General features: G+C 44.4%; 62 protein-coding genes, 6 tRNA genes and 1 riboswitch. Of the genes, 52 read left to right on the top strand and 16 right to left on the bottom strand.

Features of this window, described 5'->3' with window-relative positions; genetic code table 11:
* Positions 1 to 219 precede the first annotated feature (219 nt).
* The 3 genes from CN378_RS12720 to CN378_RS12730 all read left to right on the top strand — a co-directional run bounded on the left by CN378_RS12720 (position 220) and on the right by CN378_RS12730 (position 3491).
* On the top strand, positions 220 to 417 hold the full coding sequence (locus CN378_RS12720; protein WP_142323605.1) for a hypothetical protein: 198 nt from the start codon (positions 220 to 222) through the stop codon (positions 415 to 417).
* A 42-nt stretch (positions 418 to 459) separates the two neighbouring features.
* Complete coding sequence (locus CN378_RS12725; RefSeq protein ID WP_098352476.1) at positions 460 to 1140, top strand: hypothetical protein; 681 nt, start codon at positions 460 to 462, stop codon at positions 1138 to 1140.
* Between the two features lie 1421 nt (positions 1141 to 2561).
* Positions 2562 to 3491 (top strand): helix-turn-helix domain-containing protein, encoded by a 930-nt coding sequence (locus CN378_RS12730; protein WP_098352478.1) that lies wholly within the window; start codon positions 2562 to 2564, stop codon positions 3489 to 3491.
* A gap of 15 nt (positions 3492 to 3506) precedes the next feature.
* Here CN378_RS12730 and CN378_RS12735 read toward each other — a convergent pair whose 3' ends face one another.
* From CN378_RS12735 to CN378_RS12745, 3 genes are all read right to left on the bottom strand, one after another.
* Positions 3507 to 3887, bottom strand: a complete 381-nt coding sequence (locus CN378_RS12735; protein WP_098352479.1) for a hypothetical protein — start codon at positions 3885 to 3887, stop codon at positions 3507 to 3509.
* Between the two features lie 320 nt (positions 3888 to 4207).
* Complete coding sequence (locus tag CN378_RS12740; RefSeq protein ID WP_098352480.1) at positions 4208 to 4873, bottom strand: hypothetical protein; 666 nt, start codon at positions 4871 to 4873, stop codon at positions 4208 to 4210.
* 334 nt (positions 4874 to 5207) lie between these two features.
* A complete protein-coding gene (locus CN378_RS12745; RefSeq protein WP_098352481.1) occupies positions 5208 to 7307 on the bottom strand; it encodes a GDYXXLXY domain-containing protein in 2100 nt (699 codons plus the stop codon).
* Positions 7308 to 7624: 317 nt separating this feature from the next.
* On the opposite strand from CN378_RS12745, the gene CN378_RS12750 reads away from it, so the two are divergent.
* The 23 genes from CN378_RS12750 to CN378_RS12865 all read left to right on the top strand — a co-directional run bounded on the left by CN378_RS12750 (position 7625) and on the right by CN378_RS12865 (position 36646).
* Positions 7625 to 8662 carry a glycoside hydrolase family 43 protein gene (locus CN378_RS12750; RefSeq protein ID WP_218924821.1) on the top strand — a complete coding sequence of 346 codons (1038 nt, stop codon included), beginning with the start codon at positions 7625 to 7627 and terminating at the stop codon, positions 8660 to 8662.
* Positions 8663 to 8721: 59 nt separating this feature from the next.
* A complete protein-coding gene (locus tag CN378_RS12755; RefSeq protein WP_098352482.1) occupies positions 8722 to 9990 on the top strand; it encodes an ABC transporter substrate-binding protein in 1269 nt (422 codons plus the stop codon).
* Positions 9991 to 10089: 99 nt separating this feature from the next.
* Complete coding sequence (locus CN378_RS12760) at positions 10090 to 10992, top strand: carbohydrate ABC transporter permease (protein WP_098352483.1); 903 nt, start codon at positions 10090 to 10092, stop codon at positions 10990 to 10992.
* A complete protein-coding gene (locus tag CN378_RS12765) occupies positions 10993 to 11823 on the top strand; it encodes a carbohydrate ABC transporter permease (protein ID WP_098352484.1) in 831 nt (276 codons plus the stop codon).
* 87 nt (positions 11824 to 11910) lie between these two features.
* Positions 11911 to 12900: a LacI family DNA-binding transcriptional regulator gene (locus CN378_RS12770; RefSeq protein ID WP_098352485.1), complete on the top strand. Its 990-nt coding sequence runs from the start codon at positions 11911 to 11913 to the stop codon at positions 12898 to 12900.
* A 170-nt stretch (positions 12901 to 13070) separates the two neighbouring features.
* Complete coding sequence (locus tag CN378_RS12775) at positions 13071 to 14867, top strand: glycoside hydrolase family 2 protein (protein ID WP_098352486.1); 1797 nt, start codon at positions 13071 to 13073, stop codon at positions 14865 to 14867.
* A gap of 78 nt (positions 14868 to 14945) precedes the next feature.
* Entirely contained in the window at positions 14946 to 16112 is a 1167-nt protein-coding gene (locus CN378_RS12780; RefSeq protein WP_179884911.1) for a galactokinase, read from the top strand.
* A 15-nt stretch (positions 16113 to 16127) separates the two neighbouring features.
* Complete coding sequence (galE, locus tag CN378_RS12785) at positions 16128 to 17117, top strand: UDP-glucose 4-epimerase GalE (RefSeq protein WP_098352488.1); 990 nt, start codon at positions 16128 to 16130, stop codon at positions 17115 to 17117.
* Positions 17118 to 17140: 23 nt separating this feature from the next.
* On the top strand, positions 17141 to 18631 hold the full coding sequence (galT, locus tag CN378_RS12790; RefSeq protein ID WP_098352489.1) for a UDP-glucose--hexose-1-phosphate uridylyltransferase: 1491 nt from the start codon (positions 17141 to 17143) through the stop codon (positions 18629 to 18631).
* 32 nt (positions 18632 to 18663) lie between these two features.
* On the top strand, positions 18664 to 19707 hold the full coding sequence (locus CN378_RS12795; RefSeq protein WP_098352490.1) for an aldose epimerase family protein: 1044 nt from the start codon (positions 18664 to 18666) through the stop codon (positions 19705 to 19707).
* Between the two features lie 318 nt (positions 19708 to 20025).
* Positions 20026 to 20973 (top strand): mannose-6-phosphate isomerase, class I, encoded by a 948-nt coding sequence (gene manA / locus CN378_RS12805; RefSeq protein WP_098352492.1) that lies wholly within the window; start codon positions 20026 to 20028, stop codon positions 20971 to 20973.
* Positions 20974 to 21146: 173 nt separating this feature from the next.
* A complete protein-coding gene (locus CN378_RS12810) occupies positions 21147 to 21878 on the top strand; it encodes an alpha/beta hydrolase-fold protein (protein WP_179884906.1) in 732 nt (243 codons plus the stop codon).
* A 34-nt stretch (positions 21879 to 21912) separates the two neighbouring features.
* Positions 21913 to 23220, top strand: a complete 1308-nt coding sequence (locus CN378_RS12815) for an ABC transporter substrate-binding protein (protein ID WP_098352494.1) — start codon at positions 21913 to 21915, stop codon at positions 23218 to 23220.
* Between the two features lie 64 nt (positions 23221 to 23284).
* Complete coding sequence (locus CN378_RS12820; RefSeq protein ID WP_098352495.1) at positions 23285 to 24031, top strand: N-acetylmannosamine-6-phosphate 2-epimerase; 747 nt, start codon at positions 23285 to 23287, stop codon at positions 24029 to 24031.
* Entirely contained in the window at positions 23985 to 24839 is an 855-nt protein-coding gene (locus CN378_RS12825; RefSeq protein ID WP_098352497.1) for a MurR/RpiR family transcriptional regulator, read from the top strand. Before CN378_RS12820 ends, CN378_RS12825 begins: the two co-directional genes overlap by 47 nt.
* Before the next feature lie 20 nt (positions 24840 to 24859).
* On the top strand, positions 24860 to 25768 hold the full coding sequence (locus CN378_RS12830) for an ROK family protein (protein WP_098352499.1): 909 nt from the start codon (positions 24860 to 24862) through the stop codon (positions 25766 to 25768).
* Positions 25765 to 26640, top strand: a complete 876-nt coding sequence (locus tag CN378_RS12835) for a carbohydrate ABC transporter permease (protein WP_098352500.1) — start codon at positions 25765 to 25767, stop codon at positions 26638 to 26640. Before CN378_RS12830 ends, CN378_RS12835 begins: the two co-directional genes overlap by 4 nt.
* A 6-nt stretch (positions 26641 to 26646) precedes the next feature.
* Positions 26647 to 27540: a carbohydrate ABC transporter permease gene (locus CN378_RS12840; protein ID WP_098352502.1), complete on the top strand. Its 894-nt coding sequence runs from the start codon at positions 26647 to 26649 to the stop codon at positions 27538 to 27540.
* Complete coding sequence (locus CN378_RS12845) at positions 27540 to 30089, top strand: alpha-mannosidase (protein ID WP_098352503.1); 2550 nt, start codon at positions 27540 to 27542, stop codon at positions 30087 to 30089. Before CN378_RS12840 ends, CN378_RS12845 begins: the two co-directional genes overlap by 1 nt.
* Positions 30082 to 31602: a DUF4127 family protein gene (locus CN378_RS12850; RefSeq protein ID WP_098352505.1), complete on the top strand. Its 1521-nt coding sequence runs from the start codon at positions 30082 to 30084 to the stop codon at positions 31600 to 31602. Before CN378_RS12845 ends, CN378_RS12850 begins: the two co-directional genes overlap by 8 nt.
* Positions 31599 to 32483, top strand: a complete 885-nt coding sequence (locus tag CN378_RS12855; protein WP_098352507.1) for an ROK family protein — start codon at positions 31599 to 31601, stop codon at positions 32481 to 32483. Before CN378_RS12850 ends, CN378_RS12855 begins: the two co-directional genes overlap by 4 nt.
* Before the next feature lie 30 nt (positions 32484 to 32513).
* Positions 32514 to 34073: an FAD-dependent oxidoreductase gene (locus CN378_RS12860; RefSeq protein WP_098352509.1), complete on the top strand. Its 1560-nt coding sequence runs from the start codon at positions 32514 to 32516 to the stop codon at positions 34071 to 34073.
* 212 nt (positions 34074 to 34285) lie between these two features.
* Entirely contained in the window at positions 34286 to 36646 is a 2361-nt protein-coding gene (locus CN378_RS12865; protein WP_179884907.1) for a glycoside hydrolase family 10-like protein, read from the top strand.
* 58 nt (positions 36647 to 36704) lie between these two features.
* Here the strand turns inward: CN378_RS12865 and CN378_RS12870 are convergent, their stop codons facing one another.
* Complete coding sequence (locus CN378_RS12870) at positions 36705 to 37643, bottom strand: helix-turn-helix domain-containing protein (RefSeq protein ID WP_098352513.1); 939 nt, start codon at positions 37641 to 37643, stop codon at positions 36705 to 36707.
* A 424-nt stretch (positions 37644 to 38067) separates the two neighbouring features.
* On the opposite strand from CN378_RS12870, the gene CN378_RS12875 reads away from it, so the two are divergent.
* Together CN378_RS12875 and CN378_RS12880 are read left to right on the top strand one after the other, a co-directional pair.
* Positions 38068 to 40386: an immune inhibitor A domain-containing protein gene (locus tag CN378_RS12875; protein ID WP_098352574.1), complete on the top strand. Its 2319-nt coding sequence runs from the start codon at positions 38068 to 38070 to the stop codon at positions 40384 to 40386.
* A gap of 317 nt (positions 40387 to 40703) precedes the next feature.
* The gene (locus CN378_RS12880; protein ID WP_098352515.1) at positions 40704 to 41054 is read left to right on the top strand and encodes a DUF3221 domain-containing protein; all 351 of its coding nucleotides are present in this window, start codon (positions 40704 to 40706) and stop codon (positions 41052 to 41054) included.
* Between the two features lie 177 nt (positions 41055 to 41231).
* Here CN378_RS12880 and CN378_RS12885 read toward each other — a convergent pair whose 3' ends face one another.
* Positions 41232 to 41978, bottom strand: a complete 747-nt coding sequence (locus CN378_RS12885; RefSeq protein WP_098352517.1) for an SDR family NAD(P)-dependent oxidoreductase — start codon at positions 41976 to 41978, stop codon at positions 41232 to 41234.
* A 116-nt stretch (positions 41979 to 42094) separates the two neighbouring features.
* Between CN378_RS12885 and CN378_RS12890 the strand changes: the two genes are divergently transcribed.
* Positions 42095 to 42982, top strand: a complete 888-nt coding sequence (locus CN378_RS12890) for a LysR family transcriptional regulator (RefSeq protein WP_257141134.1) — start codon at positions 42095 to 42097, stop codon at positions 42980 to 42982.
* A 103-nt stretch (positions 42983 to 43085) separates the two neighbouring features.
* Here CN378_RS12890 and CN378_RS12895 read toward each other — a convergent pair whose 3' ends face one another.
* Entirely contained in the window at positions 43086 to 44810 is a 1725-nt protein-coding gene (locus tag CN378_RS12895) for a M4 family metallopeptidase (RefSeq protein ID WP_098352576.1), read from the bottom strand.
* A 254-nt stretch (positions 44811 to 45064) separates the two neighbouring features.
* Here CN378_RS12895 and CN378_RS12900 point away from each other — a divergent pair, with 254 nt between their 5' ends.
* From CN378_RS12900 to CN378_RS12925, 6 genes are all read left to right on the top strand, one after another.
* Positions 45065 to 45802 (top strand): DUF4047 domain-containing protein, encoded by a 738-nt coding sequence (locus tag CN378_RS12900; protein WP_098352521.1) that lies wholly within the window; start codon positions 45065 to 45067, stop codon positions 45800 to 45802.
* Positions 45771 to 46316 (top strand): signal peptidase I SipW, encoded by a 546-nt coding sequence (gene sipW / locus CN378_RS12905; RefSeq protein WP_098352523.1) that lies wholly within the window; start codon positions 45771 to 45773, stop codon positions 46314 to 46316. The genes CN378_RS12900 and sipW overlap by 32 nt, the downstream gene beginning before the upstream one ends.
* Before the next feature lie 77 nt (positions 46317 to 46393).
* Entirely contained in the window at positions 46394 to 47023 is a 630-nt protein-coding gene (locus tag CN378_RS12910) for a TasA family protein (protein WP_098352525.1), read from the top strand.
* Between the two features lie 301 nt (positions 47024 to 47324).
* Entirely contained in the window at positions 47325 to 50744 is a 3420-nt protein-coding gene (locus CN378_RS12915) for a S8 family serine peptidase (protein ID WP_098352526.1), read from the top strand.
* 376 nt (positions 50745 to 51120) lie between these two features.
* A complete protein-coding gene (locus CN378_RS12920; RefSeq protein ID WP_098352527.1) occupies positions 51121 to 51882 on the top strand; it encodes a transposase in 762 nt (253 codons plus the stop codon).
* A gap of 92 nt (positions 51883 to 51974) precedes the next feature.
* Positions 51975 to 52577, top strand: a complete 603-nt coding sequence (locus tag CN378_RS12925; protein WP_098352578.1) for a YdcF family protein — start codon at positions 51975 to 51977, stop codon at positions 52575 to 52577.
* Between the two features lie 78 nt (positions 52578 to 52655).
* On the opposite strand, the gene CN378_RS12930 is transcribed toward CN378_RS12925, so the two are convergent.
* Positions 52656 to 53312: a DUF4396 domain-containing protein gene (locus tag CN378_RS12930; RefSeq protein WP_098352529.1), complete on the bottom strand. Its 657-nt coding sequence runs from the start codon at positions 53310 to 53312 to the stop codon at positions 52656 to 52658.
* A gap of 470 nt (positions 53313 to 53782) precedes the next feature.
* Positions 53783 to 54748 (bottom strand): glycosyltransferase family 4 protein, encoded by a 966-nt coding sequence (locus CN378_RS12935; protein WP_098352530.1) that lies wholly within the window; start codon positions 54746 to 54748, stop codon positions 53783 to 53785.
* Between the two features lie 361 nt (positions 54749 to 55109).
* Here CN378_RS12935 and CN378_RS12940 point away from each other — a divergent pair, with 361 nt between their 5' ends.
* Entirely contained in the window at positions 55110 to 57239 is a 2130-nt protein-coding gene (locus CN378_RS12940) for an S-layer homology domain-containing protein (protein WP_098352532.1), read from the top strand.
* 83 nt (positions 57240 to 57322) lie between these two features.
* On the opposite strand, the gene CN378_RS12945 is transcribed toward CN378_RS12940, so the two are convergent.
* Together CN378_RS12945 and CN378_RS12955 are read right to left on the bottom strand one after the other, a co-directional pair.
* Positions 57323 to 57691, bottom strand: a complete 369-nt coding sequence (locus tag CN378_RS12945) for a BTB/POZ domain-containing protein (protein ID WP_098352579.1) — start codon at positions 57689 to 57691, stop codon at positions 57323 to 57325.
* Between the two features lie 552 nt (positions 57692 to 58243).
* Positions 58244 to 58552: a hypothetical protein gene (locus CN378_RS12955; RefSeq protein ID WP_098352581.1), complete on the bottom strand. Its 309-nt coding sequence runs from the start codon at positions 58550 to 58552 to the stop codon at positions 58244 to 58246.
* A 96-nt stretch (positions 58553 to 58648) separates the two neighbouring features.
* Here CN378_RS12955 and CN378_RS12960 point away from each other — a divergent pair, with 96 nt between their 5' ends.
* Entirely contained in the window at positions 58649 to 59206 is a 558-nt protein-coding gene (locus tag CN378_RS12960; protein WP_098352536.1) for an FxLYD domain-containing protein, read from the top strand.
* 182 nt (positions 59207 to 59388) lie between these two features.
* Here CN378_RS12960 and CN378_RS12965 read toward each other — a convergent pair whose 3' ends face one another.
* Entirely contained in the window at positions 59389 to 59868 is a 480-nt protein-coding gene (locus CN378_RS12965) for a DUF6843 domain-containing protein (RefSeq protein ID WP_098352538.1), read from the bottom strand.
* A 426-nt stretch (positions 59869 to 60294) separates the two neighbouring features.
* On the opposite strand from CN378_RS12965, the gene CN378_RS12970 reads away from it, so the two are divergent.
* Positions 60295 to 60840, top strand: coding sequence for a sigma-70 family RNA polymerase sigma factor (locus CN378_RS12970; RefSeq protein WP_257141132.1), 546 nt, complete (start codon positions 60295 to 60297; stop codon positions 60838 to 60840).
* Entirely contained in the window at positions 60837 to 62207 is a 1371-nt protein-coding gene (locus tag CN378_RS12975) for a hypothetical protein (RefSeq protein ID WP_098352541.1), read from the top strand. The genes CN378_RS12970 and CN378_RS12975 overlap by 4 nt, the downstream gene beginning before the upstream one ends.
* A gap of 138 nt (positions 62208 to 62345) precedes the next feature.
* Here the strand turns inward: CN378_RS12975 and CN378_RS12980 are convergent, their stop codons facing one another.
* A complete protein-coding gene (locus CN378_RS12980) occupies positions 62346 to 63410 on the bottom strand; it encodes an S-layer homology domain-containing protein (protein WP_098352543.1) in 1065 nt (354 codons plus the stop codon).
* A gap of 272 nt (positions 63411 to 63682) precedes the next feature.
* Between CN378_RS12980 and CN378_RS12985 the strand changes: the two genes are divergently transcribed.
* Entirely contained in the window at positions 63683 to 64408 is a 726-nt protein-coding gene (locus CN378_RS12985; protein WP_098352545.1) for a hypothetical protein, read from the top strand.
* A gap of 42 nt (positions 64409 to 64450) precedes the next feature.
* Here the strand turns inward: CN378_RS12985 and CN378_RS12990 are convergent, their stop codons facing one another.
* Positions 64451 to 65914 (bottom strand): S-layer homology domain-containing protein, encoded by a 1464-nt coding sequence (locus CN378_RS12990; protein ID WP_179884909.1) that lies wholly within the window; start codon positions 65912 to 65914, stop codon positions 64451 to 64453.
* A gap of 224 nt (positions 65915 to 66138) precedes the next feature.
* Between CN378_RS12990 and CN378_RS12995 the strand changes: the two genes are divergently transcribed.
* Positions 66139 to 66468, top strand: a complete 330-nt coding sequence (locus tag CN378_RS12995) for a hypothetical protein (RefSeq protein ID WP_098352549.1) — start codon at positions 66139 to 66141, stop codon at positions 66466 to 66468.
* A gap of 321 nt (positions 66469 to 66789) precedes the next feature.
* Here the strand turns inward: CN378_RS12995 and CN378_RS13000 are convergent, their stop codons facing one another.
* Positions 66790 to 68910 carry a GDYXXLXY domain-containing protein gene (locus tag CN378_RS13000; protein WP_098352550.1) on the bottom strand — a complete coding sequence of 707 codons (2121 nt, stop codon included), beginning with the start codon at positions 68908 to 68910 and terminating at the stop codon, positions 66790 to 66792.
* 358 nt (positions 68911 to 69268) lie between these two features.
* On the opposite strand from CN378_RS13000, the gene CN378_RS13005 reads away from it, so the two are divergent.
* Both CN378_RS13005 and CN378_RS13010 read left to right on the top strand, forming a co-directional pair.
* The gene (locus CN378_RS13005) at positions 69269 to 74845 is read left to right on the top strand and encodes a pullulanase (RefSeq protein WP_098352563.1); all 5577 of its coding nucleotides are present in this window, start codon (positions 69269 to 69271) and stop codon (positions 74843 to 74845) included.
* 223 nt (positions 74846 to 75068) lie between these two features.
* Complete coding sequence (locus tag CN378_RS13010) at positions 75069 to 75383, top strand: DUF5658 family protein (RefSeq protein ID WP_098352564.1); 315 nt, start codon at positions 75069 to 75071, stop codon at positions 75381 to 75383.
* A 43-nt stretch (positions 75384 to 75426) separates the two neighbouring features.
* On the opposite strand, the gene CN378_RS13015 is transcribed toward CN378_RS13010, so the two are convergent.
* Entirely contained in the window at positions 75427 to 75789 is a 363-nt protein-coding gene (locus CN378_RS13015) for a DUF948 domain-containing protein (protein ID WP_098352566.1), read from the bottom strand.
* A gap of 114 nt (positions 75790 to 75903) precedes the next feature.
* Here CN378_RS13015 and CN378_RS22965 point away from each other — a divergent pair, with 114 nt between their 5' ends.
* Both CN378_RS22965 and CN378_RS22970 read left to right on the top strand, forming a co-directional pair.
* Positions 75904 to 76863: a class I SAM-dependent methyltransferase gene (locus CN378_RS22965; protein WP_257141133.1), complete on the top strand. Its 960-nt coding sequence runs from the start codon at positions 75904 to 75906 to the stop codon at positions 76861 to 76863.
* A 74-nt stretch (positions 76864 to 76937) separates the two neighbouring features.
* A complete protein-coding gene (locus tag CN378_RS22970; RefSeq protein ID WP_257141135.1) occupies positions 76938 to 77969 on the top strand; it encodes a methyltransferase domain-containing protein in 1032 nt (343 codons plus the stop codon).
* Positions 77970 to 78148: 179 nt separating this feature from the next.
* Positions 78149 to 78235: riboswitch (cyclic di-GMP riboswitch) on the top strand.
* A 350-nt stretch (positions 78236 to 78585) separates the two neighbouring features.
* Here the strand turns inward: CN378_RS22970 and CN378_RS13030 are convergent.
* The gene (locus CN378_RS13030; protein WP_179884910.1) at positions 78586 to 79650 is read right to left on the bottom strand and encodes an S-layer homology domain-containing protein; all 1065 of its coding nucleotides are present in this window, start codon (positions 79648 to 79650) and stop codon (positions 78586 to 78588) included.
* Between the two features lie 234 nt (positions 79651 to 79884).
* On the opposite strand from CN378_RS13030, the gene CN378_RS13035 reads away from it, so the two are divergent.
* The 7 genes from CN378_RS13035 to CN378_RS13065 all read left to right on the top strand — a co-directional run bounded on the left by CN378_RS13035 (position 79885) and on the right by CN378_RS13065 (position 82167).
* The gene (locus CN378_RS13035) at positions 79885 to 81276 is read left to right on the top strand and encodes an S-layer homology domain-containing protein (protein WP_142323606.1); all 1392 of its coding nucleotides are present in this window, start codon (positions 79885 to 79887) and stop codon (positions 81274 to 81276) included.
* Between the two features lie 312 nt (positions 81277 to 81588).
* A tRNA-Glu gene (locus CN378_RS13040) sits at positions 81589 to 81663 on the top strand.
* Between the two features lie 40 nt (positions 81664 to 81703).
* A tRNA-Val gene (locus CN378_RS13045) sits at positions 81704 to 81779 on the top strand.
* Between the two features lie 24 nt (positions 81780 to 81803).
* A tRNA-Thr gene (locus CN378_RS13050) sits at positions 81804 to 81879 on the top strand.
* 10 nt (positions 81880 to 81889) lie between these two features.
* Positions 81890 to 81965, top strand: a tRNA-Lys gene (locus tag CN378_RS13055).
* Positions 81966 to 81999: 34 nt separating this feature from the next.
* Positions 82000 to 82084: transfer RNA gene (locus CN378_RS13060), tRNA-Leu, on the top strand.
* A gap of 8 nt (positions 82085 to 82092) precedes the next feature.
* Positions 82093 to 82167: transfer RNA gene (locus CN378_RS13065), tRNA-Gly, on the top strand.
* Positions 82168 to 82188: the final 21 nt, after the last annotated feature.

Raw genomic sequence — 82188 nt, forward strand, 5'->3', positions numbered from 1 at the left:
ATACGACTAGGTCAGTCTAGTGCCCTGGCTTTTTTTGTTTTTTGAAGGGATTATTCTCATGAAGTACCTTTTTTAAAAATAAATCTCTTCCCAGGGTGTCCTATTTCACACTTACTCCCTATATAAACCATGAATAGACCAGAAGGGTGGAAGAGAAGATGAAATCCAGGATGTCAGATAGCGGATCAAATCGGGGAATTAGAAATCGTGGGGAATATCGTGCCTCATTTATGGTACAAGAACATAACCTTTTCAAGCGGGAAAGCCCATTTTGTGGCGATTACGTTACTCTCGGATATCGTCTATTGGTACAGACCGACAATAATCAGGGATACTAGCGGCATGATCGTCGGGGCCAGGACGAAATTCAAGGGGGATATGCTGCAGAAGAGCTATCAGGCCTTTGCGGATACATAGGGTTTTACGAAGCGTCAAGTAAAGGATGCCATCGATTTTCTTGTGGATCATCATTTGCTGATCCGGGAGTTCCGAACGATATCGTCTTCGAGCATTATTTTAAACAATGTGATGTATGTCCAGCCTGTCGCTGGAAATGTGAAACGGGTGATGGAGGAACGAGGAAACGTGTCAGACCTCGTTTCCATTTGCCCACCTGTTACGCCGGAACGTACCACGTTATCTCCTTCCAAGGAAGGTCTGTCCCATCAGGAGGAGGGGGCTCCTGAGATGGAAGATAGGACATATTCAGAGAGTACTTCAAAGAATCCTTCAGAAAATCATCAAGAAGAACAACAAAGCGCGGGCGAGTGTCCAATGACCTTTTTCAAAGACAATGGATTCGGCCGAATGGGGACGTATATTCAAGAGAAAATCAAAACCTGGTGTGACACTCTTTCCGAAAGCCTTGTCGTCGACGCGATGAAGCGGGAGAAGTTGAAAGTTCGGGATGTAAAGGATGCGAGGATGGAAGAGAATCAGGGGATGATTGAGAAGCACTATAAGTGGAATAAGCGCAGTGGGGGAAGAAAGCCGGTGCGGACGGAGAAGCTTCCGGATTGGTTTACCAGCGAATCAGATGACGTTCAGGAGAGTCTGAACGAGGAGTTTGAAGCGGAGAAAGCCAAGCTGATGGAAGAGTTGAAGGCGTTCCGACAGCGTGGAGCAGGTGTTGTGATGTGAAATGAATATAAATGAAAAATGATTGTTCAATGGTGTCTACCAAGTTAAACTGTGAGGGTTCTCACTCAACTATTTAATATGGAACAAGTGAACAATAAGATTAAAGAGAGGACCTTTCCTGGTTTACCTTTACTACCTCTTTAGCTCTGAAAGCTAGCATGAAGAAGGATTTTCCAAATGTGTGAAGAAGTTAATGGAAGATATAACTTTTGATGTGGTGAGTTAGGTAATGGTCGAAACGATGCACGACATGAAATTGGAAAATCCAATACACTCGTAAACTAAGTAATGAACAATTTACTATATTGCTTGATACTTTTAATGGGCAAACAGTCACAATCGGGACCTCAAGAACAAATCCTCCCAAAGATAGCCTTGGGGAATGGTTAATGAATAATATTGCAAAAACGGCTATAGCGTCTTATGTTGTTCCGATTCTTGGATTGAAGGATCCTTCTCACTCCAGTTACTAAAAAAGAAAAAAGGTAGAGTGGGAACCGTCCTCGCTCTGATGATTGAAAGGGAATATGTTGGGTCGAAGTTTTTAACAAGAAGAGAGAATCGACTACTTAGAGTAAATGGAGGTAAGACAACATCTTTTATCATGTTTTTTAATGAAATAAATGATTGCAATGTAGGTGCCCAGGTAAGGTAAAAGAAAGTAAATAATTGAAAAACATTTAACAGGTTTATGCTCGATTTCTACGAAGAGGAAACATGATAAAAGGTTGGAACAATTCGTTTATCTAAATAGGTTTAAAAATTTCCCTAATTCACCATGTTGAGGTACGTTGAAGTAATTGAGAAATAATCCCAAGGACACCACTATCAAAAGGATTGAAACTGAAGCTATTAAATTTCTATATTCTATCTTCATTAAGTAATTCCCACCTTTTAATTTTTATTTATTTTAATATTCTAATATTACCATTAAAATACATTATATTGAATATCTTCTTTTACCAAAAGATTTTTTTACAACTGCAAATAATTTCAAAAAAGGAGAGACACCCCAGAAGTTTCAGTAAGGGAAATCTTTCCTTTGTAGGGTTATAATTAGGATTGAAAAGAATTAAAAGTATTAAAAGCATTCATATTTACTCTAGTTGTATTTCTAAATCTTATATACTAATTATAATTCATGACACGTTGGTATTTGAGTCGTCTTTCGCTGGGTCTACACTATGTGCTGGGGGCAGGTGTTCGTCGGATGCATTTGTAACATTATTTTCGGTTAACAATGGAGTAAGAAGAAAAAGTGTACTTAGAATAATTAACAATTTTTGCTTAAATCTCAATTTAAATACCTCCTTTAACTGTGAGTATATTATACTAGAATTTTTCGGGTGTTTTTTTTCGCGATATATCGAACCAGAGTAAAATACACTATAGAAATCAGATGTTTATTTTGGTTTTTGTCTATGAGTATAAAGATATTAATATTTAGCATCATTAAGGGAGGAGATTGTATTAAAGATAATCTAGTAAATAGAATCGGTTCTAGTTTAAAGGATCTTCGCAAGCATCAAAAGATTTCTCAAAAGAAGTTAGCGGAAAACATATGTGCTCAATCTTATATTAGTATGATTGAAAAAGGAGAAATTTCTCCCGCAGCTCATATCTTGTATTCCATTTCAGTAAAATTGGGTGTTGATATTAGTTACTTTTTTGATGCTTATGATAATAATATGTACGCAAATATGACTGAGTTTGTTTTCCAAGTAAGAAATGCTACAGAAAGAAATAATTTTGAAGAAGTAAAATCTTTATTAATCAGTCAAAGAGAAAATCCCTATTATAAAACTGATAAAATGAACAACTTTTTCAAGTATCACTTTGCACTATGTAATTATTACCTCAATAATGATAAAGAAGAAGCAATAAAAGGGTTACAAGAAACACTCACTAAAAGTTCTCAAAATTCTGAAGCGTTTCTTCAGGAGGACTTTAACGCATTACTTTCCATCGCGGTAATTTATACTCAAGAAAAAGAATGGAGAGAGGCAAGTTTTTATTATAGTCAGGTGGAAAATTTATTTAAAAAAAGGCCTAGGTTAACTGAACCTAGGCAAGGAATAAGATTTTACTATAATTATTGTAGATACCTATATAGTGTTGAAAAATATTCGGAGGTAAGCACAAATGCGAATAAAGGAATACGCCTTTGTGTAGAGTTGAAAACATATTATCTTCATGGAGAATTATATTATTATAAAGGATTATCATGTTTTAAGAAAAAACATGAACAAGATGGAATAGAGGCTTTAAACAATGCAAAATTAATTTTTACATTGTCTAATCAACAAAACCATATAAAATTAGTTGAACAAATTTTATTTAAGCACATATAAGGATATATAATGTAGTTATTTCTTTTTTATAATATAAGAACCAATGGACAAAATAATTAACATAACAAAAAAAAGATTATAAATGTAAGAATATTCTATTAATCGGTTAAAATAATCTAGAATTAATGTACCTAAGAATATGATAAATATCGTAGATAATAGTAAAATGTTTACAAAGTTTTTATATGTATGCCTCGTTTTTACATTATCTTCAAATATTTGATTTTTATTTTCTTTCTTATTATTAATTATGGTTATTATTATATTAAGGAAAACGATAGGGATTAGACCCATTAAGACAAAGATCCATTCATTTTGTTGGGTTGTTTCATTTAATAACAAGACAGCAAAAACACCTACGGTTGCACCAAGAGTAGAGTATATAGTTCCTTTCACGATTTTTCCTCCTCTAAAAAATTTACTGACTGTCATACTTGAAGGGCTGAAGTTAAGTTCGTTTTTCTTCATTCAGAATAAAATAACGCAACTTCGAATATTAGTCCATTATCTGTAGTATAGCTTTATTTACTTTTCTTACAATATATTATTTAGATATACATGTAAATAAAGCAAAAAAAAATAAGTCCTATTATTTTGGACTATTCGGTGACATTCTCCAAGTCTTGTTATTATTCCTAGTAGGGTTTATATTAAAGCTCTTTCTGCTTGAAACACTTAACCAAAGGCAAGAATTTTCCTGCCTTTGGTTATTGTTTTTAATAGAAAGAAACCAAGTTTCCGGTTGAAGTAAGGTACATTACTTCACCGACAGTTGTATCAATAATTTCAGAATTGTTTCTATAACTAGTTTGATGTTCATTAGTAACAGGTCTATAAACATATTTACCATAATAACTACTATAATATTCAAATAAATGTGTACGGGTATATCTAGTAGGCATATTAGTAGCTAAAACCATACCAGCAACCGCCGTTGAAAAAGAGGTAACTACTGCCTTAGGAATAGTTTTGATATCTTTGTAATTTACAGCGACAGCTGACCCCACTACAGTACCAATTGAGGCAGCAATGGTAGTTTTAATAACAGACGAAGAGCTATTACTAAATGAATTATCCTTATAGCCTAAACTATCCCACCCGTTACCAGGATTTGGAACGAAGGTTGGGAATACAACATCCTCAGAATCTTTCTTTTTCACTTTTCCTTCAGAGTAAAGGTCTAGAAACTCTTGGATAGCCTCATCTGATTCTTTTCCAGAAAAATACACATCAATATTTTTCCCGTTTAATTTCTTTTTACTCTTTTGATAATTTACTTCTTGAAGTTGTCCATCGTCATTAGATGCTGCTGATATACCTGGAGCGATAATTCCAAAAGATAAAACACCTACAGTGATAACACTCATTATTTTCTTAAACAAATACTTTTCCTCCCCAAATTTAATTAGCTTGCAAGCAAATATAGAATATCAAATTTTTCTAAAAAAATACAAATATGTAATTATGTTAAAATATAACTAATATTAGTAAAAAAACTATTGAAATAGACGTAAGTCATCTAAGATCATCAATTGATATCAAGATATTGATATTTCAAAAATAATAGATATGAAGAGTTTATTAGTAACATGAAAAAGTTCTTCAATATCGTAAAACCATTTATGACAACTTAGGCTCAGCATAGGGAGCAAGGGGACGGTTCCCTTGCTTATTTACCTATTTCAAGGTAGAAGCAGAAGAAACGTTCCCCTGCTTCTACCTCAATCTCACCAATATCCCATTTCCCCCATCACTCACCTTCACTACAGCAGCCTTTACCTTCCCTTCCACAGCCATCCCCGTTCCTTCCGGGATGAAGAAGTGTTCAATTCCATAGGTGATCTGAACATGATTGTCCCAGAAGCTGGATACCTTTCCGTTCAGGAGGACATCCCCGGTTTTCTTTTCATATGACATATTCCATTTCCCGTTAAATCGGTAAACACCTGCATATTCATGGGTACCCTGTTCATTTTCACGTAACACGATAGTGATGGGACCGTTGTCATCAATGGAAGTGTCTTCGAGCTGGGAAATCACGTAGTTCAACTCCACATAGTCACCTTGAAGGAGAGATCTCGGATCGACAGGTTGGAGCTCCAGAATGACCGTTTCCCCATTTTGTAACAGGGTTTCGTTTGAGTAAACCTGATACCCGATCCATCCACCTTGAAGGAGTATGATAAGGAGGATCCCCAGCTTTTTCCCTTCAAGAAGGGAGTGTGCCGACTGTTCAGAACCGGTCTTCCTGTCCAGGTGAACAGCCACCGCCAGGAATATAACGCCTAATATGGCCAAGAGCAGGGATTTATGGACGAGCTTCCAGGCCAGGTCGTAATACAGCTGGACGATGAGCATGAACCAGAAGATCAGGGACGAGACCCAATAGAAGGTGCGGTCCTGTCTTTTGAAGTAGTAGACGCATCCCGTTGTGATCAGGAAAAACAGAGTGTTATAGATTACGTGAAGCGTAAACGAAAGATCGATGGTCGTTAAGGAAAAGAAGGCAAGGAGTCCAATGAGAAATGCTCCATATTGGATAACATGCTTTCGATAAGCAGCAAGGCAAACGACCGTGTTCAAAAGCGCCACTACCAATAAAAGGGCATGTATGCTAAGTTCCAACGTCTCTCCAAGAAAGATCCCCACATTCAACTGAAACAGAAAATAGAATACGATTTTCGCAGACGCACGCTTCTCCAAATAAAACACAAAGGCCAGAACGAAAAACATCACAAACGAAAAGTCATCAACGGTACTGGCAATCATCCCGATGACGATCCCGGTCATCATGAGGGAATATTTTACAGGGGATGGCCAGCTCGTTAACGTACTAGGAATAACAAGAAAAACTGTGGCGAAAACGAATAATCCGACCATGGAGATATCCACCATCAGAAGGGAAAGCAGGCCGAAAACCGACGCCACGATGAAAACAGAGGCGATGGTCGTGACGCTTGCGACGAAGAGGGTTTTTGTCCAGTGACGGGAAGAGGCGTGCTTCCGCAAATAGTTTACGAGGAAAACACTTCCCGCTAATAACACAACCGCAGCCAACAAGAGTCCGAAAAAGAAAAGGCTGGATACATACCGGGCCATCAGTTCGAACATTTTGATGATGATAAAGCCTGTGCTGAACATGGAAAGAAGGATGAAGATGGATGTGTCTTTATGAAAGTATCTGTAGATGCCGATGGCCAGAATCACAACATAAAATAGGGTGAAGAAAGGGGCATACTCGTTATTGAATGCTGTGACCATGAAAAGGAAATTGGCTGAAATCAGGGTCAGGTACAGGAGCGTCTTGGATGAGATGTACCCTTTTTTTATGAGTAGGAAGAAGAAAGTGTTCACGATTGCTACTGCGAACGCGATCCACGTATGGGAGAGTGTCCAATGCCCAAATGGAGTCGAAGGGAACAAATAAAAATAAATCGTTAGATGGAGGAGGATATGGGTTAACGCGTAAAACCCGCTGTACCTTGTGTACAAACTAAATAGGAATGGCGGAATGGACCAGACAAGAAATAACAGATAACTGTCCGCATGGGAATTGTACAGCTGTCCGAGTAACGCAACGGACAAGCCGAAGGAAATCCCCCCGCTGACCAGCAGCCAGTTTGTTAAGAAGTGAGTCCCCCTCACCAACCGTTCCACCAGAAAAGCGGCCCCGTAGAACAACACAATCAACAATCCCGCCAATGCCACCTTCTCAAGCCGGGAAAACACCTGCCAATTAGAAGCGAAAAAATAAAGGGCACTTGCCAGCAGAAACACGACCCCGAATAAGTACGACAGTGAGACGACTTTCTTCATACGGTTCACCCCTTTTTCGTTGATATTTTACTATATGAAGGAGGAGAGCGATATAGGCATTCGAACATTAAGATGATTTTGTGCGTACAATCGAACATCTTCGCACACGTTTCTGTGATGGAGAAACGTGGCGTTTGTATTCTAAGAGGAAAAAGTCACAAATTTTTGTGAAAATTCGTTGACTTTGATGGTTATCAGGTTTATATTTGTGTTAAGTAAAATTTAGCTAAAATTTTTACTAACTATTTTTATATTTTTTTAGTTAGGTTTGTAAGCGTATTCAAATAGGGTGCAGTTGTCTCTCGGGAGGTGAAAGCTTGAAGGGAAAACGCCGATTGATCCTTTTGGTTAGTGCCATAGTGGTGGTGGCCGCAGCGTGGGTGTTTTATTCCTCAGGGGATCATAAGAATGAAACCATTACCTACAAGAATCCAGTTGGCGGCATGACGAATATAGGGGATCCGTTCATCCTGAAATCGAAGGATATGTATTATATGTACGCAACGTCGGAAGCCTCCTACGGTTTCAAGGTGTGGCAGTCTAGTAATCTCGTTGACTGGGAAGAAAAAGGCATTGCCTATGATCATTATGATCAGGAGAACAGGTGGGCAACCGGGGATTTCTGGGCACCTGAGGTCATTGCTCATAATGGTAAGTACTATATGACCTATAGTGCGAGGAATAACGCCGGTTCACTTCAGATTTCCATCGCCGTCAGTGACGATCCTTTAGGTCCTTTCAAGGATCAGAGTACTGAAATCATTAAACAAAGCGGTTCTTATATTGACGGGCATATCTTTATGGAAGACGATGGAACACCTTATCTGTATTATGTCAAAGATTGTTCTGAGAATATGGTTGATGGGAACCATGTCAGTCAGATTTTTGTTCAGCCAATGGATCAAACGCTAACCAAAGTGGTGGGCAGTCCAACCTTATTGCTTGAACCCGACCAGGACTGGGAAGGCCATCAAGGGGACTATCAGTGGAACGAAGGGCCTTTTGTCTTGAAGAATGATGGGAAGTATTATCTGATGTATTCTGCCAATTACTATGCAAGCGAAGATTATGGTGTGGGATATGCTGTTTCAGATAAACCGACCGGACCATTTAAAAAGGCAAGTGAAAATCCTATTCTTTCAAAAGATCTGGATAAGGGTGTCTCGGGTCCGGGACATAACAGTGTCACAACTGGGCTTGATGGACAAACGCTTTATGCTGTTTACCATATTCATACTCACCCGGAAGTGCCGAGTGGGGACAGGCAAATGAGCATCGATAAGATGGAGTTCATCGAAGGAAAGCTGAAGATCCATGGTCCTTCCATGGGGGAGCAGGAGATACAAGTGGAATAAAGGTGATTTCAGGATAAGAAGCCTGTACAGGCTATTCAATACTTAGGGGGCTAAAACAAATGAAGAAGAAGAAATTTCTTGGTGTTGCGTTATCGGCAGCGCTGGCAATCAGTTCATTAGCGGCATGTTCCGGTGGGGATTCTACTTCAGGTGATGAAGCGAATGGGGATTCAAAGAAAATAACGTTTTGGACTCCATTCTCAGGAGCGGACGGCCCGCGAATGAAGAATATCGTGAAGAACTATAATGAATCTCAAGATGAATACCAAGTAGATATGCAGATTGTGCCGCAGTCTGACTACTATAAAACGGTAGATGTATCCTTCTCAGGTCAAAAGAACGCTCCGGACTTAATGATTATGCATACAGACCAATTAACGAATTATGTAGATAAAAATCTTTTGAAAGATCTTGGTGATACCGTATCTGAAGCAGGCATCAAGCCCGAGGAATACTCAGAGACGGCTTGGAAGGCGGGTTCCATTGATGGCAAGCAGTATTCCATTCCGTTGGATATCCATCCTCTGATCATGTATTACAATAAAGACCTTTTCAAGGCAGCTGGGTTGGATCCAGAGAAAGCACCGAAGAACCGTGAAGAGTTCCTGGATTATACGAAGAAACTAACAGATGAATCCAAGGGTCACTACGGCTATGTGGTTCCGACTCTATGGCCGAACCAGTTCATCTTCCCGACGATCTTCTTCCAGAACGGTGGGGAATTGATCGCTGACGGCAAGCCGAACTATAACAGTCCTGCCGGTGTGGAAGCATTGCAATTCATGACGGACCTGATCCAGAAGTACAAGGTATCCCCTGCGAATGTCCAGCAGGACGGGGAAGTGACCCTTTTCCTTCAAGGGAAAAACGCTATTCAGTTCAATGGTCCCTGGATGATGGAACAGTGGGATAAAGCCGGCATCAACTACGGTGTAGCGGAAGTTCCGCAGCTTGGAACTGAACAACAGGCCGTTTATGCAAATGGACATAACTTTGTCATCCCGGCAACAGTTGACAATAAAGAAACGCTTGCAGGAATCAACGATTTCTTAAAGTTCACAGCAGAAAATGCGATGGAGTGGGCGAAGTCAGGACAAGCTCCGGCATCTAAAGCAATCTATGAAGAAAATGAAGAGTTCAAGAGCATGGTACAGCAGCCGATCGTTGCGAAATCGTTCGAATATGCGAAGTTTGCACCCCGGGTGGCAAACTGGGGACAAGTGTCTGAGCCGCTTTGGGCTGAGGTCAACCTTGCCCTATTAGGTAAAAAAGATCCTAAGCAAGCATTGGATGATGCCACGAAAAAAGCCGCACAAATCATGAAATAATCATTCGTTAAGGGGGGAGGCAGGTGAAGGGCACTTGCTTCCTCCCATTCCTATTTAACGATCACGGGTTCATAGATATCAATAAAAGGAGAGAATTTTATGCAGAAAAACTCGTGGAAATCAAAACTGACATCGAGTCTGTTTGTATTACCATATCTCATACTGTTTTCGGTCTTTCTCGTAGCGCCTATTCTTTATGGCGTATGGATAAGTCTACATAACTGGGACCTTCTGAACCCGGTGAAGGAATTTGTCGGGCTGAAGAATTATATGAATATCTTTGACTCGAAATCCTATCTGCACACCCTATTCTTCGAAGGGTTAAAGAATACATTTATCTTCGTCATTTTCAGCTTGCCATTACTGGTCATCATTGGCCTTGCTCTGGCGTTGCTGCTTAACAGCCTGCCCCAAAAAATCAAAGGTCTGTTCAGGACCATGTATTTCATCCCCTATTCTGTTTCCGTATCCATCGTGGCCATCATCTGGCTGTGGATCTTCGACACAAATAGCGGTCTCATCAACCAGTATCTTCAAAAGATTGGTGTAAACGCCATTCCCTGGTTGACGGATATGCCTTGGGCCTGGGTGTCGATCATTATTGCCACTTTGTGGTGGACGATCGGATTCAACATGGTGATCTTCACCAACGCACTCAATGATGTACCTGAAGAGCTATATGAGGCGGGTTCTTTGGACGGGACAAACAGCTGGCAGCGTCTGATTCATATCACGCTCCCGACCATTAAGCCGACGATGATCTTTGTTATTCTGACGTCGACCATTGCGTCATTTAATGTGTATGGCCAGCCTTATCTGATGACTAGAGGAGGCCCGGGGACGTCCACTCAAGTATTGTTGATGAATATCGTGGAGGAAGGATTCAACCAGAGACAGCTCGGGAACGCAGCGGCTATGTCCATCATGATGGCATTGATCATGATCGTCATCTCCATCATCCAGTTCCGGATCACAAGAGAGAAGAAAGCAGGTGCCAGATAAATGAAGAACAAAGGGTTGAATGCTCTTTTAATTGTTGTCGCAGTAATCATCGCCATATTCTTTATCGCCCCTTTATTCTGGATGCTCGCCACATCATTTAAGACGGATCAGGAAGCCTTTACGGCTGGAATCAAGTGGCTCCCTGAAGTATTTACCCTGGACAATTATACGTATAGCTTAAGCGGTGGATCTGATACACCGGTATTTGCCTGGATGACCAATTCCCTTATCGTAGGGATCATCGGGACACTGATTGTCTTATTTGTCGATACCCTTGCTGCCTATGGATTGGCAAGATTGGATATCCCGTTCAAGAAATGGTTATTCGGTCTTTTTATCGGTTCCTTGACGATCCCATGGGTCATCACGTTCCTTCCACTGTATATGGGATTCAATAAGGCTGGGCTCCTGGATACATATGCCGTGTTGATTCTTCCGTATTCGTCGAACGCATTTGGCGTTTTCTTATTGTATCAATTTTTTAAGACGTTTCCGAAAGAACTGGAGGAAGCCGCATACCTGGACGGGGCGAATAAGTGGCAGGTGTTTACCAAAGTGGCACTTCCTTCAGCGCGTCCGGTCATCTGGACACTGGCGATTTTCACCTTCATGATGATCTATAATGACTTCCTCTGGCCGTTACTGACGACCAGCTCGCCTGAAATGCGGACGATTACGACGGGTATTGCCATCATGCAGCAGGGAAGCTTCGTCTCTTCTCCGGGAAGATTGATGGCATTGACGGCGATTGCCACCATCCCGGTTGTGATCATCTTTATCATCGGACAGCGCTCGTTTATCAAAGGTGTCACACAGACAGGGATTAAGTGATAGTGGACAAAAGATATCCTTCCTTTTTACAGGAGGATGTGAAAAAATCATTATAAGCAGAAATAAAGGAAGAATGGATTGGTATAAATGGCGACTATTAAAGATATTGCGGAGAAAGCGAATGTATCCATCGCTACAGTGTCCCGGGTGTTGAACTATGACAGCACCCTTTCCGTCACTGATGATACAAGGAAACGGATTTTTGAAGTGGCAGAAATGCTGTCCTATAAACGTCGTGCCGATCGGAAGGCGACGCCGTCAAAATTTGCGATCATCCATTGGTATACCGAGAAAGAAGAGCTTGAGGACCTGTATTATATGTCCATCCGCTTTGGAATTGAAACACGGTGCCAACAGCTCGATACACAATGGGTGAAATATCTCTATGATGATCTTGAAGAAGTGAAGCAGGAGAAGGTACAGGGAATCATTGCCGTCGGGAAATTCAGCGAGAAGCAGGTCCAAACCATGGCAGGCATCACAGATAACATTGTCATCGTGGACCACAGCTCAGAAGATGAGTCCTTTGATTCGGTGACGATTGATTTTGAAAAAGCCATTAAGAAGGTATTGAACTACTTTGTGGAAAAGGGCCATACCTCAGTAGGATATATTGGCGGACGGGAATCCTACAAAGATCAATCAGGGGAAATCGAAGACCTCCGGGAAAAGTATTTCCTCTCATATGGATTGAGCCGAAACATTGTGGATGAACGATTTATCCACCGGGGGACATTCAGTGTCGATGACGGATACAGACTTATGAAGAAAGCGATCATTGACCATGGCGATGAGCTGCCTACCGCTTTCTTTATGGGGAATGATTTGATCGCCATCGGTGCGATACGTGCTTTGCATGAAGCGAATATCGCCGTGCCTGAGCGGGTGAATGTCATCGGATTGAACGATATCAGTGTGTCCAAGTATATCTATCCGACCTTGACGACTCTGAAAGTCCATACGGAAATGATGGGAGAAGTGGCCGTTGATTTATTGATGGAACGGGTGATGGGTCGGAAAGTAGGGAAGAAAGTATTCATCAGTACAGAACTGATTACGAGGGAAAGCAGCTTCTAATAAACAAAAACCATAGACTTTGGGTCTGTGGTTTTTTTATTAGTAAAAATAGGCGGTTTAATTTTACTAAAATGATTGACTGTATTTTACTAATTCTATAAAATGTACTTGTACACGCTTTCATAAACAAATGAATGAACATCCTATAGATAAAAAAAGGAGAGAACGAGATGACGACGTATCGCCAAGAATACCCAAGGCCGCAGTTCGTAAGGGAGAACTGGCTTAATCTAAACGGGATCTGGTCATTTGCTTTCGATGACGATGGGGTCGGCTTGCAGGAAAAGTGGTATGAACAAGCTGATTCATTCGATAAAGAAATCCAGGTGCCATTTGCATACCAGACAAAGCTCAGCGGAATAGATGACCCTTCCTTCCATGACACGGTTTGGTATCGGAGAGAATTCGAAGTTCCCCGAGAGTGGAAAGGGCAACGAATACGGTTGCACTTCGGGGCGGTGGACTACCGGTCATGGGTATATGTGAACGGACAACTCGTTGGTTTCCATGAAGGGGGACATATCAACTTTTCATTTGATATCACCCACGCTCTCAATGGGGGGACCGAAACGATCGCTGTAAGGGTGGAAGATCCTTCAGAAGACGAAACCATTCCCCGGGGTAAGCAGTTCTGGTTGGAAGAGTCGGCCTCCATCTGGTATACGAGGACGACCGGAATCTGGCAGACTGTCTGGATTGAACCAGTCTCCCATACAAGTATCGAAAGACTGAAGTGGACCCCTGAAGTGGATAACGGTTGTGTGAAGTTAGACGCTGAGCTTTCAGGGAATTATGAGGGCAAGAAACTGGACGTAGAGATCAGCTATAAAGGTCAACGGATTGTCGAAGACTCCATTCTTATACACGAGTCATTGACCAGCAGGGTATTCGATTTATACAATCTAAAGATTTTCCGTACTGGATTTCATCACGACGGGTGGAACTGGACCCCTGAGAATCCCAACTTATTTGATGTTCTGATCACGGTTAAGGAAGACGGTGAGATCCTTGATCAAGTCAGTTCCTATTTCGGGATGAGGAAGGTTCATACTGAAAATGGGATGGTTTACTTAAACAATAAGCCGTATTACCAGAAGCTGGTGCTCGATCAAGGGTATTGGGCAGACGGATTGCTTACGGCACCGTCAGATGAAGATTTAAAGAAAGACATCGAGCTTGCGAAGGAAATGGGTTTTAACGGATGCAGGAAACATCAAAAAACCGAAGACCCCCGTTTTCTTTACTGGGCTGATAAGCTTGGATATCTGGTGTGGGGCGAGTGTGCTGCTTCAGCATCGTTCAACGATCAGGCCGTTTCCCGGTTAACGAAAGAATGGATGGAAATCATCGAACGTGATTATAACCATCCTTCCATCATTGCCTGGGTTCCATTGAATGAAAGCTGGGGGATTCCCGGTGTCAGGGCCGATCACAATCAACAGCATCATTCTCAGGCGATGTATCATCTCCTCCACTCCCTTGACGGAACAAGGCTGGTCATTTCAAATGACGGCTGGGAATTAACCACGACGGATATCTGTGCCGTCCATAATTACAATCACGGGTCTGAACAAGAGAAGGAAAAGTACGAAAACTATAAAGAAGAGTTACGGACGAAAGAGTCGATCCTTGCATCGATGCCGGCAAAACGTGGAATTTATGCAAATGGGTTCTCCCACCAGGGTGAGCCGATCCTCTTGACCGAATACGGCGGAATCGGCTTCAAGTTAGGGGAGAATGATGGCTGGGGATACACCTCTGTCAGGAATGAAGAAGAATTTCTGAAGGATTATCAGCGGATCATGGAAGCTGTCTACGCATCGAAGATCCTTCATGGCTATTGTTATACTCAGCTGACCGACGTTGAACAGGAAATCAACGGGATCCTCACTTATGACAGAAAGCCTAAATGTGATCTCAAGAGGATTAAGGAAATAAACGATATGTGGCATTCAGAAACGATTTAAGAAGAGGGGGCCAGGGCAAAGTTGAAACCGATCGCTTTGAGAGGCACCTTTTCTTAACAGCCAGAGAGGAAGTATATGATGGAAAAACAGGCTTTACTAGATGCATTTTTTCATATTTTTCATAAGAAGGATCACTTGAGGGTGTTTTTTTCACCTGGACGGATCAACTTGATTGGTGAGCATACCGATTACAACGGTGGGTATGTATTCCCAGGTGCGATTACGTATGGAACCTATGGTGTGGTCCGCCAACGGACAGACAGGAACGTACGCCTTCATTCCTCCAACTTTCCTGAGGACGGGATCATTGAGTTTACGTTAGACACATTGGAGTACGAAGATGAGCATGGATGGGGGAATTATCCAAAGGGGATGATCAAATTCATCCAGGAGACATACGGAACCATCCCGAACGGCTTTGATTTGTTTGTGTCAGGTAATATACCGAATGGAGCGGGCCTCTCATCTTCGGCGTCCTTGGAACTGCTTATGGGAGTCGTACTGGATGAACTATTTGAATTGAATATCGAACGGATTGACATGGTAAAGATCGGTCAAAAAACGGAAAATCAATTCATTGGAGTGAATAGTGGGATCATGGATCAGTTTGCTGTGGGGATGGGCAAGAAGGACTGTGGAATCCTGCTGGACTGCGATACGCTTCAATACGAATATGCCCCTTTGCATCTGACTGATCACAAGATCTTGATCATGAACACCAATAAGCGACGTGAATTGGCTGAGTCCAACTATAATATCCGCAGGGCTGAGTGTGAGGAAGCACTTCACCGCCTGAAAAGCAAACTGGATATACGGGCGTTGGGGGATTTAACGGAAGCTCAATTTGATGACCATAAGGAATTGATTGCCGATCCCATCCTGGAAAAGAGGGCTAAGCATGCAGTCTATGAAAATGCAAGGACCGTCAAAGCCCTTCATGCATTGAAAAAAGGTGAGCTGGGCGAGTTTGGCAGATTGATGGATGAATCGCATCAATCGCTCCGGGATGACTATGAAGTAACGGGAATCGAGTTGGATACATTGGTCGAAGCCGCCTGGAACCATTCGGGTACCCTCGGGGCAAGGATGACAGGGGCCGGTTTCGGCGGCTGTGCGATTGCCCTGGTTGGAAATGACTATGTGGAATCCTTTAAAAAGAATGTCGGGGACCAATATAAACAGAAAATCGGATATGAAGCGACGTTCTATACAGCGAGCATCGGGGATGGAACGAAAGAATTGTAGAGGGAGATGTGGCGGATGAGCATTTTAGTATTAGGCGGTGCCGGTTATATCGGTTCTCACGCAGTCTATCAACTGATTGATGAAGGGCAGGATGTGGTTGTCATAGATAATCTGCAAACAGGACATGAAGATGCCGTTCACCCTCAGGCAAGATTCCATCAAGGTGATATAAAAGATAAAGAGTTTCTTAGAACTGTTTTTGAAAAAGAAGAAATAGAAGGCGTGCTCCACTTTGCAGCCAACTCCCTTGTGGGGGAATCCATGGAGAAACCCCTTGAATACTTCGATAACAATGTGTACGGAACGCAAGTATTGCTTGAGGTCATGAACGATTTTGGAGTCAAGCATATCGTGTTTTCATCTACTGCCGCTACCTATGGAAACCAGGATATTGTTCCGATTACGGAAGAACTGCCGACGAACCCTACCAATGCGTACGGGGAAACAAAATTGACCATGGAGAAAATGATGAAGTGGTGCGATCAAGCCTACGGGATGAAGTATGTGGCCCTCCGCTATTTCAACGTGGCGGGTGCCAGGAAGTCAGGTGAAATCGGAGAGGATCATAAGCCGGAAACCCATTTGATCCCTGTCATCCTTCAAGTGGCACTGGGCCAGAGGGAACATATTTCTGTGTTCGGAGACGATTATCCTACCGCGGATGGAACATGTATCAGGGATTATATTCATGTGGAAGATCTGATTGAAGCGCATATCCTCGCATTGAAGTATTTGCAGAATGGCGGGGACAGCGATGTGTTTAACCTCGGCAGCAGCCAGGGGTTTTCGGTTCTTGACATCATCAACACTGTACGGGAAGTAACAGGTCACAAGGTGCCCGAGGTCATTGCTGGAAGACGGCCGGGGGACCCGGCAACTCTCATTGCTTCCTCAGATAAAGCCATGAAGATCCTTGGGTGGAACCCGTCCAGAACCCAGATTCAACGGATCATAGAAGATGCCTGGAACTGGCATCAGGCTCATCCGCATGGCTACAAAAGATAAGGTAAAGGAAGGGTGGATATGAAATGAAGATTTACTCCATGATTCAAACGCTCTTGAATCGGGCGATAGAGCATGAATTGATAGAAGAGTGCGACGAACTATATGCCCGAAATCAGCTGCTTTCCTTGTTGAACCTTCCGGATTTTCCCGAAGACGTGGAGGAGCTTGGGGATGTTCCTATTCCGGACGTGCTTGAGTTGATTCTGCAGTATGCCGTTCATCACCATATCATCGGCGAACTGGATGCCGAGAAAGACATACTCTCGAGTAAATTGATGAATGTCCTTGTCCAAAGACCTTCGGATGTCAACCGGCGCTTTCAGGAGAAGTATGAACAAGCACCGGAAGCGGCAACGGATTACTTTTACCAGTTGAGCCAAAACAGCAACTATATCCAAACCAAGAATATCGCTAAAAATATCAACTATAAGACGGAGACGATATATGGTGACCTTGATATTACCATCAATCTCTCCAAGCCGGAGAAAGATCCCCGTCAAATTGCCCTGGAAAGAGAGCAGAAACAGGATATCACCTATCCGAAATGCCTGCTTTGTCCAGAGAACGAAGGGTACGAAGGGAGGATCGGACATCCGGCCCGTTCCAACCACCGGGTGATAGGTCTTACCCTTGGTGATGAACCATGGTATCTTCAATACTCGCCGTATGTGTACTACAACGAGCATTGTATCGTGTTTTCAAAGGAACACCGGGACATGAAGGTCACTCCTGATGCATTCCGGCGTTTGCTTGACTTTGTAGATCGATTTCCACAATACTTCCTCGGTTCCAATGCGGATCTTCCCATTGTAGGTGGATCTATCTTATCCCATGACCATTATCAAGGGGGGAATTATTCCTTCGCCATGGAACGGGCATCGGAAGAGTTCGCTTTCGACTTGGGTGACCATCCGGACGTTTCTGCCGCCACTGTCAAATGGCCGATGTCTGTGATCCGGCTGCGCTCCAGTGATCCTGATTCCTTAATCGAGGCCGCAAGCCTGATTTTGAATACGTGGAAGAGCTATTCGGATGAAGAAGCAGACATTCTGGCGTTCACTGATGGAACACCACATAATACCATCACCCCGATTGCGAGGCGCAAAGGCAGCGATTTCGAACTGGATTTAGTGCTGCGGAATAACCGGACAAGCGAAGAGCATCCAATGGGGATCTTCCATCCACACAGCGATGTCCATCATCTCAAGAAAGAAAACATTGGATTGATTGAAGTGATGGGACTCGCTGTTCTGCCTGCAAGATTAAAGCCTGAGCTTGAAGAGATTGAAAAGTTCTTACTGGGTGAAGAAAACGAAATGAACGAATATCACCAAGCGTGGGCAACTGATATTCAATCACGTCAAGCCGGACTTCATCGGGAGAATGTCCGTTCCATTCTTCAATGGGAGCTCGGCCGGAAGTTCCAACGGATTCTCGAAGATGCAGGCGTCTTCAAGAGAGATCAAAAGGGACAGGAAGCCTTTCAAACATTCTGTACACTATTTTCATCATAGAGTAAAAGTATTGGACCAAAGGAGACATCACAATGAATCTAACCATCTCGGAATTCGGAGAGCGGGAAGGAAAGAAGATCCTTGCCCACACCATTGAAAATTCTTCCGGATTGAAAGTAACAAGCATCAATTATGGATGCATCATTACAAAGCTCATTGCTCCAGATCGCGATGGGAAACGGGAAAATATCGTGCTGGGCTTTGATACGTTGAAAGAGTATGACCTGCACTCCCCCTATTTCGGAGCCGTCATTGGACGGCATGCCGGACGGATTGCAGGTGGACGCTTTACGTTGGGTGACAATGACTATGAATTGGCAAAGAATGACGGTGAAAACCATCTGCATGGAGGACAAAAAGGGTTTGATAGGGCAGTATGGGATGTAGCAGTAATGGAAGAGATGGATTCCATCAGTCTGATTTACAGCCGGTTCAGCAAGGATGGGGAGGAAGGATATCCCGGCAACGTTGAGGTCAAGGTCATTTACACGCTGACAGAACAAAACGAATTCCTTCTGACCTATGAAGGGGTTTCAGACGCGGATACGATTCTGAACCTGACCAATCACACCTACTTCAATTTAAGTGGTGATTTGAAAACGACGATCGAGGAGCATGAACTGACACTGAAAAGCAACCGATTCGTTGCTTTAAATGAATCCTTGATTCCTAATGGAGAAGCGATTGATGTGGAAGGGACCGTCTTCGACTTTCGCTCTGGACGTCAGATTCAGGATGGCATTGAATCCGCTCATCCTCAAAACAGGCTGGCAGGCCGAGGCTATGATCACCCCTTCTTATTAGAAGAAGGGGCTGGGCAAATCCTGTTGACTGAACAAGGAAGCGGCAGGACCCTCCGCATCGAAACCAATCAGCCTTCTGTTGTTCTCTACACAGGAAATCAACTGGAGGAAGACTTTGAAATCAGGGGGAAAACGTCACAACCTTATCTCGGTATGTGCCTCGAAACACAAGGGGTGCCCGATGCCATTCATCATCCGCAATTTCAAACCACGGTGATAGAAAAGGGGAAACCTTATAAAGCAGTGACGAAATGGAGTTTTGGAGCGGTTTAATAAGGATTATGAATATGATAAAGATCAGAATTTTGACACGTGGCCAAAGGTATTAAAATGTCTAAATAATAGCCTCATTAAGGCTTATCAGGGAAGCAAGAGAGCATTCTTTTGCTTCCTTATTGGCGTTCTCTTGGAAGCGGAAGTACCATCCCCTGCTTCCTGGGACAAGGGACCTGTCCCCCTGTCCCTCTGTCCCAAAAAATAAAAATAATTAAAGGGTTTTCATTCATATTTATGGAACATGAATCATAGTAACCAAGTGTCTCTTCTTTCTGTGTGGAGGGGAGGGGCGAATTCATTTATGAGGAGGCTGCTATGAATCAACCACTATTTCTAAAACCTGTATTCCACGAGCGGATATGGGGTGGAACAACGCTTAAGTCCAAGTTTGATTATGAACTATCTTCAGAACTCACCGGGGAGTGTTGGGCGATATCCGGGCATCCGAATGGGCAGAGCACTGTGAAGAATGGAGCACATGCAGGCAAGACGGTCGGGGAGCTGTGGGAGGAGAAGCGGGAATGGTTCGGTGACCATCCTTCACCGGTGTTTCCCCTGCTCACGAAGATCCTGGATGCCAATGATGATCTTTCGGTTCAGGTTCACCCGGGTGATGATTATGCGAAGAAAAATGAAAACGGGGAGCTCGGGAAGACGGAGTGCTGGTATATCATCGATTGCAATGAGGGTGCCGAGCTGATCTTTGGGCATCGTGCCGGGACGAAGGAAGAGTTTGTGAGAATGATAGAGAACGGTAAGTGGGATGATCTTCTCCGCCGGGTACCGATCAAGCCTGGGGATTTCTTCTATGTCCCGAGTGGAACCATTCATGCCCTGTGTAAAGGGACGCTTGTTCTTGAGACCCAGCAGAGCTCGGATACGACCTACAGGCTCTATGATTATGACCGTAGGGATGAAGAGGGGAAGACGCGTGAACTGCATATCCGTCAATCCATTGATGTCACATCGATCCCCCATGAAACCCCTGAAGTGAAGCGGATGGTGGAGAAGCGTGACGGAGCAGAAATCACTACCTATGTGCAGGCCGATTATTTTACAGTGTATAAATGGAGCATTCATGGCCGGTCCGTGTTCCAACAGGATCAACCCTTTCAGCTTGCCAGTGTAATAGAAGGTGGGGGAACCCTCCATGTCGATGGAGTAGAGCTGCCCTTGAACAAAGGTGATCACTTTATTTTACCGTCAGGAATGGATTGTTTTGAATTGGAAGGCACCATGGAGATCATCGTATCCCATGTATAAAATGCGTACAGGGCCCTCAGTGATGAGTGTTCAAGGCACATCTATGGCAAAAAGTGGAGCATTATTCCACCAAAAAAATAAAAAATGGAGAACATATTCACAAAAGCGCTTTCATATGCTAGGATAGAAACAAGCTGGGAAATCTAAACCATGGAAGGGGGAAAATGGTTTCATTGATTTCAAACTTAGAAGAACACCAGATTAGTAGTCAAATCCTGGGCAAGAAACAACTCTATTATTCCCTGGAAGTTCAAGAGGGGGAGAGGCAAGCAGTAGATGTCTTGTATGTACAGGATGGGGAGGATTATGTCAGGCTGGGGAAGCTTCAAGACGCGTGGCATGACATCCTCAAGGAAGAAGGCAGACGGGATGTTCATTGTCTTCTTATACTCGTTCCTCCATCCACTTCAGAAGAACGCTATCATTATTATCATCCATCAGGTACACATCATGACAAGTATATTCACTTCTTTCATCAAGAGCTTGTTCCGTTCATAGAGAAGCAGATCAGAGAAACAGGGAAAGACATTCGCAAGAAAGGTCTGTTGGGAGATTCCCTCGGAGCCGCCGTTTGTCTTGCGCTTGCCAGTGAAGAGCCGAAAGAATGGACGCATCTGCTCCTTCAATCCGGTGCATTCAACGATTTTCACGCCAATAAAATTCGGAATATTGAAACAAAAACACCTTGGAATGTGTATCAGGTAGTCGGGAGTCTTGAGGAATCGGTCACCTATCCACTGACAGGCGAGACCTTCCCGATTCTATCCGCTAATCGCACTCTCTATGAAAAGCTTCAACTCATCGCAGACCATCATACATATCACGAAGAAGATGAAGACCATCTATGGGATTTCTGGAGAAGGGATCTTCCAAGGGCACTGCACTATTTTCTGACAAAGGGGTAACAGCAACAACCAAAAGGGGAAAGGGAGGAACACAATGTTTAAAAATGGAAAGTTTCTATTAACGCTTATGTTGATGTTTGCTATGCTATTTACAGCTGCCTGTAACAGCAGCAAATCCAGCTCTTCAGGGGAACAAAAGGAAGGAACGAAAGAGGAGCCGGTCGAGATTGAATTCTGGACGATGCAATTATCTCCAACCTTTGATGATTACTTAAACGGGGTCATTGCTGATTTTGAAAAGGAAAACCCGAATGTGAAAGTGAAATGGGTGGACATTCCTTGGGGTGATATGGAGACGAAGATCCTGTCAGCCGTCGCATCCAAAACGGCACCGGACGTGGCGAATTTGAATCCACAATTCGCAGCGAAATTGGCAGAGCTTGATGCATTGGTTGATATGGATGAAATGGTTCCGGAAGATGTGAAGAGTAAGTATTTCGAGAACATTTGGTCTTCCAACACATTTGACGGTAAGACGTTCGGTATTCCTTGGTACCTGTCTTCTCAGGTAACGATGTATAACTCGGATATCTTCAAGGAAGCGGGACTTGATCCAGAGAAAGCACCGGCTACTTTTGAAGAACTGCAGGAAGTCGCTAAAACAATCAAAGACAAAACGGGTAAATACGCGTTCTTCCCGGCTCTAGATGGAAGTCATCTTCTTGAGACGATGGTCATGATGGGCGTGGATTTAACGAATGAAGATATGACGAAAGCAACCTTCAACACGCCGGAAGGGAAAGAAGCATTCAATTTCTTCGTAGACCTTTACAAGAATGATCTGATTCCACGTGAAGTGTTAACAGAAGGACATTCTAAAGCGGTCGACTTGTATCAAGCGGGTGAAATCGCCATCTTGGCATCCGGTCCACAATTCTTAACCATTGTAGAAGAAAATGCTCCGGACGTTTTAAAGGCTACGAAAACAGCTCCGATCATTACAGGTGACACGAACAAGAAAAACGTAGCGGCCATGAACGTCGTAGTACCTAAACAATCTGAGCACCAGAAGGCAGCCGTGGACTTCTCCATCTTCTTGACGAATGCGGAGAACCAGGTTGAATTTGACAAACAGACAGCGATCCTTCCATCGATTGAAACGGCTCTTGATGATCCGTACTTCAGCGAAGAGCCGAAAGATGCGACTCCGATTGATAAGGCCCGTATCGTATCGGCTGGTCAATTGAAGGACAGTGAAGTATTGATCCCGCCAATGAAGAACTTTGAAGAGTTGCGTACAGCGATGAACGAAGCCCTTCATGCCGCGATGCTTGGGGATATGACAGTGGACGAAGCATTGAAACAGGCTGAAATGAAATGGAATGACACGCTATCTAAATAAGGGAATGACGGAAAGGGAGTTCAACTCCCTTTCTGCATTTCAATGAAAGTACGGTGAAGACAGGATGATCAGCAAGGAAATCGTTTTTGAACAATTAAAGGGAAAGCTTGTGGTGTCATGCCAGGCCCTTGAGCATGAACCGTTGCACGGGGCGGATGTGATGGGAAAAATGGCGAAGGCTGCTTACGTAGGGGGTGCGTCGGGGATCCGGGCAAACAGTGCGGCGGACATTCTGGCCATCAAACAGTACGTGGATCTACCCATCATTGGGTTGGTGAAGAGGGATTACCCGGGAAGTGATGTCTACATAACGGCTACCACAAAGGAAGCCGATGAATTGATCGGAGCAGGGGTGGACATGATTGCCATTGACGCGACGACCCGAACACGTCCAAACGGTGAATCGCTGGAAAGCTTGATCACGTATCTGAAGTCAAGAGGACAAACGATCATGGCGGATGTATCTACCTATGAAGAAGCCATCAACGCTGTGGAACTGGGCGTCGATTGTGTCAGCACGACCATGTCGGGATACACGCCGTATTCACCTCAGCAATGTGAACCTGATTTTACATTATTGAGAAAATTGGTTGATACCATCAAGATTCCGGTGTTTGCCGAGGGACGGATTTCGACTCCGGGAGAAGTGTGTCAGGCATTGGATATGGGAGCCCACACCGTCGTAGTCGGGTCGGCTATCACAAGGCCCCAGGAGATCACGAAGAAGTTCGTTCAATCAATACAGAATAGAGGAGAGAATCAAGATGTACGCACAAACGGCGTCAAAGAGCAAATTAGGAGGATTAATTAACAGCTATTATCCTTCCCTCACAAAGTCCGAGCAAAAAGTGGCGGCGGTTGTGTTGGAACAAATGGAAAAGGCCCTCTACTATTCCGTGACAGATCTTGCCGACGTAGCGGAAGTAGGGGAAACGACGGTTCTCCGTTTCTGCCGAAAGATTGGCATGAAAGGGTATCAGGAATTTAAACTGGCGATAGCGAAGGATTTATCCTCCATGTCACAAGAGGAAGAGTCAGATCCCAGTAAGCCCGCCGGCTTCATTCAATCGATTGCTTCCTATACGAAGAACGCCGTCGATGAAACCGTGAATAAGCTCGATGAAGAAACATTGGAGGAAGCGATCAAACTTCTTTCCGGTGCAAAATCCATCCATTTCTTTGGAGTCGGGACTTCAGGACTGACGGCATTGGATGCGAAGAATCGTTTCCTTCGGATCGGATACCGGTCGGATGCGGTCATCGATCCCCACATCCAGTCCATGACGGCAGCCACTGTGAAAGAAGGGGATGTGGTGGTTGGACTGAGTATCTCGGGAAGCACGAAGGACACGATCGATTCCCTGACACTGGCCAAAGAAAACGGAGCAAGCGTCATCGCCATCACGTACTATGCCCGTTCACCGATTACGAAGCTTGCCGATGCGGTCCTGTTAAGCGGCGGGAAGGAATCCCCTCTTGAAGGTGGATCCATGATCGCGAAGATTTCACAGCTCTTCGTCATCGATCTGCTATGTACCGGACTTGCCCTCCACAATAAAGAGTTCTCCCTTGGCATGAAGGAGAAAACCGCAAGAGCCGTTGTAGACAAAATCTATTAAACTGGTAAGCAGGTGAAACGATGAAGGTCATTGGAATCGATGTCGGGGGTACCGGCGTCAAAGGGGCGATTGTCCATCGTAATGGCACTATCCTCCACGAGGAAAAGGTACCCACCGATATCTCGAACGGGAGAGAGGGGATTCTAGGCTCCATCTTTCAAGTGATTGATCTATTAATGAAGGAAGACGGAACTATTTCAGGAATCGGGATTGGCACGGCAGGTCGTGTGGATCCGGAGAAAGGGACCGTCGTCTATGCGACAGACAACTTGCCTTCGTGGCAGGGAACCCAAGTAAAAGAAGAAATCGAAACGCGCTACGGACTGTCATGTGCAGTCGACAATGATGCAAATGTTGCTCTCCTTGGGGAGCTTTGGAAGTGGGAAGGAAACCCCGAAACGGCGGTCATGTTGACCCTTGGGACCGGTGTCGGGGGAGCGAACGCCATACAAGGTGAGGTCCTACACGGCCATCACCATCAAAGTGGGGAATGGGGACATGTCGTGCTCGTTCCAAATGGAAAGCCATGCAATTGCGGGAAGAAAGGCTGCCTGGAGCAGTATCTGTCGGGTACAGCACTGGTGCAGGACGTTTTCACCGAAACGAATTCTTCTTTCGCGCATGGCTCAGAGATTTTTGAAGAATATTCAAATGGAAATCAACAGGTCAAGAGGGTGGTTGACCGTTATCTGGATTATTTGGCCATCGCCGCGTACAACATCTCTGTGAGCGTCGATCCGGAAGTCCTCTTCATCGGGGGAGGGGTCATTGACTCCAAGGACCATTGGTGGGCCGGCTTCCAGGTTAAATTGAAGGAATATTTTGTTAATACAAGCATTTATCCTGCCGTACTGGGAAATCAGGCGGGAATGCTTGGAGCTGCCAAGCTCTTATTTCAAGCGATGGAGAAAAGAGGGGAGTCCGTTTGAGAAATCATCCGTTAACACCATTTCTGTTTTTGATACCCGGTGTCATCATCCTGGGTGCGTTCATTTTTTATCCCATGCTCAATGCCATCTGGCTGAGCTTTACGAATTACAATATCGTCACCGATGCTGAATTCATCGGTCTTGAAAACTACAAAGGGCTGTTCTCAGATCCCCTGTTCTGGAAAGTGCTCGGGCAGACCTTATTATATCTGGTCATCGTTGTGCCGGCACTCGTGATCCTGCCGATTTTCCTGGCGATCCTTGTGAACCAGCAGGTAAAGGGGATTGGATTCTTCCGTTCCGCCTATTATGTACCGGTCGTCACCTCCATGGTCGTGGTGGGGATTGCGTGGAAATGGGTGTACGCCGATAAAGGAATCCTGAATTACATATTGGAATCACTTGGATTGATCAACGAACCTGTGAACTGGCTGACCTCGACGTCGACATCCATTTTTGCCGTCATGGTCGTCACCGTCTGGAAGGGACTCGGCTATTATATGGTCATTTACCTGGCGGGACTGCAGTCGATTTCAGATGATTTATATGAAGCAGCGGACATTGACGGGGCAAGCAAATGGAAACAAATTTGGCATATTACCATTCCTTTATTAATGCCTTCCATTATGATCGTCACCATCATGTCTTCCATTTCCGCCATGAAGGTATTTGAAGAAATCTATGTCATGACCGGCGGCGGACCGCTGAACAGCTCGAAAACACTCGTCTTCTACATTTATGAAGAAGCCTTCGATAAGCTGCAAATGGGCTATGCCAGTGCGGCGGGCGTCGTATTATTCATCATCACGTTGATCTTCTCTGTCATTAATATCAAGTTCATGAGCAAAAAAGAATCTGCGATAAAGGGGTGATTCTCCATGAGTTCTCCTTCTCTTGGAACCAGTAACGAACATTCAACCGAACTAACTGTCAAAAAACCGATAAATGTAAAAAAGGTAGGTAAAGTCGTTCTTCAATATAGCACGCTTCTTTTCGTCACACTCATCATGGTCGGTCCATTCCTATGGCTCCTGGCCACGTCGCTCAAATCGGGCAGCGAGAATATCTTCTCGTACCCGCCTCAGTTCATCCCAGAAAAAATCACGTTCGGTAACTACGTGGAAGTGATGGATTTCTTCCCGTTCTGGCGTTACCTGTTTAATAGTGTTGTCGTATCCGTCGTGACGGTGATCTTGAATATCGTCTTCTGTTCACTGGCCGCCTACCCGCTCGCCCGCATGAACTTCCGCGGGAAAAACATCGTCTTCGTCCTCATTATCAGTACGATGATGGTGCCGTTTCAGCTCCTGATGATTCCGATTTACCTATTGGCACTGGACTTAGGACTGCAAAACACGTATGCAGGATTGATCCTGCCCCACGCCACCACGGCTTTCGGAATTTTCCTGATGCGTCAGGCATTCCTCACGATCCCGTATGAGCTCGATGAGTCGGCCCGTATGGATGGAGCCAATGCGTTTCAAATCTGGTGGAGAGTCCTCATGCCACTCGTCAAACCATCACTTGTCACACTGGCCATTTTCACGTTCATGATGGCATGGGGAGATTTCCTCTGGCCGCTCATCATCTTAAACGATACGAGCATGTACACACTGCCACTAGGGGTCAATACCCTCGCCGGTTCGTTCTCGGCTAACTGGCGCTACATCGCAGCAGGATCGATCATCTCGATTCTTCCGATCATCATCATCTTCTCCATCCTGCAGCGCCACTTCATCGCTGGTGCCATGAAAGGGGCGGTGAAAGGATAATGAGCAAGAAAATGACGTGCCATATCGTCTTCCAGACCCATTGGGACAGGGAATGGTACTTTCCATTTGAAGTATTCCGACACCGGCTCGTCCAGGTGATGGACCGGATTGTGTCGGGTCTTGTAAAGGGAGAGTTGGAGCAATTTATCCTGGATGGCCAGATGGCTGCCCTGGAGGATTACTTTGAGGTTTGCGAAGAGACCATGAAGGAGAAAGTCCTTCATTTCATAGAAGAAAAGAAAATCATCATCGGTCCGTGGTATGTCCTGGCCGATGAGTTTCTTGTGAGCGGGGAGTCCCTGATCCGGAATATGGAGATGGGATTGAAGATCGCTGGTCGATATGGAGAATCCCAGAAGGTCGGGTATTTACCGGATACGTTCGGTCATGTAAGTCAGATGCCTCAGCTGTTACAGGGGTTTGGGATTGATAACGCCATTTTGTGGCGGGGGATCAAGCCCGAAACGTCTGAGTTTCATTGGGAAGCGCCGAACGGGTCCAGAGTCTTCACGGCCTTTTTGCCAGAGGGGTATTACCAACCTCTTTTGAATGAGGACAATCCAGAAGAGCAGTTGAAGTCCTATGTGGAGAAGGTCACGCCGTATGCAACGACGTCTCAGCTGTTGTTGACCAACGGCGGGGATCATCTGATGCCGAAGCACGGAAATCTGATGAAGCAGATCCATGAGCTTCAAGGGGAAGTGGAGTTTGTGTCCAGCACCTATGAAGCGTTTTTGAAGAGCGTTCAGGCAGAGATCCCGGCTGATTTGCCTGTGTTTGTCGGGGAAATGAGAAGCAATGAGCATATTTATGTCCTTCCGAATGTCCTGTCGGCAAGAAGCTATCTCAAGGTCCAAAATCAGGAGATGGAGGATGAGCTGACGGGCTATACGGAACCACTTGCGACACTTGCCGGGCAAGAGAAATATCCTCATCGATACCTGGAGGAATCCTGGAAGCTTCTACTCTTGAATCATCCACACGATAGTATTTGCGGCTGCAGCATCGATGAGGTCCATAAGGAAATGGAGACGAGGACGATGAAGCTCCGGCAGAGGCTTTCGTCCATTCAGAAGGGATCGCTGTCTCATCTCGGCGTTCAGGATCCGATGTTTTCAGGATCAGGACTGAGAAAGCCGTTTGAGGATAACAGCGTATTTACGGTCTTCAATCCTCATCCAAGGCCGTTCACCGGCTGGGTGTCGGGGGAGATTTGGCTGGAGGAAGAAAGATTGTTCTGTTTACAGGACGAGAACGGGAAGCTTCATACCCCTGTGATCAAATATAAGCGGAGAGGTCGACATTTTGATTCTCCACTGGACGCGTTCCCTGATTTTAAAGAGGGGACATTTTATGAGCTGGACTTTTATGTGGAGGATCTTCCTGCCACTTCACTCGCTGCTTTTACAGTCGTGGAGGGAAGCTATGAAGAAATCCGTGAGTCACAGGACAGCGTGATTGAAAACGAGTATTACTCGATTGAACTCGACGGGGATGGAACCCTTTCGATCCTAGAAAAAGAAACGGGCAAGCGTCATGAAGGATTGCAACGGTTCTACAGCACCCTGGACGCTGGCGATGAGTATAACTACTCCCCGCCTGTGAACGATGTGAAGACGGTGGCTGAGCTTGCCGGCGCAGGAAAGGTCCGGAAAGGGTCTGGCGTTCAAGAATTATCATATGATCTAAAGCTACTCACACCAGCAGGGCTGAACGAGGATCGAACGGGTCCTTCAGAAGAAACGGTCATAACAACTGTAGAGATCACTCTTACTGTGAAAGAAAAAGATCGAAAAATTGATGTATCGTATATGATCGACAATCGCTCGAAGGATCAGCGGCTCCGCGTTCAATATCCATTGGGAACGTCCGTCGATTGCACGTATAGCGATACGGCGTTCGATGTGGTGAAGCGGGAAGCGAAGAAGGATGAAGCGTTTAATGCAGCGAAGCAAAAGGAAGTGCCGGTTGTCGTCGAGCCTTCCCTGTCATTTGTGCGTGCGGATAGCGGCTTTTCGTTCTATCATCGAGGATTGCAGGAATATCAGATTACCAGAATGGAAGAGGAAGATTCCCTGGATGTGACCTTGATCAGGAGCGTCGGCTGGCTGTCCCGTGATGACTTACGGACTCGTGGCGGGGGAGCGGGACCGAATATGGAAACGCCGGATGCTCAGTGTATCGGCACGTATACCTTCCGTGCAGCGTTTGAGTTCCACCCCCATAAGAGTATTGGACACGTGGCTACGGAAGCCCACTTGTTTCGTGTTTCCCCGCGGATCTATCCGGGTGAAGCGAAGGAAATCGGGAGTTTAGTAGAAATTGATAATGGAGACGTACAGTGGAGTTCACTTAGGCGAGTAGCAGATGGAATGGAGCTGCGTGTATGGAATCCGACCGATCAGGAACAGGTGGTTAGCTTGATCTCCCGTGGTAGTAGCGTGGAGCGGGTGGACTTTCTTCATGAACCTGTACGGGTTGGCGAGGAACGATTAAAACCGAAGGAAATCGCTACTTATCTCATAAAAGGAGGAAACAAGCATGAATAGAAAGATTGCCCTCCTGCCTGTGGATGGGAGACCGGTGACAAGGGAGCTTCCAAGGCAGATCGCCTCGATCGGAAATTGGGAAGTACTGCTTCCGCCTAAAGACCTCCTCGGCTTCTTGAAAAAACCCGGGGATATCAAGGCTTTGGAAAAATGGATTTGGGAAGTAGCACCTGATGTGGATGGATTTGTCCTTTCCGTCGACATGCTGGGTTATGGAGGACTGGTTCCTTCCCGCATTTGTATCGATGGAGAGGAAACCATTAAACAGCGTATCGGAATCCTCCGCTCATTAAAAGAGAGGTATCCCGACAAAGCTCTGATGGCCTTCAGTTCCACCATGCGGATCTCCAATAACTACGTCAATGAGGAAGAGAAGGAATACTGGAGTGATTATGGAGTCGAGCTTTGGGAGTATTCCTTCCATATCCACAGGTTTGAGAAAACGGGGTGTGAGGAATCCAATCGAAAAGTACAGGACTTGCGGAAACGGATTCCTTCAGAGGTTCTGGAAGACTACTTATCTACAAGACTGAAAAACTATCGTGTGAACGTCTCCCTGTTGGATATGGTGGAAGACCGAACCCTTGATGTCCTGGTTTTTCCTCAGGATGATACGTCCGAGTATGGGCTCAACATCGGGGAACAGGAAGACCTTTCAACGAAAGTATTCGAGCGGGAGTTATTTCAGCGTGTATTCATTTATCCGGGAGCGGATGAAGTCGCCAATACCCTTGTGGCGAAGATGATCTATCAGCTTGAAAACGTGCCTTTCCCTACATTTTTTCCACTGTACAGCGGTGAAACCGGTGCGTTATCGATGGCCATGTATGAAGACCGGCCGATCTGTGAGTCGGTGAAGGGGCAGATCATTGCCTTTGGCGGATACACCGTTCATCACCCAGGGGAAGCGGACATTGTGTTCGCGGTCAATGTACCGGGGAAACGTCAGGGAGACCTGGCCCTGCAAAAGTACCTTGGGGAAGTCGACACCCCCCATCGGAATATTGGGGAGTGGATCAAGCGCATCTCTCATTATGTTCGTCAGAATAAGCTTGTGGCCGTGGCGGATACGGCCTATGCCAACGGAGTCGATGCCCGCATGCTGCCGCAGCTGTTGTCTGGGATCAAGGTGAGTGAGCTTGCCGGATTTGCAGGCTGGAATACAGCGGGCAATACGCTGGGGACGGTCGTGGCACAGGCAGCAATGGTTCATCTTCAGAAGCAGAAGCCTTCCCTGAAGGAAGCGGAGGTGAAGGAAAGGCTGCTGGCTGAAATCACCCTTCGATTATTGGATGATTATGTGTATCAGTCGGTTGTTCGTCAAGAGGTGCGGGCTGGAGTAGATGAGTCGGCTGTCAGCGGTGAAGAGCTGTTGAGCAGGGTGACGGAAATGTTCAGAAATGAGGCTTCTGAATTCCTGGATCGATACCATCTCCATTTTTCACTGGAGGACATTTACCTCCCTTGGGACAGGACGTTCGAAATCGGGATAGGCAGGGGTGTTGAGTCATGACCTTACGGATCGGGGTGGACTTGGGCGGAACGAATATGCGGGCCGCACTCCTTGATGACAAGGGCGGAATCCTGAAAGAAGCGAAAGAGAAGACGGAGGCTCATGCAGGGCCGGTGAAGGTCATTGCCAACTTGATTTCACTCATTGAAAGGGTGAAAGGGGACGAGGATGTGCTCGGCATCGGGATCGGTTGTCCGGGACCACTGGATGCACGATCCGGCACGATTCTTTCTCCGCCTAACTTACCTGGGTGGGACCGAATCCCTTTGGCGTCAATTGTCGAGGAGCATTTTGAATTACCCGTGAAGGTGGAGAATGACGCGAACGTGGCGGCTGTGGCTGAAGCCAAGCTTGGAGCGGGAGCCGGCTATGAAAGTATCTATTATCTGACGGTAAGCACGGGTGTCGGTGGTGGATTTGTCATTAAAGGGAAGGTGTTTCAAGGGGCAAATGGATATGCCGGAGAGGTCGGCAATATGATTGTCGTGCCGAATGGACGAAAGCATCCTTCATTAAATCCTGGCGCCCTTGAAAGTCTGGCAAGCGGAACGGCCATTGGGGCAGCCGGCGAATCAAATGGGATCCCCGGTGGGTCCGAAGCCGTGTTCAACGAAGCACGTAATGGAAATGAAGCGGCCCAGTGTATTATTGATGAATCGGTGGATTACCTGGCCATGGCAATCGCCAATCTCACCCATGCCATCAATCCTGACGTCTTCGTATTGGGCGGGGGCGTGATGAGTGCCGAAGAGCAGATTCTCCATCCGTTAAGGGCCAAAGTGAAAGAGTATGTGTATCCGGAATTGAAAGAACTTGTCCGAATCGTCCCTGCAAAGCTTGGATCCAACTCAGGGGTGATCGGGGCAGGGTTCATCGTTTAGTTTTTTTGTGAGAAAGGGGTGGAGAAATTAATGGAGACCTTACAAGCAGACATCATTATCATCGGTGGAGGGATCGGCGGATGTACGGCTGCACTCGCTGCATCGAAACGAGGGAAAAAAGTCATCCTGACAGAAGAGACCGATTGGATCGGCGGACAGCTGACGAGCCAGGCGGTCCCACCGGATGAGCACCAGTGGATCGAGCAGTTTGGCTGCACGGGGACGTACCGTGAGTTCCGGAACCGTGTGCGGGAGTACTACCGTCGTCACTATCCTCTTAAGGAAGAGGCGAGGCGGGATGAGCGGCTGAATCCAGGAAAGGGATGGGTCAGCAGGCTCTGTCATGAACCGAAAGTGGCCCTTGCCGTCCTTCAGGAAATGCTCATTCCGTTTACGAGCAGCGGGAGGTTACAGATCCTTACTGATTATAAAGTGACCGTGGCGGACGTGGCTGGAGACGATGTTCAATCTGTCACTATTCAGCATGGGGACGGACGTTTAAAGAGGCTGAAGGGACATTATTATCTGGATGCGACTGAAACCGGAGAGCTTTTGCCGTTGGCAGGAGTGGAGTACGTCACTGGGGCAGAAGCAAAGAAGGATACAGGAGAGCTTCATGCGCCGGAAGAAGCCCGGCCGCAGGATATGCAGTCATTCACGTATGTGTTCGCAGTGGACTATGTAGAGGGCGGAAATTTTGTCATCGAAAAGCCGGAACAATATGAGTTCTGGAAAGACTATCGTGCTCCGTTTTTACAGCATCAGCAGTTAAGCTGGTTCGCACCGGATGCCCATACGGGTGGATCGAAGGAATTTGCGATGTTCCATCATGAAGATTTGTGGGGACTGTGGGATTATCGCCGGATTGTGGACCCGAGCCTTTTTATTGAGGGAACCTATGAAGGGGATATCTCCCTCATCAACTGGCCGCAGAACGACTATTGGAGTGGTTCGATCATCGATGTCAGTGATGAAGAGCGGGAAAAGCATATTCATGAGTCGAAGCAACTGAGTCTTTCCCTGCTGTATTGGCTGCAGACGGAAGCTCCGAGGCCGGATGGGGGCAAAGGGTACCCTGGACTGAGGTTACGGGGGGATATTCTTGGAACGGAGGATGGTCTCGCGAAATATCCTTATATTCGAGAATCGAGGAGAATCAAAGCCGTATCGACGGTAGTGGAAGAAGATATCAATGCCAATACGAGGGACGGCATCAAACAGGTGGACGATTCTGTGGGGATTGGCTGTTACCGGATCGATTTGCATCCGACGACGGAGACGAATACATTTTTTTATGCTGAGAGTTATCCGTTTGAGATTCCCTTAGGGGCTTTGTTGCCCGTTCGGGTGAACAATGTGCTTCCTGCGTGTAAGAATATCGGGTCCACCCATATTACAAACGGCTGCTTCAGGGTGCATCCGGTGGAATGGAATATTGGGGAGTCGGCAGGGTATCTTGCTTCCTTTGCCATGGAGAAAGGCGTCCTGCCACGTGAAGTGAGGGAGAATCAAGCGTTATTGCGTGAGTTTCAGGCACTGCTTGAGGAAGAAGGGATTGAATTGAAGTGGCCAGAGGTCGGGCCGATTTAAGGGGAGATCCCTGTTTTAAAGGGATCTTTCCAAATAGTTTATGAGTCAAAAGATCTAGAAATTGACGTTCGATTTGTCTAAAAATGAAGAATTTCTCCATCTAAACTATCTATTATGAAGAAGTATTCCTTTTATTCAGAAAATTATGATAGAATAAAACTGCCACAACAATGATAGCGCATACATATAAAACGATTATATGGAGGTACTCTATGAAAAAGTGGTTAATTGGTAAGAAGATGACCGTGTCAGCGATGGCAATCGCACTGGCAGTCCCGGTTTTTCAGGCCCCTGCATTTCAAGTGAAAGCAGATGAAGGGGAAGCGACGAAGGTTGTGGATGAGGATGGGATCAGCGTCATCGTCAATGCAGAAAATGACCGTAACAATACGAATAAGCTTGTCGTGTTTGATCCGACGTTCAGCTATTTTACAGAAACAAACGGGTCATCGTATGAAGTGATTCTGAAAAAAGATGAGGGGAACAGTTATCATGTTGTCTCCTCGGGGCAGGGGGACAGTGCCATCCCCGAAGATGGGGTCGTCCTGTCAACGGGACCGCAAACGACAGATGAAATCATGAGTTTCTTGAAGAGCTTGGAAAAGGGAGAGACCGTTTCGATCAATGAACCGGTTGAAAGGACCTATGCCAATACATTAGACGATATTGACCCAACCGATGAATCCAACCCTGAGGGAGCCCCGTTCCCAGGGAATCGTGGAGCCAACCAGCTATTGCTGTATACTCCTGCCTTTGGTTCAACCACCGGAACGAACCCATATGGATATGAAATCACCGTAACCGATGGAGTCGTCACGAAAATTGGCGGAGGGGACAGTAGCATTCCCTCAAATGGATTTGTCGTAAGCGGACACGGGACCGAAGCGGAATATCTGAAAAAAGCAGAGATTGGGATGAAAGTGGAGTATGATGCGGACGGCAAAATTGAATTGATCCGCGACGCATCCACCTATATTTTCAAAAGTGAACAAACCTTGCAGGAAGCGAAGCAAAGCATCGCTCATGCTGAAGAAAATTATATTGATGCAGAGTTCAAGAAAGCAGATGCTTCTGTAAAGGAAGCTGAAAAGCTTTTGAAAAAAGCAGGAAACATCCAGAGTGAAGATCCTCAAAAGGCATTGGAATATACGGAAGAAGCGACGCAGGCCGCCTACGATGCGTACTATTATTCCCTTCCTTCTGAAGTAGGGGAGCAGCGAGCCATCTGGTATCGACCTGAAGAGAAGGATCTGGATGATGTCATCACGACGCTGGACCGGATGGAAGAAGCAGGCTTCAACTCTCTTTATCTCGAAACCACTTTCTGGGGATACACGATCTTCCCGAGTGACACGATGGAAGCCTACGGTCTGCCAAAGCAGCACCCGAACTTCGCCAATCAGGACTACGGGCAATACGGTTCGGATATCCTGAAAGCCTTTATTGAAGAAGGGGAGAAGCGGGGGATCACGATTCAATCGTGGACGGATGGTTTCATGATCGGCCACAGCAGCCTCGGCCTGCCATCACAGTTCAAAAAGTACCCGGAATGGAGCGCGGTACAGCGGAATGATGAGCCGGGCACTCCTGGAAGTGACTCCAGCAGTAACTACTATTGGCTCGACATCGCAAATCCTGACGTTCAGGACTTTATGCTGGATATTTATAAAGAGCAGCAAGAGGACTACAAGATCACGGGTGTGAATATTGACTATATGCGCTATCCGCACCACCCGTTTGATAAGAGTTATGGTTTCAGTGCCTCGAATCGAGAACGTTTCGAAGCGGAATTCGGAGTCGATCCAATAGATTTGGAGGAGTCCGATGAGCTATGGGAAGAGTGGGAGAATTGGCTGCGTGAACAGGAAAACACGTTTGTCGATCAGCTTCACGTGCAGAGTAAAGACATCAACCCTGCCTTTATGGTGACGGCCACTCCTGAACCGGGAGCAGAGGCTGTTTTGATCAGCGACTGGGTCGAGGACATTGATGGCGTCATCCCGCAGGCGTACGGACATGATTTTAACAGCATCCAATCTACGGTCATCGCCAGTAAAAAGCTGACACCGCCGTCGATGATGTATTATACGGGAATCTATTCGTTCTATCATCATTTGGGTGAAAAAGCGGCCGTCAATGATGTGTTGGCAGCGGGTCATGGAACGTCAGGTGTGAACATGTTCGCCTTCGGTCAGGCCAGTGCCCCGTCTGTGGACGCATTGGGGAAAGGGCCGTGGAGAAATGTGGCTGTGAACCCTGGAGAAGATCCGAAAGCGGCAGTCCAGGCTATGGTCAAGCAGTTGAAGGAACAGACGGCGTCTATCTATATTCCTAAGGGAGCAGTTAACAAGGAAGAAGGAAAAGAGCTAGAGAATAATCTTCGTAAATGGGAGAAGATGATGGAGAGGCCGGATCAGTCTCTTCAGAAGGAAAAGGTAGAGGAAGAGTTTGAGAAGACGGTTGAATTGATTAACTCACTTGAAACGCTGAGCCCGGTAGTGAAGGATAGAGTAGTAGAGAAGATGGAAAAGGTGCATAAGTGGTTGAACTATTACTATGAGAAGCAACAGTAAATAAAAAGGTGGGCCACGGGGACAGGTACCCTGTACCACTTAAAAAGAGACGGTGGGATTAACGATCCACCGTCTTTTCTTGGTTGTCTGGGACAAGGGACCTGTCCCTATGTCCCGAAAGCTTTGAAATCTCCTCAATCTTCGGTGCAAGAAACGCCACATAAGGCTCATCATTCCGGAGCTCAAACATGTGCAAAGCGTGCGTGAAAAAAGGAAGGGCTTCTTCGTATTGATTCTTGAGTTCATAATTGTAGCCAATTTGGTAATGAAGCTCCCCCATTCCCCAAAGCAGTTCCTCATCAAAGCCCCATTTGATGGCTTTATGACAGTATTTCGATGATTCATCAAGCTCTCCTAAGCGTGTCAGCGCTCTCGCGATATTATAAAATAATTTGGTTTTAATGCTTTTATCTTGTAATTGTCCGGTTGTATTCATGGCCGTTTCGACTTGCTTAAAATAATGAAGGGCTTCTTCATATTGATGTTTGTTGTAATGAATGGCACCGTTGCTGGCCAGGATCTCCATTTCCCTCTCAGACATTGCCTTTTTCTGATGAGCGGTGAGGTGAAATGCTTTATGTAAAAGGGTAAAGGCCGTTTCGGCATCCCGGTTCACTTCGAATTGATAAATCCCTTTGTGCCAGCAAAGAAGTTGAAGGAGTTCATTATCCTTATAAAATAGTGGATTCTTTTCCTCGTTCTTTACCAGTTCCATCATTTCCTCGTATTTCCGATAAACCCTAAGGTGCCTCAATTGTTTTTCCACTTCTATTATGTAATCAAGACGCGGAGTAGTCCCGATTTCAAAGAAAAAGTTAACGTCGACGCCAAGCTTAACCGAAATTTGGTATAAAGCCGTGGCGCTGGGATAGATATCCCCATTTTCAATTCGGCTGATCAGCGCCTGAGTACAGATTCCTTCTGCGAGATCCCCTTGGGTAATCCCGACAGCCTTTCTCAATTCCCTGATCTTTTTTCCGATGACTGAGTAATCCATTGGTCCACCTCCAAGAAGGTTTGGTTATCTATATTTTAACAGAATAGTATACGGACGGTTCTTAAACCTTCATATAATGGGCCCAACCCCTACATACGGGTATATACTATACTAAACTCCATTTACATTTTCCTCACCTTCAACAAATATCTATAATCTATCCAAAAGCCATAGAATGAGCCAGAGAGACAGGTACCTTGGATTTTTAGGGGAGATATTGGGACCAAAGGATCTTTCCCCCTGGTGTTCTGTTACCGAAATATTAAATTATTACATTTATTTTACAAGTGTAAGAAAGAGAAGGTAACTTCGTTCTGTATAAAGAATTCTGAATAATAGGAACTTATAACTATGTTCTATATACTTTTGAGGGGGAATTGGTTTGAGGAAGAAAAGAAAAGCTGCTTCTGCAGCACTAGCAACAATGCTCGGTCTTAGTACTTTAGCTGTGGGTCCGGCTGTGTCTACTGCTCAGTCGGTGGAGATGAAGAGTGTATTGAATGAGGTAACGGGGAAGAGTGTAGTGGATCATGGTTACCATGATTCTACTTTCGACTTAGGCATTGCCAATGATGAGAGATTAATAGACATGCTGAAGAAAGAAGGAAAGATTGCCGTTGATGCTAGTCCTGCCCAGGCAGAAAAGGCTTTATCAAAATATCTTAAATCTAAAGCAGAAGGAGCCAAGAAATCTAAAGCTGAGAAAGAGAAAAATGTAAAACTTGATCCTATAAAAGAAGTCAGTTCAAATGGTGTTACTAAGGGGAAAGGAAATAAACTGGGACAAGCAAAGAAAGGGGTCGTGGCTTCAGTTAAAGAAGAAAAGTGGGAGGGAGCACAATCAAAAGATAATCTGCTCATCCTATTGATTGAATTTGATGATTTTAAAGCGTCAGATATCAAAGAGGAATATACGGATATGTACTATGAAGATTATACACCAGCGCATTATGAGGATATGCTCTTTAATGATGAAAGCTATGCAGGGCCAAATGGTGAAAAATTAATATCCATGAAGCGCTTTTATGAGGAGCAATCCGGGGGGAGTTACTCTGTAGATGGCCATGTATCTTCCTATTGGTATAAAGCAAAACATGATGCAGCATATTATGGTGGAAACAATAGCAGTGATAATGACTCTAATCCCGGTGAGTTAATAAAAGAGGCATTGGCTCAAGCGGCACAAGATCCTTCTATTAATCTGTCAGATTTTGATCAGGATGGAGACCACTTCATTGATCAACTGATGGTTGTTCACTCCAGTGTAGGGGAAGAAGCTGGTGGGGGTGAATTAGGTGAAGATGCCATTTGGTCACATAAGTCGAGTATCTATGATGTAATAGACGGAAAAGCATATTATCATAAAATTCCAGGTACTGATATGTATGCATACGGTTATACCATTCAACCGGCAGACGGGGCGGCAGGAGTGTTCACCCATGAATTTGGACATGCACTAGGTCTTCCGGATGAGTATGATACGATTTACTCTGGCGCCGGCGAAGCAGTAAGCTACTGGTCCATCATGGCAAGCGGAAGTTGGGCGGGTAATATTCCAGGGACAGAACCGACTGGATTCAGTGCCTGGTCAAAAGAGTTCTTGCAATCGACGATGCCTGATAGTAATTGGCTGAAAAACGGTTCTGTATCACTTGAGGACGTGAACCAAAAGGGTGTTGAAGTCCTGCTTGATGAAGCAGTGACCAAAGGAACGAATAACGATGCTGTACGCGTGGATCTTCCTGATAAGGTAAACGTAATCAATAAACCTGTTACTGGCGAGTTTGAGTATTACGGTGGCAAGGGCGATGAGGCAGATCATAAAATGGTTACAACTGTGGATCTGACTTCCGCAGCGAATGCTACGTTGGATTATGATATCTGGTATGAAACCGAAGAAAACTGGGATTACGGTATGGTTCAGGTTTCTGTAGATGGGGGAGGCACTTGGGAATCTTTATCTACGCCTAACACGAATTCCGATTTAGTAGAAGGAGGATATCCGGCGATTCAAAAGAATTTGCCTGGCTACACAGGATCAAGTAATGGCTGGCTGCATGAATCCATTGATTTGAGTGCGTATGCAGGGCAAGAGATTCAGTTGCAGTTCCGTTCCATGACTGACTGGGGCGCGAATCTTAACGGGATCTTTGTAGACAATGTTTCTGTTAAGGCAGATGGTACTGAAATTTTGTTTGATGGAGCTGAAGGTGAAGATCTCTTTACACTTGATGGTTTCAAGACTCACACCGGATCTTATACTTCACCTCATTACTATTTACTTGAGTGGAGATCTCAGAACGGCGTAGATGAAGGATTGGGCAATATCCGCCGTGGGGCAAGCTTAATGTCCTTTGATCCAGGGTTGGTTGTATGGTATGTGGACGAAGCATATGGTGACAACTGGACAGGATCCCACCCTGGCGATGGCTTCCTGGGAGTGGTGGATGCGGATCAGCACACTAATTATTGGAGTGATGGTACTGTGGGTACTACGCGATACCAAATCCATGATGCCGCATTTAGTCTGAATAAATCAGAAAAGATGTTCTTGGACTATCCGGGTCTATTTACTATGAAAGACAACTTCACTAAGCGCACGCCATTATTTGACGATAGTTTGGATTATAGCAACCCAGGACTTGTAGATGCAGGTCGTAACGTACCAAACTACGGACTGAAATTCCGTGTAACCGGTGAAAGTGTGGATGGAACAGTTGGAAAAGTATTGATCTACAAGTAAGTAGGGGAGAGCCGGGGGACAGGTCCCTTGGCCCCACTTCCGAGCTGGTTTTAAGATTAATTACTTGGTTAGACACATAGAGAACGAACTTTAGGAAGCCAGGGGTCCGATCCCTGCGCTTCCTTTTCAATTAATGGTGACACCAGGGGCAATCCCCACGCTTATCCTTTGGGAACGGTCTATCTTCTAAGCCTATGGGATTAGAAAAATTCTGCTGACTACTTCACAAGGCCTTTACCCATTTGTGCGTTAATCACATTGGAAAATCAAATCTAAAAAAGTAAATCGAATTTCTTAAAAAGGCAGAGGAGGGTTCGATGAGTGGTAAATCAAGATTATTATTAATGGTACTAATTTCTATGGTTCTATTCTTATTATCAGGTTGTTTAAATTCACACTATGATGGAATAATTTGTGCGAAAAATGATGAATTCAATAGAGTATTAGTCATTCAAAATGTCTCTAAGGAACTAATCGAAGAGAAAGAAATTGGAGAAATCATAAAACTGGCCCAAAAAAATGATGGTATATGGTTTGGTGTTCAAAAAGAAAAATACGAAAAACTCAATATAGGTGTAAAAGTTGAAGTGGAATATTCGAAAAATGGAAATACGTTAACTTCGGATCCCCCTATAACGGGGGCAAAAAATATTAAGGTAATTGAATAGGTAATTCGGGACGGTACCGATTCGACTAAGATAGTTAGGGATAATGGAGGCGTAGAGGATGATGTGTCCCGAAGAACGTAAGCTTAATATCGAAACAGTGTGTCATGGGAAAAGCCCTCTCTTTTTAAAGAAAAGGCTTTTTTTACGGTTGGACCAATTAAATTTTATAGATTCATATTATTTAAACGAAGCATACCCCTCATCCGCCATCACAACACTGCCATTGATCGCATCTGCTTCCTCCAGTGACAGAAGATAAACGGCGTTGGCCAATTGCTCAGGCTGGGTCAGTTTGTTCCCCATGACCTTCGCTTTCATGGAATCAATGATGCCGTGGTCTTTATAGCCCTGGATGATCGGCGTGTCGACGACTCCCGGGGCGATGCCGACGACGCGGATTCCGTAAGGTGCCAGTTCCAGTGCCGCTGATTTCGTCATCATGTTGACGGCTCCTTTTGTGGCGTGGTAGGCGAATGTGTTCGGTGATGCCAGGACTCCGAATACGGAAGTGGTGTTGATGATGACGCCTTTGATGTTCAGTTCCTTCATTTTCTTAGCCGCTGCGATGATGCCGTATGCGACTCCATGCTGGTTGATATCGATGATTTTATGATAAGCGTCCATATTCATGTCGAGTACTGGTGTAGGTGACCCGATTCCGGCATTGTTGAACATGATATCGATTCTGCCGTATTCTTCTACTGTTTTCTCGACTAAGCTGGTTACGTCTTCATGCTTGGACACGTCCGTTTTGATGAAGATGGCTTCACCGCCGTTGGAACGGATCATTTCCACCGTTTCATTACCCAATTCTTCATTGAAGTCCGCGACGACAACCCGGTCTCCCTTTTTGGCAAACTTCAGACAGGTTTCTCTTCCGATCCCGCTTGCTCCGCCCGTAATGACTGCTACTCTTTTCGTCATGTGTAATTCCTCCTTGTTTTAACTCTGTATTTATTTTAACATTCGCATAAATTTATTATAATTTAATAAAACTAACATTTAGTTAAGCGTAACTTAAGGAGGGACGGACCTTGAATATGGAACAGTTGGAGCATGTGGCAGCGGTGGCAAGGGCAGGGGCGCTTACGAAGGCGGCGGAGCATTTGCATGTGAGTGCGTCAGCCGTGAGTCAGTCCATTACTAAGCTGGAGCAGGAGCTCGGAGTCCAGATTTTTATCCGCAATCGGCAGGGGACGGCGTTGACGGCTGATGGGAAGACGATCATGAAGAAAGTGGACAATGTCCTGGCTGCCATCGGGGAACTGAAGGAAGAAGCGAACCGGTGCACGGATACCCTTGGCGGGGAGCTGAAGATCGGCATCATCCCCGGTCCCATCAACCTTCTGATCGATGTGGTCTCGGCTTATAGAACCGATTACCCGAACGTCAAGGTGGAGATTCATGAAATGGGCCCGGTGAAGATTGTCGAAGGAGTCGAGAACAACGAGCTGGATATTGGCCTGATTTTAACGTCTGGAACGTTCCATGTTCAACATCATGAGCTTGTGGCGGAAGAGCTCATGGAAGGGAAAATGGTCGCCGGTGTTCATGAGCATTCCCCGTTGGCGTCATTTGACCAAATCAACCCGCGACAGCTCATCGGTGAAACCCTCGTCCTGTACAACGATGATTACATTAAACAGTTCGCGTTCGATACTTTATCACCCCACGGCCCCATTGATATCCTTTTTACGACAAATAATATAGAGGCCATCAAGAGGGCAGTCCAAAGCGGGGTGGCTGTGACGCTTGGAATGGATTATTCATTCCGGACACGTGCGCCCTATCCCAGTCAACCCATCATCCCGATTGAAATCGAAGGAACCGGGAAAGAGCCCCTTCATCTTGCCTTGATCAGGAGAAAGGATAGTGTCCCTTCGCGGAGAGTGAAGGAGTTTATGAAGAGGGTCCGGAGGGAGTTTTAAGGGGAGCAGGGGGGGCGGTTCTCCAAAAACGTTGAAAAGACGAGGGGGTAATCCCCTCGTCACTATTTAGCATCTGGGACAAGGGACCTGTCCCTCCGTCCCACTATTCAGCCGGAACCCCAACAGCATCATAAGCATTGATGACGGTTTGCACCTGTGCCGATGGTTGACCATTTTTATCCGGAAACTTGTCGCGTGTGGCCTGGATGGCAGCTTCACGCATTTCTTTGAAACCGGAGGAAGGTGTCAGATATTTTGTCAGCGCACTGTAGAAGATCGCGCCTGTTTGACTTGCGCCAAGTCCCGTCACTGTTACACCGTTGTGTGTGCCGCCTTCTGAAATCAAGTAGGCTGCTTTATTGTTGATGCTGCTGTTGATGTGCACGCCGCCTTTATCCAGTTCTCCCGTGTAGCGATCCTCATAGTGATCAGGGTAACGGTTATCCCTCATTTCGTATGCTGCAGGAAGGGATTTGGTACGTGGGTCTTTCAAGGAACGAAGACCGCCGTCTCCCGCTTTATTCGGTGTATAAATATCCTCACCCATTTCCCACTCTGAAGGATTTGTATAAGAACCGGAAGAGTACATTTCCGCTATTTCTCCGAAAATATCCGCCAATGATTCATTGATGGCCCCCGATTCATTTTCATACGTCAGGTTGGCCGTATTGGAAATGACGCCGTGGGTGATTTCATGACCAGCCACGTCCAATCCGCCGGCTAAAGAACCAAGGGTCAACCCATCGCCATCACCGTACAGCATTTGCTTTCCGTTCCAGGCTGCGTTATTCCATTTGGAACCGATATGAACCGTGCTGATGAACGGCGTGCCTTTTCCGTCGATCCCGTTGCGCTTATGGGCACCTTGATAGTATTTATTGATTTTGTCGGCATTGGTATGAGCGGAAACGGCTGCCGGGTCATAGAAGAAATTGGTGGAACTCTTTGTATTGATTTCAAATCCGGTGAATCCAAATAGGGCAGATAGCAGGATGAATGGTGTTTCAGGCATACGGCGGGCATCGAACGTTGCAAGAGGAACGATGTTTGGTTTACCAAATGATCCCCCCGCGATGGAGCCTCCATATAAGTAGCTGGTTCCCGTTGCCTCGTCTTTTCCAACAGGGAAATACTGCATTTTCCCGAACACGTTCAATCCTCTTCCCTGGGCTACAGTAAGACTTGTCGGGTCCACTTCATGCATCGCGTTGAAGTGGTTGACCACCTCTCCGTTCGTAGCATCCACGAAGTAATGGAAATAGCCTGGCGCCGGGGTGGAAGTGGATACCTTCACTAAATAGGTTAAGTAGTATTTCCCTTCATGGGGATAAATCGTTAACTCCGTGTCCATGCCATCGTAGTTTTTTAGTTCATCCACGCCGATCTCGGATGCCACACCTGCTTTGGCGATGTTCTCAGCTTCTTCCTTTTCAATGGCTGCTTCAGTTGGAATGATGGTGCGGGCAAGCTTTTGTGTAACGGTACCAAACGATGCATACACATTGTTGTTGGCATCCAACGCAACGGTTTGTCCGGATCCGTAAATCGGTATACCCTGATACTGCTCGACTGTGCGTACATGGTATGTACCCGTTTCGCTGTCTGTTTCCTCGCTGATGATTTTGAACTGATCTCCTGCAGTCAGGGATTTTGTTTTCTCCAGTACTTTAGATTGAAGGAAAGCCTTCACAACCTCCTGCTTGCTTAAGCCTTCAGCTTGTACAGAAACGACGCTTGCAGGTCCCGCCAATCCAGGTAAGGTCGGTGCCAATCCTCCCAATGTAACCGATAATGCCAATACTGCAGGAATCGCCGCTTTCTTACTCATTTTCTTCTGCTTTTTCTTTTTCAAACCCTTTCACCCTCTCGTCGAATTGAGATATCTAACAATTTAAATTATTGGGAAAATAAAGCGTGAAAGCAATTGGGTTATTTCCTGTGCGCTGTTATGCGATTTGTGCAATTTTACGGCTGAATTCGACAAAATTCCTTCCTGTTTTTGAACGAAATTAACCCAATTTCAATTGTTTGATGATTCTGTATACTTAGAGTCAAATGAGTGGTTAAAAGGGGAGTGATCATGTGAGGGGACGGATTCATCAAACCATTCGGCTGTCTTTCTGCTGTATGACTTTTTATGCCGGGACTCAGCTTGTGGGGGAAACAGAAGCGGCATTTACAAGTCAGGCTTCACCAGATTCCATCACGATGAATGCGGCGTTGGTTTTTCCGGCAACCATTCATGAGCTTGAGGATCGTGGGCAGGAGCTGTCAGAAAGCATGGAACGCAATATGAAAACGGTCAGCGCTCCTTCACCCGGTGCATCCCGGGAAGAATTACAAAGGCAGCTGGATAAAGTGACAGCAATGGAGGAGGAGTTGACCCACCAAATGGGCATGCTGCATCAGCTATATGAGGAAGTGTCCACCTATTATAGGGAGATCCAGAAACAGGAGGTCGCGAATGTCCATACCTATGATTATGTACGTGAGGGTTTCGAGCATGTTGAAGAAATGCTGAAAGGTGTACAAGCAACCGTCGATTATTCGCAGATAGAGGAGATACGTTCTTCTATCCTGATGCAGATTCAGGAGCTGGAAGATCAAGAGCAACCTTCTGTAGAAGAGAGTCCGACTGATCCAATACCAGAGCAACCTCAGACTAATCCAGATCCAGCCTACTCTGAATCTCAGGGTGAAGCATCAGCGGAGATAATAGATGGTGGGAAAACGGAAATAACGGAGGAAGCATCAAACGACATTACCAATGATAAGCAGGTGGCAAAGCATGAAGAAGAAAATGCTTGGGATAGTGAGTAGTGGAATGGGAGCGATCCTTCTGGTGGTGATCTGTCTGGCAGCATTCATCGTTCTTTCTTCCAGGCTTTCAGGAGGGGAACCAACCTTTAGGGGCTACCAGGTGAAAGCCGTATTATCAGGATCCATGGAACCGACCTTTCAAACAGGTTCCATCATCTCCATCAAACTGGGGGATGAGCATACTCCTTATGAAAAGGGCGATATCATTACCTTTCGTATGGAAGATAAGCTCATTACACATAGAATCATCGATGTCCTCAAAGATAATGGACAAGCAGTGTACAAGACCAAAGGGGATCACAATAATGGCCCTGACCTGTGGACGGTCCCCTCTCAAACGATCATCGGAAAGTACACCAACTTTACGATTCCATATATAGGATATGCTCTGAAGTTTGCCAATTCAAAAGCCGGTTCGGCTCTATTGTTGATCGTACCGGGGATCTTATTGATGATTTCTGCATTCCGTTCCATCATCGTCGCCAAGAGGGAGCTTGAAGGAAGCAAAGCATGATTGGCTTTATCTCCTATGTATCCACAAACATACATAAGAGTTTATTATATTTTTCTATTTAAAGGGAGGAATTTTTAATGAGTTTTACAAAGAATGTAAGTAAAGGGATTATGAGTGCAGCACTGGGTTTATCGTTGATCGGAGGGGGGACATTCGCCTATTTCAGTGATGCAGAGGCGACAGAGAATACCTTCGCTGCGGGTACACTGGATTTATCCATGAACCCAAGTGCCGTTGTGAACATCGACAATATCAAGCCGGGTGACGAAATTTACCGTGAATTCACACTGGAAAACAATGGGACCCTGGATATTCACCAGGTACTCTTGGACACCAAGTATCAAGTAGAAGATGCGAAAGGTGATAACACAGGTGACATGGCCGAACATATCAAAGTCACCATCATGTACAACACAAGCAGTGCCACCAACGTAGCAGTTGAAACCACCTTAGCTGAACTGCAAGGGGAAACACCGGATGTAACGGCCATCGGTTCCTTTATCGGAAGCAGTGATGAGGGAGCCCTCTCAGTACCGGATGGAATTTCTGTAGGACAAGAAGAAAAAATCTTCGTATTATTCGAGTTTGTGGACAATGGCGAAAATCAAAACGAATTCCAGGGTGACACTTTAAAGGTGGACTGGACATTTAACGCCAAGACAGGTGACTCGACCTACCATGATGATACGGATCCGGAAAATAACTAATACTCTTGAAATGGGATTCCTTTGGGGTCCCGTTTTTTAGTTTGTGGGGGGAAGCATAGGGACGGTTCTGAAACTTGGGGTTATGGAGAGTCACATAGTTCCACAAAAGGCAGGTCCATGCATAAAATGACAGACTATATAACTATGCATTCACCTTCTCATTGATCATATTTGATAGAAAAGGCCTTTCTTTTTCCTTTGAATGGTGCACGGAAAACCCCCATTTACTGCACCGGTTTCTCTATCTACTATTAAAAGTAAGAATAGTGAGAATACAAGATAGTAGAGGGGAAGTAGAGGCATGAAGAAAAAAATCGTACCATCTTTATTGGCATGCGTCATGGCTGCAGGGACGCTGGGGACATCGGCAAGTGCGGAATTCCAGTTTTCTAAAGGAGAAAAGGTGCCGCATTCAGTACTTGCAGAGAAATCCAATCCGTTTGCAAAAGCGTTGGAGCAGAATAATGATCCGCTGTATGGCAAGGATCAATCTGCCTTCAATCCGAACGAAAAGGTGAGGGTTATTGTTGAGGTCGAGGTGGACAAACATGCAAAGTCATCCACTGGGGGCCAAGTAGAGAAAGTGAAGAAGGCGATCTCCGGAAAGAAGTCTTCTACGTCCAAAGTCCGACACACATTTTCCAAAGGCTTCCACGGATTCAGCGTGGATACAACCCTTGGGGAAGCCCAAAAGCTCGCTAAGCTGGATGGGGTAAAGGATGTGCGCATTTCCAAGCAATATGAGCATACCGTTGTCGACCGCAAAGAACTCGTGAAGGCAATGGATACGTGGACGAAGTATAACACGCGCGGTGAAGGGATGGTCGTAGGGATCGTTGACTCCGGGGTGGACCACCGTCATGAAGCGATGCAGCTTTCAGCAGAAGGAAAGAAATCAGCGAAGCTCACCGAACAAAATCTTCAAGACGAATTTAATCAAACAGACGTAAATGAAACCTGGTATACAGACAAAGTCCCTACAGGGTACGACTGGGCAGACAACGATACAGACGTCATTCCATCTTCCAATTCTCACGGTACCCACGTAGCCGGAATCGTAGGAGCTTATGAAGAAACAACGAAAAAAGTAGAGGGAGTCGCTCCAGATGTACAGCTTATAGCGGAAAAGGTATTCTCCGATAAGGGCGGCGGAGCTTATGATGATGATATTGCGGCAGGAATCTATCATGCCGTAGAAATGGGAGCGGATGTCATCAACCTCAGTCTCGGTTCCGAGGCAGGGAATGTCGATCCGAATGATCCCGTCCAGCGTTCGATTCAATATGCAACGGAACAAGGCGTACTGGTTGTTGCGGCGGCTGGGAATGCGTCTTACAGCACGAAGAACAATTTGCTGGAAAGGTCTCAACTGCCTTTAGCGAAAAATCCTGACATCGGGGTGGTGGGAGACCCTGGTGTGACGCCTTATGCCCTGCAGGTCGCTTCTTCAGAGAACGACATGATGACCGTAGATGGTCTGCGTTTGTCGGATGGAAGCCTACTCGGCTATCAAATTCAGCCTGGGATCAAGAAATTGACCGGGACGCTGGATCCATCTAAGGAATATGAACTGGTTTACGTTGGTGAAGGGAATTCGGCAGCGGTCAAGGATCTTGACTTGAAAGGGAAAATTGCGGTCGCACAGCCATCGCAATACTATGCCCCGTCAACCTATCTGCAGACAGCAGCTGCGGGAAAAGGTGCGGTGGCGGTCATGGTGATCCCGCCTCCCCAGGTGACAGCGTACGCAAGTCTTTACTTCAGCCCCTATTTCATTCCGGCCGTTACAACGGATCAGGTGAACGGAAATGAACTGGCAGAAAGATTGAAGTCTGGTGAAGAATTGACGGTTCAGCTGACTGACGAAGTATTGAAGGTTCAAAACACGGCAACCGAGCCGATGTCAACCTTCTCATCTTTCGGATCCCCGACAGATCTAAGCTTCAAGCCGGAGATCACGGCACCGGGCGGGAAGATTTACTCCACCGTGATCAATAACGAATACGAAACCATGAGCGGGACGTCCATGGCGAGCCCGCAGGTAGCAGGCGGAGCGGCCCTTCTTTTACAACATTATTATCAGGATCTGGGTCTCCCAAAAAATAAGGAAACTGTGTTAAAAGCGAAAAACGCCTTGATGAATACGTCTGAAACATTGACGAATCCAAAGGATGATCACTCGGTCTATTCACCAAGAAGACAAGGTGCCGGAATCATGAAGATCGACCGTGCGACGGAGACGCCTTATCTCCTCCAACGCGCCGGGGTTCCAACAGAACAGGCTGCTTCTGTTGCTCTGAAAGAGGTGGGACGCAGCTTTGATTTCACGTTAAACGTTGAGCCTTTAAAGAAAAATCTTGTGAAACCTAACCACCAATATGAAATTATGATCGATCTGATCACAGACGAAACAACCAAACAAACACATGATGGAGTGGAAAGAGAGTACTTGACGCTTCACAGTGTCCCGGTGACAGGGGCTGACATCAAGATGAACGGTCAGGCGTACGATCCGGAAGAGCCGATCCAATACAAACCGCACCGTGATGGGGAAGTAAAGATTTCAGTTGAATTGCCAAAAGAGCTGAGTGAAGGGCGCTTCATCGAAGGGTTTGTCCGTTTTGTGCCAAAGGGAAGCTCGGTAAAAGAACTGACGACACTTTCCGTCCCGCTGATGGGATACTACGGTGACTGGGACTCCATGGCGAATGTGGATGAAAGCCCGGTGACAGGGGATGCGTTCCTCGGTTATACAGTCCTGTTCAATGACTTTGATTCGTGGCCGGTCGGTTATGACCCTGCAACGGGAACCTTTACGAAAGATAAGATAGGCGTATCGCCACAGGCCGTCAGTGAGGGGGTATATCCTTCCTTCACCGCCCTGCGCAACCTGAAGGAGATGTCCTTAAGCATTCAGGATGAAAAAGGCAATACCATAAAAGAAATAAGCAACTTCAGTGAATTCACAGAGGATGGCAGTCCGTATCCATTCAGAAAGAACATCATGAGCTTTAGAAATTATTCCTATAACATGGAAGGATTCTTCTGGAATTCGACGAATGATGAAGAGGAAACAATAGCAGATGGACACTACTATTACGTTTATACGAGTACGTTGAACTATGAAGGTGCTGAGCCTCAAGTGACAAAGATTCCGATAAAAGTAGATTCCAAAGCCCCTAAAGTGGAAAACATCCAGGTGGAAGAGATGCCGGATGGAAACTACCATATCAGCTGGGATCTAACAGATACGGGCACCGGTCCCCTTGGCAGCATGCTTTGGATAAACGGAAAATACAAACGGATTCAAGGCGGGGCCTCCGAATATATCTCTAACGTGAAGCCGGAGCTTGTCACCATCTCAGGCATTGATAACGCACGAAATGTGGGGGTTGCCTATCAGGGAGATGAATCGTATTTAAATGCGGATCCCCTGATTAACTACTTAGGCATCAACAACGCATCAAGCGTAAGCGAAACCAAGCCTCTGCGCCTGACGCTCTTCGGATATAAACGCCTGGACTGGCACTTGGAAATCACAGATGCAGAGGGTAACACGTTAGAGGAAGCCGACATCTATAACGAACATTCCATCTATAATCTGCCTTGGGTTCCTGACAGTGATTATCCGGATGGGGATTATTATGTGAAGGTGACCGTGAAGGATGAAAGTGGATTGACGCTCACATCGGATCCAAGAAAATTCACAGTGAAACGATAGAGTTAAAGCCAAGATCAGTGGCCAATACAGACATATAGAAAGAAAGACTTATGGGAAGCGTGGGGATTGATGGTGCCGCGCTTCCTTTTCTTTTAAGGGGCTAAGGGATTGGGGACATGCACCACAACCCACTTGTCACTCTTACTCCTTATCACCCAAAATCTTTTTCTGCCATTCCTCTATATTTTTATCGCGTTTCTCCATTTCTTTGTCCACTAGAGGAGTCAACGGACACCATGACCCACCCATGCAGGATTTTTGGCCTTTATGTCGAATAGGTTCTAAGGGAAAGCAGTTGAGCTGGACTTCCCTAAGTTTTATAAGTTCTTTTGGGCCAAGGTACCTGTCCCTGTGGCCCGCGTATGGAGGTGACTGAATGCCGAGACAGAGTAGGAAGAAGAGCAGGAGCGGTATTTATCATGTGATGTTGAGAGGGATCAACAAGCAGACGATTTTTGAAGATGATGAGGATAAGGGGAGGTTTGTTTGGACGATATTGAAATATCAGAAGAAATGTGATTACGAGATTTACGGTTATTGCCTCATGGATAACCACGTTCACCTGCTGTTGAAAGAGAAAGATGACACGTTGTCTGAGATCATCAAAAAAATCAGCTCCAGTTATGTTTATTGGTACAATACTAAATACGATCGATGTGGACACCTCTTCCAAGCACGGTTTCGAAGTGAAATTGTTGAGACCACTACATGTTTCCTCAGAGTCCTTCGCTACATTCACCAAAACCCCCTGAAAGCAGGCCTGGCCAAGGATATATTTTCTAGCAAATGGACCAGCATCCATGAATATTTTTCTCCATCAAGCCCTTTAAACACCGATGTTGCCCTACAGCTATTCTCCGAAAACAAAGACGTTTCCTTCCTCTTATTTAAAGACTACATGAACAAAACAAACAAAGACCAATACCTGGATGACCTCCCGCGCATCCGTAAAACAGATGAAGAACTTAAGGGTTATTTCCGTGAAATGGGAATTAATCATATCAGTATGCTGCAGCAAATGGATAAACCCCAACGGAACGCCATCCTGGTAGAACTCAAAAAGATAGAGGGCGTATCCGGAAGACAACTATCCAGAATCACTGGAATATCGAAGAGTGTTTTGCAACGATTGAAGTGAGTGGGAGGGCCAAGGGGTCAGGTCCAGTGGCCCAATTTAACACTACTAAAGAACCAAGGACCTGTCCCCATGGCACATGCCAAAGGAGTGATATAAAATTGACCAGAACAATCAGGTTAAGAGTTTTCGCCGGAATTGTAGTGATTTTTATCAGTTTTATTAGTTATTCAGCTTTTAGTATTTGGTCGTTCAGTACCAATATCCAGTTAGTTAAAACGGATGCGGCTGTGGTTCTCGGTGCTGCAGCTTGGGATGGTGAACCCTCTCCTGTTTTACGGGAGAGGATCAATCATGCAATCTGGCTCTATGAGAATGATTATGTCGAGAAGATTATTTTTACTGGAGGTAAGGATAAGGGGGACAAGTACGCAGAGTCAGAGGTTGCCCGGGAATATGCTATTAAAAACAATATTGATCCAGCAGATATTCTAATTGAAACAAAATCAAAAATCACTGAAGAAAATTTAAAATATGCCCATCAGATTGCTATTAAAGAAGACCTCAACACCTTTACTATTGTAAGCGACCCTCTCCATATGAAAAGAGCCATCTTAATGGCAAAAAACACTGGAATGAATGTCTATTCATCTCCTACACAAAGTTCAGTATATAAGACGTGGGACACTAAAGTTCCGTTTTTCTTACGAGAATTGTTTTTCTATATAGGCTATATTTTCAGTTTGCCATTTAGATAGACCTGGGGAGCAGGGGGGACAGGTCTATCGTTTTTTGAGATTAATGGACCAAGGGACCTGTCCCCATGACCCACCAGTTCACATTGCTTCCTTCAATCCCTTCTTAATCAGAAATTGATTGGCCGGATAACTTGTGAGAAATCCTAATATCATCGCGATCTGCATCATGAACCAGTAAGTGGGCTCTGTCGGCTTCGGCGGTTGAGTGAATAGCAGATAATGGACGATGGCCATCCATCCGAACATCCCGACTTCAAAGGCGATCAGTGAGAGGGAATCCGCTTTGACAGCCTGCTTGAGGGCGTTCATTTTTCCGTTATCTTTGTTCATTGGATAAATGGCATAAAATTGAAAGATGATGCCGAATAGGTAAGCGAGTATGAATTCAACTGTATAGTGAGCAAAAAGCGTCGAACCGGCGATCATGAGACCGGTCAACACCACAATCGGTACTCCGACAGCATCCCCGAAGGAGCAGCCTGCCGAGCAGTGACTGGTGGATACGAATACTTTTGCCATCTTCCCGCGGTTGTCTTCTTTGTCGAGATCTTTCGCCTTCACCCGTCCCCATTTAAAGTACGTCCATAGCGCAATCGGTCCGAAAAACCAGCCGTTGATCGGCCACACCACATTCATGATTTTCATTTTTTGAGGATGCTTGACGACATCCACTACGATCATGAGGGAGGACAATAAGCCGATCCCTAGAAAAACCCACGAAATCGTCGTTAACATGAGATCCATCCTTTCATATTTATATATGTCTAGTACAGATTTACCCTTTTTCGTATTTGACTAATCTTTTTTCTTCAATCCATGTAGCAGGCTGGTGTGAATGAAAAACGAGCGATAAGTCAGACATACTAAATAATGAGAAGGAGAAATAAATATAGCATCAATGAAAGCGGAGTGATAAGAAAGTCGCTTTACGCTGGATATTGAATGAAAATTGGAGAAGCAGTGGCAGAGGGATCCCGGAAGAAACCTGTAGATATTATCCGAACCTCCCCTATCAAAAAAGGCGGGATCGTTTCAATCCCGTTCTTGCCTATTAGGGAGCGGCTTAATCACGGGGAGTTTGGCTTTGTGAGGACAGGCGAACAGGCACTCTGTCAAAAAGGAAAAAGACGAGGGGGAGTTGGATCCCCTCGTCTTTATTTAAAGTTTGGGCCAAGGGACCTGTCCCCCTGGCTCATCCCCCTGGCTCAAAAATGGATAGACATCAATATAAAAATAGCAGAAGCACTAGTGGTAATACATAGCAAGTAGATAATCATCACTGCCTGGACTTGTGATAGTCCGTAGCTTAGGAGGCGATGGTGCAGGTGCAGCTTGTCCGCATGAAAGATGGATCTGCCCTGTTGAATCCTTTTTATGAATACAAATAGAGTATCAAATATGGGAATTGCCAGTATCAACAAAGGAATGTTGATCGTGATGACCGTGATGGTCTTCATAGCCCCGATAATGGAGATAGCCCCAATCATGAATCCGAATAATGTAGATCCCGTATCCCCCATAATGATTTTCGCCGGGAAAAAGTTATGAGGTAAGTATCCGATCGCCACCCCTAACATGAGGGCAGAGAGTAGTGCGGAAACCGGTTGGTTCATCAGAATAGACGTAATCAGGAATGTGAACGAGAAGATCCCAGCCATTCCTCCTGCCAATCCGTCCAGGCCATCCATGAAATTGATGACATTAATGATGAAGATGATCCACACCATGGTGAACAGCTTACCAAGTACAGGTGAAAGCTCCATATACCCTAATACGGGAATATCAATCTGTGATACATAATCCCCGAATTGAACGATAAGGAAGGCGGCGATGATCTGAACCAGAAGCCTTGGAAATGGAGAAAATTCTTTAGATTTTGTTTTATAGTAATCGTCGATGAATCCGATGGTACTTAGCATAACGACCGCCAGTAGTAAGGCGATGGTCAGATTCGTTGGTAAATAATTGAACCAGCTTAGTACTAGAATGCCAATGAGGGTAACGACGGTAAACACGGCTCCTGCCAGCATCGGTAGAGGTTTCTTGTGTACTTTTCGATTGTTGGGGTTATCGACAAAATTGATCTTGATGGCAAAGGGGATAATGAACTTGACCCCTATGTACGTAATGAGAGATGTTAAGACGACGATTATCAGGGATAATGTGATCATTAAAATAGGTGCTCCTTTGTAAGAATAGAAAATCTAGTAAACTTTTCAATGGGTCATTTTCATTCAGTATATTACATAGAGTGAGCTTTTTCTACATTTTGTCAAAATATATTTTGGCGGAGCATGGGGGCGGTTCTCTTGCTTCTTTTTGTTCCATTTGAAGGATTCCTTGAGAAGCAGAAAAACCGTCCCCATGCCTCTCGTCCATCAGGAGGAATTTACCAATAACAAAGGGGTAATTTCCTCCTGTTTTTATGATAAAATTACCCATGGTGTTTCATGCCAGATTAGTAAATTTATTAAAATTATTCGGAAACTACTAATCTTTCATCTTGTTCATTACATAAAAGGAGTTTTGTAAATGGTTCACTATTCAACAAGAATTCGTAAGGTCCTTGCAGCAGCTGCTGCAACTGCAGTGATTTCTGCAACAGCGCCGACTGCCTCGGCCTTTACATTTAAAGACGTTTCAGTGAGGTATGAACTCGCTGTCGATTACTTGGTAAATGAAAACATTACAAATGGTCTTTCTGAATCAAGCTTTGGCATAACTCAACAAATCAAGCGTGCGGATGCAGCTGTTATGATTGCAAGAGCACTGGATTTGGTTGGGGAGGAAGCACCGGATGCAGGCTTCAAAGACGTCCCTAAACGTGCACAAAATGCGGTGAACATCCTTAAGAAACAAGGGATTATCAATGGTAAAACCGCAACTCGTTTCGGTTCGGAGGATCCATTAACCCGTGGGGAAATGGCGATCATCATGGCCAGAGCTTATCAACTGAAAGGCGATGCGGAAGTTCCGTTTACGGATGTTAACAGCCGTTATATGGAATATGTAAAAGCCCTGATTGCCAATGATATCACTCAAGGCAAAACAGATACTCTATTCGGAACGAGTCAGCAAATTACTCGTGGTGAGTTTGCCCTATTCGTTTATCGCTCAGAGTCGCCGTATAATCCAGTATTCATAAAAGTCATTCAACCTGAAGACATTCATGCGCGTACATATATGGACGTTTCGCTCCCAACGACAGTCAACCTTCTCATGAGGGGAAATAACCTGGAAGAGAAAATGGTGAGCTGGGAAATGGTTGATTTCAGTTCCCCTGGAGAACATGTTATTCAAGGCGAAATTATTGGAACAGATTTAAAAACATCTCTAAAAATCATCATTGAAACGACACCTGAAAACGTCAATGCCCTTAAAGCGGACGAAATCATTGCCTCATTACCAGAAACGATTACCCTGGATGATGAAGAGAAGATCAAAGAAGCCAGGATGCTCGTCGATGAAGTCCTTCAAAGAGGCAGCGAAGATATGATAGAAGGCCTTGCTACTCTTGAAAATGCAGAAGACACCATCGAACTTCTTTATGCAATCAAGGATGCTGAAGAACTCATTGGATCATTGCCTGAAACCATCACCATGGCTGATCAAAAAGAAGTGGAAGCTGCACGTGAAAAAGTAAATACGATTTATGGGATGGATGCTGAAGCTGTGATTCCAACCATTAAAAAGTTGGAGAATGCCGAGCATACCCTTCAGTTGATTTCACTTACAAACGAAGCAGAGGACGCGATCGAAATGATCCCGAGTCCGGTTACGTTGGATGCTGCAGATAAAATTGCAACAGCCCGGTCTAAAGTGAATGAAGTATTGAAAATGGACGCAAACGCGATCATTAAAGGAATCGATATCCTGAAAAAAGCAGAATCTGATGTGGAGATACTAAAAGCAGATCGCAAGGCAGAGGAGCTTATAGCCGCTCTCCCGGATACGATTACATTAGAAGACCGCTCTGTGATACAAGCAGCACGTGAACAAGTGAACGCTGCATTACAACTTGATCAGAACATGACCATCGAAGGGTTAAACAAATTAGAAGCGGCAGAGACCCGTATTCAGGAATTGTTAATCGATTCGGCACAAGTGAACCTAAACACAAGCCAAATGAAAATGAATACGAATAAAACTTATCAGCTAAATGCATCGGTATCACCTTCGGAGGTGTCCAATGATTTAGATATGTCCTGGACTTCTGATAATCCAACCGTTGCAACGGTAGATGACAATGGACTGGTCACTTCCCATGCAGAGGGTACGGCCGTTATCACCGTTCAACTGGAAAATGGTCAATCGGCTGAGAGCGCGCTTGAAGTCACAGACCGGCCACAACTTATGTTTAGCCATGGCACTAGTCAAATTAACGATGTCATTAAAGGCTTGAACATGTCCTTTTATAACTATAGCTCAAATAACGTAATCGTTAAAAAAGTGGAAGTCTATGAAGGTGACACACAGAAGTCCCAATATACTGAAACTGAGCTGAATAATGCGGGGATCAATACAGAGATTGGTTCTTACGATAAATTTTCATTAGGGATCACTTACAACTTTGGAGGACTGTTAGCCTCCAACGGTGTCTATGTAATCTACACGGTCCAATCAGGACAAGGCACATATGAATTTAAGTCCATTATCAAATAACTGGGACATGGGGGCAGGCACACTGTCCCAAAAGGAGACGAAGGGTTACGACCCTCGTCTTTTTTTTGTATTTCTAAGAACGCTTACTCTTCCGTCAGCTCACCGTTCTCATAAAATTCATCTACAATCGGAAAAATATCCGGCTTGGAATGATAATAATGCTCTTCTATTTCTGTTAAAGTAAATTGAAAAGTACGTTCATTTTGTTGATACAATGTGATGGAATACCGCCAGCCGGTTCTTTCCTCTTGATTGTCATCAGGGATAAACGTAATGGCCTTTATTTGATTTAAAAACTTTTTGATTACAACTTGATTTGTAGTGTATTTTTTATTTCCTGTACTCCCGTCCACTAAAGTGATCTTTGTAACATCATCAAGGTCTTTTGGGTAAAACTCTGAAAGGGTTTGTGTCTCCAAACCACATCCAGCCAAAACAATCAGGGTTAACATGATTAGACCACATAAGTTTCTCAGTAAAATCCCTCCTATGGTAAGCAATTTTACATACATCTCAATGATATTCCGGCCAATTTTCACATAGAGTTCTTTTAAGACAAGGGATATGTGCCTCCATCCCACCTCATCCTTGATGTTAAAAAGTGGTATTATGGAGGTAGCTATTTTAAGAAAGGAAAGAGGTTCTATGAAAATATTGATTTATATAATGACAGTCTTGAATCTTCTGGCTATGACGTTTTTATCCCTGCCATTTTTCGCTCAGTCCGTTCAGGATTTTTCTCCAGGGTTATACGTGAGAATATTTATGGATCCATCACTTGTCTTGATAATAGGGATCTGCTGCATATTTGCCATACCTTTATCATCCGCTCTACATAAATATACTATTACCGTGAAAAGAAGAAATATTACTTTTTATGCCCTCATGCTCTTATTGGTTTCAATAACGGTGATACTCTATATTCAAGCGGATGATTTAAATCAGCTACTGAATCGTCCATCATATGAATGATGTGGGACAAGGGACCAGTCCCTCCGTCCCATTCAAAGATATTCTTTGGAAGTCTTATCTGTTTTAGCACCATCAATCATGAGGAAGATGGCTGACACGATATGCATGACCATTCCAACAAACGGTATCCAGCCGATGCAGGAAGTGATGATTCCTAGGATACTTCCGGTGGTGGCGCCTTTATCTTTGATTGTGAGAACTAGAGTCGTAATATGTAGGACAAGCATGATGACCAGTGGAAACCATAAAAAACCGATGATGATGGCTGCTCCCAGTATGGGAACACCTAAAACCGCTTCAAAAGCACCTGTTGTCCATTTTAGAATTCTTGAAGTTGATATCGGAATCACCTCCTTATATAGTAAAAATTTCCTTTTTATTATAACATATAAAGGCAGTCTATAAGACTAGTTGTTTTTACGAAAGGAGAGTGGAACGTGTTTAGCAGCAACCGGAATTTGACCGTTAATCAGTGGATTCTCGTCTTTATATTGCTTTTCATTCCTGTAGTGAACGTTGTATTTCTGTTGGTTTGGGCACTTAGTAAAGAAGAACATCCGTCAATTAAGAATTTCTCCCGGGCCGTCATTAAGCTTAATCTTATCCTGTTCGGTATCCTGATTGCGATATTGATTGGGACAGGTGGGTGCATGTCGTTATTTGACGATGAAGCATTGGTAAGTGGGGGAATCAATCCTTTACTTCCTTTAGGGACCAGTTCGGTAGAGTCGAAGATTGAGTTTCGAAATATCGTCCATCGAACTCAAATGGGCATCACCACCATTTCTGGTGAAACCACCAATATGGACAATGAGGACCATTCTTATTCCCTCACTGTCACTTTTTATGATAAGGATAAAAATATCGTCGGTACGGGCCTTGGGGTGGTTGATAACATTGGACCTGGTCAGACGAAGACGTTTGAAGCTATATCCCAGGATAACCTTAAGGCTGCGGCAAGTGTGAAGGTTGATGTGGATAGTATCTTGTATTGATAGATTCTTAAGGCAAGGGGCTGTCTATTCTGGTTCAGCCCTCCTTTTTTAATCAAACGTTTAATGAAAAAAATTTACTGCTGATAGCATAAGTTCTCAAGCGGTTATACAGGTGTTTAAACAAGGTACATATTCGTTATAAGATTAAGTAAACCCCGGTCAGTAGAAAACCTCTGATACAATCAATCAACTCTCAACTTTTCATTTACCTTCTTCTCTAATTCTTCAAAATTTTGATCGCAGGATGCCCCTTTATTATTGACTGAAAAGGTTAATCGTTTGGAAAGGATTTTCCCGTTTTCACTATGTTCTCCCAAGACTGTGGGCCCGATTTTGTCTTCGGGGATTTCCTTTGTTTTCGCTCCCTCTTCATCAATATAGAAATATTCGATATCGTGTAACCCTGAGCTCTCTTTTCCTTCCCATCCAAAGTCAGGAGGAGAGGAGGTAAGCAGTATTCCGTCATGATCCACTTTGTATTGAATGGAATGATCCTTCACTTCCAGTGGTGGAACTCCTTGTATTTCATACACTACATTCACACAGCCCTTATAACCCTTTGGGATCATAAAAACTTCATCATAAGGCTTGTTTTTCTCAAGCCAGTACCAACTTACTAATATACTAATAATGATTAGCCCCCAGATGGTCATCTTCTTCATATAAATCCCCCTCATGTGTCTCTTAAGGATCTCAATTGCCTTTCCACTTCCCTGATATAATCCAACCTGGGAGTGGTCCCGATTTCAAAGAAGTAATTGATGTAGACCCCTAGTTTACTAGATTTTTCTATTATGGAAGTAACGTGGTATGCAAATTGCCCTTCAAGTAATTATCTTAATATAAACAGAGTAGCAACGTTCCAATTAAGTTTTCTTATGGTCATTCAAATTTCATGTGAATTATTAAATCCTTCATTATATTTTTTGAAAGTAAGAATAAAGGTATATCCATTACTAAAGAACTGACTAATGGAACAAGGGACCAGACCCTCTTCCATTTTATTCAAATACATTGAGACAACTTACCCCTGTTAAACGTCTAAGCTATGAAATAAAGAAGTAGAGGGGTATATGATGGAGGAAATAATGGAGAGAGAATTAGGCATTAGTGACCGTAGCAGATCGTCTTTAGGGTATTTTGAGGAGATTATTGAAATGTATGAGAAAGCGGTTGTTCAGTTTGCCTACACATATGTAAAGGATTGGTCGGTGGCAGAGGACATTTCGCAGGAAGTGTTTCTCAAAGTTTATAAAAATATAGGCAAGTTTGAAGAACGTTCTAAATTGAAAACATGGTTGTTTAGCATTACGGCCAATCAGTGCAAGGATTATATCCGCTCAACGAACCGAAAAGCCAAGTGGTGGAACAACCTTCTTCAAACCTTTCAGAACCGCGATGAGGTTACACCTGAAACCATCATTCTCCAAAGCGAAGAGAATGAGAGTTTAGGTGAAGACCTACTCTGTCTTCCGGTGAAATACCGGGAAGTGTTGGTTTTATATTACTACGAGGAGCTATCGACGGAGGAAATTGGTCAGCTGTTAAAGATCAATGGGTCAACCGTCAGAACTCGACTTCACAGAGGAAGACAGCAGTTATCGGACCTGAGAGAAGGAGGGCAACAATCATGAAATCCAAACAGGAGTACAATAAAATTAAATCATCTTTGGATAGAGATGTATTTTCGAAATATTCATTTCAATCACAGAAGAAAGAAATCCTTCAAAAAGCTGAAAGGACAAAGACATCTTCAAATGTAAAGAGATATTATCATCTTGGATTAACAGCCATGGCTCTCATTCTTTTATCCATTGTGACGATTTCTTTTATCAAGTCAAATCCTTCAGAAATTGCTCCCATTAAACAAGTGGATCAACCTAAAGAAGAAAAACCTGTAGAACCAAAAGTAGTAGTCCCAGAACCAGCAAAAAAAGAGGATGAAGTAAATGAGAAGGTGCAGGAGGAGAGTGAAGAAGAAAAAAGTGATGTAGGGAATGAAGAGACTACACCAGCTTTTGTTCTAAAATCTGAAGAGGAATGGAAGGAGTACTTTCGGGGTATTTACCAGGAAAAATCGAATGACATCAAAAAACTGAAGCTGAAGTATCAGATAGAAGAACCCCTTGAAAACACTGTATCATACCAGGAGATTATAACGGATGTAAAGGAGAATCACTTTATTGAAGTAGTGAATCAGAAGAGAATTGAAAATGGGGAGATTGTTTCTGATGGATCTGCTATTTCCACTAACAATCAACATATTTTACTTGATCACCAGAGAAAAAATTTCTTGAGGGAATCATTAGAAGCTAAAACGTTTGATGAGTGGAAAGAATACAAAGCTTTATATTCGAATCATCCTTTATATTACTTTAGCGAATTAGAGCTTAAAGGATTTGAATGGAGAGAAATTGATCAGAACGTGGATGAGAATTGGGTAGTATTTGATTTGTATAATAGAAATGCTACTGGATTATACAGTCGTGGCGAAATAAAGGTGGAATATGATTCTGGAGTAATATTGAAAAAAACCACTTATAATAATAATCAAGTATCATCTGTTTATACCCTTAAGGAATTAAAGAAGAATGATGAACTGTCGGCCATGTCATTGAACACTGAGATACCAGAGGGGTATGTAGATCGACACTTAATCGAACAATCAAGAGTGGAGATAGAAGAAAAATCGATTGATCTCGCAAAAGAAGTCACTATGAAAAAACATCCTAACATCGAATCTGCCTATATAGTAGGAGAAGGTTTTGCCCTATCGGAAGTTGTTGTAATGAAGAAAGGGACGACAGAGGAAGAAGCCAAAGCAGCTGCAGAAGAGCTATTTAATCAATTTACATCCATCTGCAATGCACAACCTGCCTATAAAGAAAAAAATAAAACGGTATGGGATGAGGGTCAATATGACATCCAGATTCGAGTGAGTATAACTCAAAAATCTTCATTTGTAGGAAGTCAAGAGAATGGCATTCTTAAATGGAAATAGGAGGATAGACTTTGTACCTGTCAGTAGAGAGCTAAATGACAGAAGATAGTATCAATGGTAGAGGAAACACCTCATTCGATTAAAAGGTAGAAAACAACCCGCCATGGCGGGTTGTTTGAATTAAAGCAACTGGAAGTCCTATTCTTCAAATGCCTCTTCATCGAAATAAGGAAGATAATTATAAATCTTCCACTTTCCACTTTCAGAATCAAGCTTCAGGTTATAGACACCATCCATTTTAGAGGTGAAGTCCATGTTGAAGTCATCACTCTTATATATGAATCTGCCTATCATACCCGTTGCTTCAATTGTAAGGAATCTGTCAGAGATTGATAGAACGTTTAATGAAAGGTTGGTATCGTCAATCTCTACAGTATACCCGTCTTCGGCAGGGAAATAGATTCCTCCAAACTCCCTTGCTTCCGTTAAGTAATACCCGGTGCCGTTCTCTTCGTACAATGCCATCAATTTGTCATATGCATTGGCTTCCACTAGGCTATTCTCTTGTAGAATATGACCTTTAAGGAAGGACTTTACTCCTTCCGCATCAGGTAAATTGGATTGCTCTTGAGCAAGCCCGCGGCGAACCATGACGATGGCCTGTGCTCTTGTAGCAAGATTGAGTGGCTTGAAGCTTGTTCCGTAGCCTTGTACAATTTCTTTAGCTGCGGCTTTATTAATATAATCATATGCCCAATAATCTTTATTGACATCTGGGAACTTTTGAGTCGTCATGGAAGGGAATTTTACGGTTTTTTCGAATGCCAGTACAATCATTTTTGTCATCTGATCACGTGTTATGTATGCATCAGGTGCAAATGTGCCGTTTTGTTTTCCGTTGATAATGCCCAAGCTGCTTGCAGTATTTACATAATCATAGTACCAGGCAGATGGTTTAACGTCCTTAAACGATTTAGGGGTGCCGCTAGTCTCCAGAGATAGTGCTTTTACAAGAATTTTTGTAAATTGCGCACGTGTTACGTTATCGCCAGGCTTCACATACATATTCATATCTTCATCCATATATCCCTCAATGATATCGGCATTGACAAAGTCATTGATTTCCTCCCATGCCCAGTGATCCTCATCGATGTCCATCGGGATGTAGTGATCAATCGTCTTTCCGCCAGCGGCAAGAGCTGACTGTAGAGGCATTGCAATAAGTGCCAACCCCAAACAAATTAACATTTTTAATGCTTTCAATTGGTGTTTCCCCTCTCAAATAATATTACTAACAGATTGATAATATTTCATTTATGTTAAATTAGCTATCAGAAAAAAATGGTAATAATGGAATCCTGAAGGAGAAAGACTAGGGCCCATGTCATTGTCCCAAACTGTCGAAAAGTTTTCAGCGTTCATCAACAAATAAATACAAACTTTTTGTTCTACTTTTATTAAGATGATTTAAATGGGAGATACGTAGACTATTCAATTCACCCCCCATTAAATTAAATGATTTGAGTGAGGAGAAAATGACACATAGTAAAAAGAAACGGTTTCAATATATTAGTATACTATCTATCGCCGCCGGGGTCCTGTCTATCACTCTGGTAGCTTATTTTTTCATCCAGACGATTAGAGAATCATTTTATCAGAGTCATTTTGATAAACGGTATGAGTTCATTTCATTAGAAGAAGACGGCATAATCGATCCGGTTCAAGTGTTTCATGGGGTGAAATTGAATACTTTCGAGGAAAATCTGAAGGAAAACAGCCGGAAAAAGCCTGATGTGATTTTTGAGGTAAAGGATGAACAAGTGGTTGCCCTTAAAGGAAGAGAACTCCATTCCAAGGGAGAAGGAATGAGGGTCTTTGCTGACATGATTCAGTATAAAACAATGGTAGATAATCAGACAGGTAAGGAGTCATTTATCATTGCCATGCAGCTGAATTCACCAAACGAAATCCAAGGCTCAGCTCCTGCAAAGTATCGGACCTATAGCATTAATGAAAATGGAGTCATAAAGAAAAGTGATTTCACACTTAAGACCAAGTCGAAAATGGAAACGCAATGGATAAGAGGGCTATCTGGGGAATCATATGGTTATTACACAAACCTTCCGCATCAAAAGGGAAGTACTACGTCAATGATTTTTCTTAGCGTAATAGGAATTGCCCTTCTACTTGCAGGGATCTGGATAAGAAAATGGAAACGGAATAATGATAAGGGGACAGATGCCATGTCCCAAATCTCATAAAGACGATGGGGATATCCCCATCGTCTTTTACTTGTCCCTTTATCATGGAAGCTCACGCACATTATACGAAGCGACATAACCTTTTTGTCCGGTTCTTACAACTTCAACTGGATACCAAACAAATTCATTTGTTGAGTTTGGGGTTAAGTCATATTCAGGCGCTGCTATAATCTTCAGCTTTTCTGCTGATTGAAGTTTCGTTCCTGTCGACTTGGTTGTCGCGTCATTGCGTAGAGTGTCTCCTACGTGAACAACCAGATCATCTGGTTTAAAGTAGTGCCTTGACGGCGTATAGTCGGCATAGAAATCGTAATGATCTTTCTTAAAGACAATATCCCAATTCGTATCCTCACCGTAATGGAAATCATCTACACTCATTGGTATCTGGAAAATCTGGGGAGTGACCACTCCATTGTTAACCATGTCAAGGTACACTTTCATTTGATAAGAATCAAAGTTGTGATCACCCGTCTCTTTATAGAAAGGACTATTCACTGCCACTGCGCCGTTATATCCCATAATGGCAAAATACCAGTTTTCAAGGTTCATAGGGTTTTGATCACCTATTGTAGGCAGGGAAGAACTTTTATATTTGGATACAAGCGTTCTGATTCCTGCTTCAATATTATACGTAAGGTTATATTTTAACTTTTCCTCGTTAACGTCTACTTCATAAGGTGAAGTGAGCTGCATGATTCCAATGCCGCCATCATCACTAATAATCGGATCTCCGTTAGAATCAAATTGCTTCCATCCACTGCTTTCGACCGAAGCGATACTTTTTACCACTTCAGGTGGTACCACCTCGTCAAATTCAAGTGCAGCCTTCGTAATTAAGCAATTGACGGTTTGACGATCGGGATTTACTCGTGACTCCGGGTCATATCCGCAAGCATCGACCTTCAACTTGAAATCATCGCTGACAGCTCGAGCTAAGAAAGCGGAGAATTGCGAGCGACTCAGTTCGGCGTCAGGCTTGAAACTCCCATCCCTATATCCTTCCGTTACTCCAAATGAAATAATTTGGCGGATTGAACGGTACGCTTTCATATGAATCGATACATCATTAAATGGAACAATCGCTTCATCTTTAATATCGAAAGCACGGGCAATCATAATCGCCATTTGACCTCGTGTGACAGGTTCATCTGGGCGGAACGTGTGATCTCCAAAACCTGAAATGATCCCATTTTCGAATGCGGTTTGGATAAACCCTGACCCTGTAGTGGATTTTCCCACATCTGAAAAAGTTGATTCTCGAGGCTCATCATCGTAATCTAGAACCCTGCCAATCATGATGGCAGCTTGGGCGCGACTTACTGCTCTATCAGGCTTAAATTCCCCATCCTCAAATCCTTTAATGATCTCCTCGTTGTATAAGTACATCATTTCTTCATAGAAAGAGCTCCCTTTATGTATATCTGTGAACCCTTCGGCACTGACAGATGAAAAACCTAATCCAGAGAATAATGTAATCATTAGTAAAATACAAAAAAATTTTCTCATATTCATTTCCCTCCTCAGTACTAGTCTAATAGAGTTGGAAGAAAATTGGAAGGATTTACTGGGACAGATGGTTAATCACCGAAACAAGATACCTAGATAACCGCCAAATTTGTTGATTTCTTAATACATTTCTGATCTCAAGTATAGAAAAAGTGTGTAACGTATTTTTATCTCTACCGTCTAATAAATCATGTGGACAGGTAGTCGATTTCTGAGGAGGAAATATGAAAATATCAAAATTGAGTACCATGTTATTAGCCATTAGTTTGTGCATCAGTTTGACCGGGTGTACATCATACCTATTTGAGAATGAAGGGACCGAAGAACCTGCTGTGATAGAGAGGTTCTCTAAAGAAGCAGAGTATATTGGGGAAAATGAGAATCTCCATAATTGGGAGTTCCGAGTAGAGGGCGTCATTATGAGATTTCAAGTGAGTTTAGATTTGCAACCTCAAGTTAAAAAGCTGAAACCAGGCCAAAAAGTCCAAATAGATTATGCTGGTCCGCCTAATGGAGATAATGAATACCATCTTGAAGCCGTGAAATTTGAATGAAACAGGGGATAGGAGCAGAGATAACTCACTTCATCCTTAATTAAATTATGACAAAAACGGGATCCATAAGACATGAAGTATTGGGTCAGAAAAACTAGAAAAGCTGATCGTGAAAAGCCAAAGAGGCTGGGATATAGTTAAAATACTTTTGTTCCAGCCTCTTAAATCAATCTTCAAAAACGTTCAATTTCTACTTTTATTTCTAAAATACATTTCAATGATGAATGAAAAATAGGTGGCAATTAAAAAAGTTTCAAGAGGGGACTTTAACAATCCCCACTGCAGCATCCGCCATTAAATTGATAGTATTCCTATCACATTCTATCTACGCAACCTCACCAATATCCCATCCCCCTTCTCACTCACCTTCACCACCGCAGTCTTCACCTTCCCTTCGACATCGAGACCGGTTCCTTCGGGGATGAAGAAATGTTCGATTCCATACGTGACCCGGGCACTGTTGTCCCACGAGCTTGTCACTTTTCCATTCAAGAGCACGTCCCCGGGCTTACTTTCATAAGACGCATTCCATTTTCCATTAAACTTATAAACTCCTGAATATTCATGGACGCCCTGTGGGTTTTTACGTAATACGATGGTGACGGGCCCGTTGTCATTGATGGAGGTATCCTCGAGTTGGGATATACGGTAGTTCAATTCAACATAATCACCCTGTAGGAGGGACCTCGGATCGACTGGTTGAAGTTCCAGGATGACCGTTTCCCCATTTTGTAAAAGGGTTTCGTTCGAATACACCTGATACCCGATCCATCCGCCTTGAAGACAAATGATGAAAAGGATACCGAGCGTCTTCCCTGCAAGGATCGAGTGTGATTTCCGTTCAAAGCCACCTTTCCTATCCAGGTAGCCGGCCACCAGTAAAAAGATGATGCCCAACACTGCAAAGAGCAGCGATTTATGAACGAGCTTCCAGGCCAGATCGTAATACAACTGGACAATCAACATGAACCAGAATATAAGGGATGAAATCCAATAAATCTGGCGATTCTGCTTTTTGAAAATATAAACGCATAAGGTTGTCACCAGAAAGAAAAGTGTGCAATAGACAAGGTGAAGACTAAACGATAAGTCGATCGTCGTTAACAAGAAAAAGGCAATGAATCCACTGAGAAACGCTCCATATTGAGGGACCTGTTTATTTTTTAGGGCAAGGTATGCGATCACGTTTAAGAGCACCATCACCGGAAGAAGGGGATGAGCACCCAGTTCCATCGTTTGCCCTAAGAAGATCGCTGTATTCAATTGAAATAGCAGGTAAAAGATAAATCTCGCAGCAGTCCGTTTTTCAACGTAAAACACAAAGGCGAAAACAAAGAACATCACAAAGGGAAATTCATCAAATACACTTGCTATCATCCCGATCACGATGCCGGTCATCATAAGCGAATATTTTACAGGAGACGGCCAGTTCGTTACTGTACTCGGAATGACGAGGAAGACTGTCGCCAATACGAATAGGGTGATCATGGAGACATCCACCATGAACAATGAAAGCAGGCCGAAAACAGACGCCACGATGAAAACAGAGGCGATGGTCGTGACACTTGCCACGAAGATCGTCTTGGTCCAGTGCCGGGAAGCCGAATGTTTTCGTAAGTAGTTCACAAGGAACACACTTCCCACTAATAACAGAATCGCGGCCAGTAAGAGACCGACGAAGAACAGACTGGACACGTATCTCGCCATCAGTTCGAACATTTTGATGATGATAAAGCCCGTTCCGAACATCGATAGAATGATAAAGATGGATGTTTCCTTATGAAAATACCGGTACACCCCGACTCCGAGGATACCTATATAAAACAGGGTGAAGAAAGCGGAATACGGGTTATCAAAAGCCGTGACGATAAGGAGAAGGTTGGCAGAGACGAGACTCAAGTAAAGCAATGTCTTTGAATGAATATATCCTTTTTTGATAATCAAAAATAAGAGCATGTTCCCGATGCCGACTCCGAATGCAATCCACGTATGGGAGAGGGTCCAGTGCCCGAATGGAGTGGAAGGAAACAGATAAAAGTAAATTGTCAAATGGATGAGGACGTGGGTTAATGCGTAAAATCCGCCGTAACGTGTGTACAAGCTGAACAGCAAGGCGGGAATGGACCAGACAAGAAACAATAAGTAGCTGTCTGCATGGGAATTGTACAGCTGTCCGAGCAACGCAACGGAAAGACCAAAGGATATCACCCCGCTGACCAACAGCCAATTGGAAAGGAAATGGGTTCCCTTCAAAACCCGGTCCAACAGGAAAGTGGCTCCATAGAACAATACAATCAACGTCCCTGCTAAAGCCACTTTTTCAAGCCGCGAAAATACCTGCCAGTTCGAAGCGAAAAAATAAAGAGCGCTGGTTAAAATGAAGACAACTCCGAATAAGTAGGTAAGTGAAACCATGTGCTTCATAAAATTCACCCCTGTCATGAAATCCCTCCTTTTATTATATGAAGGTGCGAGGGAATATAGGCTTTTATATGGAGGGGCAAAGGCGGGTTCACCTCATCCTTTTCTACATCTGCATACCCAAATCATATAGACCAGAAGATCCGTTTTTACTGAACAAGCACATTCTGTCAAAAATCCCCCAATAGTCATATAGCCACCCTCCACCCATCTATTGTAAAATAAAGAAGACAGATAATTGCAAGCGTTTGCACTAGTTCAAAATAACTACCCCGGGAGTCACCTCACATTTTTTTAACCAATTGTGCAAACGTTTCCACAAAAACAACACGAGCACTTCTACTATTCTATTTACCAATTTAAGAGGGGGAAAACATGAATGAGAAAGAGGACAAAGCGTCATTTCTCGATTTTAATGACACTGTTGATGCTGATTAGTCTCTGGTCACCATTCGCTCCTGCAGCTTCTGCCGTGGCAGACGGGGATGCAGCGGTAGCGTCTACAGATACAGGGGAGCGGACAGTACGGTTTACGTACGCCCGTGAAGATCAGAAATATGATGGTTGGAATATATGGGCCTGGAACACTGGAGTACAGGACGATCAAATCAATTTTGATTCCTACGAAAATGGAGTGGCCGTGGCGAATATTGCCGTCGGACCTGAAACCAAGCAGTTCGGATTTGTTCTGCGCAGTACAGAGGATTGGAATACGGCCCAGAAAGAATTCGGTGACCGCTTCATTAATGTGAACAAAAACGACGCCCTCACCAAGGCTTACATAACGAGCGGTGTCGAGGAAATCCGTATCGTACCGGACGGGTCGGCGCCGGTGATCGATCAAGGCAATGCGACGTTCTACTATCGTGATAAAGAATTATTTTCAAGCGATGCGATGGATACGATTGAAAAAGTAGAGTTGAAGTATAACGGGGAAACAAAGGAAATGACGTATGAGCCGGAGAATGAGCGTTTCGTTCTGCCATACGATAACATTCCTAACGGAAAAAATGAGTACAGTTTTTTAGTCACAAAAGATGGTGTGACGACGGAAGTGAGCGATCCTTACAATACGGTGGACGGCAAATCGGTTCTTGATTTCCAGAAAGCCGATCTGACAGTGACCGGTTCTGTGACTCCTGCAGCTGTGGACTATAATGAAAACGCTGTCTTGAATGTTAAGATCGAAGGGTTGACAGATGGTTTAGAGATTCAAAAAATCACAGCGGATGTTTCTTCATTAGGTGGAGCGGAGAAGCTTGAAATCGATCCATCACTGAATGAAGTGACCCTTTCCGTTGATGACGACATTACGGCAGGGACGAAAACGATCCCTATAACCGCCGTGGATTCTTACGGAAACGTCTATCAAGGAAGTACTGAAATCGAAGTGAAGGCTAGACAGTCTGTAGGTGATTCTGACCTTGATTGGGATGAATCCATTATTTATTTCATGCTGACAGACCGATTCTTCAACGGGGATACGTCAAATGATGATCCGTACAATCTGAATTATGATAAAAGCAAGCGTGGTTCGTATCAAGGCGGAGATTTTAAAGGGATCACGGAAAAACTAGATTACCTTGATAAGCTTGGTGTGAACACGATCTGGATCAGCCCGGTTGTGGAGAATGTGAAGTACGATGTGCGAAAAGGGGAAGCGGGAGAGCCGTATTTCGGCTACCACGGCTACTGGGCGAGCAATTTCGGGGAGCTCAATCCTCACTTCGGAAGTATGGAAGACTTCCATAACCTGATTGATGAGGCCCACGACCGCGGCATCAAGATCATGGTAGATGTTGTATTGAACCATACAGGCTATGGATTGAAAGAAATCGACGGTGAGCTGCCTGCGGATCAACGTCCTGCCGGGTATCCGACGGACGCCGAGCGTGAGAAGTACAGCGACATCCTTCGGCAGGGCAATGTCGGTACAGACGAAGTGGTCGGTGAACTCGCCGGACTTCCGGATGTCATCACGGAAAATCCTGAAGTGCGTCAGCAGATCATCGACTGGCAGACCGACTGGATCGAGAAAGCGAAAACGGATAAAGGCAATACCATCGACTATTTCCGTGTCGATACCGTGAAGCATGTAGAAGATGCCACATGGATGGCTTTTAAAAACGCCATCACGGAAAAAATGCCGAAGCACAAAATGATCGGGGAAGCATGGGGAGCAAGTGCCGACAATGATTACGGCTACCTTGATACGGGGATGATGGACTCCCTACTCGATTTCGGATTCAAGGATATCGCCCGTGAGTTTGTGGACGGTAATCTGAAAGCGGCCAATGATAAACTGACGGCCCGAAACGGTAAGATTGATAACACGGCTACACTTGGACAATTTTTAGGAAGTCATGATGAGGACGGATTCCTGTATTCACTTGGCGGAGACAAAGGGAAGCTGAAGCTCGCTGCCTCCCTGCAGGCAACGTCAAAAGGACAGCCCGTCATTTACTACGGTGAAGAGCTCGGGCAGAGCGGAGCGAATAATTATCCTCAGTATGATAACCGCTATGACTTAAACTGGGATGATGTAGAAAATAATGATGTACTGGATCACTATACGAAGATCCTGAACTTCAGGGGGACCCATTCGGATGCGTTCGCGAAGGGTGAGAGAACGACTTTAGGTGGTTCAAACAGCGACAAGTTCCTGGTGTTCTCCCGAGACTACAAAGACGATTCCGTATACGTTGGATTGAATGTAGCGGATGAAGCGAAAGAAATCACGTTGACTGTGGATTCTCCTGATGCAGTGGTGACCAACGCCTACTCTGGAGAAACCTACGATACTAGTGGAACGAATGAAGTAACACTGACCCTGCCTTCCAAAGCAGACGGAGGTACGGCCCTTCTGACTGTTGAAGGCGGGAAGATCACCGGTGCAGCATCCGGTGGAGGAGAAGATCCTGAAGGGGAACCTGTACCTGAAAACAACCTCCGCATCCACTACAACCGCACCGACGGCAACTACGAAAACTTCGGTGCATGGCTGTGGAATGATGTCGCATCTCCATCGGCAAACTGGCCGACAGGAGCGACGATGTTCGAAAAAACCGACAGCTACGGGGCATACATTGATGTACCCCTTGCTGAAGGGGCAAAAAACATCGGATTCCTCGTCATGGATGTAACGAAAGGAGATGCAGGTAAGGACGGCGGAGACAAAGCCTTCTCCATTACAAATCCTGACGTGAATGAAATCTGGATCGAGCAGGGATCGGATAAGGTATATACGTATGAGCCGGTGGATCTGCCTGCGAACACGGTGCGTATCCACTATGACCGTGAAGACGGGAACTATGAAAACTTTGGTCTGTGGACGTGGGGCGATGTGAAATCTCCTACAGAGAACTGGCCGACGGGCGCTCTCGATTTTTCAAAAAAGGATCGTTATGGTGCCTACGTGGATGTCGAATTGAACGAAGCGGCCAAACAGATCGGCTTCCTTGTGCTGAATGAGGCAACGGGAGAGAAGGACGGAGGAGACAAAACCTTTAACCTCCTTGATAAATATGATCAGTTGTGGGTGAAGCAGGGTGAAGATAACGTCTTCATTTCTCCACATGGTGATGTGGCGACGGGACTGGTATCATCCGAAGTCATTTCAGATGATACGATCCGCTTGAATTTCACGATGACGGATGGCTTGACGGAAGAGGCATTGCTTTCAGGCTTGGCCATCAAAGACAGCGCTGATTCCGATGTGAAAGTAAACAGTGCCAAGATCACGGGAGACAAAACAGTGGAAGTGAAAGCTGATTTTGCATTGGAAAAACTGCCACTCTCCATCACCTACTCGGGCAGGACTGTTTCTGCAGAAGCCGGCTGGCGACTGCTTGATAATAAGTATGCCTACGATGGTGACGACCTCGGAGCCACGTATAAAAAAGGTAATGCCACGTTAAAACTGTGGGCACCGAAAGCAAGCAAAGTGGTCGCTAATTTCTATGATAAAAAAGATGCGGCGACGAAAATCGGCAGTGTCGATTTGACGCTGGGTGAAAAAGGCGTCTGGTCGGCAGACGTGAAAGCGAAAGAATTAAAAGTGAAGGATCTGAAGGGTTACTACTATCAATACGAAGTGACCAATAATGGTGTAACGAAAAAAGTCCTCGATCCGTACGCCAAATCCATGGCAGCCTTCACCGTCAACACAGAGGGTGAAGCAGGACCAGACGGCGATAACGTCGGAAAAGCGGCCATCGTCGACCTGAAAGGGACGGACCCTAAGAAATTCACTCATGCCTCCATCGACGGCTATGAAAAACGGGAGGATGCGGTCATCTACGAGATCCATGTCCGTGACTTCACATCCGACCCGTCCATCGAGAAGGATTTGAAAAAGGAACGATGGGGAACGTATGACGCCTTCATTAAAAAGCTTGATTACATCAAATCAATGGGTGTGACCCACGTCCAGCTGCTTCCGATCATGGCCTGGTATTACGGTGATGAAACGAAGATGGGTGAACGGGAGCTTGAGTATTCTGCGGGAGGCAACGAGTACAACTGGGGATATGATCCTCACAGCTACTTCTCCCCGGACGGTGCCTATTCAGAGGATCCCACCGATCCACAGCTGCGCATCGAAGAAACGAAGCGATTGATTGACGCGATTCATGATAAAGGCATGGGAGTCGTCCTCGACGTCGTTTACACCCATATGGCGAAAACAAGTACACTGAACGACATCGTTCCAAATTATTATGCGTTCCAGGATGAGCAGGGGAACTTCCTCGGAGGGTTCGGTAACAACCTGGCGACAAACCACACGATGGCTGAAAAGCTGATGGTGGACTCTGTGAAATACTGGTTCGACGAATACAAGATCGACGGTATGCGCTTCGATATGATGGGAGATGCAAGCTACCCTGCCATCCAGAAAGCCTATAACGCAGCAGCTGAGATCAACCCGGACGCCCTGTTCATCGGGGAAGGCTGGAGAACATTCGCCGGTCAACTTTCGGATCCTTCATTAGAAGGAATGGGAGCCGACCAGGATTGGATGGACAAAACTGACGACGTGGGGGTCTTCTCCGACGAAATCCGGAACGAACTGAAATCGGGCTTCGGTTCAGAAGGTGAGCCGCGCTTCCTGACCGGTGGCGCCCGCGACATCAATACGATTTTTAACAATATCAAAGGACAGCCGGGCAACACGGCTGACGACGATCCAGGAGATATGGTCCAGTACATCGCGGCCCACGATAATCTGCCGCTGTACGACGTCATTGCCCAATCGATCAAAAAGGACCCGGCCATCCCGGAAAATAACCTGGAAATCCACAAGCGGATCCGACTCGGGAACTCGATGATCCTCACCTCACAAGGAACAGCTTTCCTTCATGGAGGACAGGAATACGGCCGGACCAAGCAGTGGCTGGGTGAAGGCGTGCCGGAACAGAAATATCATGAGTTAGAAGACGAAAATGGAGATCCATTCGGCTACTTCATCCACGACTCCTACGACTCATCCGACGCTATCAACATGTTTGATTGGGAAAAAGCAACAAACAAGAAGAAATACGAAATCAACACAACGACAAGGGAATATACAGAAGGATTGATCAAGCTTAGAAGATCAACCAATGCATTCCGACTCGGCGACAAAGAGCTGGTCGATCAGAATGTATCACTGATGGATATCCCTGAAATCGCCGATACAGACTTATTGCTTGCTTACAAGAACGTATCCACGGATGGTACGGGTGAGTATTATGTATTTGTGAATGCGGATGATAAAGCAAGGACACTGTCTATCGCAGATTATGACTTCTCAAAAGGAAAAGTGGTCGTGGATAACGATGAAGCGGGGACACATCCTGTTTCAAAGAAATCCGGCTTTAGCCTTACTAAAGACATATTGACCCTCGATCCGTTGACTACTGTCGTGATCAAGGTGGATGAGAAGGGTAAAAAAGGTCAGAAGAAAAAGAAACATTGATAGAATCATGGAATCTCAACCTTATGTGTAGGGTTGGGATTTTTTTGATGAAATTTAAACAAACGTTTGAATAGTGCCCCCATCCTTATCAATAAAAGGAAGGGAGAAGTTAAATAAACGTTTGTTTAATATTCATTATTGAGAACAAAAATAAGTGTTATAATGAATTATGTGATATGATTGTTTTAAAGCCACGATAAAAACGAATAGGAGAATCGATTAGATGAGGTATCTGCTGCTTTACATCCTACTCCTTAACCTCGTAGACGCAATCCTCACGATGTATGGTTTGCACTTTCATTATATATCAGAATCCAATCCCCTCATGCATTCCCTTTATCTCACAGACCCTTGGTTGTTTTTACTATTGAAGGTCGGTCTTTCGATCGTTTTACTGTTCCTTCTTTTTTATCTTAAAACGAAAAAACGGTCTTCAAGAGTGTTGCTCCTCGTGTCAGTCGTTGCGGCAGTATCCTATAGCTGTGTTTTTCTCATGCATGGTTATTGGCTGTTGGAGGTCGCCGGTGGAGTTGCTTGAGCATGAACTCAAATAAAAGAGGCCGTTTTTGCCCCCTTTCCGTTTACTTCAATTTTATCTGCACCGGCTTGCTTTCCCCGGTATGAATCGTCTTGGGTGTCCGTTTTTGCGAAGCGGCCCTTTTCACGGAGCTTGTCACACTCTGGATCATGTCCCCGACATCATGCGCGGACTCGACCAACGGATCAACGGCTTTCATCTTTCCTTTTACATCAACAGAAATCTGGTTGGCCGTATGGATCAGTTCTTCGGCCTCCTCTGTAATCCCATTCACAGCGTTCCTCGTGTCAGACAGCGTCTTCTTCGTTTCGTCCAACGTGTTCATGACTCTTCTTAATGTCAAAATCAAATAAGCCACAAGAATCGTAAACGCAATGGCTGCGATAGCCGCGCTCCATTCAAGCATTGAGACCAGCTCCCTCCCTTTACATTAAGTCTATGAAAAAGGGAATTCAGACATTCCTTTACCAGAGTGATGTATGATGGAAAGGTAAATAACGAGAAAAAGGGAGCGAAAACAATGCTTTCATCCTTACGTGCAATCGCCGAGCTGAAATCAGGAAATACACTCATACTGCGGGAACAAGTGTGGCTAAAATACCTTTCTCTTACAAAAGAGAAAAATGTGAATCTAGAACAAGTCGAATCGCTTGAACAGATGGCACAAAATCCGGTGCTGGAATACGTAGAGAGAACACTCCAAGTACTGGACGGGTTGAGTCTTCCTCAAGAAGACAAAGAATTAGTGGAAGAAGTTCTAATGTGGAGTGAAACGGCTAAGTGCGGCCTTCCCCACCAACGAAGAGAGTGGCTTGATCACGGCTTTCACCTCGCCATTCATAATATTGGATCGGCTCAAATTTACGCCTCGGAAATGGAAAAACGACCGGAAGCAAAACGTAATCGTGAGAGGGAGAAGCTTTTATTCGTGCTGATCCTGACACACGGCCTTGCCGGTCAATACATACGGGGTGAAGTCAGGTACTCATCCATGAAGCCTCTGATCGAGGTGGCGACAGAAGATATGTTTCCTCTTCTGTATGCACTGAATCATTGTATCGTAGCGGGAGTATCCACCGGGATCTGGAGCTCGGTACAAAAGGAAATGGAAGAGGTGAACCGCTGGATTTGCGATGGAGAAGTGTCCAAAGAGCAAACGTTCCAAGAAAGACTCCGAAGGCTGCGGAATCTTGCTTCTTTGCGCGGGGAAAACGTTGACGCTGTATACGAGGAATGGCTGAGTTCCAATCCCGATGCAGAAAAGCTTCTGGAACGTTTTTTTCGGAAAACGGATATGTGGTATGTCGAGGCCTCCCTTACGGATTTTACGTTTGAAGAATGTATCAAGATCTTTCTGCTCATTGAACGAAAGACACAGGGGTCTCCTTTGGAACAGCTTTCCTTTGAGCCCTTGATGAAGGAGCTGTATTACGACTATAAAGGCAGAAAGACCGTCAATGTTTATAAAAAAGAATCATAGAATCCTATCTTGCCGAGTGCACAATCGAAGAGATCGTCCAGGGAAAACATCCTGCAAACGAGCATGTGCAGTTGATGGCCGCGCCCCTTCATGAACAGGAAGAAATGGCGGGGGTCGGGTTTTCTTTTTCACGGGCAGGGGAGAAACTGATTGAATTCTGCCAGGAAGCAGAAAAGTCCCCTCTTTATGACCGGGCCATCGTCCTGTTATTTGACCTGTTCAACTTCAGGAAGGATGCCTACGACAGGCTGAACAATGAGCAAACCTACCTTAGTGACATGAATAGCTCACAGGACTTCAAGAAAAAGATTTCTGACTACGCTGTAGGAGAGACAATGGTCGATATTGGTCCGGGGGGAGGAGTCATGTTGGACCTGTTGACCCGTCACCACCCCGGAGCCACCGTCATCGGAATCGACATTGCCGTCAATGTGGTAGAGGAACTGAAACGGAAGAAGCAAAGAGATAGTGCCAAGTGGGAAGTCATGCAGGGGGATGCTCTCAAGCTTGAAAACTACATCGGTATGGAGGGGGCAGACACGATTGTATTCTCCTCCATCCTTCATGAGATGTTTTCCTATATCCCTTACGAGGGCAAAAAGTTCAATCATAAGGTCATCGCCCAAACCTTGGGGAGCGCACTTAAAGCCCTGAGACCAAAAGGCAGAATCATCATCCGGGACGGTATCATGACAGAGCCTTTAGAGCAGAAGCGGATCATTCGCTTCAAAGATCCACACGGTCTCGCTTTCTTCAAGAGATACGCCGGAGACTTCAAAGGGAGAGCGATCACCTATAGTGCAGCAGGAGATGATGCGGTCCTATTGAATGTAAACGATGCGATGGAATTCCTCTATACGTATACATGGGGAGAGGAGGCATACCCCCACGAAGTACAGGAGCAGTTCGGCTATTTCACTCCATCTGCCTTTCGGGAGTTCATCCACAGGACTCTTGGAGACCAAGTGGATATTCTGATATTTGAACATTACCTGCAAGAAGGGTATGAGGGGCATATAGCACCGAAAATCGAGCTTACAGACGAAGAGGGGATTCCAGTACGTCTTCCGGATAGTTCGTGTTTTATTGTGATCGAGAAGAAGTGATGACAATAGGATCAAGGGATATGTTCCATTCGTCCCGAGATATTCTTTTAAGAATATTTCGTTCACCTTTCTAATTTATGTGGTAAGATTCTAAAAGTGGGCAATATGATTCATTTCTATGTTGTTATTTGTGGTTAAATATTCATAGATGACGTGTGGTTTTATTCTTTTCATAACTCGTACGACAAGAGCAAATCCATTGAAAAATGGTGACGCAATGCTAAAGGGGCTAATGTCTTTATGGGCGATGCCTGCCAGCTGCCGAAAACGGACTCCTGCGATTTATGAAACAAAGGGAGGATATGTTGAGAATGTATAAAAAGCGTATTGTGAAAATAAAACACAAGTGGCATTTTGTGAGATTACATTATCACCAGATCTTACTTGATAGTTGTATCGACTCCAAAATTAAAGTGAAGTTACAAAAAAAAGTAAGTTATCACGAAACGAAAGTGAATAACCTAAATACAACAATAAGAAACTTTCAGTAAAAGTGAACGGATACAGATGACGACCTTAGTTCAGATAATTGGCATTTAAGAAAACGTTATTAAAAAAACGAGCAATGAATCTCTTGATTCATTGCTCGTTTTTTTGTTGTTAATTTCTCAAATACCTATTTACTTTCTTCAGGATACTGATCGTAAATCTTCCATCCATCTTTTTCAGTTTTTTTGAGGAAGTAGTAACCATTATTCATTGTAGAATTGATTTCTTTGATCTTACCTTCTGGAGAAACGAATTTCCCATAGTTGCTTGTTCCCGTAACTTTTACTTCAGCAAAACGATTCGTCAGAAATTCTACGGATATTTTCATATTAGTTAAATCAGAAGATAAAGTAACCTCGTACCCCTGATCTATTAATTCGTTGTTACGCCTAACGATATCTGTGGCATAAGCATTGTAAAAGCCAGTTGTGTATTTATTGTACACTTCTATTGAAATGTTCTTTGAAAATGCTTCGGATTCATTTGTTAGAAATTCCTGTACAAAACTTGCTACGTCATTTTCCTCTCCTGAACTTTCAGTCTCATTTGAAAGCGCACGGAACATAATGACTACGGCCTGCACACGATCAGCAAGAGTCCCTGGTTTGAACGTGTTATCACGATGACCCTGAATGATACCTAATGAAGCGGCTTTGTTGATTTCATCTGCGAATCTGGTGTGAGAGGGTACATCCGGAAAGATTTGCCCTACGGAAGCCGGAAAAGGGATGGTATCTTCAAAAGCTCTGACAATCATAGCTGCCATTTGCCCACGTGTAATGAAACTTCCTGGTTGGAATTGGTCTGGCGAAAACCCGTTCACAATCCCAAGTGAACTAGCAGTATTAATATAATCGAAATACCACTTATTAGGGGACACATCTTTAAAAATTTGGGAAGATGAGTTCGTTTCAATTCCCATGGCATTTATTAATATTTTAGTAAACTCAGCTCTGGTAATATTCTTATTCGGTTGAAAAAGCATATCACCGGTCTTAGAATCTAGAAATCCATCAATAATATCTGCTGAAACAAAGTCGTTAACTTCACCAAACCCGAAGTCGCTGACATCCATATCAGTAATGTAGTAGCTTTGTAACGAATTTTCATTTGCGCTGGCATTATTGGAAAAAGCTCCAACCCCTAACAGAAATGAAAGTAAAATAATCAATCCAGTCCTTATGTAATGCACCGTCATTCCCCCTATTGAAATAATTACAACAGAATTGTAACAAATGTTAATGTTATGTCACAATGGTATGTAAGTAGGTAAAACCCGCCCGGCTCTACCGTTACAACTTCCTCAGTCGAACAAGACAAAATAATGTAAGTCTACTAATAATGAAGAATGTTCACTTTAACTCAAGTCTAATAGATATATATTTAGGTGATATATTTTCCATCTAAGGAGGTATTGGTGTTCTCTATGGAGAATGGAATAAAAAGGAATATACTTTTCCAGTTCACAATATATCTACATAATGGGGGTGCGAAAATGAAAAAATTTATTACTTGTTTGCCTGCGTTACTTGTTACTCTTTTACTTCTGACACCTGCTACTTATGCTGCAACATTCAATGATATTAATGAAGGACAACGTTTTTATACGGAAATTACTTATCTTCTAGATAAAGACATCATTACAGGGTATAAAGACGGTACCTTTCGTCCTCAGGAAAAGGTGACCAGAGCAGCAGCTGCCGCAATGATCGGTAGAGCCTTGAAATTCGATGGAGAACAGAGAGAAGCACCTTTTCCGGATGTTTCAAGGGAGAGCTATGCATCTGGTTATATAGCTGAAGCTGTGAATAAAGGAGTCATAAAGGGGTTTCCTGATGGAATGTTTAGACCGGATGCCATCGTGACTCGGGGGCAGATGGCGATCATTATCGCTCGTGCGTTTCACTTAGAAATATCTAAGGATATACTCTTCTATGATATCTCTCCAAACATGAATGCCTTTTCTTCGATAGGAAAAATAGTAGCTGCAGGAATAACTCAGGGGTATGATGATGGAACGTTTCGGCCAGAGGAAGAGCTTTCAAGGGAACAATTTTCCGCTTTTCTCGCTAGAGCCCTGGCTGGCAAATTCAAAGTAACGATGCCTGTCGTGAAGCCTGTACAGATAAATTATCATATCATTGGTGAGGGAATAGAATCTAATCACCATAATGGAAAGCTTTTTGTGCTGAAACCTTTCCAATTCATTTCTCTAAATAAATTAACACATGAAAAAGATCGGGTAATAGTAAATAACGATGTATTAAGATTTGAAAACGAACAGACTATAGTGCCTATAAAAACCGGAATAGGGTCTATCACCATAATCCCAGGGGAAAACGATCGGAAGAAAGCTTATACTTACAAGGTACTTATAGGTGCAAAAGAGGACATTTCAGCTTCCATATTAAATAAACATTTTATGGATCTCGCTAATAACGGCTATTTAAATGGATGTGAATTCTCAGTAGACGATGTGCAATCCAGGGACGTCATGAATTATTATCCGTTTGACCCTGAATGGAAAGGATATTACGAAGGCGGTTATGGAAGGGACTTTAATGGGTGTACCTACTTTGGTGGAGATAGTAATATAGATTCACCCATTGGAGCAATCATTATGGATGGTGGAAAGATCGGTAAAACCCCTGCTGAAATAAAGGATCGAATTGGCAACCCCCTCTCTCAAGGTTATAGTGAAGCCGACGATTCTTGGCTGATGTACTATAGATTGGAAGCAGGATATGAACTATATTTTTCATTCCAGTCTCCAACGTCCAAGCTTAATCATCTACTATATAAGGACAAAGCACTTTAATAATCTTAAATTCCGGGGATTAATTCCTCGGTCTTTTTATACTTAAAAGGAAAGAGGGGCAGGCAAAATGATGAACAATCATAGATAGTTTTACTAATCACGGTCTCATTGTAGTAATAGGAAAAAACTATATGAATTAGAGAATCTAAAATATATTGCTATGAATGTATGTTCTGTGATATCTTTAAATTCTGTGATGAATATTGTTTGAGGTATTTTGTTTGCCACAATAAAAATTATTAAATAGAAGTTGACTTCTGCGAAATTAACTGATATAGTAATAAATGTCCTCGAGAGGACATTGTAATAAACGGCCCATTGGTCAAGCGGTTAAGACACCGCCCTTTCACGGCGGTAACACGGGTTCGAATCCCGTATGGGTCACCAAAGTTTTTTGCGGAAGCAAAATAGCTTGCCGATACAATATGGAGGATTAGCTCAGCTGGGAGAGCATCTGCCTTACAAGCAGAGGGTCGGCGGTTCGATCCCGTCATCCTCCACCATTTTAATCACATAAAACTTACCGTGCCGGTGTAGCTCAACTGGTAGAGCAACTGACTTGTAATCAGTAGGTTGGGGGTTCAAGTCCTCTTGCCGGCACCATTTGGTTTGTGAGCCATTAGCTCAGTTGGTAGAGCATCTGACTTTTAATCAGAGGGTCGAAGGTTCGAATCCTTCATGGCTCACCATTGTTTTTCTCCAATGTGAAAAACAAAAATATATGCGGGTGTGGCGGAATTGGCAGACGCACCAGACTTAGGATCTGGCGCCGCAAGGCGTGGGGGTTCAAGTCCCTTCACCCGCACCAATTCTTTTGCGGAAGTAGTTCAGTGGTAGAACACCACCTTGCCAAGGTGGGGGTCGCGGGTTCGAATCCCGTCTTCCGCTCCAGACTAGCCGGGGTGGCGGAAC

Origin of the sequence: Bacillus sp. AFS015802 (genome assembly GCF_002561455.1) — a bacterium.
GTDB lineage: Bacteria > Bacillota > Bacilli > Bacillales > Bacillaceae_B > Rossellomorea.

Bases quoted from the DNA above. Each gene is read 5' to 3' on its own strand.
- CN378_RS12745 (WP_098352481.1), bottom strand. From the start codon at position 7,307: ATGAAGAAAGTCGTCTCACTGTCGTACTTATTCGGGGTCGTGTTTCTG.
- CN378_RS12855 (WP_098352507.1), top strand. From the start codon at position 31,599: ATGACCTTACGGATCGGGGTGGACTTGGGCGGAACGAATATGCGGGCC.
- CN378_RS12770 (WP_098352485.1), top strand. From the start codon at position 11,911: ATGGCGACTATTAAAGATATTGCGGAGAAAGCGAATGTATCCATCGCT.
- CN378_RS12765 (WP_098352484.1), top strand. From the start codon at position 10,993: ATGAAGAACAAAGGGTTGAATGCTCTTTTAATTGTTGTCGCAGTAATC.
- CN378_RS13005 (WP_098352563.1), top strand. From the start codon at position 69,269: ATGAGAAAGAGGACAAAGCGTCATTTCTCGATTTTAATGACACTGTTG.
- CN378_RS12930 (WP_098352529.1), bottom strand. From the start codon at position 53,312: ATGTTAACGACGATTTCGTGGGTTTTTCTAGGGATCGGCTTATTGTCC.
- sipW (WP_098352523.1), top strand. From the start codon at position 45,771: ATGAAGAAGAAAATGCTTGGGATAGTGAGTAGTGGAATGGGAGCGATC.
- CN378_RS12990 (WP_179884909.1), bottom strand. From the start codon at position 65,914: ATGAGAAAATTTTTTTGTATTTTACTAATGATTACATTATTCTCTGGA.
- CN378_RS13000 (WP_098352550.1), bottom strand. From the start codon at position 68,910: ATGACAGGGGTGAATTTTATGAAGCACATGGTTTCACTTACCTACTTA.
- galE (WP_098352488.1), top strand. From the start codon at position 16,128: ATGAGCATTTTAGTATTAGGCGGTGCCGGTTATATCGGTTCTCACGCA.
- CN378_RS12945 (WP_098352579.1), bottom strand. From the start codon at position 57,691: ATGTTAACCCTGATTGTTTTGGCTGGATGTGGTTTGGAGACACAAACC.
- CN378_RS12825 (WP_098352497.1), top strand. From the start codon at position 23,985: ATGTACGCACAAACGGCGTCAAAGAGCAAATTAGGAGGATTAATTAAC.
- CN378_RS12965 (WP_098352538.1), bottom strand. From the start codon at position 59,868: ATGAAGAAGATGACCATCTGGGGGCTAATCATTATTAGTATATTAGTA.
- CN378_RS12775 (WP_098352486.1), top strand. From the start codon at position 13,071: ATGACGACGTATCGCCAAGAATACCCAAGGCCGCAGTTCGTAAGGGAG.
- CN378_RS12730 (WP_098352478.1), top strand. From the start codon at position 2,562: ATGAGTATAAAGATATTAATATTTAGCATCATTAAGGGAGGAGATTGT.
- CN378_RS12840 (WP_098352502.1), top strand. From the start codon at position 26,647: ATGAGTTCTCCTTCTCTTGGAACCAGTAACGAACATTCAACCGAACTA.
- CN378_RS13015 (WP_098352566.1), bottom strand. From the start codon at position 75,789: ATGCTTGAATGGAGCGCGGCTATCGCAGCCATTGCGTTTACGATTCTT.
- CN378_RS12895 (WP_098352576.1), bottom strand. From the start codon at position 44,810: ATGAGTAAGAAAGCGGCGATTCCTGCAGTATTGGCATTATCGGTTACA.
- CN378_RS12920 (WP_098352527.1), top strand. From the start codon at position 51,121: ATGCCGAGACAGAGTAGGAAGAAGAGCAGGAGCGGTATTTATCATGTG.
- CN378_RS12935 (WP_098352530.1), bottom strand. From the start codon at position 54,748: ATGATCACATTATCCCTGATAATCGTCGTCTTAACATCTCTCATTACG.
- CN378_RS12870 (WP_098352513.1), bottom strand. From the start codon at position 37,643: ATGGATTACTCAGTCATCGGAAAAAAGATCAGGGAATTGAGAAAGGCT.
- CN378_RS22970 (WP_257141135.1), top strand. From the start codon at position 76,938: ATGGCCGCGCCCCTTCATGAACAGGAAGAAATGGCGGGGGTCGGGTTT.
- manA (WP_098352492.1), top strand. From the start codon at position 20,026: ATGAATCAACCACTATTTCTAAAACCTGTATTCCACGAGCGGATATGG.
- CN378_RS13035 (WP_142323606.1), top strand. From the start codon at position 79,885: ATGGAGAATGGAATAAAAAGGAATATACTTTTCCAGTTCACAATATAT.
- CN378_RS12975 (WP_098352541.1), top strand. From the start codon at position 60,837: ATGAAATCCAAACAGGAGTACAATAAAATTAAATCATCTTTGGATAGA.
- CN378_RS12755 (WP_098352482.1), top strand. From the start codon at position 8,722: ATGAAGAAGAAGAAATTTCTTGGTGTTGCGTTATCGGCAGCGCTGGCA.
- CN378_RS12780 (WP_179884911.1), top strand. From the start codon at position 14,946: ATGGAAAAACAGGCTTTACTAGATGCATTTTTTCATATTTTTCATAAG.
- CN378_RS12970 (WP_257141132.1), top strand. From the start codon at position 60,295: ATGGAGAGAGAATTAGGCATTAGTGACCGTAGCAGATCGTCTTTAGGG.
- CN378_RS12860 (WP_098352509.1), top strand. From the start codon at position 32,514: ATGGAGACCTTACAAGCAGACATCATTATCATCGGTGGAGGGATCGGC.
- CN378_RS12850 (WP_098352505.1), top strand. From the start codon at position 30,082: ATGAATAGAAAGATTGCCCTCCTGCCTGTGGATGGGAGACCGGTGACA.
- CN378_RS12760 (WP_098352483.1), top strand. From the start codon at position 10,090: ATGCAGAAAAACTCGTGGAAATCAAAACTGACATCGAGTCTGTTTGTA.
- CN378_RS13010 (WP_098352564.1), top strand. From the start codon at position 75,069: ATGAGGTATCTGCTGCTTTACATCCTACTCCTTAACCTCGTAGACGCA.
- CN378_RS12875 (WP_098352574.1), top strand. From the start codon at position 38,068: ATGCTCGGTCTTAGTACTTTAGCTGTGGGTCCGGCTGTGTCTACTGCT.
- CN378_RS12910 (WP_098352525.1), top strand. From the start codon at position 46,394: ATGAGTTTTACAAAGAATGTAAGTAAAGGGATTATGAGTGCAGCACTG.
- CN378_RS12915 (WP_098352526.1), top strand. From the start codon at position 47,325: ATGAAGAAAAAAATCGTACCATCTTTATTGGCATGCGTCATGGCTGCA.
- CN378_RS12845 (WP_098352503.1), top strand. From the start codon at position 27,540: ATGAGCAAGAAAATGACGTGCCATATCGTCTTCCAGACCCATTGGGAC.
- CN378_RS12985 (WP_098352545.1), top strand. From the start codon at position 63,683: ATGACACATAGTAAAAAGAAACGGTTTCAATATATTAGTATACTATCT.
- CN378_RS12995 (WP_098352549.1), top strand. From the start codon at position 66,139: ATGAAAATATCAAAATTGAGTACCATGTTATTAGCCATTAGTTTGTGC.
- CN378_RS12890 (WP_257141134.1), top strand. From the start codon at position 42,095: ATGGAACAGTTGGAGCATGTGGCAGCGGTGGCAAGGGCAGGGGCGCTT.
- CN378_RS22965 (WP_257141133.1), top strand. From the start codon at position 75,904: ATGCTTTCATCCTTACGTGCAATCGCCGAGCTGAAATCAGGAAATACA.
- CN378_RS12795 (WP_098352490.1), top strand. From the start codon at position 18,664: ATGAATCTAACCATCTCGGAATTCGGAGAGCGGGAAGGAAAGAAGATC.
- CN378_RS12830 (WP_098352499.1), top strand. From the start codon at position 24,860: ATGAAGGTCATTGGAATCGATGTCGGGGGTACCGGCGTCAAAGGGGCG.
- CN378_RS12880 (WP_098352515.1), top strand. From the start codon at position 40,704: ATGAGTGGTAAATCAAGATTATTATTAATGGTACTAATTTCTATGGTT.
- CN378_RS12940 (WP_098352532.1), top strand. From the start codon at position 55,110: ATGGTTCACTATTCAACAAGAATTCGTAAGGTCCTTGCAGCAGCTGCT.
- CN378_RS12815 (WP_098352494.1), top strand. From the start codon at position 21,913: ATGTTTAAAAATGGAAAGTTTCTATTAACGCTTATGTTGATGTTTGCT.
- CN378_RS12885 (WP_098352517.1), bottom strand. From the start codon at position 41,978: ATGACGAAAAGAGTAGCAGTCATTACGGGCGGAGCAAGCGGGATCGGA.
- CN378_RS12820 (WP_098352495.1), top strand. From the start codon at position 23,285: ATGATCAGCAAGGAAATCGTTTTTGAACAATTAAAGGGAAAGCTTGTG.
- galT (WP_098352489.1), top strand. From the start codon at position 17,141: ATGAAGATTTACTCCATGATTCAAACGCTCTTGAATCGGGCGATAGAG.
- CN378_RS12865 (WP_179884907.1), top strand. From the start codon at position 34,286: ATGAAAAAGTGGTTAATTGGTAAGAAGATGACCGTGTCAGCGATGGCA.